This window comes from Bradyrhizobium sp. SPXBL-02, assembly GCF_051853065.1.
Taxonomy (GTDB): domain Bacteria; phylum Pseudomonadota; class Alphaproteobacteria; order Rhizobiales; family Xanthobacteraceae; genus Bradyrhizobium.
Genome location: NZ_CP182474.1, coordinates 8,044,504 through 8,159,846, shown reverse-complemented (window position 1 = coordinate 8,159,846; position 115,343 = coordinate 8,044,504). Strand labels below are relative to the sequence as shown.

Genomic DNA, 115,343 nt, shown 5'->3' with positions numbered 1-115,343 from the left:
GGGCACGGCGCTTCGCGCCTTTGCCCACCCTACGACACCTTTACCTTGGCGCGCGCTTGGCCAGGATCCGCTGCAGCGTACGCCGGTGCATGTTGAGCCGGCGCGCCGTTTCCGAGACGTTGCGGTTACACATTTCGTAGATGCGCTGGATGTGCTCCCAGCGGACGCGGTCGGCCGACATCGGGTTGGCCGGCAGCTCGGATTTCTCGGTGTTGGTCGACAGCAGCGCGGCGACGACGTCGTCGGCATCCGCGGGCTTGGAGAGATAATCGATCGCGCCCATCTTCACCGCGGTCACCGCGGTGGCGATGTTGCCGTAGCCGGTCAGCACGATGGCGCGTGCATCCGGGCGCTTCTTCTTCAGCGCCGAGACCACGTCGAGGCCGTTGCCGTCGCCGAGCCGCAGATCCACCACGGCGAAGGCCGGCGCCGATTTGCCGATCTGCGCCAGTCCATCCGATACCGTGTCGCATGACGTGACGGCAAAGCCCCGAGTTTCCATGGCGCGCGACAGTCGCTCCAGAAACGGCTTGTCGTCTTCCACGATGAGAAGCGAGCGGTCGGTCTGTTCGTTCAGTTCGGCAATGGCGTTCAAGGTTGTGTCCTCTCTCCAGCACATTGACATATGGCGTCGCAATCGCGCGGTGCCAAGGCGGCAAATGGTCGACCCGGCCCGTTGTGCGACGCAAGGTCGCGGCTATCCTATTGTTTCTTCGAGCGTCTCGATAGCCTCAAAACGCTGTCTCGGCCATGTGATCTGCACCACCGCACCATGGTCCGGAAAGATCCGGTTGGTAAACGAGACCTTGGCGCCGGTGCGTTCCAGCAAGGTGCGCGCGATGAACACGCCGAGGCCGAGGCCGCGCCGTTCGCCGCCGCCGTCGTCCTGGGGGCGCCGCCGCGACAGATAGGGCTCGCCGATCCGGTTGAGGATATCGGGCGGAATGCCGGGTCCGTCGTCGGAGATCAAGAGCTCGATATGGTCATTGTTCCACCAGGCATTCACCTCGACCGTGGTGCGGGCGAAATCGACCGCGTTCTCGACGATGTTGCCGATGCCGTAGAGGATCGCGGGATTGCGTGAGCCGACCGGCTCGGCCGCCGCGGCCACCGCGATCCGCACCTTGATCTCGACGCCGAAATCGCGGTGCGGCGCCACCACCTCCTCGATCAGCTCCGACAGCTTCATGTGGTCGAACGGCGCGCCGGTGGAGGAGAGCTGGGTGATCTTGCTGAGGATGTCGCGGCAGCGCTGGGTCTGCTCGCGCAAGGTCTTCAGGTCGGCGGCGATGCTTGCGTCCTTCACCGTCTTTTCCAGCTCGCGCGAGATCAGGAAGATCGTCGCGAGCGGCGTGCCGAGCTCGTGCGCGGCCGCGGCAGCAAGGCCGTCGAGCTGGGTCAGGTGCTGCTCGCGCGTCAGCACCAGCTCGGTCGCGGCCAGCGCGTCCGCGAGCTTGCGCGCCTCCTCGGTCACCTGGAACGAGTAGAGGCTGGTGACGCCGATCGCGAGCGCGATCGAGAGCCAGACGCCGACGAGATAGATCGGCGGCAGCACCAGGGGATCGTCGGAATCCCACGGCAGCGGAAAATGATAGAAGAACAGCACCGACGCGCAGGCCACGGCGAGCAGGCCGAGGCCGAAGGTGAAGCGGGCCGGCAGCGCCGTGGCCGAGATCAGCACGGGCGCGAGGAACAGGAACGAGAACGGGTTCTGCAGTCCGCCGGTGAAGAACAACAGGCCCGCCAGCTCGACGATGTTCAGCGCGAGAAGGCCGGCCGCCTGCAGCGGCTCCAGCCGCTGCATCGGATTGGCCGCGGTCTGGAGCGCGAGGTTGAGCGCCGCCGAGAGAGCGATGATGCTGACGCAGGGGATGATCTCGACGTTGAACTCCAGCCCCTGGGCCACGATGAAGATCGCCGCGAGCTGTCCCAGCACCGCGAGCCAGCGCAGCCGCAGGATCGTGTCCAGCCGGATATGCCGCTGCGCGTGGCGGAAGTCGGAATCGGCAATTTCGGTCATATCGGCCAATGGGCGGCGCCTTCCAAGGTCACGAACGCTGGGCTTGCGGAACCGCCCGCTGAGGAGCCCTTACATCAAGCCTTGCGCTCGCCGATGCAATAGCAGAAGAACGGCCAGCATGACCGAGAATGGCAAGGCTTCAAGTCGGCCGACTGTCGCGGATCGAAATTCGTCCGCGGCAATTGCGGTCGAGCACCTCGTCAAGGTCTACAAGCAGACCCGCGCCGTCGACGACATCTCCTTTTCGCTGCCGCGCGGCAGCATCACGGGGCTTCTCGGCGGCAATGGCGCCGGCAAGACCACGACCATCGCGATGATCATGGGCCTGGTGTTGCCGACCTCCGGCCGCGTGCAGGTGCTCGGTCATGAGATGCCCGACGAGAGCGCGTCCGTGCTGGGACGGATGAATTTCGAGAGCCCCTATGTCGACATGCCGATGCGGCTCACGGTGCGGCAGAACCTCACCGTGTTCGGCAAGCTCTATGCCGTGAAGAACCTCACTGAGCGCATTACCAGGCTTGCCGCCGATCTCGACCTCGGCGATTTCATCGACCGCGCCAACGGCAAGCTCTCCGCCGGGCAGAAGACCCGCGTTGCGCTGGCGAAGGCGCTGATCAACCAGCCCGAGCTGCTGCTCCTGGACGAGCCGACCGCCTCGCTCGACCCCGATACCGCCGACTGGGTGCGGGCGCATCTGGAGCAGTACCGCCGGGACAACAACGCCACCATTCTCCTCGCCTCGCACAACATGCTCGAGGTCGAGCGGCTCTGCGACCGCGTCATCATCATGAAGCGCGGCCGCATCGAAGACGACGATACGCCCGAGGCGATCATGGCCCGCTACAACCGCACCACGCTGGAGGAGGTGTTTCTGGACGTCGCCCGCGGCCGGGCAAACGGCGCGAAGGAGGCGGTGCGATGAGGGATAGCACGGGCACGGGCGCTCCTTTCGTCATTGCGAGCGCAGCGAAGCAATCCAGGATCGTTCCGCGTCGGCAGTCTGGATTGCTTCGTCGCAAGGGCTCCTCGCAATGACGGCGTCCCTCGCCCGCGGCATCTCCGTCCATCGCATCGGCGCGATGATCCTGCGCTATTGGTATCTGCTGCTGTCGTCCTGGCCGCGGCTGCTCGAGCTGCTCTATTGGCCGGCGCTGCAGGTCATCACCTGGGGCTTTCTCCAATATTACATCGCCGAGAACGCCAACTTCTTCGCGCGCGCCGGCGGCACGCTGATCGGCGCCGTCATCCTCTGGGACATCCTGTTCCGCGGCCAGCTCGGCTTCTCCATCTCCTTCCTGGAGGAGATGTGGGCGCGCAACATCGGCAATCTCATGATGAGCCCCTTGAGGCCGATCGAGTTTCTGCTGTCGCTGATGGTCATGAGCCTGATCCGGCTTGCGATCGGGATCATTCCGATGACGCTGCTTGCGCTGTTCCTGTTTCACTTCAACGTCTATGCCCTTGGCCTGCCGCTGATCGCGTTCTTCTGCAATCTGATCTTCACGAGCTGGTCGGTCGGCATCTTCGTCTCGGGCCTCGTGCTGCGAAACGGCCTCGGCGCCGAGAGCATCGTCTGGACGTTGATGTTCGCGATCCTGCCGCTCGCCTGCGTCTACTATCCGGTCAGCGTGTTGCCGGTCTGGCTGCAATACGTCGCCTGGGCATTGCCGCCGACCTATGCCTTCGAGGGAATGCGCGCGCTGCTGATCGAGCAGACCTTTAGGACCGATCTGATGCTGGAGGCGTTGGTGATCAACGCCGTCCTTTTGGTTGCATCTTTTGGGGCATTCCTTGCCCTTTTGCGCAGCGCAAAGCGGCACGGCTCGCTGCTGTCCGGCGGTGAATAACGTCACTTTCCCGTGGATTCAGGCTGGTTTGGGCATTTCGGGCACGTAGATGTACGGAACCATGGATTGACGCAATATTACGCATTCGGCAGTATGCTGCGATGCGAAGAGGATATTAACGATGCCCATTGGTGAGTTCGGCGGCGCGCCGCCCCTGGCGGCAGAAGGCAGTCCAGTCCTGACGACGCCGATGTACTGGATGTACGAGATGGCGCACGCCTCTCTCAATCCGGCTCGTGCGGTCACCGACGCGACCAAGCTGCTGTTTCAGAATCCCCTCAATCCCTGGTCGCGTACCGAGGTCGGCAAGTCGGTCGCCGCGGCCTGCGAATTGTTCGAGCGCACCACGCGCCGCTACGGCAAGCCGGAATGGGGCCTCAACGACACCGAGGTCAACGGCATCCGCGTCCCCGTCGAGATCCGCTCGGTCTGGGAAAAGCCGTTCTGCAAGCTGCTCTACTTCGATCGCAAGTTCGCCCGTCCGCTGCGCAGCCCGCAGCCGCGCGTGCTGATCGTGGCCCCGATGTCCGGCCATTATGCGACGCTGCTGCGCGGCACGGTCGAGGCCTTCCTGCCGGCGCATGAGGTCTACATCACCGACTGGGCCGATGCCCGCATGGTGCCCTTGAGCGATGGCCGCTTCGATCTCGACGATTACATCGACTATGTCATCGAGATGCTGCATGTGCTCGGCGGCAACACGCATGTGATGGCAGTGTGCCAGCCCTCCGTGCCCGTCGTCGCGGCGGTCTCGATCATGGAAGCGCGGCGCGATCCGTTCGTGCCGACCTCGATGACGCTGATGGGCGGCCCGATCGACACCCGCCGCAATCCGACCGCGGTGAACAACCTCGCCCAGGAGCGCGGTATCGACTGGTTCCGCAACCACGTCATCACCAAGGTGCCGTTCCCGCATCCGGGCATGATGCGCGACGTCTATCCGGGATTCTTGCAGCTCAACGGCTTCATCAGCATGAATCTCGACCGGCACATGGATGCCCACAAGCAGCTGTTTGCCCATCTGGTGAAGGGCGACGGCGACCTCGTCGACAAGCATCGCGACTTCTACGACGAATATCTCGCGGTGATGGATCTGCCGGCCGAGTATTACCTGCAGACCGTCGACACCGTGTTCGTGAAGCACTCGCTGCCCAAGGGCGAGATGACCCATCGCGGAACCCGCGTCGATCCTTCCAAGGTCAAGCGCGTCGCTCTGATGACGGTCGAAGGCGAGAACGACGACATCTCCGGTCTCGGTCAGACCGAAGCGACGCACACATTGTGCAGCGCGATTCCCGATCATCGCCGCGTTCATTACGTCCAGAAGGGCGTCGGACACTACGGCGTGTTCAACGGATCGCGATTCAAGTCGGAGATCGTGCCGCGGATTCACGACTTCATGGTTTCGGCTGCGAATCCTGCTTCGTTGCAGGCCCTCGCGGCTGAATAACCTGAATTTCGGCTTTCCCGTCGAAATTTCGGCCCCTGCCAAGGCCTTCGGCAGGGGCAAGTTCCCGCCAGATTCGCGGTATTTAGGTAGCTTTATAGGAGTGAGTCTACCCTCACCCCTTGGGGGTGTCGCATGCGTCCAGCGGGGGCGAAAAAAGCCGGTTCCAACCCCAGTCTGTAGGGTCTCCCGGACGCCGGACCGCTGTATATTGGGCAAATGATTTGTTTTTGCGCCGAGCGCTTTCCCTGGCGGCGGTTATGGCAGAATCCGGGCGCTCTCCTGCCCCCCGGACTGACAGACATGGCCACTCGCGCACTCCTCTATCGTCGGCCCCACGAACCAAAGACCCTCGTCATCACCCACGGATCGCAATTTTTTGCGATTCGGCTGCGTCGGCACCGCCGCGCGCGCCGCTACACGCTCAGAATTCATCCGAGCGACCGCGAAGCCATCCTCACCATGCCGCCGCGCGGCACGCTTACCGAAGCAAAAGACTTCGCACAGCGTCACGGTGCGTGGATTGCCGCGCGTCTCGGCCGCTTGCCGAAGGCCGCGCCGTTCCAGCCGGGCACGGTGATACCGCTGCGCGGCACGGCGCATCGCATCGTTCATCGCGCCGGTCAGCGCGGCACGGTGTGGACCGAGATGCGCGACAGCGGTGAGCGCATTCTCTGCGTCGCCGGCGGCCTCGAGCATGTCGATCGCCGCGTCAGCGACTTCCTCAAGCGCGAGGCGCGCCGCGACCTGCAGCGCTCGGCGGAAGCCTACGCTGCCGAGCTCGGCGTCAGGGTCAAGCGCCTCTCGATCCGCGATCAGTCCAGCCGCTGGGGCTCCTGCACCTCGGCGGGCTCGCTGTCGTTCTCCTGGCGCCTGATCCTCGCCCCGCCCTTCGTGCTCGACTACCTCGCCGCGCACGAGGTCGCCCATCTCGTCGAGATGAATCATTCGGCGCGGTTCTGGCGCGTCTGCGGCAAGGTCTGCCCGTCGATGGAGCGCGCCAAGAAGTGGCTCGACACCTACGGCAACGATCTGCACCGGTACGGGGTCGAGGATTAGGGTTCGCTGATGGCACCTTGGGAGGTGTCATCGCCCGCGCAGGCGGGCGATCCAGTATTCCAGAGGCCTTGGTAATTGAATCGATAGGCCGCGGCGTACTGGATTCCCCGCCTTCGCGGGGAATGACAGTGGAGGGTGAAGGGACATCAGCGCGTCTTGCGCGATTCTCGCCACATTTCGCGACGATTGCGCCGTTTGCCTGACTAACCCCGTCGCATCAAATGCTTCGAGTGATCCACCACGCGTCACGCCGGACATCGCGTTCTACTGTGCATGGGGTTGTTTTCGCAGTTTTTGTTGTGAGGCGCCGAAGGGCCTCAGCCTGCGGCTACCGATTCCCGCCAAACAGCCGATCCATCAGCCAGCCGTCGAGCCCGGCCGCTGCCTCGGGCCGCACATTGGCGCGCGTCGGAGGCGGCGGGCGATAGCCGCCGGCGTTCGCTTGCGGCGGAGCCGCCGGGGTCGGCGGCGACACCTGCGAGGCCGCCTGCGCGAGGTTCGACAGGCCCCAGCCGCTAGGCGAGCTCGGCAAGGCTGCCACCGGCACGCCCTCGAGCGCGGTCTTCATGAAGCGCGACCAGACTTCCACCGGCAGGCCGCCGCCGGTCGCCTTCTTGGTCGGCGAGTTGTCGTCGTTGCCGAGCCAGACGCCGGTGACGAGGCTCGCGGTGTAGCCGATGAACCAGGCGTCGCGGTAATCCTGGCTGGTGCCGGTCTTGCCGGCCGCCGGCCAGCCCGGGATCTCCGCCTTCTTGGCTGTGCCCGATATCAGCGTCTCCCGCATCATCGCATTCATCATACCGACATAGCGGGGGTCGATGACCTGGTTACGTTCCTCCGGCTGGCGCATGTAGAGCAGCTTGCCGCTCAGCGTCCTGATCCTTGTGACGACATGCGGCGCCACCGCGAGGCCGCCATTGGCGAACGGCGCATAGGCGCCGACCAGCTCGACGACTGAGACCTCCGACGTGCCGAGCGCGATCGAGGCGTTGGGCTCGAGCTTGGAGGAGATGCCGAGCCGGTGCGCGGTGCGCACCACGTTCTTCGGCCCGACCTCGAGGCCGAGGCGGATGGCGACCGTGTTGAGCGACATCGCCAGCGCCTGCGTCAGCGTCACCGCGCCGAAATATTCATGGGTGTAGTTCTCAGGTCTCCAGCCCTTGACCTCGATCGGCGCATCCTGGCGCATCGTATCGGGCGTCAGCCCCTGCTCGAGCGCGGTGAGGTACACGAACGGCTTGAACGAGGAGCCCGGCTGGCGCCTGGCGGTGACCGCGCGGTTGTACTGGCTGTCGGAATAGTTCCGACCTCCCACCATGGCGCGCACGGCGCCATCGGGCGTCATCGCCACCAGCGCGCCCTGGCTGACGTTGAACTTCACGCTCTTGGCCGCGAGCTCGTCGATGATGGCGGCTTCGGCGACGCTCTGCAGCTTCGGATCGATCGTGGTCTCGACCTTGATGCTCTCGTCGATCTGGCCGACCAAATCGTCCAGCACCTCGCCGATCCAGTCGGCGACGTAGTTCACCGTGCCGGCGCCCGCCGGCTTCACGTTGTAGGAGGGATGGCCGATCGAGGCCTTCGCCTGCGCGTCGGTGATGAATTTCGCATCCGCCATCGCCGCGAGCACGATCTGCGCCCGCGCTTCGGCGCCTTCGGGGTTGCGGTTCGGGGCAAGGCGGGACGGCGATTTGACGAGGCCGGCCAGCATCGCGGCCTCCGCGACCGTCACGTTCTTCGCCGACTTGCCGAAATATTTCTGCGCCGCCGCCTCGACGCCGTAGGCGCCGGAGCCGAAATAGACGCGGTTGAGATAGAGCTCCAGGATCTCGTCCTTGGAGTGCTTGCGCTCCAGCCAGATCGCGAGCTCCACCTCCTGCAGCTTGCGCTGCAGGGTGCGCTCCTGGGTCAGGAACAGGTTTTTCGCGAGCTGCTGTGTCAAGGTCGAGCCGCCCTGTGACACGCCGCGATGGAGGACGTTGGTGACCAGCGCGCGCAGGATGCCGACCGGGTCGATGCCGAAATGCGAATAGAAGCGGCGGTCCTCGATGGCGATGAACGCCTTGGGTAGATACGGCGGCAGATCCTTCAGTGCGACATTGGCGCCGGCCATCTCGCCGCGCTGCGCCAGCATGCTGCCGTCGATGCCGACGATCTGGATCGTCGGTGGGCGCTTGGGGATTTCCAGCGACTGGATCGGCGGCAAATGGGCGCCGACATAGATCACGACGCCGATCACGGCGATGACGCCCCACAGGCTCAGCACCGCGCCCCAATAGACCAGGCGGCCGAGGCCGGCACCGAAGCGCGACTTTGATCGCCGCTTGGCGCCGCCGCGGCTGGCTGGCGCTTTGCGCTCGCGCGGCGGCTCGTCGCCGGCATCCTCGCTCTTGCGCTTGGCGGATGGTTTGGCAGATTTCTTCGGCTTGTCGTCGCCGCCGGGAACGCGGTCCGCGGCGGTCAGGCGCAGATCGGCGAGCGCCGCGGGCAAGCCGAACAGCGGCTCCTTCCGCGCACCCTTTTTCTTTCCCCACGCCATACGCCAAACGCCCGGTCAGCCCGCCCCGCCGAGACGCTAGCGGTCGCTGTTTAAGGCCGGGTTACCCCGGCGTTAACGCGCGATTAGGAGATGCGGCATTCGCCGGCCGCAGTTCCGCTTCCGGGGCGGCAAGGCTAGGATCGCCGGCTCCAATAGAAGAGGGAGCGCCATGGGCCATATTGATCCGACCAAGGAGATCTTCGCGCAATTCCGGGAGAACGATCGCCCGGGCCCGATCCACATGCTGAACCTGGTCCGCCTGCGCAAAGAGGCTGCCTATCCTGACGGACGCAAGGCCAGCGGCGCGGAAGCCTATGCGGCCTACGGCCGCGAAAGCGGCCCGGTGTTCGAACGTCTCGGCGGCCGCATCGTCTGGCAGGGCAAATTCGAGCTGATGCTGATCGGCCCGCAGGAGGAGCGCTGGGACCATTGCTTCATCGCCGAATATCCGAGCGTCGCCGCCTTCGTCGAGATGATCCGCGACCCCGTCTATCGCGAGGCGGTGAAGCACCGCCAGGCCGCGGTCGAGGATTCGCGGCTGATCCGGCACGCCGTGCTGCCGGTCGGGAAGAATTTTGGGGAGATACCGACCTGAACGCCAAGTAGGAAGCTCTCTCGATCGTCATGGCCGGGCTTGACCCGGCCATCCACGGCTTCCTTGACGACCCAAGAACGTGGATGCCCGGGACAAGCCCGGGCATGACGTCGTTGAGGTAGGCGCGTCGTCTCTTCGCCTAGCCGGACGGGCCCGTGTCCTCGATGATCGGTCCGAACAGCTCCCAGCGTTCGCCGTTGAACTTCATCATCTGCATCTGCTTGTTGACGCGATAGTCGTTCGCGCCGGTGTTGATCTTGATGCCGGGCAGCCCCAGGCTCGGTACGAAGCCCTTGATGCTGGCGGCCTGCTTCATGACGTTCTCGCGCGTCAGATCGTCACCGCATTGCTTCAAGACCTGCACCAGCAGCTCGGCGACCGAATAGGCGTAGGTGTTGACGGTGTTGAGCTTGTCGCCTTCCGGGAAATACTTGTCCATGAAGGCGAAGAAGGCCTTCACGCCCGGATCGTCCTTCCACTGGGGATCGCCCGGATCCTTGCCGTAGTTGGTCGAGATGATGCCCTTGGAGATGTCGAGGCCGGCCGGCTTCAGCGTCGCCGACACCGGGCTCGCGTTGATGTCGAGGATGTGCACGGGTGTCCAGCCGAGGTCGGCGAGCTTCTTGATCGCCTGCGCCGCGAATTTCGGCGTCGAGGCGTCATAGAACAGGTCGACGCCCATCGACTTCAGCTTGACCACCTGCGAGTCGACGGTCGGGTCGGTCACCTCATAGGAGACCTCGCCGACGATCATGCTGGCGGCCTTGTCGCCGAGGCCGCTCTTGAGGCCGGCGAGATAGTCGCGGCCCATGTCGTCGTTCTGGTAGAGCACGCCGATCTTGGCGTTGGGATGATTGGCGAGAATGTATTTTGCGTAGATCCGTCCCTCCGACACGTAGTTCGGATTGTAGGCCATGGTCCAGGGATAGTTCTGCGGATCGTTGAAGCGGGCGGCGCCGGTCGAGGCGAGCAGCTGCGGCACCTTCTTGCCGTTGAGGTATTTCTGCACGGCGGCGTTCGCGGCTGTGCCGATCAGCTGGAAGGTGAAGAGCACCTCGTCGCCTTCGACGAGCTTGCGCACCTGCTCCACGGTTTTCGGCGGCGAATAGGCGTCGTCATACTGGATCAGGTTGATCTTGCGGCCGTTGATGCCGCCCTGATCGTTGATCATCTTGAAGTACGCGGCCTGGGTCTTGCCGATATTGGCATAGACGGAATAGGCGCCGGAGAACGGCACGGTCTGGCCGATCTTGATCTCGGTGTCGCTAGCGCCGGTGTCGTATTTCTTCTGGGCGAGCGCCTGGCTGGTCGAGACGGCGACGGCGAACGCCGCCGTGGCCGCTATGAAGGCTCTGCGATTGTTCATGTTGGTTAGTTCCTCCTGACGGAATTTTAGGCCGATGGTCTTTCTCCGTTGATTGCAACGGTCGCCATCGCTGCTGAAGATTGTGGAGGAAGCTTCGCCGCAGTGCAAGGATCGCGGCGCTGCGCCGTAGCGTCTCAGGCGAGAAACAGTGCAATCAGCGCGATTGCCGCCGGCAACGCCTGCACCATCAAGATCCGCGTGCTGACGGTCGCCGCGCCATAGGCGCCGGCCACCATCACGCAGAGCAGGAAGAACGCCTTGATCTGGAACGCGAAGGCCGGGTTGCCGTGGACGAGGCCCCAGATCAGGCCGGCACCGAGAAAGCCGTTATAGAGGCCCTGATTGGCGGCCAGCACCTTGGTGATCTCGGCCTTCTCGGGCGAATTCCGAAACACCTTCAGGCCCAGCGGCTTGTCCCAGAGAAACATCTCTAGCGCCAGGAAGAAGACGTGCAGCGCGGCGACCAGCGCCACCAGGACATTGGCGATCAGGATCAAGGTGAGCTCCCCCAAAAGCATCAGCTTTCGGGTGGACGTTAGCACGGCCACCATGGCAAGTGCGATCGATGTGTTTCGACCGCCTGGTGCTGCATGCCCATCCGATCAACCAAGCTCCCTGAACGCTTCGGCCTCGATCGCCTGGCGACGCCGATCGGGACCGCGCTGCTGGTCACCGATGCCGAGGGCAAGCTGCGGGCGCTCGATTGGCATGATTACGAGCATCGGATGCGCGAGCTGTTGCGTCTGCATTACGGGACGGTCGATCTCAGCGATCGGCCGGCGCCGGCAGAGATGCGCACCGCGCTCTCGCGTTATTTCGAAGGCGAGCTCGGCCAGCTCTCCGGCATCGCCTGGCGCACCGCCGGCACGCCGTTTCAGCAGAAGGTCTGGACCGCGCTGGCGCAAATTCCCGCCGGCACCACGCTGAGCTACGGCGCACTCGCCGCAACCATCGGCATGCCCAACGCGATTCGCGCCGTCGGCCACGCCAACGGCTCCAACCCGATCAGCGTGGTGCTGCCTTGTCACCGCCTGATCGGTGCGGACGGCTCGCTGGTGAAATACGGCGGCGGTCTCGCGCGCAAGCGCTGGCTGCTGCGGCACGAGGGTGTGGAGGTTTGAAGACGCAACGCGCCAACCCCTCCACTCGTCATTCCGGGGCGCGCGAAGCGCGAACCCGGAATCCATTCACCGGCACTGTCGGTGTTGCTTGATGGATTCCGGGTTCGCCGCTGCGCGGCGCCCCGGAATGACGAGTGGAGAGAATCCCCCGATCGCTCGTCACGCCGCGGGCTGCACCGCCTTGTCGCCGGCCATCACATGGGTCAGCGCGCTCTTGATCGCGGCCTGGCGCGTCGGCGCGTTGATCTGTGCACCCAAGAGGTCGGTGACGTAAAACACGTCGCGCGCGCGCTCGCCGAAGGTCGCGACATGAGCTGACGCAATGTTGAGGTTGAGCTTGGAGATGGCCGTGGTCAGCTCGTAGAGCAGGCCGGGCCGGTCGAGGCCGGAGACCTCGATCACGGTGTAGCGGTCGGACCATTGGTTGTTGATGGTCACTTCCGGCTCGATCACGAACGGCTTTGCCTTGCTGCGCACGGTGCGCCGCGCCACCACTTCCGGCAGGCGCAGCTTGCCCTCCAGCACGTCCTCGATCATCTCGCCGATGCGCGTGGCGCGCCGTCCCTCGTCCTCGTCGCGATCGTATTCGCGCGAGATCGAGATGGTGTCGAGCGCACGGCCGTCGGTTGTCGTGTAGATCTGGGCGTCGACGATGTTGGCGCCGGCCGAGGCGCAGGCGCCGGCGATGATCGACAGCAGCCAGGGATGGTCGGCGGCGAAGATCGTCAGCTCGGTGACGCCGCGCACCTCGTCGAAACCGACATTGATCGCGAGCTTGTGGCCGGCCTGCTCGCTGGAACGCACGAAGCGGGCGTGCCGGATCTTGCGCGGCAGCTCGACCTTGAGCCAATAGGCCGGATAGTGCCGGCCGATATAGGCATCGAGCTCGTCCTTCGGCCATTCGGCGAAGGCCATGCGGAACTCGGTGTGCGCAACGGCGAGGCGCTTGCCGCGGTCGACTTCCGAGAAGCCGCCGGTCAGCACCGGCTCGGTCTCGTAGTACAGCGAGCGCAGGAGCTGCGCCTTCCAGCCGTTCCACACGCCCGGGCCAACGCCGCGGATGTCGGCGGTGGTCAGGATGGTCAGGAGCTTCATCTGCTCCACCGACTGCACCACGGCAGCGAAATTCTCGATGGTCTTGCGATCGGAGAGGTCGCGCGACTGCGCGACCGTGGACATCGTCAGGTGCTCCTCGATCAGCCAGGCCACGAGCTCGGTGTCGGCCGGGCTGAAGCCGAGCCGCGGGCAGAGCCGCCGCGCCACCTTGGCGCCGGCGATGGAGTGGTCCTCGGGCCGGCCCTTGGCGACGTCGTGCAGCAGCGTTGCGATGTAGATCACCGCGCGGTGCTCGGGCCGGATCTTGCGGAACAGGTCGCTCGCCAGCGCGAACTCCTCGATGCCGCCGCGCTCGATGTCCTGCAGGAAGCCGATGCAGCGGATCAGGTGCTCGTCGACGGTGTAGTGATGATACATGTTGAACTGCATCATCGAGACGATCTTGCCGAAGGCGCGAATGAAGTGGCCGAGCACGCCGGTCTCGTTCATCCGCCGCAGCACGATCTCGGCATTGTCGGAGGTCAGGATCTCCATGAACAGTCGGTTGGCTTCGGGATTTTCGCGCAAGCCCGCGTTGATCAGGCCGAGCGAGCGCGTCACGTCGCGCATCGCGTCCGGGTGGAAGGCGAGGTTGTTCTTCTGCGCGAGGCGGAAGATGCGGATCAGATTGACCGGGTCGTGCTTGAACACGTCGGGCGCGGCGACGTTGATGCGGTTGTTGTCGACGATGAAGTCGTCGCTGTCGGGGACGCGCCGCTTCACCGCGGTCGGTCGCAGCCGCGCCATCACCCGGCTCAGCACCGGCGCGGGCTTGGCCTGCTGGTCCTCGAGCTTGGCGCAGAGGATGGCGGTGAGGTTGCCGACTTCCTTGGCGACCAGGAAGTAGTGCTTCATGAAGCGCTCGACGTCCTGCATGCCCGGATGCGAGGTGTAGCCGAGACGTATCGCGATCTCGCGCTGGAGATCGAAGGACAGGCGCTCCTCGGCGCGGCCAGAGTAGAAGTGCAGATTGCAGCGCACCGACCAGAGGAAGTCGGCGCAGCGGCGGAAGGTGCGATATTCCTGCGCGTCGAACACGCCGCGCCCGACCAGCTCGTGGGTATCGCGCACGCGGTAGACGTATTTGGCGATCCAGAACAGCGTGTGCAGGTCGCGCAAGGCCCCCTTGCCGTCCTTGACGTTCGGCTCGACCAGATAGCGCGACTGGCCGCCGCGGCGATGGCGCTCCTCGCGCTCGGCGAGCTTTGCGGTGACGAATTCGGACGCGGTGCCCTGCACCACCTCCTTGTCGAAGCGCTCGACCAGCTCGTCGTAGAGCGGCTTGTCGCCGGTGAGGAAGCGCGTCTCCAGGATCGCGGTGCGGATCGTCATGTCGCCGCGCGCCTGCCGAATCGATTCGTCGACCGATCGCGTGGCGTGACCGACCTTCAGTCCCATGTCCCAGAGGCAATAGAGGATGGCTTCGGCGACCTGCTCGCCCCAGGCGGTCTGCTTGTAGGGCAGGATGAAGAGCAGATCGATGTCCGATTCCGGCGCCATCAGGCCGCGGCCGTAGCCTCCGGTCGCCACCACCGCCATGCGCTCGGCACCGCTCGGGATCGGCGAGCGGTAGAGATGGCGCGTCGCGGCCGAATACAGGATGCGGATGATCTCGTCCTGCACGTGGCACAGCCGCTCGGCGCAGCGGCGGCCGTGGCGGTCCTTCAGAAGGATCGCCTGCGCGGCGGCGCGCGCCGCGATCAGCTCGGCCTTGAGCAATTGCGCCATCGCCGTGCGGAACGCGTCCTCGCGCCCCTCGTGCTTCTCGGCGAGCGCATCGACCGCGGCGGTGATCCGCGCGGTATCGAAGCGATCGTCCACCTCGGCCTTGTGCTCAGTCGCGACGCTGTCCATGTCTCACCGGATATAAGAGGTGACAGGCGCTGTCACCCGCCATTCTCTGGCAATAGCCGTTCCATGCTGGAAAGCTGCGGCTTCGGGCAAATCTGTTCTCGGCCGGCGCGCTTTCGGAGGGCGGATTTTCTCGTTGACCTCTAGATATAACTCATTGAAAAACAATGAAGTTTTCAGGAGGCTGAGCATGGCTGGGATTGCACGAATTATTGTTATGGCGGGAGCTTTGGCGCTCGCATTGACCCAAGCGGCGAAGGCGGCGGACCCGCTCAAGGAGATCCGCATCGACTGGGCGACCTACAATCCGGTGTCGCTGGTGCTGAAGCAGAAGGGGCTCCTGGAGAAGGAGTTCGCCAAGGACGGTATCACCGTCACCTGGGTGCAGTCGGCCGGCTCCAACAAGGCGCTCGAATTCCTCAACGCCGGCTCGATCGATTTCGGCTCGACCGCGGGCTCGGCGGCGCTGGTCGCCCGCATCAACGGCAACCCGATCAAGTCGATCTACGTCTATTCGCGCCCGGAATGGACCGCGCTGGTGACCGGCAAGGAGTCCAAGATCGCCGGCGTTGCCGACCTCAAGGGCAAGCGCGTTGCGGTCACGCGCGGCACCGACCCGCACATCTTCCTGGTGCGCGCACTGCTCGGTGCGGGCCTCACCGAGAAGGACATCACGCCGGTGCTGCTCCAGCACGCCGACGGCAAGACCGCGCTGATCCGCGGCGACGTCGATGCCTGGGCCGGCCTCGATCCGATGATGGCGCAGGCCGAGGTCGAGGAGGGCGCCAAGCTGTTCTATCGCAAGGCCGACGCCAACACCTGGGGCATCCTCAATGTGCGCGAGCAGTTCCTGAAGGATCATCCCGACATCGCGCGCCGCGTCCTCGCGGTTTACGAGGAGGCGCGCAAATATTCGCTGGCGAATTACGACGAGCTGAAGAAGACCTTCATCGCGGTGACGAAGCTGCCCGAGGCCGTGGTCGACAAGCAGCTCAAGGAGCGCACCGAGCTCACCCACAGCCGCATCGGCGCGCCGCAGCGCGAGTCGATCCTCGCCGCCGGCCTTGCGCTCCAGCAGGCCGGCGTCGTCGATGCCAAGGTCGACCTCAAGGCGACGCTCGATGCATTGATCGACGACCAGGTTCCGCTACCAACGAATTAGTTCGCAGGGAAGAGGCAAGCGCGCGCAATAGAGACCGCCGCCGTCCCGGGGCGCGAAGCGAGCCCGGGACGACAGGCGAGGGCGCGGCGATAGTCCTGTTGCATTCCACAACCAGACGCGCTTCCTACCGGCCATGATCTCCGACGCGCCAGTCCTGCAGCAAACCCCTGATACAGCCGAGAGCGCGCCTGTGCCCTCACGGCTGTCGCGTTACGCGCGGCCGCTGCTGGGCGTGGTGCTGCCGCTGACGCTCGCGTTGGGCTGGGAGCTCGTGGTGTGGCTCGGCTGGTCCAACGGGCGCCTGGTGCCGCCGCCTTCGCGCGTGTTTGCTACCATTAGCGAGCTCGCCCGTTCCGGCGAGCTGGTCCGCCACATCACGGCGACGCTGTGGCGCGTCTCGCTCGGCTTCGCCTTCGGCGTGGTCGCGGGCACGCTGTTAGGTGCCATCTCCGGTTACTGGTCGCTGGCGCGCCGGCTGCTCGATCCGACGGTGCAGGCGTTGCGCGCGATTCCCTCGCTCGCCTGGGTACCGCTGTTCATCCTTTGGCTCGGCATCTTCGAGACCTCGAAGATCGCGCTGATCGCGGTCGGCGTGTTCTTCCCGGTCTATCTCGGCGTCATGGGCGCCATCCTCTCGGTCGATCGCAAGATCGTCGAGGTCGGCCGCACCTTTCGCCTGTCGGGACCCGCAATGATCCGCCGCATCCTGCTGCCGGCGGTGCTGCCGGCCTATGTCGTGTCCTTGCGCGTCGGTCTTGGCCTCGGCTGGATGTTCGTGGTCGCAGCCGAATTGATCGGCGCCTCCGAAGGCCTCGGCTATCTCCTGCTCGACGGCCAGCAGCTCGGCAAGCCCGCGCAGATCCTGGCCGCTATCGTCATCTTCGCCATCCTCGGCAAGCTCACCGACTGGCTGATCGAGCTGGCCGCCGCACCGTTCCTGCGCTGGCAGGACGCCTTCGGGCGGGCAAAGGGAGCTTGAGGCGATGCTGGCGCTCGACCGGGTCAGCAAGACCTATCCCAACGGCGTCGAGGCGCTGGCGCGCTTCTCGGCCGAGATCAGGCAAGGCGAGATCATCGCCATTATCGGCGGCTCCGGCTGCGGCAAATCAACATTGCTGCGCGCCATCGCCGGCCTCGATCGCGCCAGCTCTGGCACGGTGACGCTCGACGACGAGGCGATCGGCTCGCCGCATGCCAAGATCGGCATCATCTTCCAGGAGCCGCGGCTGCTGCCCTGGCTCAGCGTCGCCGACAATATCGGCTTCGGCCTTGCCGGCCTGCCCGCGGCCGAGCGGCACGAGATGGTCGCGCGTGTGCTCGCCCGCGTCGGCCTCGCTGATAAGGCGCAGGCCTGGCCGCGCGAGCTGTCGGGCGGACAGGCGCAGCGCGTCGCGATCGCCCGCGCGCTGGTGCCGCAGCCGGAGGTGCTGCTGCTCGACGAGCCGTTTTCCGCGCTCGATGCCTTCACCCGCAGGGATTTGCAGGACCATCTGCTCGACCTCTGGGCCGATACGCGGCCGACCTTGATCCTCGTCACGCATGACGTCGACGAGGCCGTGGTGCTGGCCGATCGCGTGCTGGTGATGCGGCCGCGGCCGGGGCGGCTGTTCGATCAGATCGAGATCAATCTCGGTCGGCCGCGCGACCGCAATTCGCCGCTGTTCGAGAATTTCAAGCGCAGTGTGCTGACGTCACTCGACCGGTCGCTCGACCGCAACGTTCCCGACCGCGACGCAACCCAGGGTCCCGGTCAGGCCATGTGGTGGTGACAATCTCGCCGCGAGCCGGTACATCGGCAGGCATCATACCCCGGGAGAGAACAAGATGGACGCCGCAGAGCTGCGCCAGATGCAGGCTCCGATCAAGGAGCGCTACAAGACCGATCCCAAGGCCGCGCTCATCACGCTGACGGCCAAGGGTTCCACCGACAGCGAAGGCATCGCCTGCAAGGTCGAGACCGGCCGCGCCATCGCGATGGCTGGTCTGCATCCCGCCACCGGCGGCTCCGGCCTCGAGCTCTGCTCCGGCGACATGCTGCTCGAAGCCCTGGTCGCCTGTGCCGGCGTCACGCTGAAATCGGTCGCGACCGCAATCGAGGTGCCCTTGAAGACCGGCAACGTCTACGCCGAGGGCGATCTGGACTTCCGCGGCACGCTCGGCGTCGACAAGGAGACGCCGGTCGGCTTCGCCGAGATCCGCCTGCGCTTCGAGGTCGACACGTCAGCGCCGCAGGACAAGCTCGATCTCTTGCTCAAGCTCACCGAGCGCTATTGCGTGGTCTACCAGACCATCAAGAACGGCCCGAAGGTTTCGGTGTCGATGCAGCGGATGTGAGGACGCAGGTCGTCATCCCACCAATTGGCGTCGTCCCGGGGCGCGCCGCTTCGCCCGCCCCGGAATGACGGACTGAATAACTTCGCTTTCTGTCCGGATCAGCGCGCCGCTTGCCCGGCACAAAAAAATGTCCCTCGACCTCCACGTCCTCCTCTTTCTCTTCCTGCGCATGGCGATCGCGGCGGCGTTCGTGGTGACGGCGTCGATCATCACCGAACGCTCGGGGCCGGTGATCGGCGCGCTGATCGCGACCCTGCCGGTGTCGGCGGGGCCGTCCTACGTCTTTCTTGCGATCGACCACGACGCCGCTTTCATCGCGCAGGGCGCGCTGGCGAGCCTGCCGGTCAATGCGGCGACGATCTTCATGTGCCTCACTTACGTTGTGCTGTCGCAGCGGCACACTCTCGTGGTGAGTTGCGGAAGCGCTTTCGCGGTGTGGATCGGGATGGCCTCGATCATCCGCCAGTTCGACTGGACGCTCACGGCCGGGCTTGCCGCCAATCTGATCGCATTCGGCATCTGCATTCCACTGCTCGCACGCTATCGCCATGTGAAGATGCCACTGGTGATGCGCCGCTGGTACGACGTGCCGATGCGTGCTGCGCTGGTTGCGACCCTCGTCGCCATCGTGGTGTCGACATCGAGCTGGGTCGGCCCGCGCATCAGCGGCATCATCGCACTCTTTCCCGTGGTGTTCTCCAGCATGATGGTGATCCTGCATCCGCGCATCGGCGGATCGCCGACCGCCGCCGTGCTCGCCAACTCCGCCTGGGGCCTGCTCGGATTTGGCATGGCCGTCGCCGTCCTGCACGTTGCAGTCGTGTGGTTCGGTTCCGCAGTCGGCTTGTGCGTCGCACTCGGGACCTGCGTGGCCTGGAATCTGACGCTGTGGTGGCGTGGACGCAGAAGGCTGCGCATCGAAACGTAAGTTGGTACGGGACCTTTGCGGTGCTCAGCCGGTAGTTCTGCGGTGTTTGACTGCGCGTTTCCGATAATGTCGTTAATTTAATCTTTGTGTCTTGACCCTACGCTTACTCGTCAGCTGTCGAGGCGGCCCCGTTGGATAACGGGGCAGAAGTTCCATCAGTACCAAAGTCGTAAACGACGAGCCGAAACGTCGAGCGCTAGCGCGACGCTGCGCGCGCCACGCATAATGATTTCTCAACGAGGAGACACCTGAATGTTCGGCCGTAAGTCCCACATTGATGCACAGGCGCGGCTCGATGCCATCGGCCGTTCGCAGGCGATGATCGAATTCAAACTTGATGGGACGATCATCACGGCCAACAAGAATTTTCTCGACGCGCTCGGCTATCGGCTCGAGGAGATCCAGGGCAAGCATCATTCGATGTTCGTGCCGGCCGACCAGCGCGACCGCGCCGAGTACAAGGCGTTCTGGGCCGCATTGAACCGTGGCGAGTATCAAGCGCGCGAGTTCAAGCGAATCGCGAAGGACGGCCACGAGGTCTGGATCGAAGCATCCTACAATCCGGTGCTCGACGGCGACGGCAAGGCGGTGATGGTCGCCAAGATCGCGACCGACATCACCGAGAAGAAGATCCGGAGCATGACGGACGCCTCGAAGATCGCCGCCAGCAGCCGTGCCCAGGCCGTCATCGAGTTCAAGCTCGACGGTACCATCGTCACCGCCAACGAGAATTTCTGCAAGGCACTCGGCTATTCGCTCGCCGAGATTCAGGGCAAGCATCACAGCTTGTTCGTGGCCGAGGCTGACCGCAACGGCGCTGCCTATCGCGAATTCTGGGCCAAGCTCAACCGCGGCGAATACCAGGCCGGCGAGTTCAAGCGTATCGGCAAGGGCGGCCGCGAGGTCTGGATCCTCGCTTCCTACAATCCGCTGCTCGACGAGAGCGGCAAGCCGTATGGAGTCGTCAAGTTCGCAACTGACGTCACTGCCGAGAAGCTGAAGACCGCCGATATCGCAGGTCAGATCGCGGCGATTGACAAGGCGCAGGCCGTGATCGAGTTCAACATGGACGGCACGGTCATCACGGCCAATGCCAACTTCCTGGGCGCACTCGGCTATTCGCTGGCCGAGATCAAGGGCAAGCATCACAGCATGTTCGTCGAGCCCAGTGAGCGCGACGGCGCCGCCTATCGGGAATTCTGGGCTGCGCTTGGTCGCGGTCAATACCAAGCCGGGGAATACAAGCGCATCGGCAAGGGCGGCAAGGAAGTCTACATCCAAGCCTCCTACAACCCGATCTTCGATCTCAACGGCAAGCCGGTCAAGGTCGTGAAATATGCCACCGACACCACCAAGCAGGTGCTGGTCCGCATGGGCAACGAGCGCGTTCGCGGCATGATGGAATCGGTCGCCGCCGGCTCGGAGGAGCTCAACGCTTCGGTGCGGGAGATCTCCGAGGCCATGACCAAGTCGCGCGAGACCGCGATGAGCGCCGTCGACCAGGTCGCCGCGGCCGATGCCCAGGCCCAGCGCCTCACCGAAGCCGCGCAAGCGATGAGCGGGATCGTCGAGATGATCAACAGCATCACCGGCCAGATCAATCTGCTCGCGCTGAATGCCACGATCGAATCCGCCCGCGCCGGTGAAGCCGGCCGCGGCTTTGCCGTGGTGGCGTCCGAAGTGAAGAGCCTTGCCAACCAGGCCAAGCAGGCCACTGACAAGATCGGCCAGGAAATCGGCAGCCTCAACGGCATCTCGGGTGACGTCGTTAGCGCACTCGGCTCGATCAAGCAGGCGATCAACAACGTCAGCGAATACGTCACCTCGACCGCCGCGGCCGTCGAGGAGCAGAGCACGGTGACCAACGAGATGTCGACCAGCATGCAGCGCGCGGCCGCGGAAGCCGCGGCGATCGCGGCGCGGGGGTAGGCGGGCATCGTAGGGTGGGTTAGCCGAAGGCGTAACCCACCTCTTCTATCTCCTCGGAAATGAAGATGGTGGGTTACGCTTCGCTAACCCACCCTACAGGCCATCACGGCTTCGGCAGCTTGGCCTTCAACGCATACAGCGCATCCAGCGCCTCGCGCGGCGACATCTCGTCCGGGTGCAGCGCCTTCACCGCCTCCATCAGCAGCTCCGCGTCGCTCGGCGGCGCGGCTTCAGTGGCGGCGCGTGAGGGCACCGCGAACAGCGGCAGATCGTCCACCAAGGCTCGCGCGGTCTGGCCGCGGTCCTGCGCCTCCAGCTTGGACAGCACCGATTTGGCGCGCGTGATCACCGCCGGCGGCAGGCCGGCGAGCTTCGCCACCTGGATGCCGTAGGAGCGGTCGGCCGAGCCCGGCAGCACCTCGTGCAGGAACACGACGTTGCCCTGCCATTCCTTCACCCGCACCGTGGCGTTGAACATGCGCGGCAGCTTGGCCGCGAGCGCAGTCAGCTCGTGATAGTGCGTCGCGAACAATGTGCGGCAGCGGTTGTTCTCGTGCAGATGCTCGATCGCGGCCCAGGCGATGGAGAGGCCGTCGAAGGTCGCGGTGCCGCGGCCGATCTCGTCGAGGATGACGAGCGAGCGCTCGCCGGCCTGGTTCAGGATCGCCGCGGTCTCGACCATCTCCACCATGAAGGTGGAGCGGCCGCGGGCGAGATCGTCGGCGGCGCCGACGCGCGAGAACAGGCGGTCGACGATGCCGATCCGCGCACGCGTGGCCGGCACGAAGCTGCCGATCTGCGCCATCAAGGCAATCAGCGCGTTCTGGCGCAAGAAGGTCGATTTACCCGCCATGTTGGGACCGGTGAGCAGCCAGAGCTGGCCTGCCCCCACCCTACCCTCCCCCGCTTGCGGGGGAGGGTAGGGTGGGGGTACAGGCGACAGGTCGCAGGCATTGGCGATGAACGGCTCGCCGTTGCGCTTGAGCGCCTGCTCGACCACGGGATGGCGGCCCGCCTCGATCGCAAAGCTGAGCGAGCCGTCGACCTCGGGCCGCACATAGTTCTCGTCGACTGCGAGCTTGGCCAGCGACGTCGCGACGTCGAGCAGCGCGAAGCCTTGCGCCGCGGCGCGCAGATCGTCGCTGATCGCGAGCGCCTTGCCACAGAGCCGCTCGAAGATCTCGAGCTCGAGGCCGAGCGCACGGTCGCCGGCATTGGCGATCTTGGCCTCGATCTCGCCGAGCTCGGCGGTGGTGAAGCGCACCTGTCCCGCCAGCGTCTGGCGATGGATGAAGGTCGCGTTCAGCGGCGGCGACATCAGCTTGTCGCCGTGCTGGGCGGTGACCTCGACGAAATAGCCGAGCACGTTGTTGTGCCGGATCTTGAGGCCCTTCACGGAGGTCGCGTCGGCGTAGCGCGCCTGCATCGAGGCGACCACGAGGCGCGATGCGTCGCGCAGGTTTCGCGCTTCGTCCAGCGCGGGCTCGTAGCCCTGGCGCACGAAGCCGCCGTCGCGCTTGATCAGCGGCAGCTGCTCGTCGAGCGCGCTGGCGAACTCGGCAGCAAGCTCGCGCGACGGCCGCTGCAGCGCCGCCATCACTGCCGCGATTTCCGGCGGCGGTTGATCCACCTCGGAGAGCCGCGTCAACACCTGGTCGGCGGCGATGATGCCGTCGCGGATGCCGGCGAGGTCGCGCGGCCCGCCGCGGCCGACCGAGAGCCGAGCCAGAGCGCGCGACATATCGGGCGCGCCGCGCAAAATGCTGCGGATGTCCTCGCGCGCGGCGGAATCGGCCACGAAGATGCTGACCCCATCTAGCCGCCGCGCGATCGCCGGCGCATCGGTCAGCGGCGCGGCCAGGCGCTGCGCCAGCAGGCGGGAGCCTGCCGAGGTCACGGTGCAGTCGATCGCGTCGAGCAGCGAGCCGCGGCGTTCGCCGGCGAGCGTCCGCGTCAGCTCGAGATTGGCACGCGTGGCCGGGTCGATCGCCATGGTCGCGCCCGAGGCCTCGCGCGCCGGCGGCGACAGCGGCGGATGCTTGCCGACCTGGGTGCGGTCGACATAGGTGACGGCGGCGGCCGCGGCGGTGGCTTCCAGGCGCGTCAGCTGCGCGAGCCCGTCCATGGTCGCGACGGCAAAGTAGTCGCACAGCCGCTTCTCGGCAGTGGCGCCGTCGAAGACGTCGCGGGTCAGCGGCGTCACCGCCGGCAGCTCGCGCAAGGTCTGCCCGAGCTCGTTGTCGCTATAGAGCGCGTCGGTGACGATCGCCTCGTTCGGGTTGATGCGCGCCAGGGTCGCGGCGAGCTCGCCGCCCGAGACCTCGGTGACCGTGAATTCGGCCGTCGAGATGTCGATCCAGGCGAGGCCGAAGCGGTCGCCGCCGGCGGACGAGCGTGCCCGCGCGATCGCCAACAGGTAGTTGTTGGCACGCGCATCGAGCAGCGTGTCCTCGGTCAGCGTGCCCGGCGTCACCAGCCGCACCACGCCGCGGCGCACCACGCTCTTGTTGCCCCGCGCTTTCGCCGCCGCGGGATCCTCGGTCTGCTCGCACACCGCGACGCGGTGCCCGGCGCTGATGAGACGATGCAGGTAATCCTCGGCGCGCTCGACCGGCACGCCGCACATCGGGATATCCGCGCCCTGGTGCTTGCCGCGCTTGGTCAAGACGATGCCGAGCGTCCTTGAAGCGATCTCGGCGTCCTCGAAGAACAATTCGTAGAAGTCGCCCATCCGGTAGAACAGCAGCAAGCCCTGATGCGCTGCTTTGATCTCCAGATACTGCTCCATCATCGGCGTGACGCGCGCGGCAGCCTCGGCCTGCGGCGCGGGCGTGTCGTCGGGCGGCGGAACAGGTATCGGTTGTTGCATGGTCATGGGCGGCGCAACCTACAAAATTTCGCCTGAGCGTCCTATCGGTTTGGCTGGGGAGGGCGGGTTTTCCACGCTGTCCGCATGGCGGGATGTGTGCGCCACACTCGGTCGTCATTCCGGGATGCGCCGATAGGCGCAGGCCCGGAATCCATAACCCCGGCTCGTGGTTATGGATTCCGGGCTCGCGACTTCGTCGCGCCCCGGAATGACGGCTGAGTTTCATGACATCGCTCGAATATGCCACCCGCGAAACCGTCAATTGACCTGCCGCAGGCGCGCTCCTAAAACTCCGCCGACATTGAAGAATTTGGCCGGATCGCGGCATTCAGGGAGAACAACGATGCGTGACGTCTTTATCTGTGATGCCGTGCGGACCCCGATCGGCCGTTTCGGCGGCTCGCTCGCCAAGGTGCGCGCCGACGATCTCGCCGCCGCCCCGATCAAGGCGCTGATGGCAAAACACCCCAAGCTCGACTGGGCACAGGTGGACGAGGTCTTCTTCGGTTGCGCCAACCAGGCCGGCGAGGACAATCGCAACGTCGCGCGCATGGCGCTGTTGCTCGCAGGCCTGCCGGATTCGGTTCCCGGCCAGACCTTGAACCGGCTTTGCGCCTCGGGCCTCGATGCGGTCGGTGCCGCGGGCCGCGCCATCCGTTCCGGCGAGATCGAGCTTGCGATTGCCGGCGGCGTCGAGTCGATGACCCGCGCGCCCTTCGTAATGGGCAAGGCGCAGGAGGCCTTCTCGCGCTCGGCCGAGATCTTCGACACCACCATCGGCTGGCGCTTCATCAATCCACTGCTGAAGGCACAGTACGGCGTCGATGCGATGCCCGAGACCGGCGAGAACGTCGCCGAGGAGTTCCAGGTCTCGCGCGCCGACCAGGACGCCTTCGCCATTCGCTCGCAGCAGCGTGCGGGCGCAGCGATCGCGGCGGGTTATTTCGCGGAAGAAATCACGCCCATCACGATTCCTGGCGGCAAGGCCGGTCCTGTTACGGTCGACAAGGACGAGCATCCGCGTCCCGAGACCACGCTGGAAGGTCTGGCCAAGCTGAAGCCGATCGTGCGCAATCCGGGCACCGTCACGGCCGGCAATGCCTCCGGCGTCAATGACGGCGCCGCCGCCATGATCCTGGCCTCGGAAGCCGCGGTGAAGAAGCACGGCCTGACGCCGCGAGCGCGCATCCTCGGGCTCGCCTCGGCCGGCGTGCCGCCGCGGATCATGGGCATCGGCCCGGTGCCGGCGACCCGCAAGCTGATGGAACGCCTCGGCAAGAAGATCAGCGATTTCGACCTGATCGAGCTGAACGAAGCTTTCGCCTCGCAGGGCATCGCCTGCATGCGCCAGCTCGGCGTCGCCGATGACGCCGATTTCGTCAATCCGCATGGCGGCGCCATCGCGCTCGGCCATCCGCTCGGCATGAGCGGTGCCCGTCTCGCGCTCACCGCCGTGCACGGCATGGAGAAGCGCGGCGGCAAGCTGGCGCTCGCCACCATGTGCGTCGGCGTCGGCCAGGGCGTCGCGGTTGCGATCGAAAAGCTGAATTAAGACTCCATCCTCCCCCTCTCCCCGTTCTTAGGGAGAGGGTTGGGGTGAGGGGCCTCTCTCCGCGGATGAGATGACCGTGGGACCTGTACCCCCTCACCCGGATCGCAAGGGCGATCCGACCTCTCCCCGCAGGCGGGGAGAGGTGAAGATTCCGGGGCCGCTCCTTTCACTCGCGCCCGGAACGACCGGATGGTGGGAGGTGGCCATGATCATCGAGCGCGAGAAGGACGTCACGGCCGCGGCACTGGCGGTGATGGAGCGGACATCCGATCCGCGGCTGCGCGAGATCATGGTCTCCCTGGTCAAGCATTTGCACGCCTTCGTGCGCGACGTTCGCCTGACCGAGAAGGAGTTCCGCGATGCCACGGCGATCGTGGCCGAGCTCGGCAAGCTGACCACCGACACGCATAACGAAGTCGTGCTGATGGCGGGGTCGCTCGGCGTCTCCTCGCTGGTGTGCCTGCTCAACAACGGCGATCAGGGCAATACGGAGACCGATCAATCATTGCTCGGGCCGTTCTGGCGGTTGAATTCGCCCCGGGTCGAGAATGGCGGATCGATCGTGCGCTCGGAAACGCCGGGGGCCACGCTGTTCGTCAGCGGCCGCGTCGTCGACAGGGACGGCCGGCCCGTCGCGGGTGCCGAGATCGATGTCTGGCACGCCTCGCCGGTCGGCCTCTACGAGAACCAGGACCCCGAGCAGGCCGACATGAACCTGCGCGGCAAGTTCATGTCCGATTCCGACGGGCGCTTTTCCTTCCGCTCGGTGATGATGGTCGGCTATCCCATTCCGACCGATGGTGTCGTCGGCCGCCTGCTCGAGGCGCAGGGCCGCCACCCCTATCGTCCCGCGCATCTGCACGCCCTGATCTTCAAGCCAGGATTCAAGGTGCTGATCTCGCAGGTGTATGATCCGAGCGACCCTCATATCGACAGCGACGTGCAGTTCGGTGTGACACAGGCTCTGATCGGCAAATTCGTGCGCCACGATACGCCGCATCCGACCGCGAAGGACGCCTCCGTGCCCTGGTATTCGCTCGACCATACCTACCGGCTCGAGGCCGGACAGGCCGTGCTTCCGCGTGCGCCGATCAGGTAGGGAGCGGCCGGCTGCCATGCGCGGGAACGCCGCTAAACCGGCTTTCCCAAATTAGTTATATCCTATAATGATTGGCAGAAGCGTTGACCGGCCGGACCTAAAATGGCCGGGGAGGAGTTCGCCAATGACATTCATCTATCCCACCGGCAGCAACGCGGCGCATCCGCTGCCGCTGTCGCCCGACTACAAGAGCTCGATCAAGCGCGCGCCGAACAAGCCCTTGATCCCGATGCCCCATACGCTGTCAGAGTTGACCGGACCGGTCTACGGCCACGAGACCGTGCGCGAGGGCGACAACGATCTCACCCGTCAGCACGCGGGCGAGCCGCTCGGCGAGCGCATCATCGTGCATGGCCATGTGCGCGACGAGGACGGCCGCGGCGTGCCGAACTCGCTCGTCGAGATCTGGCAGGCCAATTCCTGCGGCCGCTATGTCCATGTCCGCGATCAGCATCCGGCGCCGCTGGATCCGAATTTCACCGGCGCGGGTCGCACCGTGAGCGATGCGTCCGGCTATTATCGCTTCGTCACCATCAAGCCCGGCGCCTATCCCTGGGGCAATCACCACAATGCCTGGCGTCCCGCGCATATCCATCTCTCGGTGTTCGGCCATTCCTTCGTCACGCGGCTGGTGACGCAGATGTACTTCCCGGCCGATCCGCTGTTTCCGTTCGATCCGATCTTCAACTCGGTGCCGGACGAGAAGGCGCGGGCGCGGATGGTTTCCTCGTTCGACCTCGAGAACACCCAGCCCGAATGGGCGTTGTGCTACCGCTTTGACATCGTGCTGCGCGGCAAGAACGCCACGCCCATGGAGAACCACTAACGTGCAGGATTCTGTGAAGCCCGACGGGATCACCCCATCCCAGACCGTCGGTCCGTTCTTTAAATACGGACTGACGCCGACCGGCGAGTACGCGTGGAACGACGCATTCACCAACTCGACGCTGACACCCGATGTCACCGGCGATCGCGTTCGTATCGAGGGCCGTGTCTTCGATGGTGATGGCGTTGCCGTGCCGGATTGCATGCTGGAGATCTGGCAGGCGGATGCGCAGGGCCGCTTCGCCGATCCCCAGGACAAGCGCGCGCTGCCGAATGCGAGTTTCCGCGGCTTTGCCCGCTGCGGCACCGACAAGGACGGCAACTATTCCTTCGAGACCATCAAGCCGGGTGTCGTGCCCGATCCCGCTGGCAAGCCGCAGGCGCCGCACATCCTGCTTGCGGTGTTTGGCCGCGGCATGCTCAGGCATCTCTACACCCGCATCTATTTCAGCGACGAGGCCGGCAACGCCGCCGATCCCGTGCTGGCGCTGGTACCGGCTGACCGCCGGGCCACGCTCACTGCGGTCCGCGAGGCCGGCAAGCCGGTCTACCGGCTCGACCTGCAGCTGCAGGGCGACAACGAGACGGTGTTCTTCGACGTGTGAAGGCAGGGCGTGCCGGGGAAGATTGCTCTCCCGGCACGCACATCTCATTCAGCGCATCGATCAAACTCAAACGTTGTTCTGCGCGTTTGTGCGTCAGCCTCGCTGACTCAATACCGATGAGTTGACGTCAATTCCCGTATTTATGCGGGGCTCGCGAAATACAATTCCCGCGCGAATCAATCCCGTATTTACCGTAGTCGTCTAGGGTGGCGGAAGTTTCGACGCTGACCTGGATTGTTTCATGAAATTTCGTCTGTCCTTGTCCTCTGCGATCGTCGCGTTCGGCGTCGTTCTCGCCGTTGGTTTTGCCGCCATTGTTTCGACCAGCCTATACGCCCTGAAAGAGCTCAAGGTCGGCGGTCCGCTCTATTCCGACATCAAGCTCGGCAACGACCTCATCGCCGACATCCTGCCGCCGCCCGAATATGTCATCGAAGCCTATCTCGAGGCGACGCTGGCCATGCGCGAGCCGGATCAGCTAGCCGCCCATGGCGAGCGCCTGGTCCAGCTCCGCAAGGAATACGACGAGCGCAAGGCGTTCTGGGTCTCCTCCAGCCTCTCGGCCGACCTCAAGACCGCGCTGGTGTCGAAATCCGATGCGGAGGTGCAGAAATTCTGGAAGGCGTCGGATCAGCTCCTGCCGGCGCTCAAGGCCAAGGACATTGCGGCCTCCGAGCGCGCCTATGGGCAGCTCAAGGACGCCTATACCGCGCACCGCGCGGTCATCGACAGCATTGTCGATAGTGCGAACAAGCAGAATGCAGCCATGGAGAAGCTGGCCGCGGACCGCGACAGCGCGATGCTCTATATCCTACTCGGCGTCTCCGTTGCCGTCCTCGCCTTCGTTACCGCCGGCCTGCTGGGTGTTGCCCTCGGCGTGGTGCGCCCGATCGTGCGCATGACGGACACGATGCAGAAGCTCGCGACCGGCGATCTCGACGCCGACATTCCGTTCGCGCAGCGCCAGGACGAGGTCGGCTCGATGGCGGGCGCGCTTGTGGTGTTCAAGCAGGCGGCGGTCGAGAATTCCCGTCTGCGCGAGGAGCAATTGCGGCAGGAGCAGGCGGCGGCGCTCGCCAAGCGCTCGGCCCTGCACCAGATGGCGGAGACGGTCGAGCGCGAGACCGGACGCTCGGTCGATACCGCGACTGCGGCGACGCAGGGCGTGGAGCAAGCCGCCTCCGGCCTGTCGGAGATCGCAAAGTCGCTGTCGGCGCAGTCGCAGGCGGTTGCGGCGGCCTCGACGCAGGCGCTCGGCAGCTCGCAAGCCGTCTCGGCTGCGGCCGAAGAATTGAGCGCCTCGATCCGCGAGATCGCGGGCCAGGTGGCGCGGACCAGCAGCGTCACCAAATCGGCGGTCGCCGGCCGCGAGCAGGCGCGTTCGACCATTCAGGCGCTGGCCGGATCGGTGAAGAAGATCGCCGAGGTCTCCGATCTCATCGGCGGCATCGCGGGCCAGACCAACCTCCTCGCGCTCAACGCGACGATCGAGGCCGCGCGCGCCGGCGAGGCCGGCCGCGGCTTCGCGGTGGTTGCAGCCGAGGTGAAGTCCCTGTCAGACCAGACCGCCAAGTCGACCGAGGAGATCGGGCGGCTGATTGCCGAGATCCAGGCCTCGACCCAGGCCGCGGTCGACGCCGTCGAGGCCATGGGAGGCCACATCATCGAGATCGACGGCGTGGCGACCTCGGTCGCCGCCGCGATGGAAGAGCAGGATGCCGCGACCCGGGAGATCACGCGGTCGATTTCCGAATCGGCCTCGGCGGCGAAGGAGGTCTCGGCCAAGATCGGCGACGTCAGCCGCGATGCCGCCTCCGTCAACGCGCGCGCCGCGGATGTGAGGCAGGCGATCGCCGGGATGGCGGCCAATCTCGAGCAGCTGCGTTCGGTCGTCGTGCGGACCGTGCGCGACTCGACCGCGGCAGCCTGAGCCGGCGCGAGCCGCTGGTGCCCGGGCGGGTGATCGTGCAGTATGGCGTGGGACAGGGGCATCGTGGTTCATGACATCTCCACAATTGCCGGCGGTCGTTGAGCCCGCCCTACTGACGGCCGCGCTGCGCAGGGGCGGCGTGCTCGACGCCGGCGCTGTGCGCGAAGTGAAGGTGCTGCATCAGCGCGACACCGTGGTGTCACATATCGTCAGGCTCGGCCTGCGCTATGTCGGCGAATCCGCCGGTGCTCCGCAGTCGCTGATCCTCAAGACTCCCAATGCCGCGTTCGCCAAGCGCCTCGCCAATGGCGGCCGGCGCGAGGTGGAGTATTACACGCAGCTGGTCCCGCAGATGCCGGCGGGACTCGTGCCGCGCTGCTTTGACGGGCATTTCGACGAGGACAGCCTCGCCTGGCATTTGCTGCTGGAAGATCTCACCGACAGCCACGAGATCGCGACAACCTGGCCGGTGCCGCCGTCGCGCGAGCAGACGTTCGCCATCGTCACCACGCTGGCCCGCTGGCATGCAGCCTGGTGGGACCATCCGAGCCTCGGCGACACCGTCGGCACCTGGCCGAGTGTGGAGGACAGCGCGCAACGCATGGAGACGTTTGCGGGCCATTATGACCGCTTTGCCGATCTTCTCGGCGATCGCCTCAGCGAGGAGCGGCGGATTATCTACCGTCGGCTCATCGATCAGTCGGAGCGGCTGTCCCAGCGTTACCATTCACGCCGCCACCTCAGCATCACGCATGGCGATGCCCATGTCTGGAATTTCCTGCTGCCGCGCGCGGGCGTTGCTGACACCGTGCGCATCTTCGATTTCGATCTGTGGAGCATCGACGTTCCGGCCGACGACCTCGCCTACATGATGGCGATGCATTGGTATCCGGAACGCCGGCAGGCGCTCGAACGGCTGCTGCTCAACCTCTACCACGACGCGCTGATCGAGAGCGGCATCACCGGCTATACCCGCGGCGCGCTCGATCGCGACTACCGCTGGGCGGTGCTCTGGCAGATCACGCGGCCGGTCTGGCAGTGGAGCATCAACATCCCGCCGCTGATCTGGTGGAACAATCTGGAGCGGGTGTTCGCGGCCGTAGATGATCTGGGCTGCGAGGAGTTGCTGTAGCGCCGCTGTGTCCCGGGCGCGGTGCAGCGTGTAACGCTGCGCCGCAGAACCGGGACCCAGCGTGCCGCAAGCTGGGCCCCGGCTCAGCAGCGCATCACTGCGTGCTGCGCTGCGTCCGGGGCACGAGATCTCCCGCTACTCCATCACCGCATGTTCCGGCCCCGCCGCCTGCTTGCGCAGCGTGGCCTTGGTCGAGCCGATCAGCAGAGCGAGCGGGATGGTGCAGAGGACGAAGAGCATCACCAGCTGGTAGTCGTGTGCGAAGGCGATGATCTGCGCCTGCACGCTGACCATCCGGTCGGCCATGGCGCGGCCGGCGTCGGTGGAGAGATTGATCAGGCCGCTGACGCTGGGCATCTGCAGTGCGTGGTTGAACGGGTTGACGTGCTCGGAGAGGATCGCATAGGTCCGCCGCGTGCCCTGCGTCAGCTCGGCAATGACGACGGAAATGCCGACCGAGCTCGCGACGTTGCGCATCAGGGTCAACATCGCGGTGCCGTCGGTGCGCAGCTCGTTCGACAACGTCAGGAACGCCACGGTCGAGAGCGGCACGAAGACGAGACCGAAGCCAAAACCCTGGATGACGCTGACGGTGACGATCTCCGGCACCTGGGTCAGATCGGTCCAGCCTGTCATCTGGAACAGCGAGCCCGCCGTCAGCGTCAGGCCGGAGATGATCAGCGTGCGCGCCTCGAAGTAGCGCATCATGCGGCCGACCAGCATCATGGCGAAGAACGTGCCGATGCCGCGGCTCGCCAGCAAGAGGCCGGCGGTGATGATGGGATAGCCGATCACGTTCTGCATGTAGGGCGAGGCCAGCGCCATGGTCGAGAACAGCACGAGCCCCATCACGATCATGAACAGGCAGCCGGTGACGAAGTTGCGGTCCCGGAACAGGGCGAAGCGGATGAACGGGGTCGAGGTCGTGAAGGAGTGCGCGAGGAAGAAGTAGAACGCGACGGCCGAGACGATGAACTCCGCGACGATCTCGTTCGATTCCAGCCAGCCCAATTGCTCGCCGCGGTCGAGAGCGAGCTGCAGCGCGCCGATCGCCACCGCAAGCGCGGCGAAACCGAACCAGTCGAATTTGAGGCTGAGATTCTTCTCGGTCTCGTCCATGAAGACGATCAGCCCGAGCACGGTGATGGCGCCGAACGGCAGATTGACGAAGAAGACCCAGTGCCAGGAATAGGTCTCGGTCAGCCAGGCCCCGAGCGAGGGGCCCATGATCGGGCCCATCATCACGCCCATGCCCCAGATCGACATCGCCTTGGCGCGCTCCTGGAGCGTGTAATAGTCGAGCATGACCGATTGCGACAGCGGCACCAGGGCGGCGCCGAACACGCCTTGCAGCAGGCGGAACAGCACCATCTGGTTGATGTCCTGCGCGAGGCCGCACAGCACCGATGCCATCGTGAACCCGGCCGAGCAGATGATGAAGATGCGCTTGCGGCCGAAGCGGTTGGCGATCCACCCCACCGGCGCCGTCATGATCGCGGCGGCGACGATGTAGGAGGTCAGCACCCAGTTGATCTGATCCTGCGAGGCCGACAGCGTGCCCTGCATGTAGGGCAAAGCGACGTTGGCGATGGTGGTGTCCAGCGCCTGCATGATGGTCGCGGTCATGGCGCAGATCGTCACCATGTTCCGGCGCAGGCCGGGGACCATCAGGCTGGCATTGGGGCCGGACATCGCGCCAGTCCTTGTCTTATTCTTTGTCCTGTTCTTTGTCTTGGCCCGCTGTCGCCGACAGGCCGAGCAGGCCGGCGAGCGAGCGCTGATGGCCGGTGTCGATGGTGGCGTAGACGCTCATGCCGGCTTTCAGCTTCCGCACATATTTGTCGGTGTCGTCGAAATAGATGCGGATCGGCACGCGCTGCACCACCTTGACGAAATTGCCGGTGGCGTTCTGCGGCGGCAGGATTGCGAATTGCGCGCCGGTGCCGGGCGAGAGCGAGCCGATCTTGCCCTTGAAGACATGGTTCGGGAACGCGTCGACCTCGAGCGTGACCGCCTGGCCTTCGGTGACATAGGTGAGGTCGCTCTCCTTCGGATTGGCGTCGACCCAGGGATGGGCGACGTCGATGATGGAGAACACCGGCGTGCCCGCGGCGACGTAACGGCCGAGCTGAATCTGCTCGACCTGCGTCGCCACGCCGCCTATCGGCGCGCGCAGCACGGTATGGTCGAGATTGCGCTGAGCGTCGTCGAGCTTGGCCTTGGCCTGCACATAGGGAGGAAACTGCTCGAGCGGCAGATCGGGGTTGCCGAGCAGTTGCGTCCTGGCGTTGGACAGCTGTTGCTTGACGAACTGCGTCTGTGCGCCGGCCGTCACCAGCGCGTTGGCGGCGTTGTCGAGATCGAGCTGCGAGCCGAAATTGTTCTTCACCAGCGCCTGCTTGCGCTCGACGTCGCGCTGCTTCAGCTCGACGCCCTGCTGGGCGAGGTTGAGCATATCGCCGTAGATCTTGATGTTGGCAACGAGGTTGTCGTAGGTCGTGCGTGCCTGGGCGAGCTGTGCCTTGGCTTCATCCACCGCGAGGCGGAACGGAACCGGGTCGATCTCGAACAGCTCGTCGCCCTGCTTGACGACCTGACCTTCTTTCACGACGACTTTCAGGATCTTGCCGGAGATGTCGGGCGTCACCAGCACCTTCTGTGCGCCGACATAGGCATCGTCGGTGCCGACATAGCGGCCCCCATGCAGATAGAAGGTGACGCCGCCGATGGCGACGATGACCGGCAGCACGACCAGGAGCAGGAAACGGCGATGGCGGCGCAGGCCCGCCAGCAGGCGGCGGCGCGGATCGGTGCCGGCCTTCTTGGTCGGCTTGCCGCTGTCGCTCTTCTGCTCGGGCTGGAACTTGATGACCTGATCAGCCATAGCGCTGCTCCTTGCGTGCTTGCTCCGCGCCGGATGTCTGGATCGCGGTTCGCACGTTTTCCTTGATGGTTTCGAGCTGGGTGAGGAGGCGGTGCGCATCCGCCAGATTGATGCCGTCGAGCGCGTTCGCCGTCAGCTCCGACTTCAGGCCGCTCATGCGGCCGAGCAACTGCCGCCCGGCCTTCTTGAGGTACAGGCGCTTGACCCGGCGGTCCGAAGCATCGCTGCGGCGCTCGATCCAGTCGTTGTCGCAGAGCTTGTCGATCAGCCGCGTCAGCGTGATCGGCTGCATCTCCATGAGCTCGGCGAGCTCCGACTGCTTCATGCCCTCGCTGCGCTCCACCTTGGCCAGCACCGCCCATTGCGCCCGGGTGATGCCGAAGCGCGACGCCTCCTTGTCGGCATATACGCGCAAGAGGCGGTAGAGCTCACCGAGCGTGAACAGGAAATTCTGGTCGACCGACCCGCGGGACATGAGCTTCGTCTCCAATAAGCTTGGATATAATAAGCAAGCTTATGATTATTTCAGGGCAGGGTGGCGCGATGCTGTCCCGCGGGAGAAGCATGGCTGACAGCCGGGCGGCTCGTCGTGCTTTGGGTTCCCCCGCCAAAATGCTAGAAGACGGGTACATGAGCCTCGCAAAGCCGGCATTCCCCGCGCCCGACCATGATCACGGCCGCTGCACTGCGGACGCGCTCGCGCATGCCGAGGTGGTCTGCGAGCAGCGCGCGCAGAAATTCACGCCGATCCGCCGTCAGGTACTGGGTGCCTTGCTCGCCAGTCACCGCCCGCTCGGGGCCTACGAGATCATCGACGAGCTCGCCAAGTCCATGGCGCGGCCGGCGCCGATCACGGTCTATCGCGCGCTCGATTTCCTGATGGCAAACGGCCTCGTGCACCGCATCGAGAGCCGCAACGCCTATCTTGCCTGCGCCGCCCACGATCACGATTCGACCTCGGCGGTGGCGTTCCTGATCTGCGAGCGCTGCGGCCTGGTCGGTGAGATCTCCTCGGCGTCCTTCGCCAAGGACCTCAGCGCCGCCGCGCGCAGCTCAGGCTTCGCACCAAAGCTGTCTGTGGTGGAGATCACGGGCGTCTGCACGCATTGTCAGAAAATGTCTTGAAGCAACAACGGCGCAAAGCCGGATTTTTGGGAAGAAATGTCCGCACCTCAAGCCATACCGTCCGCCGGTCGTCCCCTCAGTGCCGGCGCCATCGCCCTGATGCTCATGCTGTGCCTGACCTGGGGATTCAACCAGATCGCGGTGAAGCTGGTGCTGCCGGACATTCCGCCCATGCTCCAGGCCACCATCCGCTCGATGGGCGCGCTGCCGGTGCTGTTCCTGATCGGCACCCTTCGCGGCGTCAATTTCTTCGAACGTGACGGCACCTGGAAGCCGGGTCTGATCGCCGGGTTGATGTTCGGTATCGAATTCGTGCTGATCTTCCAGGGGCTGCGTCTCACCTCCGCCTCGCGCGCGGTGGTGTTCCTCTACACGGCGCCGTTCTTCGTTGCGCTCGGCTCCTACCAGGTGCTCGGCGAGCGTCTCGGCGGCTCGCAATGGCTGGGCCTTGCCACCAGCTTTGCCGGCGTGGCGTTTGCCATCGGCGTGCCCCAGCCCAATGTCGATTCGCATGTTCTGCTCGGCGACCTCATGATCGTCGGCGGCGCCGCGCTGTGGGCCGCGACGACGCTGGTTGCCAAGGGCACGCGGCTGCGCTTCGCCGCGCCCGAGAAGGCGCTGGGCTATCAGGTCGCGACCTCGATCCCGATCCTGGGGCTGGCGGCCTGGCTGTTCGGCGAATCCATCACGCACACTCCGTCGCCGCTCTCGCTCGGCCTGATGGCTTTCCAGGCGATCTGGGTGGTGGGAACCACGTTCACGCTTTGGTTCGCGCTGGTGAAGGCCTATTCGGCCAGCAAATTGTCCGCTTTTACCTTCATCACCCCTTTGTTTGGCGTGGTGGGTAGCTATTTCATCATGCACGACACCCTCAGCCTGACATTCGGGGCCGCAGCGGTCCTTGTAATTGCTGGGCTTTTTCTGGTTAACCGTCCCAGCTCATCAGCTGCGGCGCCGCGCGATGCATTGCTGAACGTCACCAAAACCTGATATTTGGACCGCCATGAACAAGCTCGAAAACCCTCTCGATTCAGACATTGCGGGCCCGGCGCCCCGGCATCGGACCACCCAGGTCAAGGTCGGCAACGTCGCCGTCGGCGGCGGTGCGCCGATCGTCGTGCAGTCGATGACCAACACCGACACCGCCGATATCGACGGCACCATCGCCCAGGTCGCAGCGCTGGCGCGCGCCGGCTCCGAAATGGTCCGCATTACCGTGGACCGCGAGGAGGCCGCGGCCGCCGTTCCGCACATCCGCGACGGCCTCGCCAAGCGCGGCATCACGACGCCCCTGATCGGTGACTTCCATTATATCGGCCACAAGCTGCTCGCGGCCTACCCGGCCTGCGCCGAGGCGCTGGCCAAATACCGAATCAATCCCGGCAATGTCGGCTTCAAGGACAAGCGCGACACCCAGTTCGCCGACATCATCGAGATCGCGAACAAGAACAACAAGCCGGTGCGCATCGGCGCCAATTGGGGCTCGCTCGACCAGGAGCTTTTGACCAAGCTGATGGACGAGAATGCGGCCTCGCCCAACCCGCGCGACGTGCGCGCGGTGACGCGCGAGGCCATGGTGCAGTCGGCGCTGCTCTCGGCCGCGCGCGCCGAAGAGCTCGGCATGCCGAAGGACCGCATCATCCTCTCCGCGAAGGTCTCGGCGGTGCAGGATCTGATCGCGGTCTACCAGGATCTTGCGGCGCGTTCGGACTACGCCATCCATCTCGGTCTCACCGAAGCTGGCATGGGCTCGAAGGGCATCGTGGCGTCCTCGGCCGCGCTCGGCATCCTGTTGCAGCAGGGCATCGGCGACACCATCCGCATCTCGCTGACGCCCGAGCCCGGCGGCGACCGTACCCGCGAGGTGCAGGTTGGCCAGGAGCTCTTGCAGACCATGGGCTTCCGCACCTTCGTGCCGCTGGTTGCAGCCTGCCCCGGCTGCGGCCGCACCACCTCGACCACGTTCCAGGAGCTGGCCCGTTCGATCCAGGATTTCATCCGCGACGAGATGCCGACCTGGAAGACGAAATACCCTGGTGTCGAGGAGCTCAACGTCGCGGTGATGGGCTGCATCGTCAACGGCCCCGGCGAATCCAAGCACGCCAATATCGGCATCTCGCTGCCGGGCACCGGCGAAGCGCCGGCCGCGCCCGTCTTCGTCGACGGCAAGAAGTTCCGCACGCTGCGCGGCCCGACCATCTCCGCCGACTTCAAGGCGCTGGTGATCGACTACATCGACCAGCGCTACGGCCAGGGCGCCAAGGTGCCGGCTCCCGCGGCGGAATAGGCGCTCCTCAACATCGGAATCGTAGGGCGGGTTAGCACAGCGTAACCCGCCTTATTTTTTTGCGGACGCGAAGTGGCGGGTTACGCTTCGCTAACCCGCCCTACATTGCTACGATGTCTCCCAATCAAGAACGATCGGGAGACACGCCATGAGCTCACTCGCCGGCAAGCAGGGGCCGCGCTATCGCCACACCGCTGAAGACGGCGCGCCCTACGAGACCATCGCCGTCGAAAAGCTCACACCCATCATCGGCGCGGAAATCTCGGGCGTCGATATCGGCAAGCTCGTCTCGGACGATGCCCGTTCCAATCAACAGATGGACGAGATCCACCGCGCGCTCGCCGAAAACCTCGTCATCTTCTTCCGCGACCAGCACATCACGCCGCAGCAGCATCTTGCCTTCGGTCGCAAGTTTGGCGAGCTGCATTTCCATCCCGCAGCTCCGCACGAGGACGAAGACCCCGCCTTGATGAAGATCTATGCGGACAAGAACTCGCCGCGGGCGAACGGCGAGGGCTGGCACTCCGACGTCTCCTGCGATCTCGAGCCGCCGATGGGCTCGATCCTCTACATCAAGCAATGCCCGCCGCGCGGCGGCGACACGCTGTTCGCCAACATGTACGCGGCCTATGAGGCGCTGTCGGAGCGCATGAAGACCTATCTCGACGGCTTGACGGCGCTGCACGATGGCGAGCCGATCTATCGCGGGCTCTATGCCAATTATGGCGTCGCCGACCGTCCCTCCTATCCGCACGCCGAGCATCCCGTCGTGCGCACCCATCCGGTCACCGGTAGGAAAGCGCTTTACGTCAACCGCGGCTTCACCCGCCACATCAACGGCATCCCGCGTGATGAGAGCGATGCGATGCTGGCCTATCTCTACCAGCACGCCGAAAACCCGCTGTTCCAGTGCCGCTTCCGCTGGACCGAGAACGCCATCGCCTTCTGGGACAACCGCTGCACCCAGCACCGCGCGATGTGGGACTACTGGCCGCACACACGCTCCGGCACGCGTGTGACGGTGAAGGGGGAGCGGCCGGTGTAGGAACGGTGCCGTAGGGTGGGCAAAGCGAAGCGTGCCCACCATCTCGGCCGCACGCAACACGATGGTGGGCACGGCGCGCGAAGAGCGCGCCTTTGCCCACCCTACGAAGCCGTTCTTGCGTTGACGTCTTTCCACTCCCGCGCCAATCTTCCCGAAAACAAATCGTGGGCTCGTTGATCGCCCGCGGATCACGGCAGCGGAGCAGCGCTTGGGGCAATTGCGGAGCATCATCGCCGGGCTGGTCGCGTCGATCCTGCTGTCGCCGCTCGCCCTTGTCGATGCCGGCGACGCCGCGGCCGCGCGAAACAATGCAAGACCCAGGCCGAAGCCGTCGCCACCGGCCAAATGCGAGACGCCCAAACTCCGGATCGTCGTGGACGTCGGCCACACGCCGGATTCCTACGGCGCGTTGAGTGCGCGCAATGATCCGGAGTTCGGCTTCAACTTCCGCCTCGCACGGCTGATCACGGCCAAGCTCAAATCCGAAGGCTTTGCCGCAACCCGCCTGCTCGTCACGGATGGCAAGGCACGGCGGAGCCTGTTCAAGCGCGTCGGTGCCGCGAACGAAGGCCGCGCCGATCTGTTCCTGTCGGTCCATCATGATTCGGTGCCGGACAAGCTGCTCGAGACCTGGGAATTCGACGGCGCAAGGAGCTATTTCAGCGATCGGTTTTCGGGCCACTCGTTGTTCGTGTCGCAGCAGAATCCGCACTTTGCCACCAGCCTGATGCTGGCCCGGATGATCGGCCGGCAATTGAAGGAGCAGGGCCTGCACTATGCCAGCCAGTACAACCTGCCGGTGATGGGCCGGTACCGGCGCCAGCTGCTCGACAAGGATGTCGGCGTCTACCGCTATGACGGGCTCGTCGTGCTGTCGCGCACGCACAGCGCCGCCGTACTGCTCGAGGCCGGTTCGATCATCAATCGCGACGAGGAAATGGAGATGAATTCGCCGGAGCGGCAGGAGGCCGTCGCGGGCGCCGTTGCGGCTGCGATGAGGGAGTTTTGCGGGAGACGGTAGTCAGCTCAGGTGCTTCAACGCCCCGTCATTGCGAGCCACCGGGTCCGCGCGGAGCGCGGCCCGATGACAGGCTCCGCGAAGCAATCCAGACTCTTTCGGCAGAGGCAGTCTGGATTGCTTCGCCGCGCTCGCAATGACAAAGGCTACAGCGGCCCGCCCCGATATTCCCTGTTCGCCAGGCTCGCCTCCTCCAGGTCCAGATCGCGCTCGATCCGCCGCCGCGTCTCGTCGGTGATCTGGCCGTCGCGCAGCAGGTTGTGGATGAATTTGCGCTCGGCGGCGATCAGGTCGCGGGTCAGAGCGGTGCCGGCGGCGGAGATGTCGTGGTGGTTGGGATCGAGCGAATCCGGGAGCTGGTTGACGCGGATGTCGTGACGGGCGCGCAGCAGCCGCATCACCTCGTCGGAAATGTCCTTTTCCGCGGTGAGTGCGTCGAGTGATTTCAGCGCGGACTCCAGCGCCTGACGGCGCGCGGCGATCTCGGCTTCGTGCTCGGCGGCATGCTCGTGACGACCGGCCTCGGCGACGCCGAGCCAACGCACGATCGGCGGCAGCGTCAGGCCGACGCCGATCAGCGTCACGAAGATGACACCGAAGGCGACGAACAGGATGAGGTCGCGATACGGAAACGCTTCGCCATCCGGCAGCGCGAACGGCAGCGCCAGCGCGGCGGCCAGCGACACTGCGCCACGTACGCCGGTGAAAGCGAGCACGAACGGCCATTGCCATGGCGGCGACGGATCGCGCTCGCGGAGCGACCTGGACAGCATCCGCGGCAGATAGGTCGCGGGATAGAGCCAGGCAAAACGCGCGATCACGACGATCACAAGGACCACGGCGGTTGCGATGAGAATGTCGTCGAGCGGAAAAGTCTTCGATTTCTCGTAGAGGGCGCGCATCTGGAAGCCGGTGAGCAGGAACAGCATGCCCTCGATCAGGTAGATCACGAGATCCCAGAAGAAGATGCCTTGCAGGCGCGTCGCCGAGGAGATCAGCAACGGGCCGTTCCAGCTGACATAGAGCCCGCAGGCGACGGTTGCGATCACGCCGGAGCCGCCGACGTGCTCGGGCAGCCAGTACGAGACATAGGGCGTAATCAGCGACAGCGTCAGCTCGACCTGCGGATCCCCGGACCATTTGCGGAAGCGAAGGGACAGCCAGCCGACGCCGATGCCGAAGGCGATCTCGCCGGCGACGATGAGGAGGAACTCGCCGGCCGCGAGCGGCAGCGAGAAATGTCCGACCATGATGGCCGCAAGCGCGAAGCGGTAGAGGATCAGCGCGGTGGCGTCGTTGGCGAGACCTTCGCCTTCGAGCACGACCAGGATACGGCGCGGCATGTTCAGCCGGCGCGCGATCGCGAGCGGCGCCACCACGTCGGGCGGCGCGACGATGGCCCCGAGCAGGAAGCCGACGGTCCAGGGCAGGCCGATCATGTAGTGCGTGGCGGCCGCCACCATCGCCGTGGTGAAGATCACCGCGCCGACCGCGAGCAGCACGATCGGACGCAGGTTCTTCTTGAATTCGCGCCAGCTCATCGCGACGCTGGCCGAGTAGATCAGTGGTGGCAGCACCACCAGCAGCACCAGCTCCGGCGGCAGCTCCACCGACGGCATGCCCGGCACGAAAGCGAGACCCACGCCTGCCAGCATCAGGAGGATGGCAGGGGCGACGTTGAAGCGTCGTGCGGCCAGTGCCACGCCTGCCAGCACGGCCAGCAGGATGAGAAAGATTTGAAACTTCGCTTCCATGATGGGTCTGTCTTGACCCGGAAGCGACGGCTACGTCAATGCGCGGCTCACGCCAGCCGCTCGGCCACCATCCGTCCAATCTGCGCGAACACTGCGGCGATCTGCGCCGCGCTCGGCGCACCGCCCTGAGTATAGGCCGCGATCAGGATCGGCGTGTCCGGCTTCGGCCAGGCGACCGCGATATCGCCCGAGGCGTCCTTGCCGTTGTTGCCGGTCTTGTCGCCGATCTTCCAGCCTGCGGGGAGTCCGCCACGCAGCCGGTTTGCGCCGGTCTTGCAGTTCACCATCCAGTCGGTGAGCAGGGCACGCGAGGCCGGCGACAGTGCCTCGCCCGTGACCAGCCGCCGCAAATTTCCCGCCATCGCCGCCGGCGTCGTGGTGTCCCGGGGATCGCCGGGCTGCGAGCGGTTGAGCTCGGGCTCGTTGTGGTCGAGCCGCGAGGTGGCATCGCCGAGCGACCGCCAGAATCCGGTCAGCGCGGCGGGGCCGCCGATCCGCGCCAGCAGCAGATTGGCGCAGGTGTTGTCGCTGAGCTCGACGATGGCCTTGCACATCTCACCGACCGACATCTTGCCGGCCGCAAGATTTTCCCGCGCCACCGGTGCGTATTCCAGCAGATCCGCCTGGCCATAGGGGATCATGGCTGCGAGCTGCTCCTCGCCGCGATCGACCCGCGCCAGAACGTTAGCTGCGAGCGACGCCTTGAACGTCGAGCACATTACGAACCGTTCGTCGGCGCGCCAGGCGAGCTTTGCGCCGGTCGCGAGATTTTCGGCATAGACGCCGATCCGCCCGCCGCTCTCGCGTTCATAGGCTTCGAATTCCGGCACTGCCTCCGCGGCCAGCACGGGAGAGGCGGCCATCCAGCAGAGCGAGGCGAGCAGGGAACGGCGATCGAGCAGCATGAGGATATTCCAGGCGAGCGGGGATGGGAGATGCAGCGGGCGCTGCATCCCGTCGTCATTGCGAGCGCAGCGAAGCAATCCAGACTGTCTCCGCGGATGGACTCTGGATTGCTTCGCTGCGCTCGCAATGACGGAGAATTGGATAGCGAGTGCGTCCGATTTCGGGCAGCGGAAGGCTTTGCCCCTCACTCCCGCAGGTCATACCTGTACGACTTCGACACGATCTGCCAGCCGTCGGCGAGCTTCATCGCCACCAGATAATCGGTGAAGTAGCGCGGCGGCAGCTGGCAGCGCACCTTGATGAAGGCGGTCTTGTCGTCCGAACGGTCGATGGTGACGATGAAGTCCTCGCGCGGCTTGCCTTCGGCCTTCGCCGAGGCGCGCTTGCGCACGCGGTCGAGCCAGTCCGGCACGGTCAGAACCTGGAGCTCGCCCTTCTCGACCCAGCGCAGATCGGCGGAGGGGTGGAAGATGGCGCCGAGCTTGTCGGCGTCGCCGTCGTAAAGTCCGTCAAAATAGGATTGCACGACGGCTTCGACGCTCGACCGGTCCTGGCTCATGGATCGTTCCTTTGCATGATGGCTTCGGGCCAACTTAGTCATACATGTCAAAATGCGCTATGGGTGTGTCAGCGATTTGCGCGAAGGCGTCACGATGACAGAATCAGAAAATTCGAACGCTCGCATCCTTGTCGGCGAATGCTATTGCCGCGCTGTGCGCTTCGAGGTGGCCGATGCATTTTCCTATGCGATGAACTGCCACTGCTCGAACTGCCGACGCACCACCGGCGCCGCCTTCAAGCCGTTCGCCGGCATCCGGCAGGACAGGCTTCGCATTGTCAGGGGTGGCGACCTCCGGCTGATTGTCGGCGACGACACCACCCACGACGCGCATTGTGGCCGCTGCGGCTCGCTGCTCTATTCCCGGGTCCGAGAGGGACAGTGGGTCCATGTCGCCATGGGAACCCTGGTCGATGCCCCCTCGATCCGGCCGAGCGCCCATATTTTCGTCGGCTGGAAGGCGCCCTGGCATGAAATTACGGACGATCTGCCGCAATATCGGGAGCACGTCGGGGTTGTCTGACGGAACCCGGCCCGCACCGCCGTTCGTCGGCGAACCGCGACAGCGCTGGCGCGACAAACAAAAGAGGGCGTCCGGCCTGTCGTCGGGGTCCCGTTCGTGACCTCCCTCACAAGCGCCGGCGGTGGATGTTGCTAAAGCGGTCCCAAAGGGCCGATGGCCCGGAACTATCGGAAGTCGTGTCATGCGCAGCTTGCTCAGACTTTGTCCGCTTCTCGTCGCCCTCGGCCTGATGTTCGGCGCCGGGCCTGCTTTTGCCGGAAAGCGCGTGGCGCTGGTGCTCGCCAATTCGGCCTATCAACACGCGGCCTCGCTCTCCAATCCCGTCAATGACGGGTCGGTGATGGCCAAGACGCTGAAGGAGGCCGGCTTCGACGTCGTCGAGTCCCGGCACGATCTGTCGGCGCTGGACACGCGGCGCGTGCTGCGCGACTTCGCCGACGCGACCCGCGATGCCGATATCGCCGTGGTCTACTACGCCGGCCACGGCATCGAGGTCGACGGCTCGAACTATCTGATCCCGGTGGATGCCAAGCTCGAGCGCGACACCGACGTCTATGACGAGGCGCTCTCGCTCGACCGTGTCCTGGTCGCGGTCGAGCCTGCCAAGCAGTTGCGTCTGGTGATCCTCGATGCCTGCCGCGACAATCCGTTCAGCAAGAGGATGAAGCGCACGGTTGCCTCGCGCGGCATCGGCCGCGGCCTCGCCCAGGTCGAGCCGACCAGCCCCAACACGCTGATCGCCTATTCGGCCAAGGCCGGCTTCACCGCGCAGGACGGCGACGGTGCGAACAGCCCGTTCACCATCGCGCTGTCGAAGCATCTGACGACGCCGGGCCTCGACGTCCGCCGCGCCTTCGGCTTCGTGCGCGACGACGTGCTGAAGTCGACCGGCAACAAGCAGGAGCCGTTCGTCTACGGCTCGCTCGGCGGCGAGGATGTGCCGCTGGTGCCGGTCAAGCTGGCGCCGGCGGCGCCCGTGGTCAATCCCCAGGCCGACATCCGCCGAGACTACGAGCTTGCGCTCCAGGTCGGCAACCGGCCGGCGTGGGAAGCCTTCCTCGCCCAGCATCCCGACGGCTTCTATGCGAGCCTCGCCAAGCTCCAGCTCGAGAAGATCGGCGCGGAGCGGGCGCATGCGGCGGCGATCGAGAAGGCGAAGCAGGCCGAGGCCGAGCGCGACCGGCTTGCTGCGCTCGGCGCGCAGAAGGATGCGCAAGCCAAGGCCGCGGCCGATGCCAAGGCCGCCGAGCAGGCGCAGCTTGCTGCACAGAAGGCCAAGGAACAGGCGCAGCAGCAGGCGGCCGCCGCCGAGCAGCAGCGCGTCAATCTCGCGGCGACGGCGCCGAGCGCTGCGCCGGCCGCGAGCGCCGCCGGCACCAACGTTGCCGCGCTGACCCCGGCGATCGCGCCGGCCGACCTCAACCGCTCGGTGCAGACCGAGCTCGGCCGCGTCGGCTGCTTCTCCGGGCAGGCCGACGGCAATTGGAATACGTCCTCGCAGCGCTCGCTGTCGCAGTTCAACCGCTATGCCGGCACCAAGCTCGACGTGAAGGTGGCGAGCACCGACGCGCTCGATGCGGTCAAGGCCAAGCCGTCGCGGGTCTGCCCGCTGGTCTGCGAGCACGGTTTCAAGGCCGAAGGCGACAAGTGCACCAGGATCGTTTGCGGCGACGGCTATGTGCTGAATGACGACAATGAATGCGAGAAGAAGCGTGCCGCCAAGCCGGCGTCAAAGCCCGCGACCTCGCGGCGCGACGAAGGCGAGGACCGTCCTGCACGGCAGCGGCCGCAGGCCGGTGCTGCAGCGGGCGGCTACGGCGCTGCTGCGGCGGCTCGCACGGGTCGTGGCTCGGGCGGCAGCGGTCAGATTTTTTGCAACGATCTGCTCTGCCGGCCGGTTAGGCCCGGCTGCCACCTCGCCTTTCGTGGTGGCGGCGGCCCTCACAATGATGCGAATTACGAGGTCTGCAACTGAAGGCGGTGTTTCCGCGACATCGTCTCGGCGAAGCCGGGATCATGTCGCGATCGCGCTCGCTGCGATGTTGACCGTCAGTGCAAGCAAGGCCGTGTTGTAGATGAACGAGACGATGCCGTGTGCGGTGGCCGTGCGGCGGATGGTCTTGTCGGTGATGCCGACGTCGGAGACCTGCGCGGTCATGCCGATCACGAACGAGAAGTAGACGAAATCCCAATAATCGGCGTGGTCTTCCTTCTCGCCGCTCGGGAATTGCAGGCCGCCTGCGGTACCGTGTCGATAATAGTCATGCGCGTAATGCAGCGCGAAGGTCGTGTGCACGGCAGCCCATGACAGCGTGATCGTGGTGACTGCGATGCTCAGCTCCAGCGCGCCGCGATGCGGCGTGCCGAGTTCGGCTACGATCGCCGCGATGCTGGCGAACGCGCCGGTCGCCGTCACCAGCAGGATCACGAAGCGGCCGTCGTCCTGCATCGCGGCGGCGCGGCGAATGTGCTGATGGTCGTTGCATAGCATCATCGTGTAGACCAGCACGAGATAGACGGCGATCAGCGCGTCCCAGCCGAGCACGAGCCGCGTCACCAGCCGATAAGTCCCCGGCAGCAGCAGGCAGACCAGGATGCCGATCGCGAGCGCAATGAAGGTCCGTGGCCGCGCATAGATCAGCCGCATCGGCCGCGACATCTGGCGGAAGCGGACGAGGACGGGATCTTCTTTGCCCTCGACCGCCATCGGTATGCGTCAGTTCTTCCGCTCGGCCACGAAGCGCGCGGCGGCCTGCAGCACGGCGGCGCGGTCGCCGAAGATCGAGACGGCGCTATCGGCGCGCGCAAGCAGGTCACGCACGCGCTGCTTGGCGCCTTCGATCCCGAGCTGGGTCACGAAGGTGGTCTTGCCGAGCGCGGCATCGGCGCCGGCCGGCTTGCCGAGCGCGGCCGCATCGCCCTCGACGTCGAGCAGATCGTCGGCGATCTGGAAGGCTTCGCCGAGCGCGCGCCCGTAATCGTCGAGCGCCTGATATTCCGCCTTCGAGGCCTGGCCGAGAATTGCGCCGGCGATGCAGCCGTAGCGCAGCAGTGCGCCGGTCTTCATCTGCTGGATACGGGCGACGTCGATCGGCTCGTTGCCGCCAAACCGGCCTTCGCCGGCGAGATCGAGGATCTGGCCGCCGACCATGCCGCCGATGCCGGCGCAGCGCGCCAGCGCACGCGTCAAGAGCAGCCTCACATTGGCGTCGCGATGGACCTCGTCGCGTGTAATGATGTCGAACGCGAGGGTCAGAAGGCCGTCGCCGGCGAGGATCGCGGTGGCGTCGTCGGTCTGCTTGTGCAGGGTGGGGCGGCCGCGGCGCAGGTCCGAATTGTCCATTGCCGGCAGGTCGTCATGGATCAGCGAATAGCAGTGGATGCATTCCAGCGCGGCGCCCACGAGCAGGGCCGCCTCGCGCGGCACGCCGAACACCGCGGCGCTCTCCACCACCAGGAACGGCCGCAGGCGCTTGCCGCCGTTCAGGCTCGAATAGCGCATTGCGTCCATCAGTCGCTTGGGCCGGGCGATTTCGTCGTGCAGGATGTCATCCGACAGCAGGCGCCCGAGCAGGGCTTCGGTGTCATCAGCGGTCTTGTCCAGACGTTTGGCGAAATCGGACGGGGACGTGCCGGTCATCAAGAGGGGCTCCAGAACTAAAATTCGGCGGGACAATCCTTTATGCGCCCGCCCCAGTCAATCGTTTGGAAGGCCTAAAAAGTGCTGGAAAAGGCCCGAATTATCACAGACTTAATGCTCCAGCCCGTGGCCGCTCTTCAGTTTGCACCGGAAAGGTCGATTTGCGCATCGTCAAAATCCTGCTGGTGGTGCTCGCGGTCGTGGTCCTCGCGCCTTATGCGATCGCGCCGTTCTACCGCACCGGCCACCCTGTTTCGACGCTGATGGCCTGGCGCAGCTTGCGGGGCGCGCCGATGCAGCGGGAGTGGATCGATCTCGCCGATATGTCGCCCTCTCTGCCGCGCGCGGTGGTGGCGGCCGAGGATGCCCATTTCTGCAAGCATCACGGCATCGATTGGGGCGCGCTGCGCGAGGCGATCGACGACGCCAGGGAGGACGGCACCGCCTTCCGGGGCGCCTCCACCATCACCCAGCAGGTCGCGAAGAACCTGTTCCTGTGGCAGGGGCGCGATTTCGTCCGCAAGGCGCTCGAATTCCCGCTGGCGCTTTGGATTGACCTCGTCCTGCCCAAGCAGCGGATTCTCGAAATCTACCTCAACATCGCCGAGCTCGGCCCGCAGGGGCAGTTCGGGGTCGAGGCGGCCAGCGCCTATGCCTTCGGCAAGTCGGCCGAAAGCCTCTCGCCCCGCGAGGCGGCACTTCTGGCCTCGATCCTGCCGAATCCGGTCAAACGCAGCGCCCGGACCCCAGGCCCGGGCGTCCGGCGGCTGGCAGCCACCTATATGGCGCGGGGGCAGGCGAGCTCGCTTATGACCTGTTGGCGCGAAAATCGCTGATTTTTGGCCCGTTCCGGGCGCATTTTCCGGCCCAAGAGCCTAGCTTTACGGCCAGCCTTCCTCTATAAGCGCGGCCTTGATCGGCATTCAGCTCGCCTCGTATTGCGGGTGCTGAGCCGTCCCTTCGCGGACGATGCCCTGATGACACCAATCCCTAGAGGATATTGAAATGGCCGTTCCGAGAAGAAAAACCTCGCCGTCGCGCCGTGGCATGCGCCGCTCGGCGGACGCCATCAAGAAGCCGACCTATGTGGAAGACAAGGACTCCGGCGAGCTCCGTCGTCCGCACCATCTCGACCTCAAGACCGGCATGTACAAGGGCCGCCAGGTCCTGAAGAAGAAAGAGTCCTGAAGCCAGGATCTTTCTCGGGCGGGAGTTCGGACCCGCCCGATTTCGGCCAACCCATGAGATAGACGGTGACGGCGGCGGAGCGAATGCTTCGCCGCTGCATTGTTCTGTCCGGATATCTTGATCGAGAAGGCATCTCGCCGATGGTCGGTTTCCCGCTGCTCCTGATTCCGCTCGCGGTCTACAACATCATCGCCTTCCTGATGCCCAGCGTGTCCTTCTCGGACGTGCTGTTCAAGGTGCCGATGATCACGGGCGAGGCCTGGCCGGTCACGCTCGCCGATCTCCTGCTCGCGCTCGGTGTCGTGCTGCTGCTGCTCGAGGTGGTCAAGGGAGCGCGGCCGGGCTCGAAATTCCTGATGGACCATTTGCTGTCGCTGCTCATCTTCGGCGCGGCCGCCGCCGAATTCGTGATGTGGCCCAAATTCGGCAACTCCACCTATTTCCTCCTGGTGCTGCTGGCGATGGCCGATTTCCTCGGCGGCATTGCCCAGCGCACGCGCCGCCGCGTCACCTATGTCGCCGAGACCACGGTGCCGGCGCCGCGCAAGGCCAAGCGCAGGGCCGAAGCGGCGGAAGATGTGGAGTCCGAGCGCACGTTCGAGCCGGTGATCGCGCCGCAGCCGGCACCGGCGGCGCCGCCCGCCCCGTCGGCGCAATCCGTCGCTGAATCCGTGCTGATGGATCACCCGGCGCCAAAGCCGGCGCAGAGCCCGCCTTCGCCGGAGATTCCCTCGCCGCATCTTCAGCCGGGTAACGGCACGCCGACCTCGCCCGACACGCCGCCGCGCTGATCGGTCTCAAGCCACCTGCCGTGTGCGCGCACTGACGCTTTGCAGCGGTTGCTTGCTGCCATAGGCCATCAGCGCATCCTCGGAGGAGGCGCGGCGGAGCCGGCTCGTTTGCGGCAGCTGCTCGTCATTTGCGATCAATTGTGTGATGAAGCTGGGATCGGGGCGCGGCAGCGACGCCTTGCGGACCCACCGCAACGTCGGCATCAGCGGCACCAGGGCCGTGCCTGTGCCGTTGTCCGCCGCGTCCAATCGATCAGTACTCAACATCGCAATCACCGTTGATCCGGCGAAATTGTCGCGTTTCGGGACGCTGGCGCCGGTGCGAGTCATGTACTCGCAAGGCCTATGCCGCCCGCACCGGTTTGGTTCCGACGCCTTCGGAAACGTGGTTTCCAAATTGTTTATCAACTTTGCCTAGGGTCGGGGGCGAATCTGGCTCTATTCTGTGCCGACAGAGGACTTCTCCACTGTCCCGAATCGAGGCGACTTTGACCCCTGCATTGCCGCAAGCCTCCGACATCCTCGCCGCGCTCGGCCAGGCCGTGTTCGCCTGGGACATCGCCAGCGATGCCATCGTCTGGGGTGAGCAGGTCAGCGCCGTCTTCCCCGGCATTCCCGCCGAGCGGCTCGCGACCGGCGCCGAGTTCGCCAAGCTGATCGAGCCCGCGCAAACGCTGCGCACGGCCGCGCTGGCGCTGACGTCCCCGGTGCACGGAGCCGACGGCACGCCCTACCGGGTCGAGTACGGCGTGCGCATGAGCGCCTCCGATCCCGTGATCTGGATCGAGGAGACCGGCCGCTGGTTCGCGGGCCCCGATGGCCGTCCCACCCGTGCGATCGGCTCCGTCCGCATCAACAATGAGCGCCACGCCCGCGACGAGGAATTGAGCAGGCTGGCCCGGCTCGATCCGCTGACGGGCGAGCTCAACCGCTCGCATCTGATCGCGGCGCTGGCCGAGGCGATCGAGGAGACGACGCGCTTCCGCTCGACCGCCGCCTTCATGCTGGTCGGCATCGATCATCTCGCCCGCGTCAACGATGCCTTCGGCTTCGACGTTGCCGACGCCGTGATCCTCGACATCGCCAAGCGCATTCGCGCGCGCCTGCGCGGCGGCGACGTGCTCGGGCGCTTCTCCGGCAACAAGTTCGGCCTGATCCTGAAGAACTGCACCGTCGACGACATGAACGTGGCTGCCGAGCGCTTCCTCGCCGGTATCCGCGACGAGGTGGTGCCGACCAGGTCCGGTCCGGTCTCGGTCACCGCCTCGATCGGCGCCGTCAGCCTGCCGCGCTATGCGCGCAACACCGACGAGGCCGTCAACCGCGCCCATGAGACGCTGGATGCCGCCAAGCGCCGCCGCGTCGGCTCCTTCGCAGCCTGGCGTCCGGATGCCGCGCGCGACGCGCAGCGCCGCGTCAACATTCGCGTCACCGACGAGATCGTCACCGCGCTCAACGAGCGCCGCATCAGGCTCGCCTATGAGCCCGTCGTCTCGGCCGTCTCGCGCGAGCGCGCATTCCACGAATGCCTGGTGCGGATGGACCAGGGCGACGGCCAGGTGCTGCTCGCGCCCGACATCGTGCCGGTCGCCGAACGGCTCGGCCTGATCCGCCTGGTCGATCACCGCGTGCTCGAGCTCGTCGTCGCCGAGCTCGCGGCGGCGCCAGACATCTGTCTCAGCCTCAACATCTCGCCGGATACGACGATGGATCCGGATTGGTGGGCGGGAATTGAATCGCTGATGCTGGCTCATCCCGGTGTCGCCGAGCGGCTGATCATCGAGATCACCGAGACGGTCGCGATCCAGGACATCGACGAGGTTCGCGCCTTCGTCAGCCGCCTGAAGCATTTCGGCAGCCGCATCGCCATCGACGATTTCGGCGCCGGCTACACTTCGTTTCGCAATCTGCGCAAGCTGGGCGTGGATATCGTCAAGATCGACGGCGCCTTCGTGCAGAACGTCACCCGTTCCGCCGACGACCGCGCCTTCGTGCAGACCCTGATCGACCTCGCCCGCCGCCTCGACATCAAGACCGTCGCCGAATGGGTGCAGGATGAAGAGGCCGCAAACATGCTGCGCGACTGGGGCTGCGACTACATCCAGGGCCGCCTGATCGGGCTGGCGGCAGTGGAGCGCCCGTGGAGCCTGCCGTCGGACAGCGCGCTGCCTGCGGCGAGCTGAGATGCTGTAGGGTGGGTTAGCCGAAGGCGTAACCCACCACTTTGCTATCCGCATCGAGAGCGAAGCGGTGGATTACGCCTTCGGCTAATCCACCCTACGAGATCTCCTCACGCCCCCTCGTCCAGCGCCACCAGCTCGCGCTTCTTGCGCAGCGACGGCAGCAGCGGCGCGATCAGCAGCACCAGGGCAAACACAAGACACACTGCCGAGATCGGCCGCTGCACGAAGGTCCAGAGATCGCCCTGCGACAGGATCAGCGACTTGCGCAGATTGTTCTCCATCATCGGCCCCAGCACGAAGGCCAGAACCAGCGGCGCCGGCTCGTAGCCGAGCTTGCGCATGAAGTAGCCGATGATCCCGAACGCGATCATCACATAGACGTCGAAGACGTTGTTGCTGGAGCAATAGACGCCGAGGATCGTGAACAGGATGATCAGGGGGAACAGGATGTTGTAGGGCAGCTTGAGTAGCTGCACCCACATGCCGATCATCGGCAGGTTCAGGATCAGCAGCATGACGTTGCCGATATACATGCTGGCGACGATGCCCCAGAACAGGCCGGGGTTTTGCGTGATCAGCAGCGGCCCCGGCTGCAGGCCGTGAATGACGAAGGCCCCGAGCAGCAGCGCCATCACCACGTTCGGCGGAATGCCGAGCGTCATCAGCGGAATGAAGGCGCCGCCCGCCGCGGCGTTGTTCGCCGATTCCGGCCCTGCGACGCCCTCGATCGCGCCGTGGCCGAACCTTTCAGGGGTCTTCGACAGCCGCTTCTCCAGCGCGTAGGACGCGAATGACGCCACCACCGCGCCGCCGCCCGGCAGGATGCCGAGAAAGAAGCCGAGGATCGTGCCGCGGCCGACCGGGCCTGCGCTCGCCTTCCAGTCCTCCTTGCTGGGCAGGAGATGGGTGATCCTGGTGTTGATGATGTCGCGCTTGATCGCCTGCTCGGTGTTGAGCAGCACCTCGGCGACGCCGAACAGGCCCATCACCACGGGCACGAGGCCGATGCCGTCGATCAGCTCCATGCGGCCGAAGGTCAGCCGCGGCTGCGCGGTGATGCTGTCGAGCCCGATCAGCCCGAGTACGACGCCGATGCACGCCATCAGCAGCGCCTTCGGCATCGAGCCCTGGGTGAGGAAGGTGAGCACGACGAGGCCGAGCACCATCAGGCTGAAATATTCGGCCGGGCCGAACGCGATGGCGAGGCTGGCAAGCTTCGGCGCCACCAGCATCAAGGCAATCAGCGCAAACGTGCCGGCGACGAAGGAGCCGAACGCGGCGATGCCGAGCGCGGGGCCGGCGCGGCCCTGCTTCGCCATCTGGTGGCCGTCGATGCAGGTGACGACGGAAGCCGCCTCGCCGGGGATGTTGACCAGGATCGAGGTGGTCGAGCCGCCATACATCGAGCCGTAATAGATGCCGGCCATCATGATGATGCCGGATTCCGGCGTGCCCGACAGCGTCACCGGCAACAACAGCGACATCGCCGAGATCGGCCCGATGCCGGGCAGCACGCCGACCAGCGTGCCGATGAAGACGCCGATGAAGCAGTAGAGCAGGTTGATCGGCAGCAGCGCGACGCCGAATCCATGTGCCACGTTGAGAAGCGTATCCATGGGGTCAACCGATCCCGAACAGGCCGGACGGCAACTGGATCAACAGCAGCCGCTTGAGCACCCACCACATGCCTGATGGCACCAGCACGGCGATCGGGATCGCCAGCGTCCAGCGCACCGGATCGATCAGTCGCAACAGCAGCAGCATCAGCGGGATCGACGACAGCAGGAATCCGAGCGGCTCGAGCGCGAAGGCGAATGCGGTGAGGCAGGCGATGAGGACAAGCGGCTTGCTCCAGCGCGCGTTCTCCCAGCGCGAGGCCAGCGTCGGCCCGCCCTCGGTGATCGCCGAGACGATGATGGCGCCTGCGAACACGCACATCAGGATGCCCGTGTAGAACAGCACATAGCCGGAGCCGGGATCGTTGATGGTGCCGAGCTTGAGCTTCAAGCCCGACCAGATCACGAAGCCGCCGAGCGCGAGCCCGACCAGCCCGCCCCAGAGTTCGGAGTTGCTGAGGCGGAGCTTGACGTTGGTGTCGATGTTCATGTGAAGCGCCTTGAGATCATCATCGTCCTCTGCGCAACGGCGAAGCCGTTGTCGCTGAGGTGGCGGAGCGCAGCGTAGCCCTCGAAGGGCGACGGTGCCCCGATCCATCCTTCGAGGCGAGCCGCAAGTGCGGCTCGCACCTCAGGATGACGCCAGCATTGGTGGGGAGACCAGCTACTTCTTCGCGAGCCCGAGCGTCTCGATCACCTTGCGTTCGGACTCCGTGACCTCGACGACGAATTTCTTGTAGTCCTCGGTGTTCTTGTAGTTCGGCACCATGTCGTATTTGGCGAGCGTGGCGATCACTGCGGGATCCTCGACCGCCTTCTTGAAGGCATCGTGCAGCTTGGCGACGATCTTGGGATCCATCCCTTTCGGCCCCGCAATGCCGAACGGGGAATCATAGACCATGGGATAGCCGAGCTCCTTCAGCGTCGGCACGTCGGGATAGTTCGGCGAGCGTGCGCCGGTCCACACCATCAAGAGCCGCAGCTTGCCGGCGTCGACCAGCGGCCGCCATCCCGTGGAGTCCGCTTGCAGCATGGTGTGCTGCCCCAGCACGGCGGCGTTGGTCTCCGCGCCGCCCTTGAAGGGGACCTGCGTCAGCTTGATGCCGGACATCCCGGCGATCTGCTCCATGCCGACATGCAGCGAGGTGCCGGCGCCGGGCGTGGCATAGGTCACCTTGCCCGGATTGGCCTTTGCGAACTCCACCACGTCCTTCCAGCTCTTGAACTGCGACTCCGCGCTGGTGGTCACGCCGAAAGTGTAGCCGGTGAGATGGACGATATAGGTGAAATCCTTTGCCGGATCCCACGACACCTCCTGCATCAAGGGCAGGCGGAACACGGTGATCGGGATCTGCGAGATGGTATAGCCGTCCGGCTTCGCCGCGGCCGCCATCGTCGCCGGTCCGACCGTGCCGCCGCCGCCCGCCTTGTTGTCGATCACGATCGGCTGCCCCAGCACCTTCGAGGCGCTGTCGGCAATCGCGCGCATCGAGATATCGGTCGATCCGCCGGCCGGCCACGGCACGATCAACGTGATCGGCTTCGTCGGATAGTCCTGCGCATTGACCGCAGTGGACAGCAATGCGCCCACGACGGCGTGCGCCGCGGCAAATGCAATCGTCTTCAGCCCGTAACCCGACATCGAAACGCCTCCCTCGCGGCGGCCTCTCTGGGACCGCCGTCTCTCGTTCTTGTGAGGGCGATTGTTCCTGAATTTGACGGAGAAGAAAAGCGCATTGCGCGCATCGCTGCGCGGCCGTCGGTCAGCTAACGCCGACAGAGCCGACAGATGCGACAATTGGTCGTTTGGCCGCGTGCCGAGCGACGGAATTTGAGCGGCGAAGCGGTCAGGCCACGCGCCGGACCATGTTCAGCGTCTCGATGGTGCGGCTGACCTCCGAGGCGAGACACGGCTTGCCGAAATAATAGCCCTGGACCGCGGTGCAGCCGCATTCGCGGACGAAGTCGAGCTGTTCCTCGGTTTCCACGCCCTCCGCCGTGGTCTCAACGCCGAGCACGGAGCCGAGGCTCGCGATCGTTCTGACGATGGCAACGCTCTCCGGGCTTTCGCCGAGCGTGCCGACGAAGGAGCGGTCGATCTTGATGCGGTCGAACGGAAACTTGCGCAGATAGCTCAGGGAGGAATAGCCGACGCCAAAATCGTCGAGGCTGACGCGCACCCCGAGCGCGCGGAGCTGGTGCAGGATGTCGATGGTCGCCTTGCTGTCGTCGAGCAGCGCCGTCTCGGTGACCTCAAGCTCGAGCCGTTGCGGCGGCAGGCCGGCTTCCGCAAGTGCGCTGGTGACCATCGCCACCAGCCCGCGGGAGCGGAACTGCACCGGAGACAGGTTCACCGCGACGGTGACGCCGGGCCAGGACGCAGCCGTCGCGCAGGCCGTGCGCAGCACCCATTCGCCGATCGGAACGATCAGCCCGTTCTCCTCTGCAATCGGGATGAACTCGGCCGGAGAGACGAAGCCGCGCGAGGGATGCTTCCAGCGCAGCAATGCCTCGAAGCCGGTGAGCTCGGAGGAATCGAGCCGCATTTGCGGTTGGAACACCAGGTGGAATTCACGCCCTTCCAGCGCGCCGACCAGGTCCTGCTCCAGCGCGTGCCGGCTGCGCGCCTGTTCCTCCATCTCGGGCTCGAACAGCTGATAGGCGCCGCGCCCCTTGGCCTTGGCCTGGTACAGCGCAAGGTCGGCGCATTTCATCAGCTCATCGGCATCGAGCCCGTGGTCGGGTGCGATCGCGATGCCGACGGAGACCCCGACGTGGATCGACTGGCTTTCCAGCGGCGGCGGATGACCGATGATCTCGACCAGGCGGCGGGCGAGCGCCTCAGCCGATTGCGGCTGCGGCCCGCGCTGGAGCACGGCGAACTCGTCGCCGCCAAGCCGCGCGACGGTGTCATGCTCGCCGACATTCTCCTTCAGACGCGCCGCGACCCAGCGCAGCAGGCGGTCGCCGGCGGCGTGGCCGAGGCGGTCGTTGACGGTCTTGAAATTGTCGAGGTCGAAGCACAGCACCGCCATGGCGCCGCCGGCGATTGCGACCTGGTTCAGTCCCTCGCCCATCTTCTCGCGGAACAGCGTGCGGTTGGGCAGGTCGGTGAGCGAATCGTGCCGCGCCATGTGCGCCACCCGGGCCTGGGCCTTGTGGCGCTCGGTGACGTCCTCATAGGTCACGACCCAGCCGCCGTGCTCCATCCGCTTGTGGTTGAGCTTGATGATGCGGCCGTCGCTCAAATGGCGGTGCAGCGTGTGCTCGCCTTCGCGCAGCCTCTCGATGTAGTCGGCATAGAGCTTGGCGCCGGTCATGTTCGGGTGGATGCCGAGCTCGCAGCTGCGCTCCATGATGTCCCGCATCGAGACGCCTGGCTGCACGATCTCCGGCGACAAGCCGTACATCTCGATATAGCGGCGGTTGCAAACGATGACGCGCAGGCTGGCGTCGAGCATGCACAGGCCCTGGCTCATGTTGTTCAGGGCGGCGTCGAACCGGCGGTACTGCTCGCTCAGCTCCTCGACCGCGCGCTCGCGCTCGGTGATGTCCTCATAGGTGGCGACGAAGCCGCCTTCGGCCAGCGCGCAATAGCGCACCGAGATCACGGTGTCGTTCGACATGCGCCGGCGCATCGGCGAGGAATCGCGATTCGCGATCCGGGCGCGGGCGGCTTCGAGGATCTGCTGCGGGCTGTATTCCGAGGTGAACGCGCCGTTCGCCATCGATCGCTCGATCAGCTCGGCCAGGTGGGTGCCGGGCCGGGTCTCCTCCGGCGACAACAGGTAGATCTTGCGGTACGTGGTGTTGCAGACCCGAAGCCGCATGTCGCTGTCGTAGAAGGCGAGCCCGTGCGCCATGTTCTCCAGCGCCGCATCGAGAATGAAATTCTGCTGCCGCAGCGTTTCCTCGTATTGCAGCCGCTCCGTGACGTCCTCGTGCACCGTCACCCAGCCGCCGTCAGGCAGGAAGCGGGAGACTGCTTGCACCATCCGTCCGTCGTAGCGCATCACCAGCAGCGTCTTCGGCTTTCTGCTGCGCACATCGTCCAGCCGGCTCTGGTAGAATTCGTCGCCCGACATGCCCGGCAGATTGCCGCGCGACATCCAGTGCTCGATCACGGTGGAATGCGCGATGCCCGGCTGCACGATCTCGGGATCGAGGTTGTAGAGCTTCAGGAACCGTTCGTTGCAGACGACGACGCGGCTGTCGACGTCGTACATGATCAGTCCGTGCGACATGTTGGCGAGCGCGTGCTGGCTGCGCTCGGTCTGCACGCGCAGTTCCGCTTCGAGTCGGGCGAGGCGGGTGACGTCATCGCAGATCGTCATCCAGCCGCCGCCGGGGAGAGGCTTCAGCTGGAGCGACATCACGAGGCCGCTCGCCAGCAATTGCTCGGTGCGGAACGGCTTGCCCGCGGCGATCTGCGCCATTCGCGTCGAATACAACGCGTCGAGCTGGTCCTGCGGAAAGTTGCCGCGGCTTGCGCTGTGCGCGAGCACCTCCCGGTAGCTGGTGCCGACCCGCACGATTTCGGCCGACATGTCGAACAGCGTGAGGTAGCGCTGGTTCGCCAGCACGATCCGGTTGTCGGCGTCGTAAACGCAGACGCCTTGCTCCATGTGGTCGAGCGCAAGCTGGCTCAGCGCGACCAGGGCGCCTGGGCCCTGCTCACGGCCTGTACCAAGCTCGCTGTCGCGGGTCGACATCATGGGGTCGGCGGGGCCTCGGCCAGCAATAGACTTAATGCAACCTAATTCAGCCGCCGAGGGTAACGAAGAGGCCGGAAAATTCCCTTAAGCGCCGTAGTTTACGGAGGGTGACCTGCGATGGTGAGCGCACGCGTAAACTGCCCGCCGCCAAGGCGATAGGCCCTAGCTCCGGATGAGCGCGGCGATATTCCCGCTCCGCTCGTACAGACGACAGAGCCGGGCGTTGCTCTACGGCCCGTATAGCACGAGCTCCGTATCGGTGAGGTCGCCGAGCTGTGGCTGATGCGGGCCCCTGAAGTATTTCCGGCCGCGCCGCTCGGTGTAGAGGCCGACGAGGCCGGGTACCGGCCCGTTGACGTCGATCGCCACCGCGATCTTGCCGAGCCGCAGCAGCAGCCGTCCGATGCGGCCGGCGCATTCGGCATATTCCGCGGCGCTCCGGCAATAGATCAGCTTCATGGCGGGAGGTGCGATGAAACCGCGGCGGATGCGCACCGGTTGCAGGACGAAGGGGAACGTTCCCTTCGGCGTGCGGCACACCAGGCTGAGGCAATTGTAGCGCGCATGTCGCGTCAGAAGCTCGGTCTCCGCCTCGGAGAGCCCCTTGATCTCCTTGGCGTGCTGCGGAATGACCTCGATCTTGTTCCAGCGCGGGACGCGCGCCAGCGCAGGGACGGAGAAGAATATGCCGCGGCAATAGGCGCGAAAGCCCTGCGTCTCGATGATCGGCCAGGTCCACGGCGCCGGACTGATGTTGAAATAAGTGACGTGCTTGTGCCGCTGGGCGATCTTGGTCAGCAGCGGAGCGTAGTTGCGGTAGGCCGGGTCGACATACCAGCTCGACAAATTGCACCGGATGGCGGTCTCTTCGCCCTCCTTGCGTGCGCTGTAGATCAAGAGCAGCACGCCGACCGGCGTGCCGTCGTCGTCGAGCATGTAGCCGAAGCGCGGATAGCCCTCCGGTACGGTCCGGAAGGCCTGCCGGCGCAGACCCTGAATCCAGTAGTCGCGTGAACGGCCGACGAAGCCGCGCGTCAGCAAGTCCGCGATCTTATCGACGTCGGACTCGGTGATCTCGCGGCATCGGACCTTGGTATGGATCACGCTCGTCTTGCCCGTGGAAATGGCCGGCCTCGTGAGTTGGGTCAGCGCCAGCCTTCGCCATGGGCCTCGGCCGCGACAGGCGGCTGCAGGCCCAGGACGTCCCGCACCTTGGCGGGCCAGGCGGAAAGATCGGTGCCGTGGGTGTGGAACATGGCGACGGCCAGACGGTCCATGCCGAAGGCAACGCAGCCGGTATGGGCCGGCTCGCCGTCGGCGTCCTGGATTGCCCAGGTCGTGCCGAAATGCTCGCGGTGATAGTTGAAGCTCATGCATGCTGTCGGCTGCTCTTCCGAGCGCAGCGGGATGAGCAGCTCGAACTTGAGCTGCTGCTGCTTCTGGCTCACCGCTTTCATCTGGCCGACCCGGCCGAAGAACGGATCGCTGGCATAGTCGACGCGGAAGGTGAGGCCGAGATCGGTCGCGATCTTCTGCGCGCGCACCATCCAGCGCTCGCGGAAATCGGCGACGTCATCGGGGCTGCCGATGCAGACATATTCGCGCATGCGGAACGATTGCAGCCGGTCGAGATGCTTCGACGGTTCGCGGCGGAAGCAATCCGCGGCAACATCGAAGCGCAGGCCGCCCTTCGGCAATTGGCCACGGCTCGCCGCGATCGGGTAGACCGGATAGCAGGCGGCCGGAGACAGCACGAGATCGGCCGGCGACAGCGAAGACGTCCAGTCGCCGCCGGAATCGAAGCGGCTCACCGCGGCGTTGATCTCGCGTTCGGTGCCGTGCAGGCCGCAGACGCAGCCGAGCAGGTTCGGAAAGCTCTTGAGATAGCCGGACTTCTCCAGCTGCGCCCGGCTCATCACCGGCGGGAAGCGCATCACCTCGGTGCCGGCCTCGCGATGGCCCGTGATCAGCGCGGCGAGCTTCTCGACGATGCCCTCATAGAGTGCGGTGCGGGCATAGACGCCATCGGCGCCCATGCGGTGGAACAGCTTGTCGGCGAGATGATCGAGCGGATCGGTCATCTGCGGCGCGGTGGCGGGCGAGTTGGGGAGGACGGCAATATTCATGGTTCGATGTCCTGCTATCTCAAAATTGTTCTTGTTGAAGCGATTGCGGAGGCACGTCAGTCGCGAAGGCTCGTCGGCACCCCGCTCATCAATGTCGACGTCGCGGCGTTGGCCAGGATCCGGTCGTTGTTGATCATGATCGGCGATGACAGCACGTCGCGGAGGTGGCGGCCCATGGTGAATTCGCCGTCGTTGCGGTAGCCGGCAAGACCCGCGGTACGCATCGCATGCATCACGGTCTCGACCGCGAGCTCGGAGGCCTGCACCTTCAGAAGCGTGATCGAGGACTGGAAGTCGAGCGAGGCCAGCGCACGCTCGTCATGCTCGACGCGGGCGAAAGCGTCGATATTGGCGGCGATCAGCGCGCGCAGCTTGGCCAGCGACATCTTGGCGGCGGTGAAGTGCGCCGCGGCCGGCGGCATCTGTCCGCCGGACGAGCGCGCCGCCTTGCGGATGAAGGCCTGCGCGCGCGTTACCGCCGCAGCGGCGATGCCGGCCCAGACCGACGACCAGCACAGATGCGCGAACGGCGTCATGGTCTGGGCGTGGATCTTGTCGTAGGATTCCGGAAAGACGCGGTCGGCGGGGCAGTCGACCTTCAGCTCGAACCCGGTCGAGCAGGTGCCGCGCATGCCGAGCGTTTCCCAACCCAGCGTCCGCTTCAGCGAATAATCGTCCTTGGCGAGCGCCAGCAGCACCTGGTCGGAGGCGGCGGCGTCGGTGGCCCGGCGGGCGATGGTGACGAGGCCATCGGCTTCGGCGCCGTAGGAGATCACGGTGGCGTCGCGCATCAGCGAGACGGTGTCGCCGGCATGGTCGACCGCGGCGGCGCTGGCGCGGATGTTGCCCCCGTTCTGGCCTTCGGTGGTGGAGGAGGCGAGCAGCCACTGGTCGCGGGCGACCCGGCGCATCATGGTCTCCATCCAGGGAATGCCATGGCCATGCCTGATGACGCAGGCGACCTTGGTCTGGTGCATCGCGTAGATCATCGCCGTGGACGCGCAGGCGCGTCCGAGCGTGTAGCAGATGTCGGTGACGTCGTGAATCGAGGCACTGAGGCCGCCGAACTCGACCGGAACCATCACGCCGAGCAGCTTCTGCTCACGCGCGACGTCGAAGGCCTTGTGCGGGAAGCGGGCGTCGCGATCGACCCCGTCTGCGTCGGCCGCGGCCGCGGCGGCGGTCCGGACGGCGCGCTCGATCAGGGAGGGACCCTGCTCGAGATAGCTCGTTTCGTCGACAGTGAGGACTGCTTCACGCACGTTCATGCTCGTCCGCCTCCGGTTTGCCGTTCGAGATCGCCGGCATCATTCGCGATGCCGCTTGGAGCGATCCTCCAGCCATCTTTGCTTATGAGACGAGGCTACGGATTTAATTCAAATTCGTCGATGAAATAGAGGGTAAACAAAACCCAATTCCGAACGAACAGTTAAGGTCCGGTTGTTCGCATCACCGGATTTTCCGGCATCACGTTAGGACTCTGGAAGAAGCCTGGATTTCGGACAATCTGAGTCATCGTTTACTAAGAAACGCGAAGTATTGGTGCCGCCCATTGCAGGACCGGCAGGCCGCGACCATCGTAGCCGGCAGTCCGGTCCGACCCCGATCAACAGATGGGAATTTTGCCGATGCAGGCCTTCGATACCGATTTGCGCAATCGCATCATCAAGCTGGTGAAGGGCATCCTCGAACAGAATTCGCTCGCCGCAGACGTTGCGCCTTCGGCCAAGCTCGTCGATATCGGCCTGACCTCGATGGACATGGTCAATCTCATGCTCGGGGTCGAGGCCGAATTCGACTTCACCATCCCGCAGTCCGAGATCACGCCGGAGAATTTCCAGTCCGTCGAGACGCTGGAGCGGATGGTGGCGACCCAGCTGCAGCTGGCGACCGCGGCTTAAGCCGGATCTATCCTCCGTCATTGCGAGCGAAGCGAAGCAATCCAGACTGCCTCTGAGGTGGCGGTCTGGATTGCTTCGTCGCTTCAGCGCCAGCTCGACATGACGTAAATCGAGACCATCTCCCGTTCCAAAATTGCCTGAAAACTGGCATAGCTTAACCATGTCACATTTGTCGGACAGGGTGGAGCAGGCATGACGCAGGCGGTATTGGGCATCATCGGCGGCTCGGGCATCTATGACCTGCCCGGCCTCGAGGGTGCGCGCGAAGAGGTGATCAAGAGCCCCTGGGGCGAGCCGTCTGCGCCCTTGCGGCGCGGCTCCATCGCCGGCCTGCCGATCGTGTTCCTGCCGCGGCATGACAAGGGGCACCGGCTGTCCCCGTCCGACATCAACTATCGCGCCAACATCGACGTGCTGAAGCGCGCCGACGTCACCGACTTGATCTCGCTCTCGGCCTGCGGCTCCTTCAAAGAGGAACTGCCGCCCGGCACCTTCGTTCTCGTCGACCAGTTCGTCGACCGCACCCACAAGCGCGAGAGCTCGTTCTTCGGCCGCGGCTGTGTCGCACACGTGTCGATGGCGCACCCGGTTTCGCCGCGGCTGCGCATCCATCTGGCGGCAGCCGCCGAAGCGGAGGGCATCGCGATCGCGCGCGGCGGCACCTATGTCTGCATGGAAGGGCCGCAATTCTCCACCTATGCGGAAAGCATGACCTACAAGACATCAGGCTATTCCGTGATCGGCATGACCAACATGCCCGAGGCCAAGCTCGCGCGTGAGGCGGAGATCTGCTACGCCACCGTCGCGATGGTGACGGATTTCGACTGCTGGCATCCCGACCACGATGCGGTCACCGTGCAGGACATCATCCGCGTGCTGAACTCGAACGCCGACAAGGCGAAGGCGCTGGTGGCGCGGCTGGCCAAGGATTTTCCGCGCGAGCACGAGCCGTGCCCGATCGGTTCGGACCGTGCGCTCGACGCCGCGCTGATCACGACGCCGGAGGCGCGGGATCCCGAGCTCCTGAAGAAGCTCGATGCGGTGGCCGGGCGCATCCTGCGCCCGTGAGACGCAAGAAGAACGAAAAGGCAGATTGCCATGAAGGTCGACGGCAAGCATTTCCGCAGCATCTGGCGCGAGCGCGACGGCTGGTCGGTCGGCGCGATCGATCAGCGCCGGTTGCCGCACGAATTCGTCATTGCGCGGCTAACCTCGTGTGAAGATGCGGCCGTTGCCATCAGCGACATGCTGGTGCGCGGCGCGCCGCTGATCGGCGCCACCGCCGCCTACGGCATGGCGCTCGCGATGCGCGAGGACGCCTCCGACGCCGGGCTGAAGCGCGCCTATGACACGCTGGTCGTGGCGCGCCCGACCGCGATCAACCTGAAATGGGCGCTGGACGAGATGCGCGCGGCGCTCGCGCCGATCGACCCGGTGGAACGGGCGGAAGCGGCCTATGCGCGCGCTGACGAGATCGTCGAGCAGGACGTCGAGATCAACCGCGGCATTGCCAGCAACGGCCTTGAGCTGATCGAGGCGATCGCGGCGAAGAAGCCGGGCGAAGTGGTCAACGTTCTCACCCATTGCAACGCCGGCTGGCTTGCCACCGTCGACTGGGGCACGGCGACGGCGCCGATCTATCTCGCGCATGAGCGCGGCATCAAGGTCCATGTCTGGGTTGACGAGACCCGGCCACGGAATCAGGGCGCTTCGCTCACCGCCTGGGAGCTCGGCCATCACGGCGTGCCGCATACGGTAATCCCGGACAATACCGGCGGGCACCTGATGCAGCACGGCATGGTCGATCTCGCCATCGTCGGCACCGACCGCGTCGCCGCCAATGGCGACGTCTGCAACAAGATCGGCACCTACCTGAAGGCGCTTGCCGCACATGACAACGGCGTGCCGTTCTACGTGGCGCTGCCGTCGCCGACGATCGATTTCGCCGTTCATGACGGCATCCGCGACATCCCGATCGAGCAGCGCAGCGGCTTGGAGGTCACCGACATGACTGGACGTACCGCCGACGGCCGGCTTGAGACGGTGCGGATCGTGCCGGAGGGATCGCCGGTCGCGAACTACGCCTTCGACGTGACGCCGGCGCGGCTCGTCACCGGTCTCATCACCGAGCGCGGCGTGCTCAAGCCGGATCGTGCCGCGCTGGCAACTGCGTTCCCGGAGCGCATCGCCACCGCGGCGAAGTAGTCGGTTCACCAGGCGAGATGGCTCCACGCCGTCATTGCGAGCGCAGCGAAGCAATCCAGAGTCTTTCCGCGGAGGCAGTCTGGATTGCTTCGCTGCGCTCGCAATGACGGAGTATGATGCGCTACCCCAGCTTCAATCCCGTCGCCTTCTCCAGCTCCGCAATCGCCTGCGCGCCGCTCGTCACCTTGATCGTGGTCATGCCCATCTGACGCGCCGGCTTCAGATTGACGCCGAGATCGTCGAGATAGACGCAATTGTTCGGATCGACCTTCAGCGTCTCGACCATCATCTGGTAGATGCGCGGATCCGGCTTGCGCAGGCCGATCTTGGCGGACTCGATGACATGGTCGAACAGCACCATGACTTCGGCAATGTAAAGCGAGCGCCCGGTCATGCTGCCGATCGCGTTGGCCGGCAGATTGTTGGTGATGCAACCGGTCTTGAACTGCGCCTTGATGCGCTTCAGGGCCTCGACCATCTCCGGGCGCAGATCGCCCTGCAGCAGCGGCAGCACGTCGCGGCCGCGCACCTCCGCGCCGAGCGCGAGCGATTCGGCGGCGAACAATTCGTCGAAGGTCTCGATGTCCACTTCGGCGCGCTCGAACCTGGCCCAGGCGTTTTCCAGATGATTGGCGGCGTTGGTGCGCCGGATGATGTCGGCGGGCAGGCCGCGCTCGGTCTCGAACCGCGTGAACGCCTCGAAGGGCGAACTCGTCAGCACGCCGCCAAAATCAAAGATCACCGCCTCGATCGCCACTATCCTGCCCTCGTCAATTCCTTCCCAAGAGGGCTAGCATGCGCTATCGGCAAGGGCCAGCCTGAAGCAATCGCCGCCCTCACCGATGCCGATGCGTGTTCCCATGACGAAGCCTGCCGCCTTCATCGCAGCTGCGCTGCTGCTCGCGACGCCCGCTTACGCCATCGTCGGCGGCGGCACGCCGCAGGCCGATGGCGTCGCCCGCGCCGTCGTCACCATCGTCGGCTCGCGCGGCAATTTCTGCACCGGCAGCCTGATTGCGCCACGAGTAATCCTGACAGTCGCGCACTGTGTTCAGCCCGGCGCGGATTACAAGGTCGTCGATCGCGGCGGCGACGGCCAGCCGCAATTGCTGAACGTGCGCACCGTCGCGATCCATCCGAACTTCAACATGCAGGCGATGCAGGCGCATCGCGCCACCGCCGACGTGGCGCTGCTGCAATTGGAAATTCCATTGAAGGGAAAATCCACGGTGACGGTCGGCATGCCCACGATTCCAATTCAGGTCGGCAGCCGCTTCGTCATCGCCGGCATCGGCGTCACGGTTCGCGGTGAAGGCAAGAGTGGCGGTACCACGCGTGTTGCCGGCCTCGTTGCAACCGGACAGCCCGGCACGCTCCAGATTCGCCTGGTCGATCCCGTAACCAACGGTGTTCGCGACGGAATCGGCGCCTGCACCGGCGATTCCGGCGGCCCCGTGTTCGAGGACAGGCCGAACGGTCCCGTGCTCGTCGGCCTCATCAGCTGGTCGACAGGACCGAACGGCGCCGACGGTTGCGGCGGCTTGACCGGCGTGACGCCGCTGACGCTCTATCGCGACTGGATCTTGCAGACCGCGCGGAGCTGGGGTGCGGCACTGTGATTTGACCGCGACTTGATCTATGTCATTTTGAAGCGGAGGCGCGGCGGGTGATCATGCCCGTCGCGGAGGAAACGCGCCGTCTGGTCAAGGACGGCCACAAAGACAAGCAAGGCATAGAAGCAACAATGAATGTCGCTGTTCGCAGTCACGCCACGGCCAAACAGGCTTCTGAACATTTCGACGTGCTGATCGTCGGCGCCGGCATCTCCGGCATCGGTAGCGCCTATCACATCCAGAAGCAGCTTCCGGGCACGAGCTACGTCATCCTGGAGACGCAGGAAACGTTCGGCGGCACCTGGAGCACACATCGCTATCCCGGCATTCGCTCCGACAGTGATCTCCATACCTTCGGCTACAGCTTCAAGCCTTGGGTCGGCCCGCCGATTGCGACCGCCGAGGAGATCCTCACCTATATGAAGGAGGTGATCGACGACAACGATATTGCGCGGCACATCCGCTACAAGCACAAGATCAATTCCGCGAGCTGGTCGAGCGAGCAGAATCTCTGGACCATCGAGGCGGTGACGACCGACACCGGCGAACCCAGGACGTTCACGGCCAACTTCCTCTGGATGTGCCAGGGCTATTATCGCCATTCCGAAGGCTACACGCCGGAATGGAAGGGCATGGATCGCTTCAAGGGCCGCATCGTCCATCCGCAGACATGGCCCGACGATATCGATCTCGCGAACAAGAAGGTGGTGGTGATCGGCTCGGGCGCCACCGCGGCAACGCTGGTGCCGAACATCACCGACACATGCGCCCATGTCACCATGCTGCAGCGCTCGCCGACCTATTTCCGCCTCGGCCGCAACGCCATCGAGATCGCGGAGGAGCTGCGACGGCTGCAGGTCGACGAAGCCTGGATCCACGAGATCGTGCGACGCAAGATCCTGTTCGAGCAGGACGCCTTCACCAAGCTCTGCGTGTCCAAGCCGGAGCAGGTGAAGAAGGAGCTGATCGGCCAGATCAGCGCCGTGCTCGGTCCCGACTACGACGTCGAGACCCACTTCACGCCAAAATACCGGCCGTGGCGGCAGCGCATCGCCTTCGTGCCGGATGCCGATTTGTTCAAGGGCATCGCCAGCGGCAAGGCCTCCGTCGTCACCGACGAGATCGAATGCTTCGTCGAGAACGGCATCCAGCTCAAGTCGGGCAAGCTGCTCGAGGCCGATGTTATCGTCACCGCGACCGGCTTCAATCTCGCCGCGCTCGGCGACATCGCCTTCGAGATCGACGGCAAGCCGCTCGCCTTCGGCGACACCGTCACCTATCGCGGCATGATGTTCACGGGCGTGCCGAACATGGTCTGGGTGTTTGGCTATTTCCGCGCCAGCTGGACGCTGCGCGTCGATCTCGTCGCCGATTTCGTCTGCCGGCTGCTCGGGCACATGAAGGCGAAGGGTGCCAAGAAGGTCGAGGTGAGCTTGCGCCCCGAGGACCACAACATGCCGATCCTGCCCTGGATCGATCCGGAAAACTTCAACCCCGGCTACATGATGCGCAACATGAACCTGTTGCCCAAGCGAGGCGACAAGCCGGAATGGCAGCACAGCCAGGATTACTGGACCGAGAAGGACGAGATCCCGAAGACGGACCTGGACGACAAGGCGTTTGTTTACAGCTGAAGATTCCGATGTAAGGGGCGGTTAGCGATCGCCACACACTCCACCGTCGTCCCGGGGCGCGAAGCGAGCCCGGGACCCATAACCACAGGGAGTGGTTATGAAGCGAGCTGGCCGCTCCGAGTCTTCGCCAAACTACTCCCTGTGGCTATGGGTCCCGGATCTGCGCGCCGCTTCGCTGCGCTTGTCCGGGACGACACCGTTTGCTCGGTTGGCATCGCCTCAACTCATCTACACCGCCGCTCACGAATTCCGCCTCGTCGCATTCGCCGCGATCGCCGCTGCGGCGGTCCGGTTCTCGACGCCGAGCTTGGCGTAGATCTGCTCCAGGTGCTTGTCGACGGTGCGCGGGCTGAGGCCAAGAATTTGCGCGATGTCGCGGTTGGTCTTGCCCTTGCTGAGCCAGGCCAGCACCTCGCCCTCGCGCGTGGTGAGGCCGAGCTCGCTGGTGAATTCGGGCGGCAGCGCGGTGCCGGCTTCCTTGGACAGCCGCAGCAAAAATTCGTTCGGCGCGGTCTCGCCCATGTAGTAGAAGCGGAGCTGCGGATTGTCAGGCAGCGACGCGGCCTGGGATTTCGAGCCGCTCTTGGCCTTCGCCTGCTCGAGCCATTGCAGCAGTGCCGGCGGCAGCACGAAGTCGTCGGGGTGTGCGCCGTGATGGTCGGACAGCAGCTTCTGCGCCTGCGGCGTCGCCCACAGCAAATTGCCCTGGCGATCGACCGCGAACAGGAAACGGCCGGAGACGTCGAGCGCGGCGCGCGCGCTCTGGGTCAGCCGGGCATTGCCGAGATGGACACGGATGCGCGCCAGCATCTCCTCGATTACGATCGGCTTGGTCACGTAATCGACGCCGCCGGCTTCCAGTCCACGCACGATGTGCTCGGTCTCGGCGAGGCCCGTCATGAAGATCACCGGGACATTGGCGAGACCGGCATCGCGCTTGAGCCGGCGGCAGGTCTCGAACCCGTCGATCCCCGGCATCACGGCATCGAGCAGAATGATGTCGGGCGTGATCTGGTCGATGATGCGCATTGCCGCGGCGCCGTCGAGCGCCACCATCACCGTCATGCCGGCGCCGTCGAGCGCGTCGGTGAGCAGCCGCAGCGTCTCCGGCGAATCGTCGACAACGAGCGCGACGTCGCGCTTCTTCGGTTCAATGCTCATAAGCATGCAACGTCTTCAATGTGGCCATGTACTGGTCGAGATCGAAGCGGTCGACCAGCGACCGCATCTGCGCGACGAAGTCGGCATGCTCGGGGTGCTCGCTGCCGATCTCGTCCAGCTTCAGCTGGATGCCCTTGACGTAGCCGATCTGGCCGAGCCCGATCAGCGCCTCGATATGCCGCTGCGGCGGCTTCGATCCGGTCTCTGGATGCCAGAACGGCACCGCGACCTCGTCCGAGCCGTATTGCCATTCGATCTTGAGGAGCTGGCGAATCGTCGCCAGCAGCCGCGGGATGTCGATCGGCTTCATCAGGTAGCCGTCGTGGAAGGGCTGCGCCAATGGCGCGCCATGGGCCTCGAGCGCGCTTGCCGACACCATCAGGATGCGCGCCTGATGATGGCCGCTGGCGCGCAAGGCCTCGGCGACCGCCCAGCCGTCCATGGCGGGCATCGAGATGTCGAGCAGGAACAGATCGGGCCGGCAATGCTGCGCCAGTGCGAGGCAGCCGGCGCCGTCGGGCGCGCTCAGCAGAATGAAGCCGAGCGGCGTCAGCACCTCACGCAGGAGGTCGCGATGCACGGGATCATCGTCGGTGACGAGGATGGTCTTGCGCGCGCCGTGATAGCCGGAGACCGGCGCCTCCACCGGCGCGATGCGCTGGGGATTGGTGACCTCCGAGAGCAGGATCTTGACCTTGAACGTCGAGCCGGTGCCGACCGTGCTCGTGACCTTGATGTCCCCGCCCATCACGCCGGCGAGCAGGCGGCTGATGGTGAGCCCGAGCCCGGTGCCGGTCTGCGGCTGCGAGGCGCCGAGCGCGCCCCGCTCGAAGGGCGCGAAGATGCGTTCGAGGTCGCCGCCCTGGATGCCCGGGCCGGTGTCGATCACCTCGAACTCGGCGACCGGGCTGCGATAGTGCACCACGAACTGCACGCTGCCGGACTGGGTGAACTTGATGGCGTTCGAGAGCAGGTTGATCAGCACCTGACGCAGCCGCTTCTCGTCGGCATAGACGACGCGCGGCAGCGTTGCGGGCCGCCTGAACACGAAGTCGATGCCCCTGGCCGCGGCCTGGAGGCGGAACATGCCGACGAGCTGGTCGAGGAATTCGCTCAGGCGCACCTCGTCGCGCGACAGATACAGCCGCCCCGCCTCGATCTTGGAGATGTCCAGGATGCCGTCGATCAGGCCGGAGAGATGGTCGGCGCTGCGCCGGACGACGCGGACCTGGTCGCGCGGCTTGGCGCCAAGGCTCGTATCCTGCTCGAGCAGCTGCGCGTAGCCGCTGATCGCATTGAGCGGCGAGCGCAGCTCGTGGCTCAACCCGACCACATAGCGGCTCTTGGCGAGGTTGGCGGATTCGGCAACTTCCTTGGCACGCTGGAGCTCGGCGTCGGTGCGCTTGTGCGCATCGATCTCCTGGATCAGCAGCGTGGTCTGACGCCGCGTCTCGGCCTCGGCGGCGCGACGGCTCTGCTGCGCCAGCACGAACAGCCACGCCACCACGCCGATGATGATGCTGAGCGAGAAGAACACCTTCCACAGCACGTCGGAGACGAGCTCGTTGTCGCCGTGCACGCTCGCCGACGTCTGAAGATAGATCAGTCCCAGCACCAGGGCGATCAGGCCGGCGGAGATCACGAACACGCCGATATAGTGGCCGACTTGCGAGTTGATCCGGGCATAGATCGGTTGCGGCATCAGCCTGCCCAGCGTCTCCGACACCTGCGCCTGGAATCTTGCGTGCGGCTTGCAGAGATCGTGGCAGCGCGCGTCCAGCGAACAGCACAGCGAGCAGATCGGGCCCGCATAAGCGGGGCAGGAGGCCATGTCCTCCGGCTCGAACGAGTGCTCGCAGATGCAGCACTGGATCGCCTCGATGTTCTGCCAGCTCCGCTTCGGCTTGCGCGCGATGTAGTACTTGCCGTCCGTGGCCCAGGCGATCAACGGCGCCGTGAGGAAGGCCGCCGCGAGCGCGATGAAGGCCGATAGCGCCTTCGCGGTCGGCCCGAACAGGCCGTAGAAGGCGCTGATGGAGACGATGGTCGCGATCGTCATCGCCCCCACGCCGACCGGATTGACGTCGTAGAGATGCGCGCGCTTGAACTCGATCTGCTGCGGCCGCAATCCGAGCGGCTTGTTGATGACGAGGTCGGCGACCAGCGCGCCGACCCAGGCGATCGCGACGTTGGAATAGAGCGCCAGCGTCTGCTCCAGCGCCTTGTAGACGCCGATCTCCATCAGCAGCAGGGCCACGATGACGTTGAAGACCAGCCAGACCACGCGCCCGGGATGGCTGTGGGTCAAACGCGAGAAGAAGTTCGACCAGGCGATCGAGCCGGCATAGGCGTTGGTGACGTTGATCTTGACCTGCGACAGGATCACGAAGGTGCCGGTCAAGGCCAAAGCGAGGTCAGGCTGCGACAGCACATAGCGGAATGCTTCGAGATACATGTGCGCCGGCTCGGCGGCCTCCTCGGGCGGCACGCCATGGCTGAGCGCGAAGAAGGCGAGGAACGAGCCCGCCAGCAGCTTCAGCGCGCCCAGCACGATCCAGCCCGGCCCGGCGCTCATCAGCGCCATCCACCAGGAGGCCCTGGAGGCGCGGCGGTCGCGCGGCAGGAACCGCAGGAAGTCGACCTGCTCGCCGATCTGCGCCACCAGCGAGAACACGACGGAGGCCGCAACGCCGAACAGCAAGAGATCGAAATGCCCGTTGAGATCGCCGTGCTCGCCGGAGAATTTGTGCCACTCCGCGAAAGAGTGCGGGTTATGCCAGGCGATCGCGGCGAACGGGATGATGTGAAGGATCACCCACAGCGGCTGCGTCCACAATTGGAAGCGGCTGATCAGCGTGATGCCATAGGCCACCAGCGGGATGATGACGACGGCGCTGATGAGATAGCCGACCGGCCGCGGAATCCCGAAGCACATCTCGAGCGCGGAGGCGAGGATCACGGCCTCGATCGCGAAGAAGATGAAAGTGAAGGACGCGTAGATCAGCGAGGTGACGGTCGAGCCGATGTAACCGAAGCCGGCACCCCGCGTCAGCAGGTCGATGTCGATGCCGCATTTGGCGGCATAGTATGCAATCGGCACCCCGCAGCCGAAAATGATGACGGAGACCACGACGATGGCCGCGGTCGCGTTGGTGACGCCATAGTTCAGCGTGATGGTCCCGCCGATCGCCTCCATCGCCAGGAACGAGATCGCGCCCAGTGCCGTGTTGGCGACGCGGGCGGCGGACCAGCGCCGCGCGCTCTTGGCGGTGAAGCGCAGGGCGTAATCTTCCAGCGTCTGGTTGGCGACCCATTGATTGTACTGGCGCCTGACGCGGTCTATTCGCTGCCGCCCTGCCACTTAACCCCACTCCCGATACGGACCCGGACCCCTCGCAAATTCCGTACCAGAAGCCTACGTCGGCATTTTGCGGTGCAGTATACGCGATCTTGCGTATGCGTGCGCTGCATAAATTCGAGCCATCCTCACGGCACCAATCGCCTGTTCTCGAACAAAAGTGGGGTGCTCATGTCAGACGAAGCAAACAAGGGCCTGTTGTCGCCGCTGCGGCGCAAATTGTTGATGGGGATGGCGGCCGTGCCGGCCATCACGATGCTGCCGCGGGCGTCCTTTGCGCAGGCGCCGGCGACCTCGGCGGTCAATACCACGGGCCTGGCCGTCACCGACACCGAGGTCACGGTCGGCATCCTGCATTCGGCGACCGGCACCATGGCGATCTCCGAAACCGGCTCGATCCAGGCCGAAAAGCTCGCGATCGAGCAGATCAACGCCGCCGGCGGCGTGCTCGGCCGCAAGATCAAGTTCATCCAGGAGGACGGCGCATCGGACTGGCCGACCTTCGCCGAGAAGGCGAAGAAGCTCCTCGTCAACGACAAGGTCGCGGCGATCATGGGCTGCTGGACCTCGGCCTCGCGCAAGGCGGTGCTTCCGGTCGTCGAGCAGTATAACGGCATGCTCTACTATCCGACCTTCTACGAAGGCCTCGAGCAGTCCAAGAACGTGATCTACACCGGCCAGGAAGCGACCCAGCAGATCCTCGCCGGCCTGAACTGGATCGCCAAGGAGAAGGGCGCCAAGTCGTTCTTCTTCATCGGCTCGGACTACATCTGGCCACGCACCTCCAACAAGATCGCCCGCAAGCACGTCGAAAACGTGCTCAAGGGCAAGGTCGTCGGCGAGGAATACTATGCGCTCGGCTCGACGCAGTTCAACTCGGTCATCAACAAGATCAAGCTGACCAAGCCGGACGTCATCTTCACCGACGTCGTCGGCGGTTCCAACGTCGCTTTCTACAAGCAGCTCAAGGCGGCCGGCGTCGATCTCGCCAAGCAGCCGCTGCTCACGATCTCGGTGACGGAGGACGAGATCGACGGTATCGGCGGCGAGAACATCGCGGGCGCCTATGCCTGCATGAAGTACTTCCAGTCGCTCGACAATGCGAACAACAAGGCTTTCGTCTCCGCGTTCAAGAAGATGTGGGGCGAGAAGACCGTGATCGGAGACGTCACCCAGGCTGCCTATCTCGGCCCCTGGCTGTGGAAGCTGACGGTCGAGAAGGCCGGCTCCTTCGACGTCGACAAGATCGCGGCGGCTTCGCCGGGCGTCGAGTTCAAGGGTGCGCCGGAAGGCTATGTGCGCATCCACGAGAACCATCACCTCTGGTCGAAGACCCGGGTGGGGCGCGCCAAGCTCGATGGCCAGTTCGAGCTGATCTTCGAGACCGCCGACCTCGTCGAGCCGGATCCGTTCCCGAAGGGCTACCAGTAAGTCGCCCGTCGCACTTTCCCTCAAGGCAAAACCGCTCCCTGGCGTGGATCGCAAGTCCATGCCTCAAGCCCCCGCGTCGCGAACCTGCTCGCGACGCGGGACCCTTTCCCGACGGAGGACATGGATGTTCGGCGACTATTCGATTGGCGACCTCGGCTCGATCTTCGTCATGCAGGGGTTTGCCGGACTGATCCTGTTCTCCGTCTATGTCCTGATGGCGCTCGGCCTTGCGATCATCTTCGGCCAGATGGGCGTCATCAACATGGCCCATGGCGAGTTCATGATCCTTGGGGCCTACGTCACCTGGATGACCTCCAATCTCTTTCAGGCCTATTTGCCGAGCCTGTTCAGCGGCTACTTCTTCCTTGCCATGATATTGGCCTTCCTCGCATCCGGCGCGCTGGGCATGCTGGTGGAATGGGTGCTGATCCGGCACCTCTATAAGCGCCCGCTCGATACGCTGCTCGCGACCTGGGGCCTCAGCCTGATGCTGCAGCAGGCCTATCGCTCGGTGTTCGGCGCGCGCGAGGTCGGCGTCGAGCTGCCGCAATGGATGCTGGGCTCGCTGCGCGTCACCGACAGCATCGAGGTGCCGATCAACGGCGTCTTCGTGATGTGCCTCACCGTGCTGATCACCATCTGCGTCGCCTACGTTCTCTACATGTCGCGCTGGGGCCGCCAGGTGCGCGCGGTCGTGCAGAACCGCATCATGGCCGGCGCGGTCGGCATCAACACCGAGAAGGTCGATCGCTACACCTTCGGCCTCGGCTGCGGCATCGCCGGTGTCGCCGGCAGCGCCTTCACCATGATCGGCTCGACCGGGCCGACCTCGGGCCAGCTCTACATCGTGGATACGTTCCTCGTCGTCGTGTTCGGCGGCGCCGCCAGCCTGCTCGGCACCATCGCCTCCGCGTTCTCGATCTCGCAGACGCAATCGACGCTCGAATTCTTCATGTCGGGCTCGATGGCCAAGGTGCTCACGCTGCTCGCCGTCGTCGGCATCCTGATGCTGCGGCCGCAGGGTCTGTTCGCCCTCAAGGTCCGCAAATAACGAGAAGCAGGCAAGTCATGATCATCAACTCACGCTTCTTCAACCGATCCGAACTGATGGGCTTCATTGCGCTCGCCGCCGTGCTGTTCGTGATCCTGCCGCTGACGCTGGATGTATTCCGCCTCAACCTGGTCGCGAAATATCTGACCTACGCCTTTGTCGCGCTCGGCCTCGTGCTGTGCTGGGGCTATGGCGGCATCCTGAGCCTGGGGCAGGGCGTGTTCTTCGGCCTCGGCGGCTATTGCATGGCGATGTTTCTCAAGCTCGAGGCCTCCAGCGTCGAGAACACCAAGATCCAGTCGACGCCCGGCATTCCCGATTTCATGGACTGGAATCAGATCACGGCGCTGCCGTTGTTCTGGCAGCCGTTTCACAGCCTCACCTTCACCATCCTCGCCATCATCCTGGTCCCCGGCCTGTTCGCCCTGATCATCGGCACCGCGATGTTCAAGCGCCGCGTCGGCGGCACCTACTTCGCGATCATCACCCAGGCCGTCGCCGCCATCCTCACCATCCTGATCGTGGGACAGCAGGGCTATACCGGCGGCATCAACGGCATGACCGATCTGCGCACGCTCAAGGGTTGGGACATCCGGCCCGACCACGCCAAGATCATCCTGTACTTCGTCGAGGTGGTGCTGCTGTTCGCCTGCATCGGCATCGCGCAGTTCATCCGTCTGACCAAGCTCGGCCGCATCCTGGTGGCGATGCGCGAGCAGGAGGACCGTGTCCGCTTCTCCGGCTACAGCGTCGCCAACTTCAAGATCTTCGCCTTCTGCATGGCCGCGATCTTCGCCGCGATCGGCGGCGCCATGTTCGCGCTCAATGTCGGTTTCATGTCGCCGTCCTTCGTCGGCATCGTGCCGTCGATCGAGATGGTGATCTACACCGCGGTCGGCGGGCGGATGTCGATCTTCGGCGCAATCTGGGGCGCCATCCTGGTGAATTTTGCCAAGACCAGCCTGTCGGAATCCTTCCCGCAGCTCTGGCTGTTCGGCCTCGGCGCGCTGTTCATCGCGGTCGTGCTCGCTTTCCCGAACGGCCTGTCCGGGCTCTGGGCCGACTACGTGCAGCCGCGCATCGACCGGCTGTTCGCCTCGCGCAAGGCGAAGGCGGGCTGGAACGACAATTCGGTCGCCGACGGCGCGCCGGCAGAGTGAGGGGGTAGATCATGCTCATTGGACACCAGCCTAAGGACTTCCTGCTCGCGGTCTCCGGCCTCACCGTCTCGTTCGACGGGTTCAAGGCGGTCAACGACCTCTCCTTCTATGTCGAGGAGAACGAGATCCGCGTCATCATCGGTCCCAACGGCGCCGGCAAGACTACGGTGCTCGACCTGATCTGCGGCAAGACCAAGGCGACCTCGGGCTCGATCCAGTTTCGTGGCAAGGAGCTCACGAAGATGAAGGAGAACGAGATCGTGCAGACCGGCGTCGGACGCAAGTTCCAGACGCCGTCGGTGTTCGAGGATCTCACCGTGTTCGAGAATCTCGAGATCTCGTTCCCGCGCGGCCGCACCGTGTTCGGCTCGTTGACCTTTCAGCGCGACCAGCTGGTCAAAGACCGGGTCGAGGAGGTCGCGGAGATGATCTTCCTCAAGGACAAGCTCAACACCTATGCCGACGAGCTCAGCCATGGCCAGAAACAGTGGCTCGAGATCGGCATGCTGCTGATCCAGGATCCCGACCTGCTGATGCTCGACGAGCCCGTCGCCGGCATGAGCGTCTCGGAGCGCGTCAAGACCGCCGAGCTGCTCAACCGCATCATCAAGAACCGTTCGGTGCTGGTGATCGAGCACGACATGAAGTTCGTCGAGGACATCGCGCACAAGGTCACCGTGCTGCACCAGGGCCAGATCCTCTCGGAAGGGACGATGGAGAAGGTCAAGAACGATCCCAAGGTCATTGAAGTGTACCTGGGGCACTGAGATGGTGCGTACGGGGCGGACGAGCGCTGCGCACTCCGTTCACCTCTCCCGTAGGGAGAGGTCGAATGGCGCAGCCATTCGGGTGAGGGGTTCCGGTCCCTCGATAGGCTTGCGCCCCCTCACCCGGCGCTACGCGCCGACCTCTCCCCGGTGGGGAGAGGTGAAGCAACAGCGAGCCTAGGAGCGCATCATGCTGGCTATTTCCGATCTCCACGTCGCCTACGGCCAGAGCGAGGTGCTGCACGGGCTCAACGTCAAGGTCGCGGCGAACGAGATCGTCGCGATCATGGGCCGCAACGGCATGGGCAAGACCACGCTGATGAAGTCGCTGATGGGCATCCTGCCGGCTCGAAGCGGCTCGGTGAGCATGGACGGCGCCGAGCTCGGCAACCTCAAGAGCTTTGAGCGCGTCGCCAAGGGCCTCGCCTACGTGCCGCAGGGCCGCATGATCTTCTCCACCATGACGGTGAAGGAGAACATCGAGACCGGGCTGGTCGTGTCCGGCGGCTCGGAGGTGCCTGACGACATCTACGAATTGTTCCCGGTGCTGCTGGAGATGAAGGGCCGCCGCGGCGGCAATCTCTCGGGCGGGCAACAGCAACAATTGGCGATCGCGCGCGCGCTCGCCACCAAGCCGAAGGTGCTGCTGCTGGACGAGCCGACCGAAGGCATTCAGCCCTCGATCATCAAGGAGATGGCGCGCACCTTGAAACGCATCCGCGACGAGAAGGGGCTCTCGATCGTCGTCTCCGAGCAGGTCCTGAGCTTTGCGCTCGACATCGCCGATCGCGTGCTGGTGATCGAGAACGGCGAGATCGTGCGCGACGATCCGCGCGACGCCGTCGATGCCGCGCAGGTCTCGAAATATCTGTCCGTCTAACCAACCGCAGTAAAAGGGGAGCATCTCGATGCCAGAGACACTGATCAAGGTCGATCTCACCAAGTCGGCCTATGAGAACGACATGGTGCACAACCGCTGGCACCCCGACATCCCGATCGTGGCCTGGGTCAATCCCGGCGACGATTTCATCATCGAGACCTATGATTGGACCGGCGGCTTCATCAAGAACAACGATTCCGCCGACGACGTGCGTGACATCGACCTGTCGATCGTGCACTTCCTCTCCGGCCCGATCGGCGTCAAGGGCGCAGAGCCCGGCGACCTCCTCGTCGTCGACCTGCTCGACGTCGGCCCGCTCAAGGAGAGCCTGTGGGGCTTCAACGGCTTCTTCTCCAAGCAGAATGGCGGCGGCTTCCTCACCGACCACTTCCCGCTGGCGCAGAAGTCGATCTGGGACATCAAGGGTCTCTACACCTCGTCGCGTCACGTGCCCGGCGTCAACTTTGCAGGTCTCATCCATCCCGGCCTGATCGGGTGCCTGCCCGATCCGAAGATGCTGGAGACCTGGAACAAGCGCGAGGCCGAGCTGATCTCGACCAACCCGACCCGCGTGCCCGGCCTTGCCAATCCGCCGTTCGCGCCGACCGCCCATGGCGGCCGCGCCAAGGGCGATGTGAAAGTCAAGATCGGTGCAGAGGGTGCGCGCACCGTGCCGCCGCGCGAGCATGGCGGCAACTGCGACATCAAGGATCTCTCGCGCGGCTCGAAGATCTACTTCCCGGTCTACGTCCCCGGCGCCGGTCTCTCGATGGGCGACCTGCACTTCAGCCAGGGCGACGGCGAGATCACCTTCTGCGGCGCCATCGAAATGGCCGGCTGGCTGCACCTCAAGGTCGAGGTGATCAAGGACGGCATGTCGAAATACGGCATCAAGAACCCGATCTTCAAGCCGTCGCCGATCACGCCGAACTACAAGGACTATCTGATCTTCGAAGGCATCTCGGTCGACGAAGCTGGCAAGCAGCATTATCTCGACGTCCACATCGCCTATCGCCAGGCCTGCCTCAACGCCATCGAGTATCTGAAGAAGTTCGGCTATTCCGGCGCCCAGGCCTATTCGATCCTCGGCACCGCGCCGTGTCAGGGCCACATCTCCGGCGTGGTCGACGTGCCCAACGCCTGCGCCACGCTATGGCTGCCGACCGAGATCTTCGACTTCGACGTGATGCCGTCGGCGGCCGGACCCATCAAGCACATCACCGGCGATATCCAGATGCCGATCTCGCCGGACAAGTGACGCCGCGCCCCCTCTCCCCGTTCTTACGGGGAGAGGGTCGGGGTGAGGGGCTGTCGCCACGCGCACGGTGGCAGCGAGTTGTGTGAACAGGCAAGAGCGTAGGTGATGCGATGCCGGTCTACGAATATCTCTGTAACGATTGCGGTCCCTTCAAGGACTTGCGCCCGATGGCGGAATGCGACGATCCGCAAAGCTGTCCGCATTGCGAGACCATGGCGCCGCGCGTCATCCTGACCGCGCCGAACTTCTTCTGCATGCCGGCGGAGAAGCGCAAGGCGCACGCCGTCAACGAGCGCAGCACCCACGCGCCGCAGACGCTGGCGCAATACAAGGCCTCGCATGGCCCGGGCTGCGGCTGCTGCTCGTCGGGCAGGACCGTGAAGGACAAGAGCCCGACCGACAGGAAAAAGCCGGCGCGGCTGATGACCAAGACCAAAAGCGGCGCCAAGGGCTTTCCGACCGCGCGGCCCTGGATGATCAGCCACTAACCCACGACCCACACGAACGGAAGACAGGAGCGCTCAACATGCTTCACGGTGACATTTCCAGCAGCAACGACACGGTCGGCGTCGCGGTGGTCAATTACAAGATGCCCCGCCTGCACACCAAGGCCGAGGTGCTCGACAATGCCCGCAAGATCGCCGACATGATCGTCGGCATGAAGCTCGGCCTGCCCGGCATGGATCTCGTGATCTTCCCGGAATATTCCACGCAAGGCATCATGTACGATTCCAAGGAGATGTACGAGACGGCCTCGATGGTGCCGGGCGAGGAGACCGCGATCTTTGCGGAAGCCTGCCGCAAGGCAAAAGTGTGGGGCGTGTTCTCGCTCACCGGCGAACGCCACGAAGAGCATCCGCACAAGGCGCCCTACAACACCCTGATCCTGATGAACGACAAGGGCGAGATCGTGCAGAAGTACCGCAAGATCATGCCGTGGGTGCCGATCGAAGGCTGGTACCCCGGCAACTGCACCTATGTCTCCGAGGGTCCGAAGGGGCTGAAGGTCAGCCTGATCATCTGCGATGACGGCAATTATCCGGAGATCTGGCGCGACTGCGCCATGAAGGGCGCAGAGCTGATCGTGCGCTGCCAGGGCTACATGTATCCGGCCAAGGAGCAGCAGGTCATGATCTCCAAGGCGATGGCCTGGGCCAACAACGTCTATGTCGCGGTCGCCAATGCCGCCGGCTTCGACGGCGTCTACTCTTACTTCGGCCACTCCGCGATCATCGGCTTCGACGGCCGCACCCTCGGCGAATGCGGCGAGGAGGATTACGGCATCCAGTACGCCCAGCTCTCGAAGCATCTGATCCGCGATGCGCGCCGCAACGGCCAGTCGCAGAACCATCTCTACAAGCTGGTCCATCGCGGCTACACCGGCATGATCAATTCCGGCGACAGCCCGCGTGGCGTCGCGGCGTGCCCGTATGATTTCTACAAGAACTGGATCAAAGACCCCGAAGGCACGCGCGACATGGTCGAGGCGATGACCCGCGCGACGCCGGGTACCGATGAATGTCCGATCGAGGGCATTCCGAATGGATCGGCGGCCAGCAACTATTGAGCTTCTTGCGATCCCCCTCGATATACAGAACGGGAATTCTGCCCTGAAACCGTGGCTCGGCTGCAACATGACTGCCGGATTCTGCCTTGGTTAGGGGCAAACGGGCGAATTCCGGCCTTGCCGTAGTTCTACGGGACCCTCTCATCGCCTAAGTTCCCCCGCGGAACCGGCTGGGAGCGTGGCGTGAGCGGTGAGGGGCAATCGAGGCGGCAGGATCGGCAGTGCGTTGCCGCTTTATCCGTCAGCATGGTCGCGCTCGCTTTGGGGCTCACCTTGCTGGGGTCGCCGGCCCACGCGGCCTGCACACCGGATCCAGCCACGAGCGGCCAGACTGTCACCTGTACGGGTACCGACACCGACGGCTTTCAGGCCGGGGCCGGGGTCGACGGCCTCAATGTCAACGTGCTCTCGGGCGCGACCGTGAACGACAACGGCACGCTCTCGATCGGCGTCAACAATTCCAGCACCGTCACCAACAACGGGACAGTGTCGGCAGGTTCGGGCCTCACCGGCATCGCCGTTGGAAATTCCAACACCGTGATCAACAACAGCACCATCACGGTGCTCGACAACGGCCTCGGCATCCAGGCGATCAATCAAAACGTCATCACCAATGCCGGCACGATCACGACGGGGGACAACGGTGCCGCGATCTCGGTCGGCGACAACAACACCGTCTCCAACAGCGGTGCGCTGTCGGTCGGTGCGTCGGGCGTGGGTGTCTTCTCCGGCCAGAACAACACGGTCACCAACGTCGTGACGGGCACGATCACGGGCGGCGACGGTGCCAGCGGCATTTTTGCGTTTGGTGCCACGACCATCACCAATGCCGGCGCAATCACGGTCGGAAGCTCCGCCGGATTCTCCGGCGGCATTCTGGCGATCAGCAACAACAACACGGTCACCAACACCGCCACCGGTACCATCACGGTCGGGCAGTTTGCGGCCGGCATGTTCCTGCAAGGCAACGTCCAGACCGTCAGCAATTTTGGCTCAATCACGGCCGGCGATGTCGGCGTCGGCATCGCCGTGCAGGGCGATGATGCCAAGGTCACCAACGGCGGTGCGATCACGGTCGGGGATACCGCATCGGCCGGCATTTCTGTGCAGGGTGACCGGGCCATCATAAGCCAGAGCGGCACGATCAGTGTCGGCCTGGGCGGCGTGGGCGTCGCCTATTCTGGTTCGTCGGCCACGATCACAAACAGCGGACGAATTACGGGCGGCGATTTCGCCGAAGGCATTTTTGTTGACGGTGACTCCAATGTCATCACCAATCGCGGCACCATCACCGTCGGCGCTGCCGGCGTCGGCATCGACGTCAGCTCTTTCAGCACGACCAACCAGATCGTCAATACCGGCACGATCAATGTCGGGGCCGGCGGCATCGGCATCAGCGTCAGTGGCGGCGGCAGCGTTTTCAACTCGGGGACCATCAACGCCGGGACGGGTTTGGCCGCGATCGAGTTCTGCATCTGTGGCCCGAACACGCTGACGCTCGGCCCCGGCAGCGTCATCAACGGCCAGGTGCTGGCGACCGGAACCGATACGTTCCAGCTCGGCGGCACCGGCAAGGATACATTCAATCTCGACCTGATCGGCACCGGCCTCCAGTACGACGGCTTTGCGACCTTCAACAAAGTCGATAGCTCGACCTGGATTGTAACGGGCACCGGCAATCAGGACTGGAACGTGCTCGGCGGCACGCTGATGCTCGCCGGCACCATCAACGGCACCGTGAGCATCGCCACCGGCGGCACGTTCGGCGGCATGGGCACGGTCGGCGCGATTGCCGTGAATGGCGGTACGTTTGCGCCGGGCAGCCCGACCGGGACGCTCAACGTGGCCGGCAATCTCTCGTTCACGTCGGCATCGAGCTACATGGTCCAGGTCTCGGGTGCCAACAACGGGCTCGCCGTCGTGGCCGGCACGGCGACGCTTGGCGGGGCGACGGTCGTCGTCGTTCCCACCGGCTCGGTCGCGAAGCACTACAGGATCCTCAGCGCCGCGACGCTGCCCGATACGTTCGATCCTGTCGTCGCCGGCCTGTCGTCCAACCTGCACCCGACGCTCAGCTACGATCCCAACAACGTCTACCTCGACCTCGCGTTGGGCTACGGCAGCGGACTCAACATCAATCAGCAGAACGTCGCCAACGTGTTGACCAACTATTTCAACAGTACTGGCAGCCTGCCCGTGGCGCTCGCAAATCTTTCACCGGCGGGCCTGACCCAGGCCTCCGGCGAGTCGGCGACGGCATCGCAGCAGACGACCTTTGAGGCGATGAACCTGTTCATCAATCTGCTGACCGACGTGTTCGGCTCGGCGCGCAGTGGCACGCCCGGCGCGACACCCTATGCCGATGACGCAAGCGCGAGTGCCTATGCCGCAACCCGTACGACCGCGCGCGACGCGTTCGCCGCGATCGACCGCAAGGCGCCGGCTGCGACGTTCGAGCAGCGTTGGGACGTGTGGGCGGCCGGTTATGGCGGCTCGCAGACCACCGACGGCAATGCCGGCCTCGGCTCGAACACCACCACCAGCAGCGTCTATGGCACCGCAGTGGGCCTCGACTACCGCTTCTCGCCGTCGACGATTGCGGGCTTCGCCCTCGCAGGCGGCGGGACTGGATTCAACGTCAGCGGGCTCGGTTGGGGGCGCTCCGATCTGTTCCAGGCCGGCGCCTTCCTGCGTCATACGGCCGGACCGGCCTACGTCACGGCGGCGCTTGCCTATGGCTGGCAGGACGTTACGACCAACCGCGTCGTGACGGCCGCCGGCTATGACCAGTTGCGGGCGCAGTTCAACGCCAACGCCGTCTCGGGCCGCATCGAGGGCGGCTATCGCTACGCCATGCAATGGGCCGGCGTCACGCCCTACGCCGCGCTCCAGGCCACCTTGTTCAGCCTTCCCGCCTATGCCGAGTCGGCGGTGGTGGGCAGCAACGTCTTCGCGCTCAACTATGCCGCCAAGGACGTGACCAGCACCCGCTCCGAGCTCGGCCTGCGCGCGGACCGGTCCTTTGCCGCGGCAGGCGGCCTGATGACCCTGCGCGGCCGCCTCGCCTGGGCGCACGATTACAATCCGGACCGTACGGTCGGTGCGGTGTTCCAGACGCTGCCGGGATCGGCCTTCGTCGTGAACGGCGCCGCGCAGGCGCGCGACTCCGCGCTGACCACGGCATCGGTGCAGATGAACTGGATGAACGGCTGGTCCGCGTCGGCGACATTCGAGGGCGAGTTCTCGAACCTCACGCGGTCCTACGCCGGCAAGGGTCTCGTGCGCTACGCGTGGTAAGCTCGATTGATAGGCCACGGCGGGATTGCCATCCTCCCCTGGAGGGGGCGGATCGGTTCGCATGCAGCGAAGCGCAATGCGAACCGAGGTGGGGTGACAGTCTATCCGCAGTACACACTGCCCGCGTTGAGAGATCACCCCACCCCGCTCGCGCTCCGCGCGATCGACCCTCCCCCTCCAGGGGAGGGTCAGGAGGCTACTGCTTCTTCTGCTCGGGCTTGCGCGGTGGGCGCGGGGATGCAGGCGCCGGCGCGCCGCTCATCTTGTTGGCGGCCTCGCTGACGTCGAGCAGCGAGCGGCGAATGTCGTCGAGATAGGCTGCCGACTTTTTCTTCATGGTGCCGGCAAGCTCGTGCAGCCCCTGGATCTTCTCGAACAGCTCGTCCGCCTTGCCGTCGACGAAGCCCGGCACCGCGCCTTCGATCTTCCCGACCGCCTTGTCGAAGCCCGCAAAGGCGCTGTCCACCTTGGCCATGACGGAGTCGATCTCGCCGCCCTTGCTCCTGAGGTCGGCGGTATAGTTCTCGAACGTGTGCAGGCCCTCCTTGATCCCTGGGGCGTTGTTCACGATGGTGCGGTCGACGCTGTGCAGGGTTTCGACGATGGTTTCGGCGTCGCTGAGATCGGCCGTCAGCACCGGGATGCCGTCCGCGTCCAGCGGCACCGGCGGTGCAGAGGGGACGCCGCCGATCAATGAGATCGCGGCAACGCCGGTGAGACCCTGGAACTCGATGCCTGCCACGGTGTCCTTGCGGATCGGCGCGGCATTGTCGAGCATGACGAGCGCCACGATCCTGCGGGGACTCTCCAGCTTGATCGACAGGATCTGGCCGGCGGGCACGCCGTCGAAATTAACCGGCCCACCGCGGCGCAGGCCGCTGGCGGAGCCGCCCTCGAACACCACGCGCAACTGGCTGCGGCTCTGGATGGTGCGCCATTTCTGCGCGCCGAGCAGGCCGCCGAACGCCACGGCGATCGCCGCCAGCGTCGCCGTTCCGATCACAAGATTGCTCGCGCGTGCCATGCAGGGGCGATTTTACGGCCAAAGTGGGGAAGTTGGAAGGAGCCCGCGATCCTACGTAGGGCGGGTTAGCGAAGCGTAACCCGCCGCTTTCGCCTCAGCAGTCGTGTAGATTGGCGGATTACGCTGGCGCTAATCCGCCCTACGCACCTCAGTGTCCCGCCGCCCGCCTCGCCGCGGCGTTGTTCAGCACGATCAGCGCGTCGACGGCGACGCCCGTCCTGGCATTGATCAGGAACGGGTTGATGTCGATCGAAGCGATGCGATCGCCCGCATCCGCAATCAAATTGGACAGCCCGACCAGCGCCTTCACCGCCGAGGCCTCGTGCAAGACCGGCCTGCCGCGAAAGCCGCGCAGCTTGATGCCGGCCTTGGTGCGGCCGATCAGGAGCCGTGCTTCGCTTGCGTCCAGCGGCGCGCCGGCGAGCGCGACGTCCTTCATCAGCTCGATGTCGATGCCGCCGGTGCCGAACAGCACGACCGGGCCCATCTCGGCATCGAGCGAGGCGCCGACCACCAGCTCGAGCTCGGCCTTGACCTGCTGTGCGATCAGGATGCCGTCGAGCTTCGGCTTGCCCTTGAGTTTCGCGACCCGCGCTGTGATGTCGGCGAACGCCTTCTTCACCTCGGCCGCGCTGTTGAGGTTCAGCACCACGCCGCCGATATCGGACTTGTGCAGGATCTCGGCGCTGACGACCTTGGCCACGACCGGAAAACCGATCTGCTTGGCAATCTTGACGGCGTCCGCCGCGGTCTGTGCGATCGCCTCCTTCGAGATCGGGATGCCGTAGGCCTTGAGCAACCTCTTCGAGGCGACCTCGTCGAGCGCGGCGCCGGTTGCCGATGTCAGCGACTTCTCCAGCACGGCGCGCGCGGCGGGCTTCGAGCTCGAGACGATGTCGGGCACCTCCTTGCGCAGCTTGGCGTAAGCGAGCAGCGACTTGATCGCGGTCACCGCGCGGTCCATGCCCTGCATGACCGCGAGATGTGGCAGCGACTTCCGCAAGTCCTTGGTGTGCTCGGTGAAGCCGATCGACATCGCGCTGATATAGATCACCGGCTTGCCCGCCCTGCTCGCCATCTCGTTGACGATGCGCAAGTTGCGCTCGCGCAGCTCGTGCGGCGCCTTCGGCAGCTCGGCATCGACGATGACGATGTCGATATCGGGGTCGTCGATCATCAGCTTGATCGACTTCATGTAGACGGAGGGATCGACCACCGCGGCGAAGCCGGCATCGAGCGGATTGCCGACGATCGAGCCGGGGCCGAGCATCTTCGCGAGCTCCGCACTGACATGCGGGCTCAGCGGCGCGAAGTTCAGGCCTGCGGCGTAGAAGGCGTCGATCAGCATGCCGCGCTTGCCGCCGGACAGCGTCACGGCGGCAAGCCGGTCGCCTTTGGGCAAGCCAGCGTGGACGAAGCACTCAGTGGTCTCGATCAGCTCGTCGAGGCCGCCGACCCGGATCACCCCTTCGCGCGTCGCGATCGCGTCGAACGTCTCGATCGAGCCGGCGAGCGCGCCGGTATGCGCCATCGCCGCGGCGCGGCCGCCTTCGGAGGCGCCGAGCTTGAGGGCGATCACGGGCTTGCTCGCCGCGCGTGCTGCCTTGCAGGCGTCGCGGAAGGCCTTGGTGTTGCGCACGCCTTCGAGGTAGACGACGATCACCTTGATGCTCGGATCCTCGGCGAAATAGCGCATCAGATCCGGCGTCTCGAGTCCGGCCTCGTTGCCCGTGGTCACCATGTAGCCGACGCCGACACCCCGGTCTTCCAGCGCCTGGCGGATCGCCATGACGATGGCGCCGGATTGGCCGGCGATCGCGACTGCGCCTTGCTCCATGGTGACGATGCGATCGTCGATATTGGTGAAGAGCTTTTCGCCGGCGCTTAAATTGCCGAGGCAGTTCGGGCCGGTCACGGCGAGCCCCGTCTTGCGCACGGCCGCCTGCAATTCGGCAGCGAGCTTCTGGCTTTCGTCATCCTGCAGCTCGCTGAAGCCCGAAGTGACGATGGTGGCCGAACGTGCGCCGGCCGCGGCGGCGTCGCGGATGACCTGCACGGCAAAGCGCGCAGGCACCAGCACCAGGACATGATCGGGCTTCTCCGGAAGACTCGCAAAGTCCTTGTAGCAGGGAACGCCCCAGATGGCGTCGCGCTTGGCATTGACCGGATAGAGGCCGCCCTCGTAGCCGTACTTGATCAGATTGTTCCAGATGCGCTCGGCATAATTGCCGGGCTTGTCGGTCGCGCCCACCAGCACGATGTTGTGCGGGTGCAGCATGGCATGGATACCCTTGATGATGTCGCTGGCATCGGGCGGCGGAGACCATGGACGGGACGCGGATGCAGCAGACACATGGGCTTCCATGGCGTGACCTCACCTGTTGTTCTTATTGGTGTCGCGTCACTCTGTTATATGGCGAGTCCTTTGGCAACTGTGTGGCTGGTATGCCGTGTGGTGGAATGAAGTGAGCATCGGTGCGTGTCAGTCCGATCTATCCGTCGGCGCTAATCAATGTTGCATGCAGGGTGTAGCGCTCGGGGCCGGATGTGACGGCATCGAAGGGCCAGCAAGTCGCGAGAACAAGCTCGAAACCCTGTGCCATGGGATCGATGCCCGACGCATCGAAGCGAACCACGGCCGAGGAATCTGCGCGATAGCGAAAATGTCGACCGTCGCTGCGTGTGACATCGATGACGTCACCCATGGCAACATCTTTCAGGAAGCGAAAATGAGTGTCGCGATGGGCGGCATAGACGGCAATCCCGCGCTCGCCCGCTTCAGCCGTGTGCTGGACATGGCCCGGCCCGAAAGCAAGCGCCTGGCCGCTCGTGCCTTCCAGCACGATCGCGCTGGCGCCGATCCGCTTGACTTCGATCCGCGCGACCGGCCAGGTGTCGGCCCATGACCAGGGCTTCACCGCCTGCCTTGTCGCAACGCTTCGGTCGAATGCCCGCTCCAGCAGCACCTGCGCCAGCCAGGCCTTGGCATGGATGTAGGCACCGTCGCCGAACAGGATGAGGCCGATCAACGCCAGGATCAGCGGAGAGATGAGGCGGGGCATTTTATCCACGATCGTCATTGCGAGCCACCGGGTCCGCGCGAAGCGCGGCCCGATGACAGGCTCCGCGAAGCAATCCAGAGTCTCTCCGCGGAGGCAGCCTGGATTGCTTCGCTGCGCTCGCAATGACCGTGAGAAAAAGGCGCGCGCGGCCGTTTGGAGGGGACGGGCAGCCGCGCGCGCTAACAGAGGAGTTCGGGGGGCTCCTCTCTCAAACGGTGTCAGTGAGCAAGGGCTGACGCCGGTTGAACACGAACAGGACCAGGGCGAGCACGATCAGGATGAAACCCGCGAGCATCTTCAGCTCGGCCGAGGTTGCGGTCTTGGGCAGACGGATCGCGTCGGGCGCGGCAGGCGTCGGCCGTCGCGCCGCCGGCTGATTGCGCGCATCGGCGTGACGTTCGCGCAGCTGTGTCGGCGTCAGATGCGGCCGCTCGCCGAACACTTTCTCGAACTCCCAGCCCGCGGGCAGGTTGATCGGCAGCTCGCTGAGCTTCAGCGGCGCGCCTTCGGGACGGCTTGGCGTCTTGTCGACCGCGACGAGGCTGGTCAGCCGCGTGACGATCTGATGGTCGAGCGCCAGCGCCAGGATCGCCTTGTCGGAGTCTTCGGGTGTCATCTCTCGCAGGGTGCGTGCCACCTCCGCATCGGCGATCTTGCGCCTGGCCCAGAGTTTCGACAGACCCTTGCCTTCGGCGGCGTTTTGCAGCGGCAGCGTCACCGACCACGGACGGTCGCCGACGCGGCCCTTGATCTCGAGTGAGCCTGCGAGCTTGTCGAGCTTGGCCGCCAGCACCAGGGGCTCGTCGCGATAGACGTCCGGAATGATCGCCGGAGTGACGTCGGCTTTGGCGTCGGAGAATTTTGCGGTGAGGCCGGTCACGGCCGGATTCTCCAGCCTGGCGAACAGGCCGCGCATGCGCTCCTCGACCTGCTCGACGGAACCGATATGGGTGAAGGCGCCGCGGCCGAGCTCGGCGGCGCGGGTCATCAGATAGGTGTTGGGCGCAGATCCGATGCCGACCATGAAGACACGCGAGCGGCCGCGCATCGTCGTGATCGCATCGAACAATTGCTGCTCGTTGCCGATCGCGCCGTCGGTCAGGAACACGATCTGGCGGACCATGCCGGTGTCGCCGAGCTTGTCGGTCAGTGCCGCGCGCATCGCCGGCACCATCTCGGTGCCGCCGCGCGCCTGCAAGGCGCCGACGAAGGAGGTCGCCTCGCCGACATGCGCGGCATCGGCCGGGACGGAGGCCGGAAACAGCACGTCCATGGTGTCGTCGAAGCGGATCACGTTGAAGCGGTCGTTCGGCTGCAGGCGGCCGAGGGCGTAGAGCAGGCTCGCCTTGGCCTGCACGATGGAGGTGCCGCCCATCGAGCCGGAATTGTCGATCACGAACACGACCTCGCGCGGCAGCGGCTTCTGCGTCGCCTGCTCGGCGCTCGGCGGGGTGACGAAGGCCACCAAATAATCGGCATTGCCGACATGCTCGCGAAACAGGCCGACCGACGGCGCTTTCTCCCCAGCCGGCCTCCAGGTCAGCTCGAAGTCACGGTCGGCGGGCACGGCACCGTCGGCGAGCGTCACCACGCGCGTCGCATTGTCCGGGCTTTCCGTCTTGACGTTGTGATGGTGGCTCTTGACCTCGCCGAGCGCGAAGCCGGCCTGCAGGCGTACCGTGATGCCGGTCGGATTCACCGGCGCATTCCGGGCCGGGTCCAGCACAGGGGGCGAGATGCGCTCACGATCCGGCACCGGGTCCGACGTCGCCGCGCCCCAGCCCGAGCCATCCTTGCGGAAGTCGACGCTCTGGATGATCGGCGCGGGATTGTAGCGCGGTCCGACCACGAGCGGCAGGCGCAAAGAATATTCGTTGCCGACTTGATGCACCGGCTCCTGGTACTCGATCTGCACCAGCACGGTTTCGCCGGGGCCGATATTGGCGACCGAGTTGGTGAAGATGTTCGGCCGTTCCTGCTCGGTGAGCGCGGCCTTCTGGCCGGCGCGGCGCGCCTCCTCGTAAATCACGCGCGCCTGCTGCCGTTCCTTGATGTCGCCGACGATGACGCGGTCGCCGACCACCATCTTCAGCGTGTCGACCGCGCCGCCGGGCGCGAGCGGATAGACATAGGTGGCCTCGACCCAATCCTTGCTCGGGTTGCGGAATGCTTGCGTGACGCGGGCGCGCAAGGTCGGGCCCGACACCGTGATGTCGACATCGGTCCCGAGGCGGATCGCCTCTAGGGTGGCGCCGTCCTGCTTCAGCAACAGGCTGCCCGAGCGTGCTTCGCCGGGCTGGAGCAGGCTGGCCTGTTCGGCCGTTGCCGACCAGCCCGCGCCAAAACTCACCAGCAGGGCCAGAAAGGCGACCAGCATCACTGCGATGCCTTGCGCGAGAAGGAACAGTCCGACCTTGATGAGCCGGCTCAACAGGGGGTGTTCGTCGCTGTCGGCCGTGTCGTAGGCGTCCATTTGGGTTGCTCCCGCAGCATGTTTGCTAGCCTTCAGCATCCGCCGGCGGGGCGGCATTTCGCGAGCAGAATGATCGGCAATGTTCCGCCGCGGCCGGCCCCGGCTCATTTCGGCCGGGGCGGTCATGTGCGGTTTTGTGCTGGTTTGTCCGCCCTGCTAGAGTGACCCTCCTGGAGCGGGGCTGACGATGCAGACGCAGGACAAACTCACCGACAAGCAGCTTTCGGACGAGCAGAGCCGCGAGATCGCTGAGACCATTCGCGAGGAGCTCGCCCGGCGGCGGATCTCCCGGCAGGCGCTGGCCGAGCAGGCCAAGCTTAGCCTGTCGACGCTGGAGAAGGTGCTCGGCGGCCGTCGCCCGTTCACGCTGGCGACGACCGTCCGGCTGGAGCAGGCGCTCGGCGTCTCCTTGCGCAAAAGTGTTGTCGTGGCGACGCCCGCGGCCGCAAGCGACGTCGCGCCCGACAGCCTCGGCTCCTATGCCCATCGCGCGGTGACCTGGCTCGAGGACGTCTACATCACCTTGCGGCCGTCGTTCGGCGACACGGATGCGATCTTCGCCTATCGCACCGAGATCGCGTGGGAGCCGAAGGTCTCGTCGCTGGTCTTTCGCGAGGGCGATCGGACCGATGCCGCCTACGAACATACCGGCGAGGTCGCCGTCCCGCATCAGTCCGGCTTCATCTACCTCGTCATCATCAAGCATGGCCAGCACCGCGTGATCACGGTGTCGCGGCCGACGGTGTCGGGCGAGATGTACGGCATCATCTCGACGCTGCGCGCCGGGCCCGGGTCGCAGCTCACGCCGATCGCGGCGCCGATCGCCTATGTGCCGCTCAGGAACGTTGCGAAGCCGTCTCTGGGCCGGGTCGCGTCCGGCGATGCCAACTATGAGCTGTACCGAAAGCACCTGCGTCGCACGGTGGAAGAGCCCTTCGCGCTCTTCCTGCCGGCATAGCCGCTTCGATCTCGTTCAGCACGCCTTCCGGCGCGTTGAGGCTTGCGGGCATCGTCGAGCGCCGCTCGAGACGTCGATCACCACATGCGCTCAAGAAAGCGCCCGCAAGGGGCGCTTCGATCAGGCGTTGGCGACCTTCTTGTCGATTTCGGACGCCGCCGAGAACGCCTTGCGCAGGGTCGGCTTGTGGATCTTGCCGGTGGCGTTGCGCGGCAACGCATCGACGAAGCGGATCTGGCGCGGGCATTTGAAGCGCGCCAGATTGGCCGCGCAATGGGCGAACAGCTCGGTTTCCGTCAGCTTGTGTCCCGGCTTGATCGCGACGATGGCAAGGCCAACCTCGCCCCATTGCGCATCAGGAATGCCGATCACGGCAGCTTCCGCGATGGCGTTGAGCTGGTGCAGCACGTTCTCGACCTCGGCCGGATAGACGTTCTCGCCGCCCGAGATGTACATGTCCTTCCAGCGATCGACGATGTAGTAGAAGCCTTCCTCGTCGACGCGGGTGGCGTCGCCCGTGTGCAGCCAGCCGTCGGTGAAGGAGGTCTCGTTCACCTCCGGCCTGTTCCAGTAGCCCGGCGTGATGTTGGGGCCCTTGACCCAGAGTTCGCCGAGCTCGCCGACATCGGCGTCGCTGCCGTCCGGGCGAACGATACGCACCTCGGTGTGCAGCACCGGCTTGCCGGCGGAGCCGGCCTTGCGCGCTGCATCCTCGCGGTCGAGCACCAGCACAGCCGGCGAAGTCTCGGTCATGCCGTAGCCCTGCTGCAGCGCGACGCCGCGCGCTTCCCAGACTTTCAGCAGCGGCACCGGCATCGGCGCGCCGCCGACACCGCCGACGATCAGCCGGCTGAGGTCGGTGGTCGCGAAGGCCGGATGCTGTGCCATGAACTGATAGATCGCAGGCACGCCGAAGAACACGTTGATGCCCTGCGCGGGATCGTTGATCAGGCCGAGCGCCGTGCCGGGATCGAAGGCGCGCATGATCATCACGGTGCCGCCGGCATGCAGCACGGGATTGGTGTAGCAGTTGAGTCCGCCGGTGTGAAACAGCGGCAGCACGGTGAGCAGCACCGAGGTCGGCCCGATGCAGGCCGGGCCGCCGAGATTGACGCAATTCCAGAAGGTCATGCCATGCGTGATGGTCGCGCCCTTCGGATGCCCTGTCGTGCCCGACGTGTACATGATGGTCGAGACATCATCGAGCGTCACGTCCTCGGCGCGCGCCAGCGGCTTTGCGGCGGCGATGCCGGCTTCATAGCTGCCGCCCGGACCAAGCAGCAGGCTGGTCGCAACGTTGCAGAGCTTCGCCACGCTGAGCGCCGTCTCGGCCAGATCAGTATCGTGGATCATCGCCTTCGGCGCGCAGTCGGCGGTGATGAACTGAAGCTCGGGTACCGTGAGGCGGGTGTTGAGCGGCACGAAGATCGCCCCCAGCCGCCCGCAGGCGAACTGCACCTCCAGCGTATCGGTCGTGTTCAGCGCCAGCACCGCGACGCGGTCGCCGCGCGAGACGTTGAGCGTGTGGCGCAGCAACGAGGCGAGGCGTGAGACGCGGGCATCGAGCTGCGAATAGGTGAAGCGGCGCTCGCTCGCGAGGTCGACGACCGCGACCTTGTCAGGCGCGCGGCGGGCATGATGGGCGATCCAGTCGTAATAGCGAACGGCCAAAGACGTCTCCCTCGACGGCCTCGTGCCGCCCGCTTTCTTGCTGCTTGCGCACCATGCCCGGCCTGGCCCTGGGTCAGCCGGAGTCTGTGCAGCAGCGTTTTTTTGCGCCAGAGTTGGCCTGCAAGCGGTGAAAATCGTCTTGCGTTGAGTTGCTGGCTTGCTGCCTTGCTTGAAGCGTCCCGCTCCAATCAGCCACTCCGCGCAAGTGAGCGGCCAAGGTTCCAGCCATGGTGGCCGGGACGAATCCGTTCGAGGCAAGTCCCGCGATGAAGAGCCCGTTCTATACCGCCGAGCACGACGCGTTCCGCGACGTGATGCGGCGCTTCGTCGAGAAGGAGATCGCGCCCTTCGCCCATGAGTGGGACGAAGCCGGCGAATTCCCGCGCGAGCTCTATCGCAAGGCGGCCGAAATCGGCCTGCTGGGACTTGGATTCCCGGAAGAATATGGCGGCATCTCCGCCGACCAGTTCATGAAGATCGTGGCGAGCCAGGAGCTTGCGCGCGCTGGCGCGGGCGGTGTCAGCGCGAGCCTGATGAGCCACACCATCGGCTCGCCGCCGATCGCGCGGGCCGCACGGGCCGAGGTAAAGGCGCGGGTGCTGCCGCAGGTGCTGGCCGGCGAGAAGATCTCCGCACTGGCGATCACCGAGCCGGGCGGCGGCTCCGACGTCGCGAACCTGCGCACCCGCGCGCGGCGCGACGGCGATCACTACGTCGTGAGCGGCGAGAAGACCTTCATCACGTCAGGGATGCGAGCCGATTATCTGACCGTTGCGGTGCGCACCGGCGGCGAGGGCGCCGGCGGCGTCAGCCTGCTCCTGATCGAGGGCGACACGCCCGGCCTGTCCAGGACCAAGCTGAAGAAGATGGGCTGGTGGGCCTCCGATACCGCGACGCTGCATTTCGACGAATGCCGCGTGCCCGCCGAGAACCTGATCGGCGAGGAGGGCCAGGGCTTCAAGATCATCATGCAGAATTTCAACAGCGAGCGCATGGGCATGGCGGCGAGCTGCACCGCCTTCGCGCGGGTCTGCCTCGACGAGGCGATCGCCTATGCCAAGGAACGCAAAACCTTCGGCAAGCCGCTCGCGCAGCACCAGGTCATCCGCCACAAGATCGTCGATATGGCGCAGAAGGTGGCAGCCTCGCAAGCGATGCTGGAGATGCTGGCCTGGCGGCTCGAGCAGGGCGAGAGCCCGGTCGCCGAAATCTGCATGATGAAGAACCAGGCGACGCAGACCATGGCGTTCTGCGCCTCCGAGGCCGTGCAGATCTTCGGCGGCGCCGGCTTCATGCGCGGCATCAAGGCCGAACGCATCTACCGGGAGGTCAAGGTCAACGCCATCGGCGGCGGCACCGAGGAGATCATGAAGGATCTGGCGTCCAGGCAGATGGGGTTGTGACTTTCTGTCATTCCGGGGCGCGCGTAGCGCGAGCCCGGAATCCATCAGGCCGCATGCACCGTGGAGAAATGGATTCCGGGCTCATCGCTGCGCGATGCCCCGGAATGACAAAGGGGAAAGAATGCTATTCACCGCCGACCACGACGACATCCGCCGCTCCCTACAAAAGTTCATCGCCAACGAGATCAATCCTCACGTCGATGAGTGGGAAAAGGCCGACATCTTCCCGGCGCACGAGCTGTTCAAGAAGATGGGCAGCCTCGGCTTCCTTGGCCTGAACAAGCCGGTCGAGTTCGGCGGCTCCGGCCTCGACTATTCCTACGCGCTGATGATGGCCGAGGAGCTCGGCGCCATCACCTGCGGCGGCGTGCCGATGGCGATCGGGGTGCAGACCGACATGGCAACGCCGGCATTGGCGCGCTTCGGCTCCGACGAGGTGCGGCGCGAATTCCTCAGCCCCTCGATCTCCGGTGACTACGTCGCCTGCATCGGCGTCTCCGAGCCGGGCGCAGGCTCGGACGTCGCCTCGATCAAGACCCAGGCACGCTCCGACGGCGACGATTACGTCATCAATGGCGGCAAGATGTGGATCACCAACGGCACCCAGGCCGACTGGATCTGCCTGCTCGCCAACACCGGCGACGGTCCCGTTCATCGCAACAAATCGCTGATCTGCGTCCCCATGAAGAGCAAGGGCGTCACCGTTGCGCGAAAACTCGACAAGATGGGCATGCGCTCCTCCGACACCGCGCAGATCTTCTTCGACAATGTCCGTGTGCCCAAGCGCAACCGGATCGGCGAGGAGGGCAAGGGCTTTACCTACCAGATGATCCAGTTCCAGGAGGAGCGCTTGTGGGGCGCGGCCGCCTGTCTGAAGGCGCACGAATACATCATCGACCAGACCGTCGCGTACACGCGCAATCGGAAAGCGTTCGGCAAGTCGATCCTCGACAACCAGGTGGTGCACTTCAAGCTCGCGGAGATGCAGACCGAGGTCGAGCTCTTGCGCGCGCTGATCTATCGTGCTGGCGAGCAGCTGGTCGCCGGCGAGGACGTGACGCGGCTCGCGACCATGGCCAAGCTGAAGGCCGGCCGGCTGGGGCGCGAGCTCACCGACGCCTGCTTGCAATATTGGGGCGGAATGGGCTTTACCAACGAGACGCCGGTCAGCCGCGCCTATCGCGACAGCCGCCTGACCTCGATCGGCGGCGGCGCCGACGAGGTCATGCTGATGGTCCTGTGCAAGATGATGGGTACGCTGCCTGGCAGCAAAGGAAATTCCTGATGATCACGCTCTATCACTGCGATGCCGCGCGCTCGTTCCGTCCGCTCTGGATGCTGGAGGAGATGGGGCTGCCGTATGAATTGAAGATGCTGCCGTTCCCGCCGCGCGTCTTCGCCAAGGATTATCTCGGCATCAATCCGCTCGGCACGATTCCCTTCCTGATCGACGGCGAGACCAGGATGACGGAATCCTCGGGCATCTGCCATTACCTCGGCACCAAATACGGCCCGACGCCGTTGATGGTCGGCCTGGAAGATCCCGCCTATGGCACGTTCCTGAACTGGATGTATTTCAGCGACGCCACGTTAACCTTCCCGCAAACGCTGGTGCTGAGATACACCCAGCTCGAGCCGGAGGAGCGCCGCAACCCGCAGGTCGCCACCGATTACGCGAAATGGTTCTTGGGGAGACTGCGCGCCGTTGAGGCAGCGACGGCGAATGCCGAAACATTGTGCGCGGGCCGCTTCACCGCTGCGGACATTGTCATCGGTTACGCGCTTCGGCTCGCGAGCAATATCGGGCTTGCCAAGGATTTCGGGCCAAACGTCGCAGCCTATTGGGCCCGCCTGCAGCAGCGCGACGGCTACAAGCGCGCCGTTGCTGCGGAGCAAAAGGCCGGGGAAGAGCAGAATATCGCGCCAAGAGTGAGGGCGTAGGTTCCAGGGCCGTCATTCCGGGGCGATGCGCAGCATCGACTCGGAATCTCGAGGTTCCGGGTTCGCGCTTTGCGCGCCCCGGAACGACAGCGCAGTTTTTATGACAGCGCTATCCTACCGTGACAGCGCCCAAATTTCCGCTAAGGTGACCTCCGTCCGCAGCGGCCAGAGAGCCGCGCGAGGAGGAACCCAATGGAATATAACGGTCGCGAATCCGACCATCTGATGCTGATCACGCCGGAGCGCGTGTTTTATGCGGGCCTGCTCGGCCGTCCGCGCAAGCGGACCCCCGGTTGCTGCCACGTCTATGTCGCGGTGAAGGGCAATCTGCACCTCACCATCGACGACGTCCTCGCCACCGGCGAGCTGTTCGTCACCCTGCCGAACCAGCGGCATTCCATCGCCAGCGACTATCGTACCGTGATCAGCGTGACGCTGGAGCCGGAGAGCATGCCGGATGGCGTGATCGAAGCCTTGGCCGTGCGCTTGACCGGGCCCGATCGGGCCGCCTATGCCCGCAAGATCCTCGCCGCCTATGCGCTGCTGCGCCAGCGCCGTTATGGCGACATCACCACCGCCGAGTTCGACGAGATGTGCTTCGGCGAGGCGCTGCCGCGCCGTGTGCTCGACCCGCGCATCTCGCGCGCCGTGGCCCGCATCGAGCGCTTCTCCGGCGAGCCGGTGACGGCCGACACCTGCGCCGCGGAAGCTGGCCTCTCGGCCTCGCGCTTCCTGCATCTGTTCAAGGAGGAGACCGGCATCTCGTTCCGCTCCTTCCGCGCCTGGAAGCGCGCGCGGCATCTGCTGCACTTCGCCAACCAGGATCTCAACCTCGCCCATCTCGCGCAGGACATCGGCTATCCCGATTCCACGCATTTCAGCCACTCGATCCGCCGCTTCTACGGCCTCAAGCCGCGCGCGATCTTCGTCGGCTCGCGGGATCTTGCGATCTATCGCAGCACCGAGACGGTGCGGATGGCGGAGGCATCGTAGCTTCGTAGGGTGGGTTAGCCGAAGGCGTAACCCACCAATTCTGTCTCTGCGAAGATCAAAGAGGTGGGTTACGCCTTCGGCTAACCCACCCTACGGATCTCCTTTCCCAGCTTCTCCGCGCAAGAAGCCGCATGTCGCGCGGCACATGATCGCCAGCGTTGAATTCTCAACGTGCGAGACATTGAACGCATGAGCGACAAGGCCGTCATCACCTGCGCGCTGAACGGCGTGCTCACCGACCCCAGGCAGCACAACGTGCCCGTGACGCCCGAGCAGATGGCGCGCGAGGCCAAGGCTGCGTTCGAGGCCGGCGCGTCCATCATGCACATCCATCTGCGCCAGCAGGCGCCGGGCAAGGGACATCTGCCGTCCTGGGAGGTCGCGGTCAGCAAGGAGATCCAGCAGGCGATCCGCGAAGCCTGCCCGGGCGTGATCATCAACCACACCTCGGGCGTGTCGGGGCCGAACTACGCCGGCGCGCTCGACTGCATTCGCGAGACCAGGCCGGAGATCGCCGCCTGCAATGCCGGCTCGCTGAATTATTTGAAGGTGAAGGCCGACAACAGCTGGGCCTGGCCGCCGATGATGTTCGACAATTCGGTCGAGAAGGTGAAGGACTATCTCGACGTCATGAACGCCGTCGGCACCATTCCCGAGTTCGAATGCTTCGACGTTGGCATCGTGCGTTGCGTCGGGATGTACACCCAAGTCGGCATGTACAAGGGCCCGCTTGAATATAACTTTGTGATGGGCGTCGCCTCCGGCATGCCGGCCGACCCTGAATTGCTGCCGATCCTGATCAAGCTGAAGCGTCCCGAAGCGCATTGGCAGGTCACCGCCATCGGCCGCGAGGAGATCTGGCCGCTGCACCAGCGCTGTGCCGAGCTCGGCGGTCACTTGCGCACCGGCCTCGAGGACACGTTCTACCTCGCCGACGGCAAGAAGGTGACGTCGAACGGCCAGCTCATCGAAGCCGTCGCCGCCTGCGCAAGGCGCGCCGGCCGCGAGATCGCGTCACCGGCCGAGGCGCGGAAGATCTTTGGGACGAACAGGTAGGTATCGCCTCACCCGTCATTGCGAGCGAAGCAATCCAGAATCTCTCCGCGGAAGCAGCCTGGATTGCTTCGTCGCTTCGCTCCTCGCAATGACGAGCAGGATCAAGTCATGTCCATTCTCGAAAACACCATTTCCCCCGGCAGCGCCAGCTACCACGCCAATCGCGACGGCATGCTCGGGCTGATCGACCGCATGCGCGCGCTCGAAGAGCGCACGCGCGCGGCCTCGGCCGCGGCGAAGGACCGCTTCCACAAGCGCGGCCAATTGCTGCCGCGCGAGCGCGTCGCGCTGGTGCTCGATCCCGGCGCGTCCTTCATCGAGCTGTCGACGCTCGCCGGCTACATGTTCGACGTGCCGGATGCGACCAAGAGCGTGCCGGGCGGCGGCGTCATCGCCGGCATCGGCTTCGTCTCGGGCATCCGCTGCATGGTCAGCGCCAGCGATTCCGGCATCGACGCCGGCGCGCTGCAGCCTTACGGCCTCGACAAGACGCTGCGGGTGCAGGAGCTCGCGCTGGAGAACAAGCTGCCTTATGTCCAGCTGGTCGAGAGCGCCGGCGCCAATTTGCTGCGCTATCGCGTCGAGGATTTCGTCCGTGGCGGCAACATCTTTCGTAACCTGGCGCGGCTCTCGGCCGCCGGCCTGCCGGTCGTCACCGTGACGCATGGTTCGTCCACCGCGGGCGGCGCATATCAAACCGGTCTCTCCGACTACATCGTCATGGTGCGCGGCCGCACCCGCGCCTTCCTTGCAGGGCCGCCGCTGCTGAAGGCCGCGACCGGCGAGATCGCGACCGAGGAGGAGCTCGGTGGCGCCGAGATGCACACGCAAATCTCCGGCCTCGGCGATTATCTCGCCGAGGATGATCGCGACGCGCTTCGCATCGCGCGCGAGATCATGGCGGCGATGGAATGGGAGCGGCCGGGCAGGGCGGCTCCAGAGTTCAAGCCGCCGCGCTACGATCAGGACGAGCTGCTCGGCATCATGCCGATGGACCACAAGCGCCCGGTCGACATGAAGCAGGTGATCGCGCGCATCATCGACGATTCCGATTTCACCGAGATGGCGCCGAATTACGGCCCGGCCACCGTCTGCGGCCATGCCCGCATCGAGGGCCAGGCGATCGGCATCATCACCAACAACGGCCCGCTCGATCCCGCCGGCGCCAACAAGGCGACGCATTTCATCCAGGCCTGCTGCCAGACCCGCACGCCGATCCTCTATCTCAACAACACCACCGGCTACATGGTCGGCAAGGCCTATGAAGAGGCCGGCATGATCAAGCACGGCTCCAAGATGATCCAGGCGGTCACGTCGGCGACGGTGCCGCAGATCACCATCTATTGCGGCGCCTCGTTCGGTGCCGGCAATTACGGCATGTGCGGCCGCGGCTTCCATCCGCGCTTCTGCTTCTCCTGGCCCAACGCCAAGACCGCGGTGATGGGCGGCGAGCAGGCGGCCGAGACCATGGCGATCGTGACCGAGGCCGCCGCGGCGCGCCGCGGCAAGCCGATCGAGAAAGACAAACTGGACGCGATGAAGGCGCAGATCATCGGCGTGTTCGACGGGCAGATGGATGTGTTCTCCACCAGCGCCCGCGTGCTCGATGACGGCGTGATCGATCCGCGCGACACCCGCGCCGTGCTGTCGGAGGTGCTCGCGATCTGCCGCGAGGGCGATGCGCGCACGCCCCAGCGCATGCAATTCTCGGTGGCGCGCCCATGAGGAACGGATCAGTGCAGCAGCGGCCGTTCTTCAAGATCCTGGTCGCCAACCGCGGCGAGATCGCGCTGCGCGTGATGCGCAGTGCGCGGCACCTCGGCCTTGGCGTCGTCGCGGTCTATTCCGATGCCGATCGCGATGCGCTCCATGTGCGCGAGGCCGATCAGGCCGTGCGCATCGGCGAAGCCCTGCCGGCGCAATCCTATCTCAACATTCCCGCGATCGTCGCCGCGGCCAAGGCCAGCGGTGCGGATGCCGTTCACCCCGGCTATGGCTTCCTCGCCGAGAACGAGGAGTTTGCGCGCGCCTGCAAGGAAGCCGGCCTCGTCTTCATCGGCCCGTCGCCGCAGGCGATCGAGGCGATGGGCAACAAGGCCGGCGCCAAGGAGATCATGAAGAAAGCCGGCGTGCCGATCGTGCCCGGCTATCAGGGCGCAGACCAAGGCGACGAGGTCATGCTCGCGGAAGCCAGAACGATCGGCTTTCCCGTGATGATCAAGGCGGTCGCCGGCGGCGGCGGACGCGGCATGCGACTCGTCACCGATGCGGCGTCGTTCCCCGATGCGCTGCGCAGCGCGCGGTCGGAAGCGAAGGCCGCGTTCGGCGATGCCACACTCATCCTCGAACGTGCCATCCAGAACCCTCGCCACATCGAGATCCAGGTGTTCGGCGACGGCCACGGCAACGCCATCCATCTCGGCGAGCGCGATTGCTCGGTGCAGCGGCGCCACCAGAAGCTGATCGAGGAGGCGCCGTCGCCCGCCGTCACGCCGGAGCTGCGTGCGAAGATGGGCGAGGTTGCGGTCGCAGCGGTTAGGGCGCTGCGCTATGAGGGCGCCGGCACGCTGGAATTCCTGCTCGACCAAGGCGGCGCGTTCTACTTCATGGAGATGAACACGCGCCTCCAGGTCGAGCATCCCGTGACCGAGGCCATCACCGGGCTCGATCTCGTCGAGCTGCAGTTGCGCGTTGCGCGCGGCGAACCCTTGCCGGTGAAGCAGCAGGACATCAAGTTCTCCGGCCACGCCATCGAGGTCCGGCTCTGCTCGGAAGACGCCGGGCACGACTTCATGCCGCAGTCCGGCCGCATGGCGCGCTGGCAGGTGCCAGAGGGCATCCGCGTCGAGCACGCGTTGCAATCGGGCTCGGAGATCCCGCCGTTCTACGATTCCATGATCGCCAAGGTGATCAGCCACGGCGCCACGCGCGAGGAGGCGAGGGGACGGCTGATCGTCGGCCTCGAGCAGCTCACCGCGTTCGGCGTAACCACGAACCAGGCGTTCCTGTTGTCCTGCCTGCGTCATCCCGGCTTCGCCAAGGGCGAGGCGACGACGGCGTTCATCGGCACGCATCGCGATGACTTGCTGGCGCCGCGCGCGGACGCGGCATTCGAGACCGCGCTGGCGGGCCTGCTGCTCTACGTCACCAACCCGCGTGCACCGTCCTGGCAGGACGGGCGGAGCCTCGCCGCCACTTTTCCGCTGCCGGCGAAAATCGAGATTGCCGGCCAGACGCTGGAGCTCGACATCAGGCGCGAACGCGACGGCAGCTACACGGTCATTACCGACGGCCGCCAGGAGAAGTTCGAAATTGATCAGCTCGATCCCGACAGCATCCGCTTCCGCCGCGCCGGCGTGATGGACAGCGCAAAATTCCTGCGCGACGGCGATCGGCTCTACCTGCAGCACCGCGGCATCCCGCTCGCGGTCACCGATCTCACCCTCGCCGCGCCAAAAGCGGCCGCAAGCAATGGCGGCGACGGCAAGGTCCGCGCCGCCATGAACGGCCGCGTGGTCGCCGTGCTGGTCAAGCCCGGCGACCGCGTCACCGCCGGCCAGCCGGTGCTGACGCTGGAAGCGATGAAGATGGAGCACGTCCACAAGGCCGGCATCGACGGCGTGGTCAGCGCGATCGACGTCGCCGAAGGCGAGCAGGTGACGACGGGACGGATCGTCGCGGAGATCGGGGCGGAGTAGCGTCGCTAACGCGGTCTCGTAGGGTTGGCAAAGGCGCGAAGCGCCGTGCCCACGAATGTCGATCGTAAAGCGGGTTTGGTGGGCACGGTTCCGCCTTCGCTCTTCGAGCTACGGCGGACAAGTCGCTTTGCCCAGCCTACGGCGCCTCCCGAAACGCCAACGATTTCAATGGGGTTTTCGCGCACAAAAGTTTGCGCACAAACTCTATTGAACATTGTTCATTCCGCGGCTACAAATAATGAACTTTGTTCAATCAGCTGGAGCCTCGCATGTTGCACGCCGATGACCCCGCCCAAGCGGCCACTGCCAGGCTGCCTTCAGTGTCCCGCCGATTTGTATTGGGCGCGTTGCAAGCCCGCGAAAAATACCTGCTTGCTGCATTCATCATCCTGATCCTGGCTGCGCTCTTTGCGCCCGCATTGCCCGCCTCCGCCTGGCACATCCCGCATTTCGTCGACGACCGCACCTGGCTCGGCGTGCCCAACGCCGGCGATGTGCTGAGCAATCTCGCCTTCCTCGCGATGGGCGTCTGGGGCTCGGAGCGGCTGCGGGCCCGCCATGATGCGCCAGTCGGTGCGAGCTGGTTCTTCGTGGGTCTGATCCTCACGTGCCTGGGCTCAGGCTTCTATCATCTCGATCCCGACATGCCGCAGCGGCTCGTCGCCGATCGTCTGGGCATGGCGGTCGCGTTTGCAGGATTTCTCGGCATCGCCGCCAGCGAGCGGATCAGCACGCGCGCAGGCGAAGCGGTGCTGGTGCTGACCATGATCGCGGGCCTGTTAGCTGCCTGGGTCGCACGCGAGAATCTCGCGCCATGGGTGATCGCGCAGTTCGGCGGCATGGCGCTCGCCGTGGGGCTCGCGTTGACGCGTCCCCGGCCCGGCGCGCTTGGCGTGCCGCTCGGCGGCGTGATCGTCTTCTATGTGATCGCCAAGCTTTTCGAGCTGGGTGATGTGACCGTGTTCGAAGCGACCGGGCACATGGTCTCGGGCCACACGCTCAAGCATCTCGCCGCCGCGCTCGCGGCCTGGCCGGTGATCCGGGCGCTGGGATCTAGGCCGTGTACGCACTAAGGGGCTGGCCGCCGGCCCCATACTTTCGGAGAAGCGGCAATCTCGCTGAGGGGCCAGAAGCGGACTAGTTCGACGGCACGACAATACGTTTATTCAATCACCTGATCCGCACGGGCGAGCAACGTTGGTGGAATCACGATGTTCAAGGCAGTAGCGGTCTTGACATTGACCACCAACTCGAACTTTGCCGGCTGTTGAATCGGAAGCTCGGCAGGTTTGACGCCTTTGATGATCTTATCGACGTATGCTGCGCCTCTCCTGAACAGGTCGACGAGGTCGGGGCCGTAGCTCATGAGCGCTCCCATTTCGGCCGCATCGCGATAACCAAAAATTGCCGCTAGTTGTGCCTCCCGCGCAGCATCAACGATATTACGCCGATACGTCCAAAGTAGCCCTTCTGGAAAAACAATGAGTCCCTCAACGTTTCCGCGAAGTGAACGGAATACAGTGTCGATCTCCTCCGCTCGGCGCACATCGTAAGCGCTGAGAGTAAGCTTTTGCAGTTGTGCTGCCTGCTTTACCGCATCAAGATAGAAACGGCTGCCGGGGTTGCCAGAATTCCAAAGCGCGCCAATTCGAGTGAGTTTAGGGGCTGCTTCGTGCAGAAGCTCGAGCATTTTAGCGTTTGTTTCCGGCGTGACCTCCAAAGAAAAGCCAGTCAAGTTGCCACCCGGATGAGAGATGCTGGCAGCGAGTCCACCTCCTACGGGATTAACGACGGCAAGCGCGACGATTGGTATCTGTGCCGTAGCCTTCTTGATAGCAACAGCTGGCGGATGGCCAGCCGTGACAATCACGTCGGGCTCACTCTGGACCAACTCGCGCGCTACGTCGTCATATTCGCTCTCATGCCCCGCCATCCAGCGGTATTGGATAGAAATGTTGCGCCCCTCACTATAACCTAACTCCTTCAATCCTTGCCTGAGGGACTCGGCAAGAGGGTTCGGGCCAGCCGCAACCGAAAAGAAAACAACTCGCCATCCCTTTCCTGATCTCTGCGCTCTAACCGATCGCGGCGCAAGCACCGAGATAATTCCGCTTGCAACGAGGCCTCGTCTATCGATCATGCGACGCTCCCCCTGAAGGTGCGTTACGCCTTTGCAACGGCAGGATACTCGCTTACGCCGCCCGTGACCCGCGAAACAAGGTCGCAGCGAGGAGGAGGTCAGCCGTGATATCCGCTTCGGGTCAAAAGCGCTAACGCTCTGCCCAGCAGAAGACGTCCACTCTTCCCTTCGGAGCCGACATTGCTTTTATGAGGACACGCCCTGCTGGCTCCGTCCCGTCCCGTCATTGAGCAGGCACGCCACCTGATGCCCAGCGCCGGCATCCAGCAGCGCCGGCCGCTCCGTCTTGCAGCGCTCCATCGCAAACCGGCAGCGGGTGTGAAATGCGCAGCCCGAGGGCGGGTTGACCGGGCTCGGCACGTCGCCCTCCACCAGCGGCGCGAGCTTCTTCGCCAGCGGATTGGCGACCGGCACCGAGGCGAGCAGGGCCTGCGTGTAGGGATGCCTGGGATTGCGGAACAGCTCGTCCTTGTCGGCGATCTCGACGATGCGGCCGAGATACATCACGGCGACGCGGTGGCTGATATGGGCGACCACGGCGAGGTCGTGCGCGATGAAGAGATAGGAGAAGCCGTGCTGCCGCTGCAGGTCGATCAAAAGGTTGATGACCTGCGCCTGGATCGAGACGTCGAGCGCGGAGACCGGCTCGTCGCAGACGATCAGGCGCGGCCCCAGCGCCAGTGCGCGGGCGATGCAGATGCGCTGGCGCTGGCCGCCGGAGAATTGATGCGGGAAATTGCGCATCTGGTCGGGCCGCAACCCCACCTGCTCGAACAATGTTGCGACCCGCGTCTCCAGCGCCTTGCCGGTCGCGAGCCCGTGCACGGCGAGCGGCTCGCCGACGATGTCGCCCGCGGTCATGCGCGGATTGAGCGAAGCGAAAGGATCCTGGAACACGATCTGCATCGAGCGGCGGTGCGGGCGCAGCGCCGTCTTGGAAAGATGCGTGATGTCCTCACCGTCGAGACGGATCTGACCCGAGGTCGGCTCGACCAGCCGCAGCACGCTGCGCGCCACCGTGGACTTGCCGCAGCCGGATTCACCGACGAGGCCGAGCGTCTCGCCGGTGCCAAGCGCGAACGAGACGCCATCGACCGCATGCACGGTGCCGACCTGCCTTCGCAGCACGCCGGCGCGCACGGGGTAGTGCTTTTTGAGGTCGGTGACTTCGAGCAGCGCCTCGGTCATGCCACCTCCGCGACTTCTTCGGCGCGCCAGCAGGCGGCGAGATGGCCGCCGCCCCAATCCGCCAGCGGCGGATATTCGGCTTCGCAACGTTTGATGGCGAGCTTGCAGCGCGGCGCGAAGGCGCAGCCTTTCGGCAGGCGCACCAGCGACGGCACCGTTCCCGGGATTTCGTTCAGCCGCGCCGGCGCGGCGACACCGGAGGCCGGCACGGCCGGGATCGAGGCCATCAGTCCCCGCGTATAGGGATGCTTCGGCGCGGCGAACAGCGCTTCGACGCCGGCTTCCTCGACCTTCCGCCCCGCATACATCACGATCACGCGTTGCGCGGTCTGCGCGACGACGCCGAGATCGTGCGTGATCAGCACAAGCCCGGTGCCGAGCTCCTTCTGGAGGTCGAGGATCAGCGCCAGGATCTGCGCCTGGATGGTGACGTCGAGCGCGGTGGTCGGCTCGTCCGCGATCAGGAGCGCCGGCCGGCACGCGAGCGCCATCGCGATCATCGCGCGCTGGCGCATGCCGCCGGAGAGCTGATGCGGATATTCGCGCGCCCGCCGCGCCGGTTCGGGAATGCGCACCAGCCGCAGCATCTCGACCGCGATGTTGTGCGCCTCTTTGGACGATATATTCCGGTGCAGCCGCACCGCCTCGACGATCTGGTCGCCGATCCGCATCACCGGATTGAGCGACGTCATCGGCTCCTGAAAGATCATGGAGATGCGGTTGCCCCTGACCGCGCGCATCTCTGATTCATCCAGCGCCAGCAGGTCGGTGCCTTCGAGCGAGACCGAGCCGCCGACGATGCGGCCGGGCGGATCGGGCACGAGGCGCATCAGCGATAGCGCGGTGACGCTCTTGCCGCAGCCTGATTCGCCGACGATCGCCAGCGTCTCGCCGCGCTTGACGCTGAAGGAGAGGTCGTCGACCGCCTTGAACAGGCCGGAATTGGTGAAGAACACCGTCTTCAGGTTCTTCACATCGAGCACGAGATCGGTCTTGTCTGCCATCAGCCGCGCTGCCTCGGATCCAGGATGTCGCGCAGGGCGTCACCGAACAGATTGGCGCCGAATACGGCGAGGCTGATCGCGATGCCCGGGAAGATCACCAGCCACGGCGCGGTGCGGACATATTCGGCGGCGGATTCGGACAGCATGCGTCCCCATGACGGATAGGGCTCGGGAATGCCGAGGCCGAGGAACGACAGCGACGCCTCGGTCAGGATGGTCGAGCCGAGCTGCGCCGTCGCCAGCACGATCAGCGGCGCCAGCGTGTTCGGCAGCACGTGGCGCAGCGCGATCCGCATCTCGCTCATGCCGATCGACTTGGCGGCCTCGACGAATGGCTGCTCGCGCAGCGCCAGCGTATTGGCGCGGATGACGCGCGCCACCGTCGGGATCAGCGGGATGGCGATGGCGATGATCACGTTCGGCAGCGACGGCCCGAGCGCGGCCGTCATCACCAGCGCCAGCACCAGCAGCGGCAGCGCCTGCAGCACGTCCGAGACGCGCTGGAACACGAGATCGACCCAGCCCGAGAGATAGCCGGAGGTGAGGCCGACGATCACGCCGATGGTGCCGCCGAGCACGGTCGAGCCGATGCCGACTGCGAGCGAGATCCGCGCGCCGTGGATGATGCGGCTGAACACGTCGCGGCCGAACGAATCGGTGCCCATCCAGTGCGCCAGGCTCGGGCGCGCCAGCGCGCGGGCGGAATCCACCGTCAGCGGATCGTAGCGCGCGATGACATCGGCGAAGATCGCCGTCAGCACGAACGCCGTCATGATGACGAGCCCGGCCGCGCCCAGCACGTGCCGCTGCGCCATGAACAGCACGCGCCGCCAGCCCCCGGTCGCATGCGCCCCGGCCCGCCTCAGTTCAACGTCGAAATCAATGGCGGCCATATGCCTCTCCGCGGGGAGAAACACCTCTCCCCATCGGGGAGAGGTCGGCGCGTAGCGCCGGGTGAGGGGGCTCAGGTCTCAAGACGGAGTGTAACCCCTCACCCGGATTGCATCTTCCGATGCAATCCGACCTCTCCCTATAGGAGAGGTAGAGCACCGCCGTCGCGTCAGATTGTTCCAACCTCATGCTTTTAATCCGTGTACCTGATCCGCGGATCGAACACCGCGTAGAGCATGTCGACGGTGAAGTTGGCGAACACCACCACGACCGCGATGAACATCACGAGGTTCTGCACGATCGGATAGTCGCGCCAGCGGATCGCCTCCACCAGGAAGCGCGCGACGCCGGGGATGTTGAACACGGTCTCGGTGACGATCAGGCCGCCGATCAGGAACGCCGCCTCGATGCCGATCACGGTGATCACCGGCAGGATCGCGTTCTTCAGCGCGTGGTGATAGTTCACGGCCGCATCGGAGGCGCCCTTGGCGCGGGCGGTGCGGATGTAATCCTGCCGCAGCACCTCCAGCATCGAGGAGCGCGTGATGCGCATGGTCAGCGCCGCGCTGCGGAAGCCGACGGCGGCGGCCGGCACGGCGTAGGTCGCGAACGCCTCGAGCCAGGTCTTCGGATTCGGATTGAAGATCGGCATCTGGCCGAACATCGCCACCGACGCGGTGAGGATCAGAAGGCCGAGCCAGAACGAGGGCAGCGACAGGCCGCTGAGGCTGACGACGCGAAGCGCATAGTCGAGCTTCGTCCCCTGCTTCACCGCGCTGATGACGCCCAAGGGAATGCCGATGGACGCCGAGAACAACAGTGCGAGGCCGGCGAGCCGCGCCGTGATCGGAATCCGCGGCAGGATCTCCTGCAGCGCCGGCTTCTCCGAGACATAGGAGTAGCCGAAATCGCCGCGCAGGAAGCCGCCGATCCAGTGCAGATATTGCGTCACCAGCGGCTGGTCGATGCCGAGCTGCTTCTCCAGCTCCGCCTTGTCGGCGGGATCGACGTAGCCGGCGGCGGCGAACAGGATGTCGACGATGTTGCCGGGCACGATGCGCAGCAGGAAGAAGATGACGACCGAGATCCCGAACAGGGTCACGAGCATCAGGAACAGGCGCCGCACCAGATAGGCAAACATGCATCGCCCTCCGCGCTAGTCGTCAGCCTGGCTTACTTGTCGAGCCACACATCCTCGTAGCGGAAGCCGTTGTAGGAGCTGTTCGACATGATCGTGACGCCCTTGACATAAGGCTGCCAGCAGGTGCCGGCGCGGGCATGGAAGATGATCGGGCGGGCGACGTCCTCCTGCAGCTTCTTGTCGATGTCCCACACCAGCGGCCTGCGCTTGGCGAGGTCGGTCTCCTGCGACTGCACGTCGAACAGCTTCTCGATCTCCTTGTTGCAATAATTGGTGTAGTTCCGTTCCGAGCCGCAGGAATAGTTCTCGTAGAACGACTGGTCGGGATCGTCGACGGAATTGCCGGTGAGGTTGAGGCCGAGCATGTAATCCTTGCGCGCGACCTTCGGGAACCAGTTCGCAGTTTCGACGACGTCGAGCTCGCCGTCGATATAGATGGTCTTGAGCTGGTCGATCAGGATCACGGCGGGGTCGCGATATTCCGCGATGTTGCGTGTCGAGACTTTCACGTTGAGATGCTTGTCCGGACCGTAACCCGCCTTCTGCATCAGCTTCCTGGCTTGCTCGCGGTTGGCGTTGATGTCGCGACCATAGCCCGGAATGGTCTCCAGCTTCTCCTTCGGCATGCCCCAGATGCCCTGCGGCGGCGGCAGCATGGTGCCGCCGATGTCACCCTGGCCTTCGAACAGGATGTCCACGAACGCCTTGCGGTCGAGCGCGAGCGACATCGCGCGGCGGATGTCGATGTTGTCGAACGGTGCCGAGGTCGAATTGACGATGATGTTGGTCGAGACGTTGGTCGGCTCGACGACGCAGGTCGCGTTCGGCGCCTGCGACTTGATGTCCTTCAGCAGCGGGATCGTGATGTGCGTCGGAAAGGTCATGTCGAACTTGCCGGCGACGAAGGCCAGGATCGCGGTCGAGCGGTTGGTGATGATGGTGTACTCGACGCCGTCGAGATAGGGCAGGCCCTTCTTCCAATAGTCCGGATTGCGTGTCAGCTTGATCGATTCATTGGCCTTGAACTCGACGAACTTGAACGGCCCGGTGCCGATCGGATGGGTGCGCATGTCCCCCGGCGAGACGTGACAGGGATAGACCGGCGTGTAGCCGGAGGCGAGCATCGCCAGCAGCGAGGGCTGCGGCCGCTTCAGGTCGAAGGTGACCTCGAATTCGCCGTTCGTCGTGACCTCGTTGACCTCGCTGTACCAGGCCTTGCGCGGATTCTGCCGCAGCTTCTGCTGCGACTTGCCCATCAGCAAATCGAAGCTGCATTTGACGTCGGCCGACGTGAACGGCTTGCCGTCGTGCCATTTCACGCCCTGGCGCAGCTTGAACGTCAGCTTCTTGTTGTCGCTGCTCCAGGACCAGCTTTCGGCCAGCTCCGGCCGCAAAGTATCGGGGCTGTTCTGCGCGATGTGCTGATCGTAGATGAGGAGATTGTTGAACACCCCCATGAACGGCACGTTGATCGAATAGGTCGCGCCTTCGAGGATGGAGGCGTTGGCCGGGCTGTCGCGGTGATACATCCGCAAGATGCCGCCCTGCTTGGGCTCGCCGGCGAGCGTGACGGTCGAGGCCGTCAGCACAGATAGCGCCGCCATTGCGGCGAGCGCCCACACGCTCCGCATGCTCATCCTCCCTGGACCTCGGCCTTTGCGGCCTGTTTGTCCGGACGATAGCACGCAAGCGGGCGGAGGCAACCGCTAACGCCGCACGTTGCCTCGACAATTCGGATGACGGAAGGCCGCAGGGTGTTCATCGTCTCACGATGAGAGTGCGGTTGCGAAGGGCTCGCGCGCCGAGCGCCGTCACACGATCCGCGAGGCCTTGTTCCCCCAGTACCGGTCCCGCAGCAGCCGCTTGTACAGCTTGCCGGTCGGTAGCCGCGGCAATTCCTTCTCGAAATCGACCGAGCGCGGCACCTTCTGCCGCGACAGCGATTTGGCGCAGAACGCGATCAGCTCTTCGGCGAGGGCCGGCCCCGGCACCACGCCCGGCATCGGCTGCACCACCGCCTTCACCTCTTCGCCGAGATCGGCATTGGGCACGCCGAACACCGCGGCGTCCGCAACCTTGGGGTGGGTGATCAGGAGATTCTCGCATTCCTGCGGATAGATGTTCACCCCGCCGGAGATGATCATGAAGGTGGCGCGGTCGGTCAGGTACAGGAAGCGATCGGCATCGACATAGCCGACGTCGCCGACCGTGCTCATGCTGCCATCGGCAGAGCGCGCCTCCTTGGTCTTCTCGGGGTCGTTGAAATATTCGAACGGGGTTGCCGTCTTGAACCAGACCTGGCCGGGCGTGCCGGTCGGGCATTCCCGCATGTTCTCGTCGAGAATGTGCAAATCCCCGAGCAGCACCTTGCCGACGGTGCCGCGATGCGCCAGCCATTCCTCGCTGTTGCAGGCGGTGAAGCCGAGGCCTTCGGTCGCGCCGTAATATTCGTGGATGATCGGTCCCCACCATCCGATCATGTCGTCCTTGACCTGTGGCGGGCAGGGCGCGGCGGCGTGGATCGCGATCTCCAGCGACGACAGATCGTAGCGCTTGCGCACCTCCTCCGGCAACTTCAGCATGCGCGAGAACATCGTCGGCACCAGCTGCGTGTGGGTGATGCCCCATTGCTCGACCAGTTGCAGGTAACGCTCGGGATCAAAGCTCTCCATGATGATCACGGTGCCGCCCATGCGGATCGTGAGGTTCACGGCAGCCTGCGGCGCGGAATGATAGAGCGGCGCCGGCGACAAATAGACCATGCCTTCGCGGTAGTGCCAGAGCCTCAACAGGAAATCGAACAGCGGCAGATTGTGCTTCGGCGGCTCCTCCGGCAGCGGGCGCAAAATGCCCTTCGGCCGTCCCGTCGTGCCGGAGGAATAGAGCATGGCGGTGCCGAGCCATTCGTCGGGGATCGGCGTTGCCGGCAGACCGGCGGTCACCTCCGATAGGCCAACGATGCGCTCGCTCTCGCCGGGGCCGTCGGCGACGATGCAGAGCTTGATGTCGGGGCAGGCCTGGATCGCCTCGCGCGCGATGCCGAGCTTGGCCATCGACGTGATCAGGATCTTCGACTGGCTGTTGACGAGCAGATAGGCGAGCTCGCCCGGCGTCAGGAACGAGTTGATGCAGGTGTAGTAGAGCCCGGAGCGCTCGCCCGCGCCGCAAGCTTCGAGATAGCGCGCATTGTTCTCCATGAAGATCGCGTAATGGTCGAGCCGTCTCAAGCCGTGCTTGCGGAACAGATGCGCCAGCCGATTGCTGCGCGCCTCCAGCTCGCGATAGGTGACGGCTTCGCCCGTCGCCGCCATGATGAAGGCGGGCTGCAGCGGGCGCAGGCGGGCGTGTGTACCTGTGTACATCGATCCTCCGGCTTTCGATCAGGCGGCAAGGAGCAGGATCTCGCGCAAATCGGCGGGACCCGTAATTTTGCGCGGGTTGCGCGGGATCCAGTTCGTACGCATCGCGGCTTCTGCGATCGCGTCGAAATGCTCCGGCGAGATGCGCACCTCGCCAAGGCTGCGCGGCATGCCGAGCGAGCGGATGAAGGCATCGAGCACGTCGGCCGCGTCACGGCCGGGATAGCCCATGGCGGCGGCGACGATCATCTGCCGCTCGGCATTGTCGCGCGCATTCCAGCGCATCACCGCCGGCAGCATGACGCAGGAGGTGTAGCCGTGCGGCACGTCGAAGGCCCCGCCGAGCACGTAGCCGATGCCGTGGCTCGCGCCCATCGGCACGCCGGCGGCGAGCGCGCCCATCGACAGCCAGGTGCCGATCTGCGCGTCCATCCGCGCATCGAGATCGCTGGGATCGGCCTTCACCCGCGGCAGCGCGTCGGCGAGCATGGCGAGGCCCTTCACCGCCTGCGCATCGGCGTAAGGATGCGTCTCGCGCGAGCAGATCGCCTCGACGCAATGATCGACGGCGCGGATGCCGGTCGACAGGAACAGCCATTCCGGCGTGTGCACGGTGATGGCAGGATCGAGGATGGTCGCGCGCGGCACCGTGAGCGGATGCCGCAGCATCTGCTTCACCTGCGTGGCGCGGTCGGTGACACCCGCGATCGATGAGAACTCGCCGCCGGCGATCGTGGTCGGCACGCTGACCTGCCGCACGATTGGCGCCTTCATCTCGGGCGCGACGCCCTTGCGCACGCGGATGCGGTCGATGCCGCCGATATCGTCGATGCCGTTGGCAAGGCAAAGCTGCACCGCCTTGGCGCCGTCGGTGATGGAACCGCCGCCGACGGTGATGATCAGATCGGCCTCCGCCGCGCGCGCCGCATTGGTGGCCGCGATCACCGCCTCGCGCGGCGTATGCGCCGGCATGGCGTCGAACAGGCCGGCGCAGCGCGGGCCGAGCGCGTGCTTGATCTTCTCGATCTCGTCGGTCTGCCGGTTCAGCGTCCCCGACACCATCAGGAAGGCGCGGCTTGTTCCGAGCCGGTCCATCTGCGCGACGACGGCTTCAGCCGCAGGATGGCCGAACACGACCTCCTCGATCGCGCCGAAAACGACACGTCCCTGGTGCACGCCTGTCCTCCCCGGACAAATCGTTCTTGTTGTTGGGAGGCAATCTAGCCGAGCCCGCCACGTCAGTCATGCGCGAAGACGCTGGCCGGTTTGCAGCGCGGGGGCAGGGCCGTGGCGGCGCCGGCGCGCACGCCTCGTCCTTCGAGACGGCGCTACGCGCCTCCTCAGGATGAGGCTCATCGGCGCCGGTGCCCATCGAAACGGCCGCCGCACACTCCGCCCTCATCCTGAGGAGCCCGCGAAAGCGGGCGTCTCGAAGGATGGCCGCAAGGGAAAGTCTCTCAAATGCGATTCCTGCCACAAAGGCAGGGACGGCCCGCCGCTATTCCCTCAAAACACCACGCCCACGCGCGTGCCGCGCTTCCAGGCGATGCGGCAGCGCTTCTTGGTGTTGACGTGGAGCAGCTCGAAGCGATCGGGAATCTTCACCTGACCGCCGAGATCGACGCAGGCCCCGCCGGGCGAATAGTCGATCAGCGTGCAGGGGATCACCGGCGCGCGCGGGTCGGTGATGATCTTGGCCTGGCGTGACACCAGGCCTGCGGGCTTCACACGAACAAACTTTCGCGGATGCATTGGCACGTCTCCTCCAACTCCGCAGGTCTCGCGGCGGGTGATCTGTCCCAATCATGGAAAAGAGATGATGCGATCCCCCTAAGCCGCGCCCGAGAATTTTAACGAAAAGTGTCGGCGAATGGCAAAACTAGCGGTAGCGGGGTGCCCACCCTCCCCTGGAGGGGGAGGGTCGATCGCGCGCAGCGCGAGCGGGGTGGGGTGATCTCTCAACACGGGCAGTGCATCCGCTGAGAGACCGTCACCCCACCCCGTCACGCAATCTCGCTTCGCTCGATCGCGTGCCGACCCTCCCCCTCCAGGGGAGGGTAAGAGCGGCGCGCCCCCGCCACTCACCCCGTCACGCCCTCCACCTCCGCTCCCGCCGCCAGATCCACCCCCGGCGGCACCGGCATCGGCACCGTCACGTAATCCTGCGGCAGGTTCACCGGCCGGTAGTCCGGCTCCACCGCCATGCGTTTGAGCACGCTCTCATGCACATGCGCCCCTTCGGGAATCAGGCGCGGCTCGCCATCGGGGATGTAGACCCCGAACCAGATTTTCCGCGCCGGCCATTCCCGGTACTTCGCGCTCTTCGGCAAGAACTCCAGCACGCGCCAGACCGCCGTCATGGAATCGTGCAGCATGCCGGCCTTCCCGGTATAGGCGGGCTCGACGTATTTGAACGGCGAGTTCTTGCGCTGGATGCCCCAGGCGAGCTGGTTCACCGTGCGCGGGTTGAACTTCAGCCCGGCCTTCTCGGCCTCGTCGATCATCCACAGCAGCGGATATTTGGATTCGCCGCTCTCGGCCTCCGGATAGCCGCCGCCGACGTCGCAATGCACGCCGGCGAACCACACCTGCAGAATGTCCTGCGGCACCTTCTTCTCGTCGGGCACGTAGCGGTTGCTCCAGAACTCCTGCGGCTCCGCGTACGGCTTCAGGCGGAACATGCGCCGCCGCTCGTCGATCGCGATCGCCTGCCGGAAGATTTTTACGCTGGGATCGCGCAGCGTGAAGGCGAGCTCCTCCAGGCTCGGCAGGTAGAAGCGGTCGGCGCGCGGCACGATCACGCTCGCCACCGTGTCCCAGACGCCGACGAAATGGATGGTCGGCCAGCGCGTCGAGGTGATGCGCGCGAACTGCGCGGCGAGGTCGAATTCGTCCTTCGGCAGCGGCCCGCTCTCGTCGAACACGATGCCCTTGAGGTCCTCGACGTCGTTGCCGCGCCCGCTGCCGGAATATTGCTTGTAGGCGATGAGGCCCGAGCCGGCGAGGTTCGCCTGCTCCGGCGAGATCAGCCCGACCTTGTGGATCAGCCCCGCCAGCACGCGCACCGTGTAGGCCCCGCGCGAGAAGCCGAACAGGTAGATCCTGTCGCCGGGCGCGTAATGCTGGATCAGGAAGCAATAGGACGACAGCACGTTGTCATCGAGCCCGTAGCCGGTGGCGAGCCCCAGCACCAGCTTGATGTTGGCCTTCCAGCGCCCCCAGGTCGACGGCTCCGTCATGGTGCCGACCCCGGGATCGTAAAACACCATCTGCCGCGGCTGCGTCTTGTCCGTCTTGCGCAGGCAGCGATAGAGCTTCAGGACGTTGGAGATGTTCTCCGAGATCTCGTTGCCGGTGCCGTCACAGCAGATGACGAGGTTCTTGCCGGCGGGCTTGTGGTCGGAATTGGCCGCGGTCTCCATGGGATGCGCCTCCGGGGAATGCTACCGGGGCGAGTATAGCGGAAAATGAGCGGCAGCGAGGAGGAGGAAGGGCTGTCCGGGAAATATGTCGCGGACAGCAAGGCTTTGGCATCGATCAGCCGACCGGCGGGCGGCGCCGCCGGCATGCAGTCCCATGGCCGCAATCTGTTGACATTAACCGCTTGTTAACCATGCCGTCGCCTAATGCTGCGATGGGGGATCACCATGTCGGCCCATGTGACGCGACGGAAATTGATGCCTGTTTCGGCCGATCCGGCCATCCGGTCGGCGGCGAGGCTGGCGGTTCGCGCCAAGGCCGTCCTACAGGGCAGAACGCCTGTCCTATGGAGCAAAGCCATGTTCGCAAGGGACGACTTAGTGGACAATCTCAGCCGCGATCTCGATCGCGCGCGCGGCAGACGCGATGCGCTTGCATCCGAAGCCACGACCCTGACGGCCCAGATCGCCGAAATCGAAGCCCGCCTTTCGGAGGAGAAGAAAAGGCGGGAGCGTGAGCGCGTCCTGAGCGAGATCGAACTGATCAAGACGCGAATCAAGCAAGCGGCCGGCGCGTTTGCACCTGTCGTCGACGGTCTCTCCAGGGCGGTCGAGCAGGCTGCGGCAGTTGTGCCCGAGGCGCGCGAGCTCAATAGTTTCCTGGTGTCGGTGGCGACCGAGATCGACAGCGTGCTCGATCCGCTGCTCCGTGAACTGGATCAGCGTGCCGATGCGGTGCGATCCGGCCACGCAGCGCTGGACTTGCCGAGTTCGGCCGTGGAAGCGCCGCCCGTCGAGCTGCCGAAGGACACCAACGAACGCCTGCTGCGCTTTCCGGCCTGGCTGTCCCGCGACAAGGAAACGGACAAGAAGGAAACAGCGGAGAAGCCGCACAGCACGGCAGCTTGAAGCCTCGGCGGCTGCGCACGCTCTACGCCGTCATTCCGGGGCGCGCCTCTTGGCGCGAGCTACGG

The 115,343-nt window shown here is 65.1% G+C and carries 95 protein-coding genes; 54 read left to right on the top strand and 41 right to left on the bottom strand.

The features are described from left to right. Positions 1-40: 40 nt before the first annotated feature. Both ACNJYD_RS37865 and ACNJYD_RS37860 read right to left on the bottom strand, forming a co-directional pair. On the bottom strand, positions 41-595 hold the full coding sequence (locus ACNJYD_RS37865) for an ActR/PrrA/RegA family redox response regulator transcription factor (protein WP_271505019.1): 555 nt from the start codon (positions 593-595) through the stop codon (positions 41-43). Positions 596-697: 102 nt separating this feature from the next. Continuing rightward, positions 698-2,020 (bottom strand): ActS/PrrB/RegB family redox-sensitive histidine kinase, encoded by a 1,323-nt coding sequence (locus ACNJYD_RS37860; protein ID WP_271505199.1) that lies wholly within the window; start codon positions 2,018-2,020, stop codon positions 698-700. A 118-nt stretch (positions 2,021-2,138) separates the two neighbouring features. Here ACNJYD_RS37860 and ACNJYD_RS37855 point away from each other — a divergent pair, with 118 nt between their 5' ends. From ACNJYD_RS37855 to ACNJYD_RS37840, 4 genes are all read left to right on the top strand, one after another. Then, positions 2,139-2,942 (top strand): ABC transporter ATP-binding protein, encoded by an 804-nt coding sequence (locus ACNJYD_RS37855; protein ID WP_172787918.1) that lies wholly within the window; start codon positions 2,139-2,141, stop codon positions 2,940-2,942. A gap of 109 nt (positions 2,943-3,051) precedes the next feature. Beyond that, positions 3,052-3,867, top strand: coding sequence for an ABC transporter permease (locus ACNJYD_RS37850; RefSeq protein ID WP_439364950.1), 816 nt, complete (start codon positions 3,052-3,054; stop codon positions 3,865-3,867). Between the two features lie 121 nt (positions 3,868-3,988). After that, complete coding sequence (locus ACNJYD_RS37845; RefSeq protein WP_172787916.1) at positions 3,989-5,317, top strand: polyhydroxyalkanoate depolymerase; 1,329 nt, start codon at positions 3,989-3,991, stop codon at positions 5,315-5,317. A 216-nt stretch (positions 5,318-5,533) separates the two neighbouring features. Then, a complete protein-coding gene (locus ACNJYD_RS37840) occupies positions 5,534-6,373 on the top strand; it encodes a M48 family metallopeptidase (RefSeq protein ID WP_212255788.1) in 840 nt (279 codons plus the stop codon). 328 nt (positions 6,374-6,701) lie between these two features. On the opposite strand, the gene ACNJYD_RS37835 is transcribed toward ACNJYD_RS37840, so the two are convergent. Next, complete coding sequence (locus ACNJYD_RS37835) at positions 6,702-8,912, bottom strand: transglycosylase domain-containing protein (RefSeq protein ID WP_212255789.1); 2,211 nt, start codon at positions 8,910-8,912, stop codon at positions 6,702-6,704. Positions 8,913-9,081: 169 nt separating this feature from the next. Here ACNJYD_RS37835 and ACNJYD_RS37830 point away from each other — a divergent pair, with 169 nt between their 5' ends. Further along, on the top strand, positions 9,082-9,507 hold the full coding sequence (locus ACNJYD_RS37830; RefSeq protein ID WP_025033272.1) for a DUF1330 domain-containing protein: 426 nt from the start codon (positions 9,082-9,084) through the stop codon (positions 9,505-9,507). A 139-nt stretch (positions 9,508-9,646) separates the two neighbouring features. On the opposite strand, the gene ACNJYD_RS37825 is transcribed toward ACNJYD_RS37830, so the two are convergent. After that, positions 9,647-10,873: an ABC transporter substrate-binding protein gene (locus ACNJYD_RS37825; protein WP_172787912.1), complete on the bottom strand. Its 1,227-nt coding sequence runs from the start codon at positions 10,871-10,873 to the stop codon at positions 9,647-9,649. Between the two features lie 134 nt (positions 10,874-11,007). After that, positions 11,008-11,391 (bottom strand): DUF1304 domain-containing protein, encoded by a 384-nt coding sequence (locus tag ACNJYD_RS37820; protein WP_246570886.1) that lies wholly within the window; start codon positions 11,389-11,391, stop codon positions 11,008-11,010. Positions 11,392-11,463: 72 nt separating this feature from the next. Here ACNJYD_RS37820 and ACNJYD_RS37815 point away from each other — a divergent pair, with 72 nt between their 5' ends. After that, complete coding sequence (locus ACNJYD_RS37815) at positions 11,464-11,994, top strand: methylated-DNA--[protein]-cysteine S-methyltransferase (protein WP_212255793.1); 531 nt, start codon at positions 11,464-11,466, stop codon at positions 11,992-11,994. A gap of 159 nt (positions 11,995-12,153) precedes the next feature. Here the strand turns inward: ACNJYD_RS37815 and ACNJYD_RS37810 are convergent, their stop codons facing one another. After that, positions 12,154-14,943: a [protein-PII] uridylyltransferase gene (locus ACNJYD_RS37810; RefSeq protein ID WP_172787909.1), complete on the bottom strand. Its 2,790-nt coding sequence runs from the start codon at positions 14,941-14,943 to the stop codon at positions 12,154-12,156. 187 nt (positions 14,944-15,130) lie between these two features. On the opposite strand from ACNJYD_RS37810, the gene ACNJYD_RS37805 reads away from it, so the two are divergent. From ACNJYD_RS37805 to ACNJYD_RS37780, 6 genes are all read left to right on the top strand, one after another. After that, positions 15,131-16,102: an aliphatic sulfonate ABC transporter substrate-binding protein gene (locus ACNJYD_RS37805; RefSeq protein ID WP_212255800.1), complete on the top strand. Its 972-nt coding sequence runs from the start codon at positions 15,131-15,133 to the stop codon at positions 16,100-16,102. A gap of 133 nt (positions 16,103-16,235) precedes the next feature. Continuing rightward, positions 16,236-17,081 (top strand): ABC transporter permease, encoded by an 846-nt coding sequence (locus ACNJYD_RS37800; protein WP_212255801.1) that lies wholly within the window; start codon positions 16,236-16,238, stop codon positions 17,079-17,081. A 4-nt stretch (positions 17,082-17,085) separates the two neighbouring features. Next, complete coding sequence (locus ACNJYD_RS37795; RefSeq protein WP_439364949.1) at positions 17,086-17,871, top strand: ABC transporter ATP-binding protein; 786 nt, start codon at positions 17,086-17,088, stop codon at positions 17,869-17,871. A gap of 55 nt (positions 17,872-17,926) precedes the next feature. Continuing rightward, entirely contained in the window at positions 17,927-18,436 is a 510-nt protein-coding gene (locus ACNJYD_RS37790; RefSeq protein ID WP_212255803.1) for an OsmC family protein, read from the top strand. A 127-nt stretch (positions 18,437-18,563) separates the two neighbouring features. Beyond that, positions 18,564-19,364: a hypothetical protein gene (locus ACNJYD_RS37785; RefSeq protein ID WP_212255804.1), complete on the top strand. Its 801-nt coding sequence runs from the start codon at positions 18,564-18,566 to the stop codon at positions 19,362-19,364. Between the two features lie 252 nt (positions 19,365-19,616). Beyond that, on the top strand, positions 19,617-21,293 hold the full coding sequence (locus tag ACNJYD_RS37780) for a methyl-accepting chemotaxis protein (protein WP_212255812.1): 1,677 nt from the start codon (positions 19,617-19,619) through the stop codon (positions 21,291-21,293). 103 nt (positions 21,294-21,396) lie between these two features. On the opposite strand, the gene mutS is transcribed toward ACNJYD_RS37780, so the two are convergent. Next, a complete protein-coding gene (mutS, locus tag ACNJYD_RS37775) occupies positions 21,397-24,168 on the bottom strand; it encodes a DNA mismatch repair protein MutS (protein WP_212255814.1) in 2,772 nt (923 codons plus the stop codon). 337 nt (positions 24,169-24,505) lie between these two features. Here mutS and pcaF point away from each other — a divergent pair, with 337 nt between their 5' ends. The 6 genes from pcaF to ACNJYD_RS37745 all read left to right on the top strand — a co-directional run bounded on the left by pcaF (position 24,506) and on the right by ACNJYD_RS37745 (position 31,305). Beyond that, entirely contained in the window at positions 24,506-25,714 is a 1,209-nt protein-coding gene (gene pcaF, locus ACNJYD_RS37770) for a 3-oxoadipyl-CoA thiolase (RefSeq protein WP_212255815.1), read from the top strand. Between the two features lie 205 nt (positions 25,715-25,919). After that, positions 25,920-26,813: a dioxygenase family protein gene (locus ACNJYD_RS37765; RefSeq protein ID WP_212255817.1), complete on the top strand. Its 894-nt coding sequence runs from the start codon at positions 25,920-25,922 to the stop codon at positions 26,811-26,813. 124 nt (positions 26,814-26,937) lie between these two features. Next, positions 26,938-27,639: a protocatechuate 3,4-dioxygenase subunit beta gene (gene pcaH, locus ACNJYD_RS37760; RefSeq protein ID WP_172788909.1), complete on the top strand. Its 702-nt coding sequence runs from the start codon at positions 26,938-26,940 to the stop codon at positions 27,637-27,639. 1 nt (position 27,640) lies between these two features. After that, entirely contained in the window at positions 27,641-28,243 is a 603-nt protein-coding gene (pcaG, locus tag ACNJYD_RS37755; RefSeq protein ID WP_260381325.1) for a protocatechuate 3,4-dioxygenase subunit alpha, read from the top strand. 241 nt (positions 28,244-28,484) lie between these two features. Beyond that, positions 28,485-30,173 carry a methyl-accepting chemotaxis protein gene (locus tag ACNJYD_RS37750; protein WP_212255822.1) on the top strand — a complete coding sequence of 563 codons (1,689 nt, stop codon included), beginning with the start codon at positions 28,485-28,487 and terminating at the stop codon, positions 30,171-30,173. 70 nt (positions 30,174-30,243) lie between these two features. Next, a complete protein-coding gene (locus tag ACNJYD_RS37745; protein ID WP_212255824.1) occupies positions 30,244-31,305 on the top strand; it encodes a phosphotransferase in 1,062 nt (353 codons plus the stop codon). A 135-nt stretch (positions 31,306-31,440) separates the two neighbouring features. On the opposite strand, the gene ACNJYD_RS37740 is transcribed toward ACNJYD_RS37745, so the two are convergent. The 3 genes from ACNJYD_RS37740 to ACNJYD_RS37730 are packed head-to-tail and all read right to left on the bottom strand — an operon-like array spanning position 31,441 to position 34,664. Further along, the gene (locus ACNJYD_RS37740) at positions 31,441-32,997 is read right to left on the bottom strand and encodes an MDR family MFS transporter (RefSeq protein WP_439364948.1); all 1,557 of its coding nucleotides are present in this window, start codon (positions 32,995-32,997) and stop codon (positions 31,441-31,443) included. 16 nt (positions 32,998-33,013) lie between these two features. Further along, positions 33,014-34,189, bottom strand: a complete 1,176-nt coding sequence (locus ACNJYD_RS37735; protein ID WP_439364947.1) for an HlyD family secretion protein — start codon at positions 34,187-34,189, stop codon at positions 33,014-33,016. Next, positions 34,182-34,664, bottom strand: a complete 483-nt coding sequence (locus ACNJYD_RS37730) for a MarR family winged helix-turn-helix transcriptional regulator (RefSeq protein WP_439364946.1) — start codon at positions 34,662-34,664, stop codon at positions 34,182-34,184. The genes ACNJYD_RS37735 and ACNJYD_RS37730 overlap by 8 nt, the downstream gene beginning before the upstream one ends. Positions 34,665-34,819: 155 nt before the next feature. Here ACNJYD_RS37730 and ACNJYD_RS37725 point away from each other — a divergent pair, with 155 nt between their 5' ends. From ACNJYD_RS37725 to ACNJYD_RS37705, 5 genes are all read left to right on the top strand, one after another. Beyond that, on the top strand, positions 34,820-35,314 hold the full coding sequence (locus tag ACNJYD_RS37725; RefSeq protein ID WP_439364945.1) for a Fur family transcriptional regulator: 495 nt from the start codon (positions 34,820-34,822) through the stop codon (positions 35,312-35,314). Positions 35,315-35,350: 36 nt separating this feature from the next. Further along, positions 35,351-36,304 carry a DMT family transporter gene (locus tag ACNJYD_RS37720; RefSeq protein ID WP_439364944.1) on the top strand — a complete coding sequence of 318 codons (954 nt, stop codon included), beginning with the start codon at positions 35,351-35,353 and terminating at the stop codon, positions 36,302-36,304. 13 nt (positions 36,305-36,317) lie between these two features. Continuing rightward, positions 36,318-37,601, top strand: coding sequence for a flavodoxin-dependent (E)-4-hydroxy-3-methylbut-2-enyl-diphosphate synthase (gene ispG, locus ACNJYD_RS37715; protein ID WP_212255829.1), 1,284 nt, complete (start codon positions 36,318-36,320; stop codon positions 37,599-37,601). Between the two features lie 148 nt (positions 37,602-37,749). After that, positions 37,750-38,646 carry a TauD/TfdA dioxygenase family protein gene (locus ACNJYD_RS37710; protein WP_439364943.1) on the top strand — a complete coding sequence of 299 codons (897 nt, stop codon included), beginning with the start codon at positions 37,750-37,752 and terminating at the stop codon, positions 38,644-38,646. A 208-nt stretch (positions 38,647-38,854) separates the two neighbouring features. Continuing rightward, positions 38,855-39,667, top strand: a complete 813-nt coding sequence (locus ACNJYD_RS37705; RefSeq protein WP_439364942.1) for an N-acetylmuramoyl-L-alanine amidase — start codon at positions 38,855-38,857, stop codon at positions 39,665-39,667. A 143-nt stretch (positions 39,668-39,810) separates the two neighbouring features. Here the strand turns inward: ACNJYD_RS37705 and ACNJYD_RS37700 are convergent, their stop codons facing one another. The 3 genes from ACNJYD_RS37700 to ACNJYD_RS37690 all read right to left on the bottom strand — a co-directional run bounded on the left by ACNJYD_RS37700 (position 39,811) and on the right by ACNJYD_RS37690 (position 42,883). Further along, positions 39,811-41,418, bottom strand: coding sequence for a Na+/H+ antiporter (locus ACNJYD_RS37700; RefSeq protein ID WP_172788897.1), 1,608 nt, complete (start codon positions 41,416-41,418; stop codon positions 39,811-39,813). A 47-nt stretch (positions 41,419-41,465) separates the two neighbouring features. Then, complete coding sequence (bla, locus tag ACNJYD_RS37695; protein WP_212256346.1) at positions 41,466-42,323, bottom strand: class A beta-lactamase; 858 nt, start codon at positions 42,321-42,323, stop codon at positions 41,466-41,468. A 185-nt stretch (positions 42,324-42,508) separates the two neighbouring features. Next, complete coding sequence (locus ACNJYD_RS37690) at positions 42,509-42,883, bottom strand: nuclear transport factor 2 family protein (RefSeq protein ID WP_212255836.1); 375 nt, start codon at positions 42,881-42,883, stop codon at positions 42,509-42,511. Between the two features lie 94 nt (positions 42,884-42,977). Here ACNJYD_RS37690 and ACNJYD_RS37685 point away from each other — a divergent pair, with 94 nt between their 5' ends. Further along, the gene (locus ACNJYD_RS37685) at positions 42,978-43,406 is read left to right on the top strand and encodes a GFA family protein (RefSeq protein ID WP_439367560.1); all 429 of its coding nucleotides are present in this window, start codon (positions 42,978-42,980) and stop codon (positions 43,404-43,406) included. Between the two features lie 181 nt (positions 43,407-43,587). After that, positions 43,588-45,381: a caspase family protein gene (locus ACNJYD_RS37680; protein WP_439364941.1), complete on the top strand. Its 1,794-nt coding sequence runs from the start codon at positions 43,588-43,590 to the stop codon at positions 45,379-45,381. 39 nt (positions 45,382-45,420) lie between these two features. Here the strand turns inward: ACNJYD_RS37680 and ACNJYD_RS37675 are convergent, their stop codons facing one another. Together ACNJYD_RS37675 and ACNJYD_RS37670 are read right to left on the bottom strand one after the other, a co-directional pair. Then, on the bottom strand, positions 45,421-46,113 hold the full coding sequence (locus ACNJYD_RS37675) for a DUF1345 domain-containing protein (RefSeq protein WP_172788894.1): 693 nt from the start codon (positions 46,111-46,113) through the stop codon (positions 45,421-45,423). A gap of 9 nt (positions 46,114-46,122) precedes the next feature. Continuing rightward, a complete protein-coding gene (locus tag ACNJYD_RS37670) occupies positions 46,123-47,046 on the bottom strand; it encodes a polyprenyl synthetase family protein (RefSeq protein ID WP_036038510.1) in 924 nt (307 codons plus the stop codon). A 161-nt stretch (positions 47,047-47,207) separates the two neighbouring features. On the opposite strand from ACNJYD_RS37670, the gene mtgA reads away from it, so the two are divergent. The 3 genes from mtgA (at position 47,208) to ACNJYD_RS37655 (ending at position 49,025) form a co-directional block, all read left to right on the top strand. Next, entirely contained in the window at positions 47,208-47,882 is a 675-nt protein-coding gene (gene mtgA, locus ACNJYD_RS37665) for a monofunctional biosynthetic peptidoglycan transglycosylase (RefSeq protein ID WP_439364940.1), read from the top strand. 169 nt (positions 47,883-48,051) lie between these two features. Continuing rightward, positions 48,052-48,234 carry a 50S ribosomal protein L32 gene (gene rpmF, locus ACNJYD_RS37660; RefSeq protein ID WP_007598106.1) on the top strand — a complete coding sequence of 61 codons (183 nt, stop codon included), beginning with the start codon at positions 48,052-48,054 and terminating at the stop codon, positions 48,232-48,234. 140 nt (positions 48,235-48,374) lie between these two features. Continuing rightward, entirely contained in the window at positions 48,375-49,025 is a 651-nt protein-coding gene (locus ACNJYD_RS37655) for a hypothetical protein (protein ID WP_439364939.1), read from the top strand. Positions 49,026-49,031: 6 nt separating this feature from the next. On the opposite strand, the gene ACNJYD_RS37650 is transcribed toward ACNJYD_RS37655, so the two are convergent. Further along, positions 49,032-49,292, bottom strand: coding sequence for a hypothetical protein (locus ACNJYD_RS37650; RefSeq protein ID WP_439364938.1), 261 nt, complete (start codon positions 49,290-49,292; stop codon positions 49,032-49,034). Positions 49,293-49,513: 221 nt separating this feature from the next. On the opposite strand from ACNJYD_RS37650, the gene ACNJYD_RS37645 reads away from it, so the two are divergent. Continuing rightward, positions 49,514-51,208 carry an EAL domain-containing protein gene (locus tag ACNJYD_RS37645; protein ID WP_439364937.1) on the top strand — a complete coding sequence of 565 codons (1,695 nt, stop codon included), beginning with the start codon at positions 49,514-49,516 and terminating at the stop codon, positions 51,206-51,208. Positions 51,209-51,315: 107 nt separating this feature from the next. Here the strand turns inward: ACNJYD_RS37645 and ACNJYD_RS37640 are convergent, their stop codons facing one another. From ACNJYD_RS37640 to ACNJYD_RS37610, 7 genes are all read right to left on the bottom strand, one after another. After that, positions 51,316-52,824 (bottom strand): tripartite tricarboxylate transporter permease, encoded by a 1,509-nt coding sequence (locus tag ACNJYD_RS37640; protein WP_439364936.1) that lies wholly within the window; start codon positions 52,822-52,824, stop codon positions 51,316-51,318. 4 nt (positions 52,825-52,828) lie between these two features. Beyond that, positions 52,829-53,314: a tripartite tricarboxylate transporter TctB family protein gene (locus tag ACNJYD_RS37635; protein ID WP_439364935.1), complete on the bottom strand. Its 486-nt coding sequence runs from the start codon at positions 53,312-53,314 to the stop codon at positions 52,829-52,831. Between the two features lie 174 nt (positions 53,315-53,488). Then, positions 53,489-54,466, bottom strand: coding sequence for a tripartite tricarboxylate transporter substrate binding protein (locus tag ACNJYD_RS37630; RefSeq protein ID WP_439364934.1), 978 nt, complete (start codon positions 54,464-54,466; stop codon positions 53,489-53,491). 205 nt (positions 54,467-54,671) lie between these two features. Further along, entirely contained in the window at positions 54,672-57,536 is a 2,865-nt protein-coding gene (locus ACNJYD_RS37625; RefSeq protein WP_439364933.1) for a PAS-domain containing protein, read from the bottom strand. A gap of 231 nt (positions 57,537-57,767) precedes the next feature. Continuing rightward, the gene (locus ACNJYD_RS37620) at positions 57,768-58,643 is read right to left on the bottom strand and encodes an acyl-CoA acyltransferase (protein WP_439364932.1); all 876 of its coding nucleotides are present in this window, start codon (positions 58,641-58,643) and stop codon (positions 57,768-57,770) included. 41 nt (positions 58,644-58,684) lie between these two features. After that, positions 58,685-59,665: an amino acid--[acyl-carrier-protein] ligase gene (locus ACNJYD_RS37615; protein ID WP_439364931.1), complete on the bottom strand. Its 981-nt coding sequence runs from the start codon at positions 59,663-59,665 to the stop codon at positions 58,685-58,687. A 56-nt stretch (positions 59,666-59,721) separates the two neighbouring features. After that, positions 59,722-60,933, bottom strand: coding sequence for an acyl-CoA dehydrogenase family protein (locus tag ACNJYD_RS37610; protein WP_439364930.1), 1,212 nt, complete (start codon positions 60,931-60,933; stop codon positions 59,722-59,724). A gap of 360 nt (positions 60,934-61,293) precedes the next feature. On the opposite strand from ACNJYD_RS37610, the gene ACNJYD_RS37605 reads away from it, so the two are divergent. The 3 genes from ACNJYD_RS37605 to mtnA all read left to right on the top strand — a co-directional run bounded on the left by ACNJYD_RS37605 (position 61,294) and on the right by mtnA (position 63,771). Next, complete coding sequence (locus ACNJYD_RS37605) at positions 61,294-61,566, top strand: phosphopantetheine-binding protein (protein WP_439364929.1); 273 nt, start codon at positions 61,294-61,296, stop codon at positions 61,564-61,566. A 192-nt stretch (positions 61,567-61,758) separates the two neighbouring features. Next, positions 61,759-62,634 (top strand): S-methyl-5'-thioadenosine phosphorylase, encoded by an 876-nt coding sequence (locus ACNJYD_RS37600; protein ID WP_439364928.1) that lies wholly within the window; start codon positions 61,759-61,761, stop codon positions 62,632-62,634. Between the two features lie 30 nt (positions 62,635-62,664). Continuing rightward, a complete protein-coding gene (gene mtnA, locus ACNJYD_RS37595) occupies positions 62,665-63,771 on the top strand; it encodes an S-methyl-5-thioribose-1-phosphate isomerase (protein WP_439364927.1) in 1,107 nt (368 codons plus the stop codon). Positions 63,772-63,892: 121 nt separating this feature from the next. On the opposite strand, the gene ACNJYD_RS37590 is transcribed toward mtnA, so the two are convergent. Further along, complete coding sequence (locus ACNJYD_RS37590) at positions 63,893-64,528, bottom strand: HAD-IA family hydrolase (RefSeq protein ID WP_439364926.1); 636 nt, start codon at positions 64,526-64,528, stop codon at positions 63,893-63,895. Between the two features lie 103 nt (positions 64,529-64,631). Between ACNJYD_RS37590 and ACNJYD_RS37585 the strand changes: the two genes are divergently transcribed. Both ACNJYD_RS37585 and ACNJYD_RS37580 read left to right on the top strand, forming a co-directional pair. Further along, positions 64,632-65,390, top strand: coding sequence for a S1 family peptidase (locus tag ACNJYD_RS37585; RefSeq protein WP_439364925.1), 759 nt, complete (start codon positions 64,632-64,634; stop codon positions 65,388-65,390). Between the two features lie 125 nt (positions 65,391-65,515). Further along, on the top strand, positions 65,516-67,018 hold the full coding sequence (locus ACNJYD_RS37580; protein WP_439364924.1) for a flavin-containing monooxygenase: 1,503 nt from the start codon (positions 65,516-65,518) through the stop codon (positions 67,016-67,018). A 240-nt stretch (positions 67,019-67,258) separates the two neighbouring features. Here the strand turns inward: ACNJYD_RS37580 and ACNJYD_RS37575 are convergent, their stop codons facing one another. Next, entirely contained in the window at positions 67,259-68,185 is a 927-nt protein-coding gene (locus ACNJYD_RS37575; RefSeq protein WP_439364923.1) for a response regulator, read from the bottom strand. Next, positions 68,169-71,540, bottom strand: a complete 3,372-nt coding sequence (locus ACNJYD_RS37570) for a hybrid sensor histidine kinase/response regulator (protein ID WP_439364922.1) — start codon at positions 71,538-71,540, stop codon at positions 68,169-68,171. The genes ACNJYD_RS37575 and ACNJYD_RS37570 overlap by 17 nt, the downstream gene beginning before the upstream one ends. Positions 71,541-71,708: 168 nt before the next feature. On the opposite strand from ACNJYD_RS37570, the gene urtA reads away from it, so the two are divergent. From urtA to ACNJYD_RS37525, 9 genes are all read left to right on the top strand, one after another. Continuing rightward, on the top strand, positions 71,709-72,968 hold the full coding sequence (gene urtA, locus ACNJYD_RS37565; RefSeq protein ID WP_172788873.1) for an urea ABC transporter substrate-binding protein: 1,260 nt from the start codon (positions 71,709-71,711) through the stop codon (positions 72,966-72,968). A gap of 124 nt (positions 72,969-73,092) precedes the next feature. Beyond that, positions 73,093-74,019: an urea ABC transporter permease subunit UrtB gene (urtB, locus tag ACNJYD_RS37560; RefSeq protein WP_172788872.1), complete on the top strand. Its 927-nt coding sequence runs from the start codon at positions 73,093-73,095 to the stop codon at positions 74,017-74,019. Positions 74,020-74,036: 17 nt separating this feature from the next. Further along, positions 74,037-75,179, top strand: a complete 1,143-nt coding sequence (urtC, locus tag ACNJYD_RS37555; protein ID WP_172788871.1) for an urea ABC transporter permease subunit UrtC — start codon at positions 74,037-74,039, stop codon at positions 75,177-75,179. Positions 75,180-75,190: 11 nt separating this feature from the next. Continuing rightward, positions 75,191-75,946, top strand: coding sequence for an urea ABC transporter ATP-binding protein UrtD (urtD, locus tag ACNJYD_RS37550; RefSeq protein ID WP_172788870.1), 756 nt, complete (start codon positions 75,191-75,193; stop codon positions 75,944-75,946). Between the two features lie 190 nt (positions 75,947-76,136). Continuing rightward, positions 76,137-76,826, top strand: coding sequence for an urea ABC transporter ATP-binding subunit UrtE (urtE, locus tag ACNJYD_RS37545; protein WP_212255876.1), 690 nt, complete (start codon positions 76,137-76,139; stop codon positions 76,824-76,826). A 28-nt stretch (positions 76,827-76,854) separates the two neighbouring features. Next, a complete protein-coding gene (fmdA, locus tag ACNJYD_RS37540; RefSeq protein WP_439364921.1) occupies positions 76,855-78,084 on the top strand; it encodes a formamidase in 1,230 nt (409 codons plus the stop codon). 110 nt (positions 78,085-78,194) lie between these two features. Further along, positions 78,195-78,572: an FmdB family zinc ribbon protein gene (locus tag ACNJYD_RS37535; protein ID WP_439364920.1), complete on the top strand. Its 378-nt coding sequence runs from the start codon at positions 78,195-78,197 to the stop codon at positions 78,570-78,572. A gap of 38 nt (positions 78,573-78,610) precedes the next feature. After that, positions 78,611-79,651: an aliphatic amidase gene (locus ACNJYD_RS37530; protein ID WP_172788866.1), complete on the top strand. Its 1,041-nt coding sequence runs from the start codon at positions 78,611-78,613 to the stop codon at positions 79,649-79,651. A gap of 183 nt (positions 79,652-79,834) precedes the next feature. After that, a complete protein-coding gene (locus ACNJYD_RS37525) occupies positions 79,835-82,948 on the top strand; it encodes an autotransporter outer membrane beta-barrel domain-containing protein (protein WP_439364919.1) in 3,114 nt (1,037 codons plus the stop codon). A gap of 196 nt (positions 82,949-83,144) precedes the next feature. On the opposite strand, the gene ACNJYD_RS37520 is transcribed toward ACNJYD_RS37525, so the two are convergent. The 4 genes from ACNJYD_RS37520 to ACNJYD_RS37505 all read right to left on the bottom strand — a co-directional run bounded on the left by ACNJYD_RS37520 (position 83,145) and on the right by ACNJYD_RS37505 (position 89,507). Then, complete coding sequence (locus tag ACNJYD_RS37520) at positions 83,145-83,972, bottom strand: MlaD family protein (protein ID WP_439364918.1); 828 nt, start codon at positions 83,970-83,972, stop codon at positions 83,145-83,147. Between the two features lie 148 nt (positions 83,973-84,120). Further along, positions 84,121-86,337, bottom strand: a complete 2,217-nt coding sequence (locus ACNJYD_RS37515; protein WP_439364917.1) for an acetate--CoA ligase family protein — start codon at positions 86,335-86,337, stop codon at positions 84,121-84,123. Positions 86,338-86,464: 127 nt separating this feature from the next. Beyond that, complete coding sequence (locus ACNJYD_RS37510; RefSeq protein WP_172788915.1) at positions 86,465-87,034, bottom strand: class GN sortase; 570 nt, start codon at positions 87,032-87,034, stop codon at positions 86,465-86,467. A 208-nt stretch (positions 87,035-87,242) separates the two neighbouring features. Then, on the bottom strand, positions 87,243-89,507 hold the full coding sequence (locus ACNJYD_RS37505) for a marine proteobacterial sortase target protein (protein ID WP_439364916.1): 2,265 nt from the start codon (positions 89,505-89,507) through the stop codon (positions 87,243-87,245). 187 nt (positions 89,508-89,694) lie between these two features. Here ACNJYD_RS37505 and ACNJYD_RS37500 point away from each other — a divergent pair, with 187 nt between their 5' ends. Further along, on the top strand, positions 89,695-90,465 hold the full coding sequence (locus tag ACNJYD_RS37500) for a helix-turn-helix transcriptional regulator (protein WP_439364915.1): 771 nt from the start codon (positions 89,695-89,697) through the stop codon (positions 90,463-90,465). 120 nt (positions 90,466-90,585) lie between these two features. On the opposite strand, the gene ACNJYD_RS37495 is transcribed toward ACNJYD_RS37500, so the two are convergent. After that, on the bottom strand, positions 90,586-92,136 hold the full coding sequence (locus ACNJYD_RS37495) for an acyl-CoA synthetase (protein WP_439364914.1): 1,551 nt from the start codon (positions 92,134-92,136) through the stop codon (positions 90,586-90,588). Positions 92,137-92,402: 266 nt separating this feature from the next. Here ACNJYD_RS37495 and ACNJYD_RS37490 point away from each other — a divergent pair, with 266 nt between their 5' ends. From ACNJYD_RS37490 to ACNJYD_RS37455, 8 genes are all read left to right on the top strand, one after another. Continuing rightward, on the top strand, positions 92,403-93,539 hold the full coding sequence (locus ACNJYD_RS37490) for an acyl-CoA dehydrogenase family protein (RefSeq protein ID WP_439367559.1): 1,137 nt from the start codon (positions 92,403-92,405) through the stop codon (positions 93,537-93,539). A 121-nt stretch (positions 93,540-93,660) separates the two neighbouring features. Beyond that, the gene (locus ACNJYD_RS37485) at positions 93,661-94,824 is read left to right on the top strand and encodes an acyl-CoA dehydrogenase family protein (protein ID WP_439364913.1); all 1,164 of its coding nucleotides are present in this window, start codon (positions 93,661-93,663) and stop codon (positions 94,822-94,824) included. Then, positions 94,824-95,480 carry a glutathione S-transferase family protein gene (locus tag ACNJYD_RS37480; RefSeq protein ID WP_439364912.1) on the top strand — a complete coding sequence of 219 codons (657 nt, stop codon included), beginning with the start codon at positions 94,824-94,826 and terminating at the stop codon, positions 95,478-95,480. Before ACNJYD_RS37485 ends, ACNJYD_RS37480 begins: the two co-directional genes overlap by 1 nt. Before the next feature lie 192 nt (positions 95,481-95,672). After that, entirely contained in the window at positions 95,673-96,473 is an 801-nt protein-coding gene (locus ACNJYD_RS37475) for a helix-turn-helix domain-containing protein (protein ID WP_212255903.1), read from the top strand. Positions 96,474-96,662: 189 nt separating this feature from the next. Further along, positions 96,663-97,529, top strand: a complete 867-nt coding sequence (locus tag ACNJYD_RS37470; protein WP_439364911.1) for a 3-keto-5-aminohexanoate cleavage protein — start codon at positions 96,663-96,665, stop codon at positions 97,527-97,529. Positions 97,530-97,637: 108 nt separating this feature from the next. After that, positions 97,638-99,254 (top strand): acyl-CoA carboxylase subunit beta, encoded by a 1,617-nt coding sequence (locus tag ACNJYD_RS37465; RefSeq protein WP_439364910.1) that lies wholly within the window; start codon positions 97,638-97,640, stop codon positions 99,252-99,254. Further along, positions 99,251-101,227, top strand: coding sequence for an acetyl-CoA carboxylase biotin carboxylase subunit (locus ACNJYD_RS37460; protein ID WP_439364909.1), 1,977 nt, complete (start codon positions 99,251-99,253; stop codon positions 101,225-101,227). The genes ACNJYD_RS37465 and ACNJYD_RS37460 overlap by 4 nt, the downstream gene beginning before the upstream one ends. Positions 101,228-101,496: 269 nt before the next feature. Next, positions 101,497-102,300, top strand: coding sequence for a hypothetical protein (locus ACNJYD_RS37455; protein WP_439364908.1), 804 nt, complete (start codon positions 101,497-101,499; stop codon positions 102,298-102,300). Between the two features lie 89 nt (positions 102,301-102,389). On the opposite strand, the gene ACNJYD_RS37450 is transcribed toward ACNJYD_RS37455, so the two are convergent. The 10 genes from ACNJYD_RS37450 to ACNJYD_RS37405 form a co-directional block, all read right to left on the bottom strand. Next, positions 102,390-103,367, bottom strand: coding sequence for an ABC transporter substrate-binding protein (locus tag ACNJYD_RS37450; RefSeq protein ID WP_439364907.1), 978 nt, complete (start codon positions 103,365-103,367; stop codon positions 102,390-102,392). Between the two features lie 186 nt (positions 103,368-103,553). Next, the gene (locus ACNJYD_RS37445) at positions 103,554-104,555 is read right to left on the bottom strand and encodes an ABC transporter ATP-binding protein (protein WP_439364906.1); all 1,002 of its coding nucleotides are present in this window, start codon (positions 104,553-104,555) and stop codon (positions 103,554-103,556) included. Beyond that, on the bottom strand, positions 104,552-105,559 hold the full coding sequence (locus ACNJYD_RS37440) for an ABC transporter ATP-binding protein (protein ID WP_212255915.1): 1,008 nt from the start codon (positions 105,557-105,559) through the stop codon (positions 104,552-104,554). Before ACNJYD_RS37440 ends, ACNJYD_RS37445 begins: the two co-directional genes overlap by 4 nt. Further along, positions 105,559-106,452 (bottom strand): ABC transporter permease, encoded by an 894-nt coding sequence (locus tag ACNJYD_RS37435; RefSeq protein ID WP_172789680.1) that lies wholly within the window; start codon positions 106,450-106,452, stop codon positions 105,559-105,561. Before ACNJYD_RS37435 ends, ACNJYD_RS37440 begins: the two co-directional genes overlap by 1 nt. 191 nt (positions 106,453-106,643) lie before the next feature. Then, positions 106,644-107,591, bottom strand: coding sequence for an ABC transporter permease (locus tag ACNJYD_RS37430; protein WP_212255917.1), 948 nt, complete (start codon positions 107,589-107,591; stop codon positions 106,644-106,646). 32 nt (positions 107,592-107,623) lie between these two features. Next, positions 107,624-109,222, bottom strand: coding sequence for an ABC transporter substrate-binding protein (locus ACNJYD_RS37425; protein ID WP_172789682.1), 1,599 nt, complete (start codon positions 109,220-109,222; stop codon positions 107,624-107,626). Positions 109,223-109,402: 180 nt separating this feature from the next. Beyond that, a complete protein-coding gene (locus tag ACNJYD_RS37420) occupies positions 109,403-110,953 on the bottom strand; it encodes an AMP-binding protein (protein ID WP_439364905.1) in 1,551 nt (516 codons plus the stop codon). A gap of 18 nt (positions 110,954-110,971) precedes the next feature. Then, complete coding sequence (locus ACNJYD_RS37415; RefSeq protein ID WP_439364904.1) at positions 110,972-112,126, bottom strand: iron-containing alcohol dehydrogenase; 1,155 nt, start codon at positions 112,124-112,126, stop codon at positions 110,972-110,974. A gap of 330 nt (positions 112,127-112,456) precedes the next feature. Then, complete coding sequence (locus ACNJYD_RS37410) at positions 112,457-112,702, bottom strand: PilZ domain-containing protein (protein WP_027565029.1); 246 nt, start codon at positions 112,700-112,702, stop codon at positions 112,457-112,459. A 329-nt stretch (positions 112,703-113,031) separates the two neighbouring features. Continuing rightward, a complete protein-coding gene (locus ACNJYD_RS37405; protein WP_439364903.1) occupies positions 113,032-114,372 on the bottom strand; it encodes a DUF2235 domain-containing protein in 1,341 nt (446 codons plus the stop codon). Between the two features lie 45 nt (positions 114,373-114,417). Between ACNJYD_RS37405 and ACNJYD_RS37400 the strand changes: the two genes are divergently transcribed. Together ACNJYD_RS37400 and ACNJYD_RS37395 are read left to right on the top strand one after the other, a co-directional pair. Then, a complete protein-coding gene (locus tag ACNJYD_RS37400) occupies positions 114,418-114,561 on the top strand; it encodes a hypothetical protein (protein ID WP_439364902.1) in 144 nt (47 codons plus the stop codon). 66 nt (positions 114,562-114,627) lie between these two features. Next, entirely contained in the window at positions 114,628-115,278 is a 651-nt protein-coding gene (locus tag ACNJYD_RS37395) for a hypothetical protein (protein ID WP_439364901.1), read from the top strand. Positions 115,279-115,343: the final 65 nt, after the last annotated feature.

Bases quoted from the DNA above. Each gene is read 5' to 3' on its own strand.
- ACNJYD_RS37650 (WP_439364938.1), bottom strand. From the start codon at position 49,292: ATGTTGAGTACTGATCGATTGGACGCGGCGGACAACGGCACAGGCACG.
- ACNJYD_RS37745 (WP_212255824.1), top strand. From the start codon at position 30,244: ATGACATCTCCACAATTGCCGGCGGTCGTTGAGCCCGCCCTACTGACG.
- ACNJYD_RS37510 (WP_172788915.1), bottom strand. From the start codon at position 87,034: ATGCCCCGCCTCATCTCTCCGCTGATCCTGGCGTTGATCGGCCTCATC.
- ispG (WP_212255829.1), top strand. From the start codon at position 36,318: ATGAACAAGCTCGAAAACCCTCTCGATTCAGACATTGCGGGCCCGGCG.
- ACNJYD_RS37475 (WP_212255903.1), top strand. From the start codon at position 95,673: ATGGAATATAACGGTCGCGAATCCGACCATCTGATGCTGATCACGCCG.
- ACNJYD_RS37605 (WP_439364929.1), top strand. From the start codon at position 61,294: ATGCAGGCCTTCGATACCGATTTGCGCAATCGCATCATCAAGCTGGTG.
- ACNJYD_RS37435 (WP_172789680.1), bottom strand. From the start codon at position 106,452: ATGGCCGCCATTGATTTCGACGTTGAACTGAGGCGGGCCGGGGCGCAT.
- ACNJYD_RS37725 (WP_439364945.1), top strand. From the start codon at position 34,820: ATGAGCCTCGCAAAGCCGGCATTCCCCGCGCCCGACCATGATCACGGC.
- ACNJYD_RS37850 (WP_439364950.1), top strand. From the start codon at position 3,052: ATGACGGCGTCCCTCGCCCGCGGCATCTCCGTCCATCGCATCGGCGCG.
- ACNJYD_RS37790 (WP_212255803.1), top strand. From the start codon at position 17,927: ATGGACGCCGCAGAGCTGCGCCAGATGCAGGCTCCGATCAAGGAGCGC.
- ACNJYD_RS37835 (WP_212255789.1), bottom strand. From the start codon at position 8,912: ATGGCGTGGGGAAAGAAAAAGGGTGCGCGGAAGGAGCCGCTGTTCGGC.
- ACNJYD_RS37410 (WP_027565029.1), bottom strand. From the start codon at position 112,702: ATGCATCCGCGAAAGTTTGTTCGTGTGAAGCCCGCAGGCCTGGTGTCA.
- ACNJYD_RS37615 (WP_439364931.1), bottom strand. From the start codon at position 59,665: ATGAATATTGCCGTCCTCCCCAACTCGCCCGCCACCGCGCCGCAGATG.
- ACNJYD_RS37480 (WP_439364912.1), top strand. From the start codon at position 94,824: ATGATCACGCTCTATCACTGCGATGCCGCGCGCTCGTTCCGTCCGCTC.
- ACNJYD_RS37655 (WP_439364939.1), top strand. From the start codon at position 48,375: ATGGTCGGTTTCCCGCTGCTCCTGATTCCGCTCGCGGTCTACAACATC.
- ACNJYD_RS37530 (WP_172788866.1), top strand. From the start codon at position 78,611: ATGCTTCACGGTGACATTTCCAGCAGCAACGACACGGTCGGCGTCGCG.
- ACNJYD_RS37815 (WP_212255793.1), top strand. From the start codon at position 11,464: ATGCCCATCCGATCAACCAAGCTCCCTGAACGCTTCGGCCTCGATCGC.
- ACNJYD_RS37860 (WP_271505199.1), bottom strand. From the start codon at position 2,020: ATGACCGAAATTGCCGATTCCGACTTCCGCCACGCGCAGCGGCATATC.
- ACNJYD_RS37730 (WP_439364946.1), bottom strand. From the start codon at position 34,664: ATGTCCCGCGGGTCGGTCGACCAGAATTTCCTGTTCACGCTCGGTGAG.
- ACNJYD_RS37740 (WP_439364948.1), bottom strand. From the start codon at position 32,997: ATGTCCGGCCCCAATGCCAGCCTGATGGTCCCCGGCCTGCGCCGGAAC.
- ACNJYD_RS37795 (WP_439364949.1), top strand. From the start codon at position 17,086: ATGCTGGCGCTCGACCGGGTCAGCAAGACCTATCCCAACGGCGTCGAG.
- ACNJYD_RS37500 (WP_439364915.1), top strand. From the start codon at position 89,695: ATGCAGACGCAGGACAAACTCACCGACAAGCAGCTTTCGGACGAGCAG.
- ACNJYD_RS37450 (WP_439364907.1), bottom strand. From the start codon at position 103,367: ATGATCGATAGACGAGGCCTCGTTGCAAGCGGAATTATCTCGGTGCTT.
- ACNJYD_RS37505 (WP_439364916.1), bottom strand. From the start codon at position 89,507: ATGGACGCCTACGACACGGCCGACAGCGACGAACACCCCCTGTTGAGC.
- ACNJYD_RS37430 (WP_212255917.1), bottom strand. From the start codon at position 107,591: ATGTTTGCCTATCTGGTGCGGCGCCTGTTCCTGATGCTCGTGACCCTG.
- ACNJYD_RS37685 (WP_439367560.1), top strand. From the start codon at position 42,978: ATGACAGAATCAGAAAATTCGAACGCTCGCATCCTTGTCGGCGAATGC.
- ACNJYD_RS37445 (WP_439364906.1), bottom strand. From the start codon at position 104,555: ATGACCGAGGCGCTGCTCGAAGTCACCGACCTCAAAAAGCACTACCCC.
- ACNJYD_RS37855 (WP_172787918.1), top strand. From the start codon at position 2,139: ATGACCGAGAATGGCAAGGCTTCAAGTCGGCCGACTGTCGCGGATCGA.
- ACNJYD_RS37400 (WP_439364902.1), top strand. From the start codon at position 114,418: ATGAGCGGCAGCGAGGAGGAGGAAGGGCTGTCCGGGAAATATGTCGCG.
- ACNJYD_RS37710 (WP_439364943.1), top strand. From the start codon at position 37,750: ATGAGCTCACTCGCCGGCAAGCAGGGGCCGCGCTATCGCCACACCGCT.
- ACNJYD_RS37625 (WP_439364933.1), bottom strand. From the start codon at position 57,536: ATGTCGACCCGCGACAGCGAGCTTGGTACAGGCCGTGAGCAGGGCCCA.
- ACNJYD_RS37420 (WP_439364905.1), bottom strand. From the start codon at position 110,953: ATGTACACAGGTACACACGCCCGCCTGCGCCCGCTGCAGCCCGCCTTC.
- ACNJYD_RS37820 (WP_246570886.1), bottom strand. From the start codon at position 11,391: ATGCTTTTGGGGGAGCTCACCTTGATCCTGATCGCCAATGTCCTGGTG.
- ACNJYD_RS37535 (WP_439364920.1), top strand. From the start codon at position 78,195: ATGCCGGTCTACGAATATCTCTGTAACGATTGCGGTCCCTTCAAGGAC.
- urtC (WP_172788871.1), top strand. From the start codon at position 74,037: ATGATCATCAACTCACGCTTCTTCAACCGATCCGAACTGATGGGCTTC.
- ACNJYD_RS37750 (WP_212255822.1), top strand. From the start codon at position 28,485: ATGAAATTTCGTCTGTCCTTGTCCTCTGCGATCGTCGCGTTCGGCGTC.
- mtnA (WP_439364927.1), top strand. From the start codon at position 62,665: ATGAAGGTCGACGGCAAGCATTTCCGCAGCATCTGGCGCGAGCGCGAC.
- ACNJYD_RS37805 (WP_212255800.1), top strand. From the start codon at position 15,131: ATGGCTGGGATTGCACGAATTATTGTTATGGCGGGAGCTTTGGCGCTC.
- ACNJYD_RS37455 (WP_439364908.1), top strand. From the start codon at position 101,497: ATGTTGCACGCCGATGACCCCGCCCAAGCGGCCACTGCCAGGCTGCCT.
- ACNJYD_RS37845 (WP_172787916.1), top strand. From the start codon at position 3,989: ATGCCCATTGGTGAGTTCGGCGGCGCGCCGCCCCTGGCGGCAGAAGGC.
- ACNJYD_RS37395 (WP_439364901.1), top strand. From the start codon at position 114,628: ATGCCTGTTTCGGCCGATCCGGCCATCCGGTCGGCGGCGAGGCTGGCG.
- urtB (WP_172788872.1), top strand. From the start codon at position 73,093: ATGTTCGGCGACTATTCGATTGGCGACCTCGGCTCGATCTTCGTCATG.
- ACNJYD_RS37830 (WP_025033272.1), top strand. From the start codon at position 9,082: ATGGGCCATATTGATCCGACCAAGGAGATCTTCGCGCAATTCCGGGAG.
- ACNJYD_RS37690 (WP_212255836.1), bottom strand. From the start codon at position 42,883: ATGAGCCAGGACCGGTCGAGCGTCGAAGCCGTCGTGCAATCCTATTTT.
- ACNJYD_RS37405 (WP_439364903.1), bottom strand. From the start codon at position 114,372: ATGGAGACCGCGGCCAATTCCGACCACAAGCCCGCCGGCAAGAACCTC.
- ACNJYD_RS37610 (WP_439364930.1), bottom strand. From the start codon at position 60,933: ATGAACGTGCGTGAAGCAGTCCTCACTGTCGACGAAACGAGCTATCTC.
- pcaH (WP_172788909.1), top strand. From the start codon at position 26,938: ATGACATTCATCTATCCCACCGGCAGCAACGCGGCGCATCCGCTGCCG.
- ACNJYD_RS37680 (WP_439364941.1), top strand. From the start codon at position 43,588: ATGCGCAGCTTGCTCAGACTTTGTCCGCTTCTCGTCGCCCTCGGCCTG.
- ACNJYD_RS37765 (WP_212255817.1), top strand. From the start codon at position 25,920: ATGATCATCGAGCGCGAGAAGGACGTCACGGCCGCGGCACTGGCGGTG.
- ACNJYD_RS37700 (WP_172788897.1), bottom strand. From the start codon at position 41,418: ATGGAAGCGAAGTTTCAAATCTTTCTCATCCTGCTGGCCGTGCTGGCA.
- ACNJYD_RS37630 (WP_439364934.1), bottom strand. From the start codon at position 54,466: ATGTCGGGTTACGGGCTGAAGACGATTGCATTTGCCGCGGCGCACGCC.
- ACNJYD_RS37485 (WP_439364913.1), top strand. From the start codon at position 93,661: ATGCTATTCACCGCCGACCACGACGACATCCGCCGCTCCCTACAAAAG.
- ACNJYD_RS37840 (WP_212255788.1), top strand. From the start codon at position 5,534: ATGATTTGTTTTTGCGCCGAGCGCTTTCCCTGGCGGCGGTTATGGCAG.
- bla (WP_212256346.1), bottom strand. From the start codon at position 42,323: ATGCTGCTCGATCGCCGTTCCCTGCTCGCCTCGCTCTGCTGGATGGCC.
- ACNJYD_RS37460 (WP_439364909.1), top strand. From the start codon at position 99,251: ATGAGGAACGGATCAGTGCAGCAGCGGCCGTTCTTCAAGATCCTGGTC.
- ACNJYD_RS37825 (WP_172787912.1), bottom strand. From the start codon at position 10,873: ATGAACAATCGCAGAGCCTTCATAGCGGCCACGGCGGCGTTCGCCGTC.
- ACNJYD_RS37575 (WP_439364923.1), bottom strand. From the start codon at position 68,185: ATGCTTATGAGCATTGAACCGAAGAAGCGCGACGTCGCGCTCGTTGTC.
- pcaF (WP_212255815.1), top strand. From the start codon at position 24,506: ATGCGTGACGTCTTTATCTGTGATGCCGTGCGGACCCCGATCGGCCGT.
- ACNJYD_RS37425 (WP_172789682.1), bottom strand. From the start codon at position 109,222: ATGCGGAGCGTGTGGGCGCTCGCCGCAATGGCGGCGCTATCTGTGCTG.
- ACNJYD_RS37635 (WP_439364935.1), bottom strand. From the start codon at position 53,314: ATGAACATCGACACCAACGTCAAGCTCCGCCTCAGCAACTCCGAACTC.
- ACNJYD_RS37720 (WP_439364944.1), top strand. From the start codon at position 35,351: ATGTCCGCACCTCAAGCCATACCGTCCGCCGGTCGTCCCCTCAGTGCC.
- ACNJYD_RS37785 (WP_212255804.1), top strand. From the start codon at position 18,564: ATGTCCCTCGACCTCCACGTCCTCCTCTTTCTCTTCCTGCGCATGGCG.
- ACNJYD_RS37780 (WP_212255812.1), top strand. From the start codon at position 19,617: ATGTTCGGCCGTAAGTCCCACATTGATGCACAGGCGCGGCTCGATGCC.
- urtA (WP_172788873.1), top strand. From the start codon at position 71,709: ATGTCAGACGAAGCAAACAAGGGCCTGTTGTCGCCGCTGCGGCGCAAA.
- urtE (WP_212255876.1), top strand. From the start codon at position 76,137: ATGCTGGCTATTTCCGATCTCCACGTCGCCTACGGCCAGAGCGAGGTG.
- ACNJYD_RS37810 (WP_172787909.1), bottom strand. From the start codon at position 14,943: ATGGACAGCGTCGCGACTGAGCACAAGGCCGAGGTGGACGATCGCTTC.
- ACNJYD_RS37520 (WP_439364918.1), bottom strand. From the start codon at position 83,972: ATGGCACGCGCGAGCAATCTTGTGATCGGAACGGCGACGCTGGCGGCG.
- fmdA (WP_439364921.1), top strand. From the start codon at position 76,855: ATGCCAGAGACACTGATCAAGGTCGATCTCACCAAGTCGGCCTATGAG.
- ACNJYD_RS37640 (WP_439364936.1), bottom strand. From the start codon at position 52,824: ATGGATACGCTTCTCAACGTGGCACATGGATTCGGCGTCGCGCTGCTG.
- ACNJYD_RS37470 (WP_439364911.1), top strand. From the start codon at position 96,663: ATGAGCGACAAGGCCGTCATCACCTGCGCGCTGAACGGCGTGCTCACC.
- ACNJYD_RS37515 (WP_439364917.1), bottom strand. From the start codon at position 86,337: ATGGAAGCCCATGTGTCTGCTGCATCCGCGTCCCGTCCATGGTCTCCG.
- ACNJYD_RS37670 (WP_036038510.1), bottom strand. From the start codon at position 47,046: ATGACCGGCACGTCCCCGTCCGATTTCGCCAAACGTCTGGACAAGACC.
- urtD (WP_172788870.1), top strand. From the start codon at position 75,191: ATGCTCATTGGACACCAGCCTAAGGACTTCCTGCTCGCGGTCTCCGGC.
- ACNJYD_RS37800 (WP_212255801.1), top strand. From the start codon at position 16,236: ATGATCTCCGACGCGCCAGTCCTGCAGCAAACCCCTGATACAGCCGAG.
- ACNJYD_RS37735 (WP_439364947.1), bottom strand. From the start codon at position 34,189: ATGGCTGATCAGGTCATCAAGTTCCAGCCCGAGCAGAAGAGCGACAGC.
- ACNJYD_RS37585 (WP_439364925.1), top strand. From the start codon at position 64,632: ATGACGAAGCCTGCCGCCTTCATCGCAGCTGCGCTGCTGCTCGCGACG.
- ACNJYD_RS37490 (WP_439367559.1), top strand. From the start codon at position 92,403: ATGAAGAGCCCGTTCTATACCGCCGAGCACGACGCGTTCCGCGACGTG.
- ACNJYD_RS37465 (WP_439364910.1), top strand. From the start codon at position 97,638: ATGTCCATTCTCGAAAACACCATTTCCCCCGGCAGCGCCAGCTACCAC.
- ACNJYD_RS37440 (WP_212255915.1), bottom strand. From the start codon at position 105,559: ATGGCAGACAAGACCGATCTCGTGCTCGATGTGAAGAACCTGAAGACG.
- rpmF (WP_007598106.1), top strand. From the start codon at position 48,052: ATGGCCGTTCCGAGAAGAAAAACCTCGCCGTCGCGCCGTGGCATGCGC.
- ACNJYD_RS37675 (WP_172788894.1), bottom strand. From the start codon at position 46,113: ATGGCGGTCGAGGGCAAAGAAGATCCCGTCCTCGTCCGCTTCCGCCAG.
- ACNJYD_RS37580 (WP_439364924.1), top strand. From the start codon at position 65,516: ATGAATGTCGCTGTTCGCAGTCACGCCACGGCCAAACAGGCTTCTGAA.
- ACNJYD_RS37600 (WP_439364928.1), top strand. From the start codon at position 61,759: ATGACGCAGGCGGTATTGGGCATCATCGGCGGCTCGGGCATCTATGAC.
- mutS (WP_212255814.1), bottom strand. From the start codon at position 24,168: ATGACCATGCAACAACCGATACCTGTTCCGCCGCCCGACGACACGCCC.